This window comes from Ruegeria sp. CJ9 (genome assembly GCF_056536625.1).
Genome location: NZ_JBQFPY010000006.1, coordinates 220,889 through 320,358 on the forward strand (window position 1 = coordinate 220,889; position 99,470 = coordinate 320,358).

At 58.8% G+C, this 99,470-nt stretch carries 96 protein-coding genes, 1 tRNA gene and 1 riboswitch (1 of these 98 cut by a window edge); of the genes, 61 read left to right on the top strand and 36 right to left on the bottom strand.

Going from position 1 to position 99,470, the window contains the following annotated elements:
* From ACR0AJ_RS14375 to ACR0AJ_RS14410, 8 genes are all read right to left on the bottom strand, one after another.
* Positions 1 to 166, bottom strand: the 5' end (the start) of a protein-coding gene (locus ACR0AJ_RS14375) for a mandelate racemase/muconate lactonizing enzyme family protein (protein ID WP_480741161.1). It extends 1,067 nt beyond the left edge of the window; the window shows 166 of its 1,233 coding nt (coding positions 1-166); it begins with the start codon at positions 164 to 166; its stop codon lies beyond the left edge, outside the window.
* A gap of 24 nt (positions 167 to 190) precedes the next feature.
* Positions 191 to 1,285 (bottom strand): Zn-dependent alcohol dehydrogenase, encoded by a 1,095-nt coding sequence (locus ACR0AJ_RS14380; protein WP_480664274.1) that lies wholly within the window; start codon positions 1,283 to 1,285, stop codon positions 191 to 193.
* Positions 1,286 to 1,366: 81 nt separating this feature from the next.
* A complete protein-coding gene (locus tag ACR0AJ_RS14385; protein ID WP_480741163.1) occupies positions 1,367 to 2,566 on the bottom strand; it encodes a TCR/Tet family MFS transporter in 1,200 nt (399 codons plus the stop codon).
* A 71-nt stretch (positions 2,567 to 2,637) separates the two neighbouring features.
* Complete coding sequence (locus ACR0AJ_RS14390) at positions 2,638 to 3,360, bottom strand: alpha/beta fold hydrolase (RefSeq protein WP_170351786.1); 723 nt, start codon at positions 3,358 to 3,360, stop codon at positions 2,638 to 2,640.
* Between the two features lie 12 nt (positions 3,361 to 3,372).
* On the bottom strand, positions 3,373 to 4,161 hold the full coding sequence (pcaD, locus tag ACR0AJ_RS14395) for a 3-oxoadipate enol-lactonase (RefSeq protein WP_170351785.1): 789 nt from the start codon (positions 4,159 to 4,161) through the stop codon (positions 3,373 to 3,375).
* 59 nt (positions 4,162 to 4,220) lie between these two features.
* The gene (locus ACR0AJ_RS14400) at positions 4,221 to 5,195 is read right to left on the bottom strand and encodes a threonine ammonia-lyase (RefSeq protein WP_480741164.1); all 975 of its coding nucleotides are present in this window, start codon (positions 5,193 to 5,195) and stop codon (positions 4,221 to 4,223) included.
* Positions 5,192 to 6,019: an alpha/beta fold hydrolase gene (locus tag ACR0AJ_RS14405; protein WP_480741165.1), complete on the bottom strand. Its 828-nt coding sequence runs from the start codon at positions 6,017 to 6,019 to the stop codon at positions 5,192 to 5,194. Before ACR0AJ_RS14405 ends, ACR0AJ_RS14400 begins: the two co-directional genes overlap by 4 nt.
* Entirely contained in the window at positions 6,019 to 6,705 is a 687-nt protein-coding gene (locus tag ACR0AJ_RS14410) for a haloacid dehalogenase type II (protein ID WP_170351782.1), read from the bottom strand. Before ACR0AJ_RS14410 ends, ACR0AJ_RS14405 begins: the two co-directional genes overlap by 1 nt.
* A gap of 127 nt (positions 6,706 to 6,832) precedes the next feature.
* On the opposite strand from ACR0AJ_RS14410, the gene ACR0AJ_RS14415 reads away from it, so the two are divergent.
* Positions 6,833 to 7,261, top strand: a complete 429-nt coding sequence (locus ACR0AJ_RS14415; RefSeq protein WP_170351781.1) for an FKBP-type peptidyl-prolyl cis-trans isomerase — start codon at positions 6,833 to 6,835, stop codon at positions 7,259 to 7,261.
* 23 nt (positions 7,262 to 7,284) lie between these two features.
* Here ACR0AJ_RS14415 and ACR0AJ_RS14420 read toward each other — a convergent pair whose 3' ends face one another.
* From ACR0AJ_RS14420 to fabA, 4 genes are read right to left on the bottom strand one after another with little or no spacing between them, the layout of a single operon-like run.
* Positions 7,285 to 7,470 carry a hypothetical protein gene (locus ACR0AJ_RS14420; RefSeq protein WP_480648986.1) on the bottom strand — a complete coding sequence of 62 codons (186 nt, stop codon included), beginning with the start codon at positions 7,468 to 7,470 and terminating at the stop codon, positions 7,285 to 7,287.
* A gap of 59 nt (positions 7,471 to 7,529) precedes the next feature.
* Positions 7,530 to 8,321, bottom strand: a complete 792-nt coding sequence (locus ACR0AJ_RS14425; protein WP_170378949.1) for an enoyl-ACP reductase FabI — start codon at positions 8,319 to 8,321, stop codon at positions 7,530 to 7,532.
* A gap of 5 nt (positions 8,322 to 8,326) precedes the next feature.
* A complete protein-coding gene (fabB, locus tag ACR0AJ_RS14430; protein ID WP_480741167.1) occupies positions 8,327 to 9,556 on the bottom strand; it encodes a beta-ketoacyl-ACP synthase I in 1,230 nt (409 codons plus the stop codon).
* Positions 9,557 to 9,587: 31 nt separating this feature from the next.
* Positions 9,588 to 10,097 (bottom strand): bifunctional 3-hydroxydecanoyl-ACP dehydratase/trans-2-decenoyl-ACP isomerase, encoded by a 510-nt coding sequence (gene fabA, locus ACR0AJ_RS14435; RefSeq protein ID WP_480664266.1) that lies wholly within the window; start codon positions 10,095 to 10,097, stop codon positions 9,588 to 9,590.
* 188 nt (positions 10,098 to 10,285) lie between these two features.
* Here fabA and irrA point away from each other — a divergent pair, with 188 nt between their 5' ends.
* Complete coding sequence (irrA, locus tag ACR0AJ_RS14440; RefSeq protein ID WP_170517682.1) at positions 10,286 to 10,702, top strand: iron response transcriptional regulator IrrA; 417 nt, start codon at positions 10,286 to 10,288, stop codon at positions 10,700 to 10,702.
* 2 nt (positions 10,703 to 10,704) lie between these two features.
* On the opposite strand, the gene ACR0AJ_RS14445 is transcribed toward irrA, so the two are convergent.
* Positions 10,705 to 11,595 (bottom strand): LysR family transcriptional regulator, encoded by an 891-nt coding sequence (locus tag ACR0AJ_RS14445; protein ID WP_480741169.1) that lies wholly within the window; start codon positions 11,593 to 11,595, stop codon positions 10,705 to 10,707.
* Positions 11,596 to 11,682: 87 nt separating this feature from the next.
* Between ACR0AJ_RS14445 and ACR0AJ_RS14450 the strand changes: the two genes are divergently transcribed.
* On the top strand, positions 11,683 to 12,480 hold the full coding sequence (locus tag ACR0AJ_RS14450) for a phytanoyl-CoA dioxygenase family protein (protein ID WP_170351775.1): 798 nt from the start codon (positions 11,683 to 11,685) through the stop codon (positions 12,478 to 12,480).
* Positions 12,481 to 12,487: 7 nt separating this feature from the next.
* Here the strand turns inward: ACR0AJ_RS14450 and ACR0AJ_RS14455 are convergent, their stop codons facing one another.
* The gene (locus ACR0AJ_RS14455; RefSeq protein ID WP_480741170.1) at positions 12,488 to 13,351 is read right to left on the bottom strand and encodes a hypothetical protein; all 864 of its coding nucleotides are present in this window, start codon (positions 13,349 to 13,351) and stop codon (positions 12,488 to 12,490) included.
* A 120-nt stretch (positions 13,352 to 13,471) separates the two neighbouring features.
* On the opposite strand from ACR0AJ_RS14455, the gene miaB reads away from it, so the two are divergent.
* From miaB to ACR0AJ_RS14505, 10 genes are all read left to right on the top strand, one after another.
* A complete protein-coding gene (gene miaB / locus ACR0AJ_RS14460; protein ID WP_480741172.1) occupies positions 13,472 to 14,791 on the top strand; it encodes a tRNA (N6-isopentenyl adenosine(37)-C2)-methylthiotransferase MiaB in 1,320 nt (439 codons plus the stop codon).
* A 182-nt stretch (positions 14,792 to 14,973) separates the two neighbouring features.
* Positions 14,974 to 15,738: an outer membrane protein gene (locus ACR0AJ_RS14465; RefSeq protein WP_170351772.1), complete on the top strand. Its 765-nt coding sequence runs from the start codon at positions 14,974 to 14,976 to the stop codon at positions 15,736 to 15,738.
* Between the two features lie 144 nt (positions 15,739 to 15,882).
* Positions 15,883 to 16,905 (top strand): PhoH family protein, encoded by a 1,023-nt coding sequence (locus tag ACR0AJ_RS14470; RefSeq protein ID WP_170351771.1) that lies wholly within the window; start codon positions 15,883 to 15,885, stop codon positions 16,903 to 16,905.
* A gap of 33 nt (positions 16,906 to 16,938) precedes the next feature.
* Complete coding sequence (gene ybeY, locus ACR0AJ_RS14475) at positions 16,939 to 17,433, top strand: rRNA maturation RNase YbeY (protein WP_170351770.1); 495 nt, start codon at positions 16,939 to 16,941, stop codon at positions 17,431 to 17,433.
* Positions 17,434 to 17,468: 35 nt separating this feature from the next.
* A complete protein-coding gene (locus ACR0AJ_RS14480; RefSeq protein ID WP_480648977.1) occupies positions 17,469 to 18,359 on the top strand; it encodes a hemolysin family protein in 891 nt (296 codons plus the stop codon).
* Positions 18,356 to 19,852, top strand: a complete 1,497-nt coding sequence (gene lnt / locus ACR0AJ_RS14485) for an apolipoprotein N-acyltransferase (protein ID WP_480741174.1) — start codon at positions 18,356 to 18,358, stop codon at positions 19,850 to 19,852. Before ACR0AJ_RS14480 ends, lnt begins: the two co-directional genes overlap by 4 nt.
* Positions 19,853 to 19,894: 42 nt before the next feature.
* Positions 19,895 to 19,943, top strand: a riboswitch (SAM-SAH riboswitch).
* Positions 19,944 to 19,948: 5 nt separating this feature from the next.
* A complete protein-coding gene (gene metK / locus ACR0AJ_RS14490) occupies positions 19,949 to 21,130 on the top strand; it encodes a methionine adenosyltransferase (RefSeq protein WP_170351767.1) in 1,182 nt (393 codons plus the stop codon).
* 132 nt (positions 21,131 to 21,262) lie between these two features.
* Entirely contained in the window at positions 21,263 to 21,973 is a 711-nt protein-coding gene (gene trmB, locus ACR0AJ_RS14495; protein ID WP_170351766.1) for a tRNA (guanine(46)-N(7))-methyltransferase TrmB, read from the top strand.
* Positions 21,974 to 22,041: 68 nt separating this feature from the next.
* Positions 22,042 to 23,388 (top strand): 3-phosphoshikimate 1-carboxyvinyltransferase, encoded by a 1,347-nt coding sequence (aroA, locus tag ACR0AJ_RS14500; RefSeq protein WP_226688942.1) that lies wholly within the window; start codon positions 22,042 to 22,044, stop codon positions 23,386 to 23,388.
* Entirely contained in the window at positions 23,385 to 24,002 is a 618-nt protein-coding gene (locus ACR0AJ_RS14505) for a (d)CMP kinase (RefSeq protein ID WP_170362444.1), read from the top strand. Before aroA ends, ACR0AJ_RS14505 begins: the two co-directional genes overlap by 4 nt.
* A gap of 18 nt (positions 24,003 to 24,020) precedes the next feature.
* Here ACR0AJ_RS14505 and ACR0AJ_RS14510 read toward each other — a convergent pair whose 3' ends face one another.
* Positions 24,021 to 24,500 carry a YHS domain-containing (seleno)protein gene (locus tag ACR0AJ_RS14510; protein WP_170351763.1) on the bottom strand — a complete coding sequence of 160 codons (480 nt, stop codon included), beginning with the start codon at positions 24,498 to 24,500 and terminating at the stop codon, positions 24,021 to 24,023.
* Between the two features lie 218 nt (positions 24,501 to 24,718).
* Here ACR0AJ_RS14510 and ACR0AJ_RS14515 point away from each other — a divergent pair, with 218 nt between their 5' ends.
* Entirely contained in the window at positions 24,719 to 25,243 is a 525-nt protein-coding gene (locus ACR0AJ_RS14515; RefSeq protein ID WP_170378974.1) for a hypothetical protein, read from the top strand.
* A gap of 220 nt (positions 25,244 to 25,463) precedes the next feature.
* Positions 25,464 to 27,149, top strand: coding sequence for a tryptophan halogenase family protein (locus ACR0AJ_RS14520; RefSeq protein ID WP_170414147.1), 1,686 nt, complete (start codon positions 25,464 to 25,466; stop codon positions 27,147 to 27,149).
* Positions 27,150 to 27,335: 186 nt separating this feature from the next.
* Here the strand turns inward: ACR0AJ_RS14520 and ACR0AJ_RS14525 are convergent, their stop codons facing one another.
* Complete coding sequence (locus tag ACR0AJ_RS14525; protein ID WP_480741176.1) at positions 27,336 to 28,799, bottom strand: sulfatase family protein; 1,464 nt, start codon at positions 28,797 to 28,799, stop codon at positions 27,336 to 27,338.
* A 308-nt stretch (positions 28,800 to 29,107) separates the two neighbouring features.
* On the opposite strand from ACR0AJ_RS14525, the gene rpsA reads away from it, so the two are divergent.
* The 8 genes from rpsA (at position 29,108) to ACR0AJ_RS14565 (ending at position 36,031) form a co-directional block, all read left to right on the top strand.
* Entirely contained in the window at positions 29,108 to 30,784 is a 1,677-nt protein-coding gene (gene rpsA, locus ACR0AJ_RS14530; RefSeq protein WP_010438032.1) for a 30S ribosomal protein S1, read from the top strand.
* A gap of 271 nt (positions 30,785 to 31,055) precedes the next feature.
* The gene (gene ihfB, locus ACR0AJ_RS14535) at positions 31,056 to 31,340 is read left to right on the top strand and encodes an integration host factor subunit beta (protein ID WP_037310872.1); all 285 of its coding nucleotides are present in this window, start codon (positions 31,056 to 31,058) and stop codon (positions 31,338 to 31,340) included.
* A gap of 3 nt (positions 31,341 to 31,343) precedes the next feature.
* The gene (locus ACR0AJ_RS14540; protein ID WP_170351760.1) at positions 31,344 to 31,697 is read left to right on the top strand and encodes a lipopolysaccharide assembly protein LapA domain-containing protein; all 354 of its coding nucleotides are present in this window, start codon (positions 31,344 to 31,346) and stop codon (positions 31,695 to 31,697) included.
* 9 nt (positions 31,698 to 31,706) lie between these two features.
* On the top strand, positions 31,707 to 32,348 hold the full coding sequence (locus tag ACR0AJ_RS14545; protein WP_170351759.1) for a phosphoribosylanthranilate isomerase: 642 nt from the start codon (positions 31,707 to 31,709) through the stop codon (positions 32,346 to 32,348).
* Positions 32,349 to 32,395: 47 nt separating this feature from the next.
* The gene (locus ACR0AJ_RS14550; RefSeq protein WP_170351758.1) at positions 32,396 to 32,731 is read left to right on the top strand and encodes a hypothetical protein; all 336 of its coding nucleotides are present in this window, start codon (positions 32,396 to 32,398) and stop codon (positions 32,729 to 32,731) included.
* 67 nt (positions 32,732 to 32,798) lie between these two features.
* The gene (trpB, locus tag ACR0AJ_RS14555) at positions 32,799 to 34,046 is read left to right on the top strand and encodes a tryptophan synthase subunit beta (protein WP_480664244.1); all 1,248 of its coding nucleotides are present in this window, start codon (positions 32,799 to 32,801) and stop codon (positions 34,044 to 34,046) included.
* Between the two features lie 293 nt (positions 34,047 to 34,339).
* Positions 34,340 to 34,412, top strand: a tRNA-Gly gene (locus ACR0AJ_RS14560).
* A gap of 473 nt (positions 34,413 to 34,885) precedes the next feature.
* Positions 34,886 to 36,031 carry a slipin family protein gene (locus ACR0AJ_RS14565; RefSeq protein ID WP_480664242.1) on the top strand — a complete coding sequence of 382 codons (1,146 nt, stop codon included), beginning with the start codon at positions 34,886 to 34,888 and terminating at the stop codon, positions 36,029 to 36,031.
* Between the two features lie 42 nt (positions 36,032 to 36,073).
* Here ACR0AJ_RS14565 and ACR0AJ_RS14570 read toward each other — a convergent pair whose 3' ends face one another.
* The 7 genes from ACR0AJ_RS14570 to ACR0AJ_RS14600 form a co-directional block, all read right to left on the bottom strand.
* The gene (locus ACR0AJ_RS14570) at positions 36,074 to 36,448 is read right to left on the bottom strand and encodes a DUF2237 family protein (protein ID WP_480690926.1); all 375 of its coding nucleotides are present in this window, start codon (positions 36,446 to 36,448) and stop codon (positions 36,074 to 36,076) included.
* A 9-nt stretch (positions 36,449 to 36,457) separates the two neighbouring features.
* On the bottom strand, positions 36,458 to 37,621 hold the full coding sequence (locus ACR0AJ_RS14575) for a serine hydrolase domain-containing protein (RefSeq protein ID WP_480741178.1): 1,164 nt from the start codon (positions 37,619 to 37,621) through the stop codon (positions 36,458 to 36,460).
* A gap of 82 nt (positions 37,622 to 37,703) precedes the next feature.
* Positions 37,704 to 38,384, bottom strand: a complete 681-nt coding sequence (gene pth / locus ACR0AJ_RS14580; protein ID WP_480741179.1) for an aminoacyl-tRNA hydrolase — start codon at positions 38,382 to 38,384, stop codon at positions 37,704 to 37,706.
* Between the two features lie 138 nt (positions 38,385 to 38,522).
* Positions 38,523 to 39,179, bottom strand: coding sequence for a 50S ribosomal protein L25/general stress protein Ctc (locus ACR0AJ_RS14585; protein ID WP_480664237.1), 657 nt, complete (start codon positions 39,177 to 39,179; stop codon positions 38,523 to 38,525).
* A 229-nt stretch (positions 39,180 to 39,408) separates the two neighbouring features.
* The gene (locus tag ACR0AJ_RS14590; RefSeq protein ID WP_480648962.1) at positions 39,409 to 40,590 is read right to left on the bottom strand and encodes an alpha-hydroxy acid oxidase; all 1,182 of its coding nucleotides are present in this window, start codon (positions 40,588 to 40,590) and stop codon (positions 39,409 to 39,411) included.
* 138 nt (positions 40,591 to 40,728) lie between these two features.
* The gene (trpA, locus tag ACR0AJ_RS14595) at positions 40,729 to 41,520 is read right to left on the bottom strand and encodes a tryptophan synthase subunit alpha (RefSeq protein WP_170362434.1); all 792 of its coding nucleotides are present in this window, start codon (positions 41,518 to 41,520) and stop codon (positions 40,729 to 40,731) included.
* A 79-nt stretch (positions 41,521 to 41,599) separates the two neighbouring features.
* The gene (locus ACR0AJ_RS14600; RefSeq protein ID WP_480664232.1) at positions 41,600 to 42,085 is read right to left on the bottom strand and encodes an acyloxyacyl hydrolase; all 486 of its coding nucleotides are present in this window, start codon (positions 42,083 to 42,085) and stop codon (positions 41,600 to 41,602) included.
* A gap of 198 nt (positions 42,086 to 42,283) precedes the next feature.
* Here ACR0AJ_RS14600 and ychF point away from each other — a divergent pair, with 198 nt between their 5' ends.
* Positions 42,284 to 43,381 carry a redox-regulated ATPase YchF gene (gene ychF / locus ACR0AJ_RS14605; RefSeq protein WP_170399188.1) on the top strand — a complete coding sequence of 366 codons (1,098 nt, stop codon included), beginning with the start codon at positions 42,284 to 42,286 and terminating at the stop codon, positions 43,379 to 43,381.
* Positions 43,382 to 43,436: 55 nt separating this feature from the next.
* Here ychF and ACR0AJ_RS14610 read toward each other — a convergent pair whose 3' ends face one another.
* Complete coding sequence (locus ACR0AJ_RS14610) at positions 43,437 to 43,868, bottom strand: ester cyclase (RefSeq protein ID WP_480741181.1); 432 nt, start codon at positions 43,866 to 43,868, stop codon at positions 43,437 to 43,439.
* A 237-nt stretch (positions 43,869 to 44,105) separates the two neighbouring features.
* On the opposite strand from ACR0AJ_RS14610, the gene ACR0AJ_RS14615 reads away from it, so the two are divergent.
* The 5 genes from ACR0AJ_RS14615 (at position 44,106) to ACR0AJ_RS14635 (ending at position 50,978) form a co-directional block, all read left to right on the top strand.
* Entirely contained in the window at positions 44,106 to 44,987 is an 882-nt protein-coding gene (locus ACR0AJ_RS14615; RefSeq protein WP_170399292.1) for a LysR family transcriptional regulator, read from the top strand.
* 84 nt (positions 44,988 to 45,071) lie between these two features.
* Positions 45,072 to 46,775 carry an NAD(P)H-dependent oxidoreductase subunit E gene (locus ACR0AJ_RS14620; RefSeq protein ID WP_480741183.1) on the top strand — a complete coding sequence of 568 codons (1,704 nt, stop codon included), beginning with the start codon at positions 45,072 to 45,074 and terminating at the stop codon, positions 46,773 to 46,775.
* A gap of 13 nt (positions 46,776 to 46,788) precedes the next feature.
* The gene (gene fdhF / locus ACR0AJ_RS14625; RefSeq protein WP_480741185.1) at positions 46,789 to 49,572 is read left to right on the top strand and encodes a formate dehydrogenase subunit alpha; all 2,784 of its coding nucleotides are present in this window, start codon (positions 46,789 to 46,791) and stop codon (positions 49,570 to 49,572) included.
* Between the two features lie 112 nt (positions 49,573 to 49,684).
* Positions 49,685 to 50,473: a cyclase family protein gene (locus ACR0AJ_RS14630; protein ID WP_170351743.1), complete on the top strand. Its 789-nt coding sequence runs from the start codon at positions 49,685 to 49,687 to the stop codon at positions 50,471 to 50,473.
* The gene (locus tag ACR0AJ_RS14635) at positions 50,466 to 50,978 is read left to right on the top strand and encodes a thioesterase family protein (protein ID WP_480741186.1); all 513 of its coding nucleotides are present in this window, start codon (positions 50,466 to 50,468) and stop codon (positions 50,976 to 50,978) included. The genes ACR0AJ_RS14630 and ACR0AJ_RS14635 overlap by 8 nt, the downstream gene beginning before the upstream one ends.
* On the opposite strand, the gene ACR0AJ_RS14640 is transcribed toward ACR0AJ_RS14635, so the two are convergent.
* From ACR0AJ_RS14640 to ACR0AJ_RS14655, 4 genes are all read right to left on the bottom strand, one after another.
* On the bottom strand, positions 50,975 to 55,021 hold the full coding sequence (locus tag ACR0AJ_RS14640) for a translocation/assembly module TamB domain-containing protein (RefSeq protein WP_480741187.1): 4,047 nt from the start codon (positions 55,019 to 55,021) through the stop codon (positions 50,975 to 50,977). The genes ACR0AJ_RS14635 and ACR0AJ_RS14640 overlap by 4 nt on opposite strands.
* Before the next feature lie 32 nt (positions 55,022 to 55,053).
* The gene (locus ACR0AJ_RS14645; RefSeq protein ID WP_170351741.1) at positions 55,054 to 56,859 is read right to left on the bottom strand and encodes an autotransporter assembly complex protein TamA; all 1,806 of its coding nucleotides are present in this window, start codon (positions 56,857 to 56,859) and stop codon (positions 55,054 to 55,056) included.
* A gap of 294 nt (positions 56,860 to 57,153) precedes the next feature.
* Entirely contained in the window at positions 57,154 to 58,140 is a 987-nt protein-coding gene (locus ACR0AJ_RS14650) for a type I glyceraldehyde-3-phosphate dehydrogenase (protein WP_480741189.1), read from the bottom strand.
* Positions 58,141 to 58,194: 54 nt separating this feature from the next.
* On the bottom strand, positions 58,195 to 58,518 hold the full coding sequence (locus ACR0AJ_RS14655; RefSeq protein ID WP_170351739.1) for a hypothetical protein: 324 nt from the start codon (positions 58,516 to 58,518) through the stop codon (positions 58,195 to 58,197).
* Positions 58,519 to 58,881: 363 nt separating this feature from the next.
* Here ACR0AJ_RS14655 and ACR0AJ_RS14660 point away from each other — a divergent pair, with 363 nt between their 5' ends.
* A complete protein-coding gene (locus ACR0AJ_RS14660) occupies positions 58,882 to 59,238 on the top strand; it encodes a hypothetical protein (protein WP_480741190.1) in 357 nt (118 codons plus the stop codon).
* Positions 59,239 to 59,245: 7 nt separating this feature from the next.
* On the opposite strand, the gene ACR0AJ_RS14665 is transcribed toward ACR0AJ_RS14660, so the two are convergent.
* Positions 59,246 to 60,181 (bottom strand): 2-hydroxyacid dehydrogenase, encoded by a 936-nt coding sequence (locus tag ACR0AJ_RS14665; RefSeq protein WP_170351737.1) that lies wholly within the window; start codon positions 60,179 to 60,181, stop codon positions 59,246 to 59,248.
* Positions 60,182 to 60,333: 152 nt separating this feature from the next.
* Between ACR0AJ_RS14665 and ACR0AJ_RS14670 the strand changes: the two genes are divergently transcribed.
* The 3 genes from ACR0AJ_RS14670 (at position 60,334) to ACR0AJ_RS14680 (ending at position 62,781) form a co-directional block, all read left to right on the top strand.
* A complete protein-coding gene (locus ACR0AJ_RS14670) occupies positions 60,334 to 61,140 on the top strand; it encodes a thioesterase family protein (RefSeq protein WP_480741192.1) in 807 nt (268 codons plus the stop codon).
* A 73-nt stretch (positions 61,141 to 61,213) separates the two neighbouring features.
* Positions 61,214 to 61,861: a DUF1007 family protein gene (locus ACR0AJ_RS14675; protein WP_170379019.1), complete on the top strand. Its 648-nt coding sequence runs from the start codon at positions 61,214 to 61,216 to the stop codon at positions 61,859 to 61,861.
* Positions 61,846 to 62,781 carry a nickel/cobalt transporter gene (locus ACR0AJ_RS14680; protein ID WP_170553733.1) on the top strand — a complete coding sequence of 312 codons (936 nt, stop codon included), beginning with the start codon at positions 61,846 to 61,848 and terminating at the stop codon, positions 62,779 to 62,781. The genes ACR0AJ_RS14675 and ACR0AJ_RS14680 overlap by 16 nt, the downstream gene beginning before the upstream one ends.
* Here the strand turns inward: ACR0AJ_RS14680 and truA are convergent.
* A complete protein-coding gene (gene truA / locus ACR0AJ_RS14685) occupies positions 62,778 to 63,545 on the bottom strand; it encodes a tRNA pseudouridine(38-40) synthase TruA (protein ID WP_480741194.1) in 768 nt (255 codons plus the stop codon). The two genes, ACR0AJ_RS14680 and truA, sit on opposite strands and share 4 nt — an antisense overlap.
* A gap of 107 nt (positions 63,546 to 63,652) precedes the next feature.
* Here truA and ACR0AJ_RS14690 point away from each other — a divergent pair, with 107 nt between their 5' ends.
* The 10 genes from ACR0AJ_RS14690 (at position 63,653) to ACR0AJ_RS14735 (ending at position 76,077) form a co-directional block, all read left to right on the top strand.
* Entirely contained in the window at positions 63,653 to 65,065 is a 1,413-nt protein-coding gene (locus tag ACR0AJ_RS14690; protein ID WP_480741196.1) for a YcjX family GTP-binding protein, read from the top strand.
* Positions 65,062 to 65,517, top strand: a complete 456-nt coding sequence (locus ACR0AJ_RS14695; protein WP_480741198.1) for an N-acetyltransferase family protein — start codon at positions 65,062 to 65,064, stop codon at positions 65,515 to 65,517. Before ACR0AJ_RS14690 ends, ACR0AJ_RS14695 begins: the two co-directional genes overlap by 4 nt.
* Complete coding sequence (locus ACR0AJ_RS14700) at positions 65,510 to 66,499, top strand: YcjF family protein (RefSeq protein ID WP_480741199.1); 990 nt, start codon at positions 65,510 to 65,512, stop codon at positions 66,497 to 66,499. The genes ACR0AJ_RS14695 and ACR0AJ_RS14700 overlap by 8 nt, the downstream gene beginning before the upstream one ends.
* Before the next feature lie 54 nt (positions 66,500 to 66,553).
* Positions 66,554 to 67,264: a VIT1/CCC1 transporter family protein gene (locus ACR0AJ_RS14705; RefSeq protein ID WP_480637440.1), complete on the top strand. Its 711-nt coding sequence runs from the start codon at positions 66,554 to 66,556 to the stop codon at positions 67,262 to 67,264.
* 93 nt (positions 67,265 to 67,357) lie between these two features.
* Positions 67,358 to 68,665 (top strand): SDR family oxidoreductase, encoded by a 1,308-nt coding sequence (locus ACR0AJ_RS14710; protein WP_480637438.1) that lies wholly within the window; start codon positions 67,358 to 67,360, stop codon positions 68,663 to 68,665.
* The gene (locus tag ACR0AJ_RS14715) at positions 68,665 to 69,144 is read left to right on the top strand and encodes a DUF2269 family protein (RefSeq protein WP_480741201.1); all 480 of its coding nucleotides are present in this window, start codon (positions 68,665 to 68,667) and stop codon (positions 69,142 to 69,144) included. The genes ACR0AJ_RS14710 and ACR0AJ_RS14715 overlap by 1 nt, the downstream gene beginning before the upstream one ends.
* A gap of 93 nt (positions 69,145 to 69,237) precedes the next feature.
* A complete protein-coding gene (locus ACR0AJ_RS14720; protein WP_480741203.1) occupies positions 69,238 to 71,925 on the top strand; it encodes a DUF2339 domain-containing protein in 2,688 nt (895 codons plus the stop codon).
* A 165-nt stretch (positions 71,926 to 72,090) separates the two neighbouring features.
* Positions 72,091 to 75,003, top strand: a complete 2,913-nt coding sequence (ileS, locus tag ACR0AJ_RS14725; protein ID WP_480664202.1) for an isoleucine--tRNA ligase — start codon at positions 72,091 to 72,093, stop codon at positions 75,001 to 75,003.
* A gap of 75 nt (positions 75,004 to 75,078) precedes the next feature.
* Positions 75,079 to 75,534 (top strand): methylated-DNA--[protein]-cysteine S-methyltransferase, encoded by a 456-nt coding sequence (locus ACR0AJ_RS14730; RefSeq protein ID WP_170351725.1) that lies wholly within the window; start codon positions 75,079 to 75,081, stop codon positions 75,532 to 75,534.
* A 75-nt stretch (positions 75,535 to 75,609) separates the two neighbouring features.
* Positions 75,610 to 76,077 carry a hypothetical protein gene (locus tag ACR0AJ_RS14735; RefSeq protein ID WP_170351724.1) on the top strand — a complete coding sequence of 156 codons (468 nt, stop codon included), beginning with the start codon at positions 75,610 to 75,612 and terminating at the stop codon, positions 76,075 to 76,077.
* On the opposite strand, the gene ACR0AJ_RS14740 is transcribed toward ACR0AJ_RS14735, so the two are convergent.
* From ACR0AJ_RS14740 to fsa, 4 genes are all read right to left on the bottom strand, one after another.
* On the bottom strand, positions 76,062 to 76,775 hold the full coding sequence (locus ACR0AJ_RS14740; RefSeq protein WP_170351723.1) for a CDP-alcohol phosphatidyltransferase family protein: 714 nt from the start codon (positions 76,773 to 76,775) through the stop codon (positions 76,062 to 76,064). The genes ACR0AJ_RS14735 and ACR0AJ_RS14740 overlap by 16 nt on opposite strands.
* Before the next feature lie 83 nt (positions 76,776 to 76,858).
* A complete protein-coding gene (locus tag ACR0AJ_RS14745) occupies positions 76,859 to 77,779 on the bottom strand; it encodes a tyrosine recombinase XerC (RefSeq protein ID WP_170351722.1) in 921 nt (306 codons plus the stop codon).
* Entirely contained in the window at positions 77,776 to 78,483 is a 708-nt protein-coding gene (locus ACR0AJ_RS14750; protein WP_170351721.1) for a DUF484 family protein, read from the bottom strand. The genes ACR0AJ_RS14745 and ACR0AJ_RS14750 overlap by 4 nt, the downstream gene beginning before the upstream one ends.
* Before the next feature lie 198 nt (positions 78,484 to 78,681).
* Positions 78,682 to 79,335 carry a fructose-6-phosphate aldolase gene (fsa, locus tag ACR0AJ_RS14755; protein WP_170351720.1) on the bottom strand — a complete coding sequence of 218 codons (654 nt, stop codon included), beginning with the start codon at positions 79,333 to 79,335 and terminating at the stop codon, positions 78,682 to 78,684.
* 90 nt (positions 79,336 to 79,425) lie between these two features.
* On the opposite strand from fsa, the gene ACR0AJ_RS14760 reads away from it, so the two are divergent.
* The 4 genes from ACR0AJ_RS14760 to ACR0AJ_RS14775 all read left to right on the top strand — a co-directional run bounded on the left by ACR0AJ_RS14760 (position 79,426) and on the right by ACR0AJ_RS14775 (position 84,320).
* The gene (locus ACR0AJ_RS14760; protein ID WP_170351719.1) at positions 79,426 to 81,621 is read left to right on the top strand and encodes a primosomal protein N'; all 2,196 of its coding nucleotides are present in this window, start codon (positions 79,426 to 79,428) and stop codon (positions 81,619 to 81,621) included.
* A gap of 78 nt (positions 81,622 to 81,699) precedes the next feature.
* Positions 81,700 to 82,932 carry an MFS transporter gene (locus tag ACR0AJ_RS14765; RefSeq protein WP_170399256.1) on the top strand — a complete coding sequence of 411 codons (1,233 nt, stop codon included), beginning with the start codon at positions 81,700 to 81,702 and terminating at the stop codon, positions 82,930 to 82,932.
* A gap of 66 nt (positions 82,933 to 82,998) precedes the next feature.
* A complete protein-coding gene (locus ACR0AJ_RS14770; RefSeq protein WP_480648921.1) occupies positions 82,999 to 83,877 on the top strand; it encodes a 50S ribosomal protein L11 methyltransferase in 879 nt (292 codons plus the stop codon).
* A gap of 98 nt (positions 83,878 to 83,975) precedes the next feature.
* Positions 83,976 to 84,320 (top strand): hypothetical protein, encoded by a 345-nt coding sequence (locus ACR0AJ_RS14775; RefSeq protein ID WP_170351716.1) that lies wholly within the window; start codon positions 83,976 to 83,978, stop codon positions 84,318 to 84,320.
* 100 nt (positions 84,321 to 84,420) lie between these two features.
* Here ACR0AJ_RS14775 and ACR0AJ_RS14780 read toward each other — a convergent pair whose 3' ends face one another.
* Positions 84,421 to 84,633 (bottom strand): DUF1127 domain-containing protein, encoded by a 213-nt coding sequence (locus ACR0AJ_RS14780; protein ID WP_170351715.1) that lies wholly within the window; start codon positions 84,631 to 84,633, stop codon positions 84,421 to 84,423.
* A 329-nt stretch (positions 84,634 to 84,962) separates the two neighbouring features.
* Between ACR0AJ_RS14780 and ruvC the strand changes: the two genes are divergently transcribed.
* The 4 genes from ruvC (at position 84,963) to ACR0AJ_RS14800 (ending at position 87,844) form a co-directional block, all read left to right on the top strand.
* Positions 84,963 to 85,460 carry a crossover junction endodeoxyribonuclease RuvC gene (ruvC, locus tag ACR0AJ_RS14785; RefSeq protein ID WP_170351714.1) on the top strand — a complete coding sequence of 166 codons (498 nt, stop codon included), beginning with the start codon at positions 84,963 to 84,965 and terminating at the stop codon, positions 85,458 to 85,460.
* A complete protein-coding gene (ruvA, locus tag ACR0AJ_RS14790) occupies positions 85,457 to 86,134 on the top strand; it encodes a Holliday junction branch migration protein RuvA (protein ID WP_170351713.1) in 678 nt (225 codons plus the stop codon). Before ruvC ends, ruvA begins: the two co-directional genes overlap by 4 nt.
* A 4-nt stretch (positions 86,135 to 86,138) precedes the next feature.
* Positions 86,139 to 87,158, top strand: a complete 1,020-nt coding sequence (gene ruvB / locus ACR0AJ_RS14795) for a Holliday junction branch migration DNA helicase RuvB (protein ID WP_058283170.1) — start codon at positions 86,139 to 86,141, stop codon at positions 87,156 to 87,158.
* A gap of 62 nt (positions 87,159 to 87,220) precedes the next feature.
* A complete protein-coding gene (locus ACR0AJ_RS14800; RefSeq protein ID WP_368040042.1) occupies positions 87,221 to 87,844 on the top strand; it encodes a hypothetical protein in 624 nt (207 codons plus the stop codon).
* Between the two features lie 3 nt (positions 87,845 to 87,847).
* Here the strand turns inward: ACR0AJ_RS14800 and ACR0AJ_RS14805 are convergent, their stop codons facing one another.
* Complete coding sequence (locus ACR0AJ_RS14805; RefSeq protein ID WP_480741207.1) at positions 87,848 to 89,554, bottom strand: SulP family inorganic anion transporter; 1,707 nt, start codon at positions 89,552 to 89,554, stop codon at positions 87,848 to 87,850.
* A 180-nt stretch (positions 89,555 to 89,734) separates the two neighbouring features.
* On the opposite strand from ACR0AJ_RS14805, the gene ybgC reads away from it, so the two are divergent.
* From ybgC to ACR0AJ_RS14855, 10 genes are all read left to right on the top strand, one after another.
* A complete protein-coding gene (ybgC, locus tag ACR0AJ_RS14810) occupies positions 89,735 to 90,130 on the top strand; it encodes a tol-pal system-associated acyl-CoA thioesterase (protein ID WP_170351710.1) in 396 nt (131 codons plus the stop codon).
* Between the two features lie 109 nt (positions 90,131 to 90,239).
* Positions 90,240 to 90,935, top strand: coding sequence for a protein TolQ (gene tolQ, locus ACR0AJ_RS14815; RefSeq protein WP_170351709.1), 696 nt, complete (start codon positions 90,240 to 90,242; stop codon positions 90,933 to 90,935).
* A gap of 2 nt (positions 90,936 to 90,937) precedes the next feature.
* Positions 90,938 to 91,414 (top strand): protein TolR, encoded by a 477-nt coding sequence (gene tolR / locus ACR0AJ_RS14820; protein WP_170351708.1) that lies wholly within the window; start codon positions 90,938 to 90,940, stop codon positions 91,412 to 91,414.
* Between the two features lie 9 nt (positions 91,415 to 91,423).
* Positions 91,424 to 92,524, top strand: coding sequence for an energy transducer TonB (locus ACR0AJ_RS14825; protein ID WP_480741209.1), 1,101 nt, complete (start codon positions 91,424 to 91,426; stop codon positions 92,522 to 92,524).
* Positions 92,521 to 93,840, top strand: coding sequence for a Tol-Pal system beta propeller repeat protein TolB (gene tolB / locus ACR0AJ_RS14830; RefSeq protein WP_170351706.1), 1,320 nt, complete (start codon positions 92,521 to 92,523; stop codon positions 93,838 to 93,840). The genes ACR0AJ_RS14825 and tolB overlap by 4 nt, the downstream gene beginning before the upstream one ends.
* An 88-nt stretch (positions 93,841 to 93,928) precedes the next feature.
* Complete coding sequence (gene pal / locus ACR0AJ_RS14835) at positions 93,929 to 94,438, top strand: peptidoglycan-associated lipoprotein Pal (RefSeq protein ID WP_170351705.1); 510 nt, start codon at positions 93,929 to 93,931, stop codon at positions 94,436 to 94,438.
* A 4-nt stretch (positions 94,439 to 94,442) separates the two neighbouring features.
* Complete coding sequence (gene ybgF, locus ACR0AJ_RS14840; protein ID WP_170351825.1) at positions 94,443 to 95,273, top strand: tol-pal system protein YbgF; 831 nt, start codon at positions 94,443 to 94,445, stop codon at positions 95,271 to 95,273.
* Positions 95,270 to 96,523: a tRNA lysidine(34) synthetase TilS gene (gene tilS / locus ACR0AJ_RS14845; protein WP_480741211.1), complete on the top strand. Its 1,254-nt coding sequence runs from the start codon at positions 95,270 to 95,272 to the stop codon at positions 96,521 to 96,523. The genes ybgF and tilS overlap by 4 nt, the downstream gene beginning before the upstream one ends.
* A 76-nt stretch (positions 96,524 to 96,599) precedes the next feature.
* Complete coding sequence (gene ftsH, locus ACR0AJ_RS14850) at positions 96,600 to 98,516, top strand: ATP-dependent zinc metalloprotease FtsH (protein WP_170362401.1); 1,917 nt, start codon at positions 96,600 to 96,602, stop codon at positions 98,514 to 98,516.
* Between the two features lie 105 nt (positions 98,517 to 98,621).
* Positions 98,622 to 99,200, top strand: a complete 579-nt coding sequence (locus ACR0AJ_RS14855) for an MOSC domain-containing protein (protein ID WP_480648911.1) — start codon at positions 98,622 to 98,624, stop codon at positions 99,198 to 99,200.
* Positions 99,201 to 99,470 lie beyond the last annotated feature (270 nt).

The following is a 99,470-nucleotide window of genomic DNA, read 5'->3' on the forward strand; positions in this document are numbered from 1 at the left end:
CCCGGATCACGTGCTGCATCGCGTCGGGACCGACGGATGAAGCATAACATTCCCCCCAGCCGGTGATCCCGGTATCTGTCGTCACTTTGACTAAAATCCAGTACCGTCCACCCCAGCCCGGCGCAGGTGGGGCGGTAACGATGATGTCGAGGTCCTGCAGTTTCATCCGGTGTCCTCCCCTTGGATGGCGTCAGCCCCTGTCGAACAGGATCACGTTGCGCTTGGCGGATCCGGTTTTGGTGTCTTCGATTGCCTCGTTGATCTGATCCAGGGACCACCGGCCCGAGATCAGCTCGTCCAGTTTCAGCCTCCCCTGTTTATACAGGTCGATCATCCACGGGATATCGCGCTGAATGACCACGTCGCCCATTTTCGAACCCACCATGCCCTGACCCAGCGCGGCCAGAACCACTGGTTCATAGCTGGACATATCGCCCGAATGCGGCATGCCGATCATGATCGCCCGGCCGCCCCGACCCAAATAACGCGGGGCCTGATCATAGGCCGGAATTGCACCGACGGTGATCAGAACCGCATCCGCGCCGCGCCCACCCAGTGCCTTGAAGGCGGCTTTCCACGGTTGATCCTGACTGGCCAGCACGCCATGCGTCGCGCCAAATTCCATGGCGATGTCCAGCTTTTCCTCGGTCATGTCGACGGCCACAATCCGACGGGCCCCAGCGATACGGGCCCCCTGAATGGCGTTTAACCCGACACCACCCGCGCCGATGACCACCACATCCTGACCAGGGCGTAGCTTCGCGGCATTCACCGCCGCACCAACCCCGGTAATCACTCCGCAGGACAGGAGGCTGGCCACGTCTTTCGGCATCTCAGCAGGAAGTTTCACGATTTGCCGGTGGCTGACGACAACCTTTTCGGCAAAGGCACCGCAAGCCATCGCCTGATCTAAGGGACCACCGTCCACTGTCTGCAACGGTCCTTTGACGGTGTCGTAAGGCGTTTCGCAGATGGTTGGCTGGCCGCCTGCGCAAGACGGGCAGGACCCGCAGGCGCGGATTAGGGTAACAACTACTGGGTCGCCAACCTTGAAACCCCCGGCCTCGTTGCCAATCGCGGTGATCACTCCGGCGGCTTCGTGGCCATAGACGGCAGGCAAATGCCCACCCCATGCCCCGCTAGCAAAGGTGATATCGGAATGGCAGATCGCCACGGCCTCAAGTGTCACTTCGACCTCGCCCGCGCCCGGCGGTGCCAGCAAGACGTCTTCGATGACCAGAGGTTCGTCAAACGCCCGGCAGACGGCGGCTTTGATGGTTTGCATGTGGTCCTTCACTCCCTTTTGATCACGGTGGCGCGGGAAACTGCATGTCGCAAGACGGAAACCGTCATCCAGGCGTCGTTGTTACGCCACGACAGGGCGCGATCGCAAAAATAAGGCAAATCCGACGACCATCAAAACCAGGGCCAGCAGGAATGGCGCGCCGGGCAGGTAGATCGCCGCGTCAGGATTGGCAAAATGAGCGAACACGCTAGTCATCACCAGTGGCGAAATCACCATCGACAGCGCGTGCAGCGAGGTCAGCACACCCTGCAACTCACCTTGTTGCGAATCCGGGGTTGCGCGGGATGTCAGGGCCTGCAGGGCAGGGGTCACCACCGCACCGACTGCGGTAATCGGGATCAGCATCAGAGCGATGAAGCCATTGGTCAGGAAAGCCAACAGCAGAAAGCTGACAACTTCGAAAGCCATACCGTAGATGATCGTTACCCTCTCACCCAGGTACCGGGTCGCGGGGCGGATCAGGCCACCTTGTACAGCGGCCATGCCGATCCCGTACACGCCCAGTGACAGACCGATCATTTGGGGTGACCAGCCAAAGCGCTCGGTTGTGAAATAGGCCCAGATTGCGGGGTAAACGTAGATGGACACCGAGTAGAGGAAATAGACCCACAGCATCGGGCGGATGCCGGGTAAGGATGCGATGGCACGCAAAGAATTGACCGGATTGGCGCGGCGCAGGCTGAAGGCCCGGCGGGTTTTGTCGGTCACCGTTTCCGGCATGACCAGAAGGCCCGCCAGAAAAGTCAACGCGGACAAGGCGGCTGCCGCCCAAAAAGGCGCGCGGGTTCCGTATTCGCTCAGCAACCCACCGATAACTGGGCCCAGCACAAACCCCACCCCGAAGGCGGCACCCAGCAGGCCAAAATTCGCCGCCTTTTCGTGCGGTTTCGAGACATCCGCCATGAACGCCGCCGCCGTGGCATGGGTGGCCGCGGTGATGCCACCCACGATGCGCCCGACCAACAGCAACCAGATGCTGCCGGCAATCGCCATCACCACATAGTCCAGCGACATGACGAACAAGGACACCAACAGCACAGTGCGCCGGCCATAGGCGTCGGATAGGTTGCCCAGAATTGGCCCAAATACAAATTGCATCGCGGCAAAGGCGGTGCTGAGCACACCGCCCCAGATCGCTGCGTCGGCCAAAGTGCCGCCCTGAACCTCGATGATCAGCTCTGGCATGATGGGCAACACCAGACCGATGCCCATGGCGTCGATCATCACCGTGCCGAGTACGAAGAGAAAAGGTAGACGCATAGAAACCGCTCGCGAGATTCGCCCGGACCCTATCACGCTTCGTTCACCTGTGAAGCACCTGTAACGTCAGGTCATGCCGCCGGTAATTTTTGTTCCAGATCGTCCAGAATTTCGGACAGAAGGCGGGGATGAGAGAAGAACGGAGAATGCGAGCTGTTGATTGTTGTCCGCAAATCTTCGGGCGCGACGTGGCTCATCTGTTCTTCGTATTCCCTTGGGATCGTATGGTCGTCCGTCGCGGTGATGTAAGCCTTGGGGACGCGCGCGAAATTATCTGCAACGGACAGCGGGGTTTCCTGCGGTGCGATGGGCTGAGGGCACATGCGCGCAAGGGCATAGGGTACGGTTTCAGGTGCGCAATCGTGATAAAACAAATCTTGCACCATGTCTGGCCTGAACGTGTAGGACAGGCAATCGGTGGATTTTTCGACGGCATCAACGACCAGTTGGCGCGGGGCCCTTTTGCGCATCTCAATCATCGAAAGGCCGTCTTGCGGAACATATGCGCACAGATAGATCAGGGCCCGCATTGCGTTCGGGGCCGCCTCGGCGGCGGCGCTGATGGGATAGCCGCCCCAGGAATGGCCAACGAGGATCGTTTTTGGAGTCGAAGCCGAAAGAACTGCATCTCGGCAACTGTCCAGCGTGACATCGGCAATCGGTGTCGGGTCCGAGCCGTGGCTGGGCAGGTCAATTGCGCGCGCCGTGTGACCCAGTGCCGTCAGGGCGGGAATGACATCACGCCAGCACCATGCGCCATGACACGATCCATGGATCAACAGAAAATCTGCCAAAACAGTGCTCCTTCAAATATGTCCAATATCGGTCAGAAAATTACGCAGCAGGGCGGCGTATTCCGCCGGTTGTTCAACACAGGGCAGGTGACCGGCCCGGCGCATCAATTCGAATTTCGAGCCAGGGATAAGTTCAATGGTTTCGCGCACCAGATCCGGAGGGGTCGAGCCGTCCTCACTGCCGGCAATGCCCAGCGTCGGCAGGCGCAAACCGCTGGTGGGGGTGTAGAAATCCGTGCCCGAAATCGCCGCGCAGCAACCCAGATAACCGTCAACGGGCTGTCGCACCATCATGTTGCGCCACAGCAAGTGTTCCGGCTCTGAGCGGAAACTTTTGGAAAACCACCGTTCCATCGTCGCATCGGCCAGCGCTTCGATACCGCCTTGGCGCACCGCATCCAAACGGTCCTGCCAGATTGAAGGGATGCCGATCTTGGCGGCGGTGTTCGACAGGACCAGCGCGCGGATTTGATCCATACGCTTTACCGCCAATCCCTGCGCGATCAAACCGCCGATGGACAGGCCGACAAAGACGCAATCGCGAACGTCCAACAGATCCAGCAATGCCTCGGCATCGCGCACCAGCGCGCCCATGGAATACGGGGCAGGCGGTTGTGACGACAGGCCATGCCCGCGCTTGTCATAGCGAATGATCCGTAAACCGGCAGGCAGAAGCGGCAGCATCGCGTCCCAAAGGCGCAGGTCGGTTCCTAGCGAGTTGGCAAAAACAATGGGTGCGCCGTTTGGATCACCATCGACGCGATAGTGCAGCTGCACTTCTCCAATATCTGCGATCTGCATGACACAATCCCCTGTCGTCATACTTTAAGGAATCAGGTTGACCCAAACATTGATCAATGTCAGGTCAGGAATTCCAGCGCTTTTCCAAAGGCTTCCGGGTCCACATTTCCCCCCGAGGCCACGACGATCACCGCGTCGCCTTCGATTTTTTCCTTGTGGAAAAGGGCAGAAGCCAACGATACCGCGCCGCCCGGTTCTAGCACGATTTTCAAACGCAGAAAGGCCAGAGCCATCGCACGCATGGCTTCCTCTTCAGTGACCGACAGTCCCGGACCACACAAGCGGCTGAGAATTGGAAAGGTAATCTGTCCGGGCTGCGGCGTCAGGATCGCGTCACAGATATTGCCCGCAGTTTCAGCATTGGCCTGAATCTGACCGCTGGCCAATGAGCGTTTGACGTCGTCGAACCCTTCGGGCTCACAGGGGCGGGCGCGCAGACCGGGTGCGTGACCTTCCAACGCCAGAGCGATCCCTGAAGTCAGCCCGCCGCCACCGCAGCAGACCAAAACATCGCCTTGCTTAACGCCCATTTCGGCGGCCTGCCGAACAAGCTCCAGCCCGGTGGTGCCCTGACCGGCAATTACCTGCGGTTCATCATAAGGGCGGATCAGGGTCAGGCCGCGTTCGGTGGCCAGGGATTCGCCAATCTCTTCGCGGCTTTCGTTTGTGCGATCATACAGGACGACCTCACCCCCCAGCGCGCGGGTGTTGTCGATCTTCAACTGGGGCGCGTCCGAGGGCATGATGATCACTGACGAAATGCCGTGCCGCGCTGCCGCCAAAGCCACGCCTTGCGCGTGATTGCCCGAGGAATAGGCGATCACGCCGCGCTGTCGGTCCTGTGCGTTCAGCGCCGAGATCGCCGACCACGCGCCACGGAACTTGAAGCTGCCCGTATGTTGCAGGCATTCGGGCTTTACCAGCACCCGACGACCGGCCAGGTCATCCAGGAACGGCGAGGTGAGCAGCGGTGTTTCCCGAACGTGACCCCGCAGCCGATCGGCGGCGGCTTCGATCATCTCCAAAGTGCTCATACGGTATCCAATACTTTGCGCATAAGGGCTAAAGACTGCGGTTCGTCCAGAAACGGCACGTGGCCGCGATCCGGTATTTCTGCCGAGATAAGATCGGGGTGACGTTTGTGCATCTCGACCAGCGTATCCTTGCCGAGAACATCCGAATTTGCGCCCCGAATGACACCTGTCGGAATATCGCGCAAGGCTTCGAAGAACATCCATAAATCCGGAAATTTGCCGGCAGCGGTTTGTTCCAATAATGCAGTGCGCAAGGCCGGATCATAGCGCAACGTCAGGCCATCGTCGGTCAGTTCGTATTGGATTTCCGCCTGCTGCCGCCACCGGTCCAGCGAAACCCCGGGGAATTGCTGTTCCATCACCTGCTGTAAGATTTTCGCGGCCTCGTCATAGGTTTTTGAAGTCGGCTGTTTGCCTACATAATCCATGATCTTGGCAATACCTACAGGGTCGATCACAGGGCCGACATCATTCAGAATCACCCCGGACAGCCGTTCGGGATGACTGACGGCCAGCGCCATGGCAATCAACCCACCGCGCGAAGTGCCTAAGACAACCGCACGGTCCAATCTGAGATGATCCAGCAGTTCGATCACATCAAGGGATTCGCGAACGATGTTATAGTTCATGTAGTCCGGGTCATGATCCGATTGCCCGCGCCCCCGGTAATCCATCGTGATCATCCGCACATCGGTGATATGTGGCGCCAGGAACGCGAAATCCTGGCTGTTGCGGGTCAGCCCAGCAAGGCACAGCACCGGAGTACCGGTACCGATGTCATCGAAGAAAAGGCGCCTGTCATCAGACGTGGTGAAAAAAGCCATTAAACTCCGGCCAGTTGAGGGATCGTTGTCAGGTCGGACAGAACATGTGCGGGCGTCCATGGCAAGCGATCCATTGGCTCATCTGCACGATTAACCCAGGCGGTTACGAACCCGTACCCGCTGGCCCCGGCGGCGTCCCACCCGTTCGAGCTGACAAAAAGTACCTCGTTACGGGCACAGTCGAAACGCTGCTGCACCAGATCGTAAACACTGGAATGAGGTTTGAAGACGCCAACACTTTCGACTGACAGCACGTCGTCCAGTACGCCGCCGATTCCTGCCGATTGCACCGCACCATCCAGCATGGGCGGCGACCCGTTGGACAGAATCGCGGTGTTCAGACCGCCCTCTTTCAGGGCGGTCAGCATCTGGGGCACTTCCGGATAGGCCTGCAATTCCCAATACAGGTCCAGCAGACGTTGGCGCAGGGTGGGATCGCCCTCAAGCCCGGTGGCGTCCAACGCCCAGTCCAGCCCGTCTTGCGTGACATCCCAGAAATCGGCATGGGCATCGGTGATCGCGCGCAGCCAAGTGTATTGCAACTGTTTCAGCCGCCAATGATTTGCCAATTCGGGCCATTTCTGTTGCAACTTCTCGAACCCGGACTCGGATGCGGCTTGCCGCGCGGCGGCGGCAACGTCGAACAGCGTGCCGTAGGCATCGAATACGCAAGTGGTGATCGGCATCAATTCCCCTCCCTCATTCGCGCGCAGGTTGGCACAAGTGATGCAGGCACAAAAGGGGGGAGGGTTTACAATAGCGCGTTACCCCCTAGGGTTGGCCGCTCAATTTCTTAACGGCCGGAGGCCACCTATGACCGAGATCAAACAAGGCGACACGGTTCGCATCCATTACAAGGGTACTTTGCTGGACGGAAACGTGTTCGACAGTTCCGAAGGGCGCGACCCGCTGGAATTTGTGGTTGGGTCCGGTCAAATCATTCCCGGTCTGGATACGGCCATGCCCGGTCTGACAGCGGGCGAAAAAAAACGAGTCGAGATTGCCTGCGTGGATGCCTATGGCCCGATCAATCCGGCGATGCGGCAGCAGATCCCCCGCGAAGGGATACCAGATGACATCCCGCTTGAGCCCGGCACTCAGCTACAGATGCAGACACCGGATGGGCAAGCGCTGCCTGTGACGGTGGTGGAGGTGGATGACGCAACCGTCACGCTGGACGCCAATCACCCGTTGGCCGGTCAGGATCTGATTTTTGATATCGAGGTTGTTTCAATCAACTGACAACTGTGGGCCAGCGTGTTGGATCAGCCTGAAATCAGGCTGGTCCAGGATGTGAGAGTGCTGCGGACTTCTGCCTGTGTGAAGAACACAAACAGCATCAGCAGCGTGGTCAGGGCCAGCAATGCGATCCGGCCGCGTTGCCCCAGAAAACCCGATTTGCGCCGGGATGCCCGTGTGGTGGTGGCGATGATTTGTTCTGCTTTGCTCATGCCGCTATCACTGCCCGGAAAAGATGGTTAAATCTTGGCGCGGACAGGGAAAGATCAGGTCACATGTGATCGGGTTGTGGCATGCCCAGAACGTGGAAGCCACCGTCCACCCGAATGATCTCGCCCGAGGTGCAAGACCCCGCGTCCGAAGTCAGGTAAACTGCAGTGCCACCGACGGCTTCGAGCGTTGCGTTCGCGCGCATCGGTGCGTTCTGATCGCAGAACTTGTAGGTCTTGCGCGCGCCGCCGATGGCCGCACCTGCCAGCGTTTTCATTGGGCCGGGTGAGATGGCGTTCACTCGGATGCCTTCGGGGCCCAGATCATTGGCCAGATAGCGGGTCGCCGATTCCAGCGCCGCCTTGGCCACGCCCATGACGTTGTAGTTCGGCACGACCCGGTTCGAACCCTGATAGGTCAGCGTCAGCAGTGAACCGCCATTGTCCTTCATCAACGGGTAAGCGCGGCGCGCAACCTCGATAAACGAATAGGCAGACACATCCATGGAGTGTTTGAAATTCGCCCGCGTGGTGTTCAGAAACCGGCCGGTCAGTTCGGATTTATCCGAATAGGCGATCGCGTGAACTACGAAGTCGATGCTAGGCCAGCGCGCGCCCAGCTCATCGAAAGCACGGTCCAAAGATTCGTCGTCGGTGACATCCGCATCCACCATGAAATCGCTGCCCAGGCTTTGCGCCAATGGCTCCAGCCGCTTACCGAACGCTTCGCCCTGATAGGTGAACGCCAGTTCTGCGCCGGCTTCGTGCATGGCCTTGGCAATGCCCCATGCAATCGAGCGGTCATTTGCCACGCCCATGATCAGGCCGCGTTTGCCCTTGAGAGTATCCGACATCGTATTCACCCGTTATACTTTGACAGAACCATGGACCCGTTGGTGCCACCAAAGCCGAAGCTGTTGGTCATCACGCTGTCCAAGCCTGCGTTTTCAACTACTTGAGTTGCAATTTCACCGGGCAGGATGCCTTCGGCAAGTGTGTCGACGTTGATCGACGGAGTAATGAAATCATGGTGCAGCATCAGCAGGCAGAACACCGCCTCAAGCGCGCCTGCAGCACCCTGTGCGTGGCCCGTCATCGACTTGGTCGATGAAATCGGGGGCACGTTGCCTTCGCCAAAGATACGGCGCACGGCCTCAACCTCACCCACGTCGCCGACCGGGGTCGAGGTGCCGTGGGCGTTGATGTATCCGACCTTGCGGCCTTCGGGAAGTGTCGACAGGGCTAGACGCATCGCGCGTTCGCCACCCTCACCAGACGGGGCTACCATGTCGTGGCCGTCCGAGGTCGCGGCATAGCCGGTCACTTCGGCATAAATCTTGGCGCCGCGGGCCAGCGCGTGCTCCAGATCCTCAAGCACGACGATGCCGCCGCCGCCCGAAATCACGAACCCGTCGCGATTCTGGTCGAACGCGCGCGAGGCTTTGTCGGGCGAGTCGTTGTATTTCGAGGACATTGCGCCCATCGCGTCGAACAGGCAGGATAGGGTCCAGTCTAGTTCTTCACCGCCGCCGGCGAACATAACGTCCTGTTTGCCCAGCATGATCTGTTCGGCCGCGTTGCCGATGCAATGCAGCGAGGTCGAACAGGCCGAGGTGATCGAATAGTTGATGCCCTTGATCTTAAACGCGGTTGCCAAGTTCGCGGAAATCGTCGAGCACATGCATTTTGGAACCGCAAAGGGGCCGATGCGCTTGGTTGCGCCGGTTTTCAGCACCGTCTGATGCGCGGTCAGCATGGCGCTGGTCGACGGGCCGCCCGATCCGGCGACTAGCCCGGTGCGTGGGTTTTGAACCTGATCCTCGGTCAGGCCTGAATCTGCAATTGCCTGGGTCATGGCAATATGGGCATAGGCCGCGCCGGGCCCCATGAAGCGCAGGGTGCGCTTGTCTACATGCTCGGATACATCAATATCCAGCGATCCGGCGATTTGGCTGCGAAAGCCATGTTCGACCATCTGCTTATTGGCCACGATGCCGGATTTACCGGCCTTGAGTGAGGCCAGAACCTCTTCGGCATTGTTCCCGATGGAAGAGACAACCCCCAGACCGGTGACAACTACTCGACGCATGTGCGTGCTCCTTATTTCAAGCTAGTCCGGCTTAGGCTTCGGACAGAACGACTTTCATATCTTTGACGTCGTAAATCATTTCGCCGTCCGCTTCGACGATACCATCTGCCACGCCCATCGTCAGGCGGCGAGTCTGGATCGCTTTCTTGAAATCAATCTTGTAGGTCAGCATTTTACGGTCCGGGCGCACCATGCCGGTCAGTTTGACCTCGCCCACGCCTACGGCCATGCCGCGCCCCTGCCAGCCACGCCAGCCCAGGTTGAAGCCGGTAAGCTGCCACAGACCGTCCAGCCCAAGACAGCCAGGCATGATTGGGTTGCCGGGGAAGTGGCAGTCAAAGAACCACAGGTCCGGGGTAATATCGAATTCGGCCAGCACATGGCCTTTTCCGTGCGCACCGCTATCTTCCGAAATGTCGGTGATGCGGTCCATCATCAGCATCGGCGGAGCAGGTAGCTGCGCGTTACCGGGGCCGAATAACTCGCCACGGGCGCATTTCAGCAGATCGTCTTTGTCAAAGCTGCTCGGGAATTGGGCCATTCTGCCGCCTCTCCTGCCAGGGGTCCGTTTATCTAATCTGGCCTCACCTAGCACCCGTATGCAAGGTCCTGCAAGAGCGGTCGCCCACATCATGTTGTGTTCAGGGCATTCTTTGCGAATGAATTTCATTTGAAATTGCCTAGCCGGAACCCTTATATATAGTTCAGAAAAGAACAGGTATCGGATTCATGACACCTCAGAGCCGAAACATAGCGACTTCCTGGTTGGTTGACGCAGGATTACGCCCGACGCGTCAGCGCGTTGCCTTGGCCGAATTGCTGGTGGGCGACGGCAAACATCGTCATGTCACAGCCGAAAGCCTGTTTGATGCGGCCAAGAAGAACGGCGATGCTGTTTCGCTTGCGACCGTGTACAACACCCTGCGCGCGTTTTGCGACGCCGGGGTGCTGCAGGAAATCACGGTGGACGGGTCAAAAAGCTATTTCGACACCAACACCCATGATCACCCCCACTTTTTCTGGGAGGATGAAAGCCGCCTAAGCGATGCGCCCTCGGATCAATTGGTGATTCAGCGCTTACCCGAGGCACCCGAAGGGGTTGAAATCGCATCGGTCGACGTCGTGATCCGCCTGCGGAAAAAATAATCTTACGGTTTTAGATCAGATAGGGCCTGCTCGGCGGTCGCAATCTGCGTGTCCGAGGGGCCAGTGCCATGTCGTGCCAGCACCACGGGTTCTGCCGTAAATGGGTCCGAAACGGGCAGGCTTAGCAAGGGCATCCCATCATAACTGGTATGGGCGGGGGGATTGGCATAGCTGATCGCAACCCCTTCGCCATGTGCCGCAAGGCTGCGCTGAATTTCCAACGAGGCCGCGCGATGTGCGACCGTTGGGTTTTCCCCGATCTGGCGAAACAGCCCCAATACATGCTGTGCCGACAACCCTTCCTCTGACAGGATCAGATGGTAGGCCGCCAGGTCCTGAAGGGAAACGTCGCTGTGTGCGGCCAAGGGATGATCCGGCGCCAGCAGAGCATGCGGCATGCTTGTGAACAGCGTCTGCTGGGTAAAACCTGCATCCATGCTGAGCCCATAGGTCAGGGCAAGGTCAATCCGCCCGTCAATCAGGCCCGAGATCAGCCCTTCGAAACTGTCTACCCTGTAGGTGATTGCAACGTCCGGCATCTGCACACGCAACTGGCGCAAGGCGCGTGAAAGCAGGAAGGGCGCCAGATCAACAAAACACCCCAGCCGCAACCGGGTCTTACCCACGTCTCTATCAGTGGCATTTTCCAACCGGGCGGCACTGGCCAGCAGCGCCTCGGCCTCATCAATGAAACTGCGGCCCTGTGGTGTCAGCGCCATGGCTGCTCCGCGCCTGCGGGCGAACAGGGGATAACCCAGCTGTTCCTCGACCCGCGTCAATGCGTTGGACAGCGCAGGTTGCGAGACATTCAGGTGCAGTGCGGCGGCGGACAGGCTGCCATGCCGCCCGATGGCGCAGACATATTCATATTGGCGCAGGGAAATATATAACATGAAGTTAAGTCTACCTTTGAAAGATATTACTTGAACAGAGGACTTTGTCATGTGCAGATCACACAACCCTACGGCACGGAGACTGACATGACGCACCCTCTGGTCACGCGAGAGATGATCGACACTTTCCAGCAGGACGGCGTGGTCCTGATCAAGGGGCTTTATACCGGTCATGTCGAAGCGCTGCGCGAAGGCGTTGCCGCGAATATGGCAGAACCCGGCCCGTACGCGTCAGAAAACAAGAAACAGGGCGAGACCGGTCTGTTCTTTGACGATTACTGCAACTGGTCGCGGATTGATCAGTTCCGGGATGTAATCGAAAACTCTCCGGTGGCCGAGGTTGCAGCGGATCTGATGCAGTCCCAAACCGTGCAGATGTTTCACGATCACGTTCTGGTCAAAGAGCCCGGTACCTCAATGGCGACACCGTGGCATCAGGATGGTCCATATTACTTTGTCGAGGGGCAGCAGACCATCAGCTTCTGGTCGCCGCTCGACCCGGTTAAAAAAGCGACGCTGCGCTGCGTGGCGGGGTCACACCGTTGGGAGAAAGAGGTGTTGCCGACCCGCTGGGTATCGGAAGAAGGGTTCTTCCCCGACGAAGGCCAGTACATTCCCGTTCCGGACCCGGATGCCGAGGGCATGAAGGTTGTGGAATTCGAAATGGAGCCGGGTGATGCAGTGGCGTTCAATTATCGCACGCTGCACGGCGCGCGCGGTAACCAATCAGACAGCCGCCGTCGGGCGTTTTCGCTGCGTTTGGTCGGGGATGATGCACGGTATGTGGAGCGTCCAGGCCGGACTTCACCGCCGTACCCTGGCCATGACATGACGCCCGGTCAACGCCTGCGCGAGGACTGGTTCCCGGTGCTGCTACGACGCTAGAGCGAGCTCAAAACCACTGGCCCGATTCGATCAGTCCGAGTTCGAGCAATTGGCCGGATTTCCACTGAAATGGCACCGAGTTGTGCCAACAGAAACTTGGAATGTCGAAGGTGGACCCGGCGTTGGTCTTCAACGCTTTGGCGGCGCGGAACGAACACACGGCTGCCGTCATATTGTGATGCCAAGGGCAGGAATAGGTGTTGTATTCCGGCTCGTTAAAGGTGTGGTCGGGCCGCAATTCCAGCCCCTTGCGCGATTTGAACAGAGCAATCCGGTCGATGCGGCGGCGCTCATAGGGGATGTGATCTTCGAACCGCCAGCGCAGGCCGCCGGACATGTCGAGCTGCCTCTCGATCGGGTGGCCTTCGGCGTCATGGCGGGTGTGGGCGTAATACCCTGTGCTGTCCAGCATGGCGTGATCCGGGGCGACGCCGTTTGGAAACGTGTTCAGGTCATCAGCATAAAGGTCGACGACATGGCTGAGCATCGCGTCGCGGCGTTCCTCGGCGTGGAAGGCCAGCAATTCGCCCACCGTGCGGGTCTCGCAAAACGGAAAGAACAGGTACTCGGCGTTATAGCAATAATACATCCAGATACCCGGCGCGGCCTGAATGATCCTGTTGATTGTGTCGAATGCAACTGTGCTGGGTACGCAGGTCAGGGTGACCCTGTGGATGCGGTCAGACAATTCAGAACCCAGTGCGAAATCCTGCGGCATGAAGGCAATCACGGACTTAAAGCCCAGATGCAGATGGTGCCGGAGCGTGCTGTCGACCTCGACATTGTCTTCAACAAAGATCAGCGCGACAGGGCCCTTGGCCAGGGCGGATTTGCCTGAGGTGAGGAAATCGTCGAGAGAGTCGTATTGCATTGCCTGTCCGGTTCCACTTTGCTGGAATCTGCTGTCAAAATCGGGTATCCGCCCCGGCATTGCAAGCGGCGTTCGTAGGGTATAGATGACGCCGATCCCGTCAGCGCAAAGGCCATACCCATGTCGGAACCCAAAAAGCTGTATATCAAAACCTACGGTTGCCAGATGAACGTCTACGACAGCGAACGCATGTCCGAGACGCTGGGTGGGCAGGGCTATGTGGAAACGCAAAGCCCCGATGATGCCGACATGATCTTGCTGAACACCTGCCATATCAGGGAAAAGGCCGCCGAAAAGGTCTATTCCGAACTTGGCAGGTTTAAGGGCCTAAAAGCGGAAAAGCCTGACCTCAAGATCGGTGTGGCGGGGTGTGTGGCACAGGCCGAGGGCGATGAGATTATGCGCCGTCAGCCTCTGGTCGATCTGGTTGTGGGGCCGCAAAGCTATCACCGCCTGCCCGAGATGGAGGCGAAGACGCGCACCGGTGCCAAGGCGCTGGACACGGATTTCCCCGAAGAGGACAAGTTCGAAAAGCTCAAAAACCGTCCCAAGGCCAAGCGTGGCCCGACGGCGTTTCTGACCGTGCAGGAAGGCTGTGACAAGTTCTGTGCCTTCTGCGTGGTGCCATATACCCGCGGTGCCGAAGTCAGCCGACCCGCAGATCGTATTATCCGCGAGGCGCAAGACCTGGTTGAACGCGGCGTGCGTGAGATCACTCTGTTGGGTCAGAACGTCAACGCCTATCACGGGGCTGGTGCAAACGGAGACATGACACTGGCCGGGCTGATTTGGGAGTTGAACAAGGTTGATGGGTTGGAGCGCATCCGCTTTACCACCTCGCACCCCAATGACATGGCCGACGACCTGATCGAGGCGCACGGAACCTGCGAGAAGCTGATGCCGTATCTGCATCTGCCGGTGCAGTCAGGCTCTGACCGAATCCTCAAACGCATGAACCGCAGCCACACCGCCGAAAGCTATCTGCGCCTGATCGAACGTATCCGCGCTGCGCGGCCCGATATCGTGATGTCTGGGGACTTTATCGTTGGCTTCCCTGAAGAGACCGAAGAGGATTTCCAGGCCACCATGGATTTGGTGGAAGAGGTCAAATACGGCTATGCCTATTCCTTCAAATACTCGACACGTCCGGGAACGCCTGCAGCCGAGCGGCCTCAGGTTGATCCTGATGCGGCGGATGACCGTCTTCAGCGCCTGCAGGCCCTGATCACGCGGCATCAGCGGGAAATTCAGGACGCAATGGTAGGGCGCAAGGTCAAGGTTCTGTTTGAAAAATCTGGACGGCTGCCAGGCCAGATGGTCGGGAAATCCGAGTATTTACATTCGGTTCACGTGTCTGACGCCGATGTCGCGGTCGGAGAATTGCGTGTTGTTGAAATCACCGCCTCAGGGGCAAATTCGCTGGCCGGTGCGCTGATCTGATGCCCCCCCAAAGTGCTGTTTGAAAGCCATAGTGGGTAATTGTTCCAAAAATTAACCCTTGATTTATCGCCGGTAACTATGTTCGGACAAAAGCCGGACGTATTTGGGGAAAAGGGTTTCTGTTTCCTAAAATTCAGGTCGGTGCTGACCCTGTTTTCGGGCCAGGACGATGGAGGGTACGAGTGAAATTCCTAACACGTTTCTTTGGGCCAAACGGCCGGTTTGTTTTTCCGGCGGTGCTGGTGCTTTCACTTTTTTCCAGCGCAACGGTGGCGGGTAACCTTGAACAGGGGGTGACGGATCCCCCGGTTGTCAGTCCCAAGCGTTTGGGCAGCGACGTTAGCGCGTTCTATCTGGGCCTGAGCGGGGCCTATGCATCGGGTGGCACGGACCGATTCGGACTGCGTACCCAGACGGATCTTTTCGAAATCGGAGAGCTGGACCTGAGTGGCGGCTACGGTGGTATCCGTGGCGGTTGGCGTGGTGTTCTACCGGCAATCGGCGGCCGGGATTATGTTTATGGGTTCGAACTCGGCTATGACTTCGGAAAGATCGACGATGAGGTGTCGATGGATATTGGCACTGTAGCTGTTACTGGCGGATCTGAGGTTTCGGACATTATTTCCCTACGTTTTCGCAACGGTTTGACCAACAAGAGCGGCACCGTTCTGTATTTTGTCTCGGTCGGGTACGTGCAGGGTGACATCACAACGTCAAGCAGCCTGTCCACGGGCGGCACGGTTCAATCCTTTGAAGACAGTGACTCTCGAAATGGGTTTTCAGCCAGTATCGGTGCAGAACACAGTCTGAACGACAACTGGTCGATCACGGGTGAGTTTGAATACGTGCAATTCGACTCGCGCGAGGTTGAATTCGACAACGGGTTCTCAACAAAATCCACCCCTCGCTACCGTGGTTTGCGTTTTGGATTGAATTACACCTTCTGAAGCTGTCCGCGATTGGGGTGGTGCTCGGCTGCGTCTGATTTCGGCGGTTTTACCATCTGTTTGGGAAAAAATGAAACTGTGGCTTGCGCCCACCGAGAAATGTTGTCTACGCTCGGGGTATAAACGCCAAGACAGGAGAACGGATTGGCCATCGGTGCCCTTACCCCACCGCAAGATGACATGCCCCAAAGTGAGGCGTTTGTTGAATTCCCTGACAATCGGTTGTTGATTGATTTGTGCGGCGAGTATGACCGCAACCTGACCGAAATCGAAACGAAGCTGTCTGTCCAGATCGTGCGCCGTGGCAATCAGTTGGTTGTCATGGGTGACGAAGACGCTCAGAAGCAGGCGATAGAGGTGCTGCAGGCCCTTTACACCCGTCTGGAAGGTGGGCGCGATGTTGAGGCCGCCGATGTGGATCGCGAATTGCGGATGGGCGGATCGGAACAGGAAACCGGCAGCCGCGACGGTGATCAGCTTGAGATGTTCAAGGGCGGCACGGTTGAGATCAAGACCCGCAAAAAGCTGGTCGAGCCGCGCACAGACGCGCAAAAGGCCTATGTTCAGTCGCTGTTCCAAAATGAACTTGCGTTTGGGATCGGTCCCGCAGGCACGGGTAAGACCTACCTGGCTGTTGCCGCTGGCGTGTCGATGTTTATCGGTGGACATGTGGATCGGATTATCCTCAGCCGCCCCGCGGTCGAGGCCGGTGAAAAGCTGGGTTATCTGCCCGGTGACATGAAGGACAAGGTCGATCCGTACATGCAGCCGTTGTATGACGCGCTGAATGACTTTTTGCCCGGCAAACAACTGGCCAAGCTGATCGAGGAAAAACGAATCGAAATTGCTCCTCTGGCCTTTATGCGCGGGCGAACCCTGGCCAATGCATTTGTAGTGCTGGATGAGGCGCAAAACGCCACGACCATGCAGATGAAAATGTTTCTGACCCGTCTGGGTGAGGGCAGCCGCATGGTGATCACAGGTGACCGCTCGCAAGTCGACCTGCCGCGCGGGGTTCAGTCGGGGCTGAAAGATGCGGAACGTTTGCTGAAAACGATCCCGAATATCAGCTTTAACTACTTCACCTCGAAAGATGTGGTCCGCCACCCGCTTGTCGCCGCCATTATCGAAGCGTATGAGGCCGACTCGGGCCGTGAGACGGGGTAATCGTCCGCAGCCGAAGGCTTTGGACGTGGTGACATGAACCTTGAACTGACAATTGAAGACGCACGTTGGCAGGGGCTGGAACCCTTGGCCACGCGTGCCATTCAGGCGGTGTTGGACTATTGCGGTTTGGACTCTGACCTGTGTGAAGTCAGCCTTTTGGCCTGTGATGATGCGCGCATCGCCGAACTGAATGCGGAGTTTCGGGAAAAGCCCACACCGACCAATGTGCTCAGCTGGCCCGCCGAGGATTTGGCAGCCGAGGAACCGGGGCAGAGCCCGACGCCGCCTGAGCCGGACTTCACCGGTGAAATCCCGTTGGGGGACATTGCGATTGCCTACGACACCTGCGCGCGCGAGGCGGATGAGGCAGGGAAATCAATGAATGATCACGTCATGCACCTGATCATTCACGGGACTTTGCATCTGCTGGGCTACGATCACATTCGTGACACCGACGCCACTTTGATGGAAACGGTTGAGGTCGCTATACTTGGCAAAATGGGTATCGATGACCCATATAATATGTAGACGGGCCATCAAGGCCGATTATTTGGAATAGGATTATGGGCGAGACAGACGGCAGTTCTATGGCGGCGCAGGGCGCGCAAACCAGGAACAGCGGTGAAGATAGTAAAGAGAAAGCCGGTTTCTTTTCTCGAATAGTGGATGCGTTTTCGCCACAGGGCGAGGATGAGGAAAGCCAGGTGACCAACGGTCACGAGGTCGACAAGGCACAGCCGCGCGGCATGATCAACCTGCGGCGGATGCGGGTTGAGGACGTGGCCATCCCAACGGCCGAGATCATCTCGGTTCCTTCAACGATTACCAAGGATGAGCTGGCGAAGGTGTTCCGCGAAAGCGGTCTGTCGCGGATTCCGGTGTATGAGGGCACGCTGGACACGCCTTTGGGGTTCGTCCACCTAAAGGACTTTGCCCTAACCCACGGATTCAACGGTGGGTCCAGTGAATTCGATCTGGTCAAGATGCTGCGGACGTTGCTGTTCGTTCCGCCTTCGATGCCGATTGGGGTTCTGCTGACCAAGATGCAGACGGAACGTCGACATATGGCGTTGGTGATCGACGAATATGGTGGTGTCGACGGGCTGCTGACGATTGAGGATCTGATCGAACAGGTCGTGGGTGAAATCGCGGATGAACATGACGCGGATGAAGATCAGCTTTGGGTTCAGGACAAGCCGGGTTGTTACATCGTTCAGGCCCGCGTCCCGTTGGAAGAGTTCGAGGCTGAAATCGGGCGCTCGCTGACCAGTCACGAGGACGTGGATGAGGAAGAAATCGACACTCTGGGCGGTCTGGTCTTTATGCTATCAGGCCGGGTGCCCGCACGGGGTGAGGTTGTCTTGCATCCCGAAGGCCCTGAATTCGAGGTGATCGACGCCGATCCACGCCGGATCAAGCGTCTGCGCGTCATGTTGCCGGATCTCGTTGTATGAACCCTGCACAGGGTTGGTCCATTTGGCTGAAATGTGCATTGGCGGCGCTGCTGGGTGCGCTGGCGGCGTTTGGCCTTGCCCCGTTTGGTGTGTGGGCGGCAACGCTGGTTGCTATGGTGCTGCTGGCGCCGTTGTTTCTGTCAACCGAGACTAGGGGCAGGGCCGCTTGGCTGGGCTGGGCTTTTGCCACCGGGTATTTCGCACATGGTCTCAGCTGGATTGTCGAGCCGTTCTTGGTGGACGCGGAACGTCACGCCTGGATGGCACCCTTTGCCCTGATCTTCATGGCCGGAGGGTTGGCGTTGTTCTGGGCGCTGGCCTTTTGGATCGCGCGGCGGCCTGCGGGTGACGCAAACACACAAGCCGTTTTTCTGGTTGTGACCGTGTCGCTGGCGGAAATGGCCCGCGGCTATGTGCTGACAGGATTTCCATGGGCGGGGCTGGCGCAGGTCTGGGTCGGCTCTCCGGTGGCCCAGCTTTTGTCATTGGTCGGACCCTATGGTTTGGGCGCGTTGACCCTGTTGGCGACGTTGCCCTTGGGGGCGGCGCTGGCGCAACGCGGTGGATTTGCATTACCGCTTGGACTGACAGTAGGCGCGGCCTGTTTGGCGCTGGGCTATGGCACCGCGCGTCCGGCGGTTACGGAAACCGATCATGTCGTGCGCCTGATCCAACCGAATGCGCCGCAACAGCAAAAATGGGATCCCGAATACGCGCCTTTGTTCTTTGCACGCCAGATAGAGTTTACTGCGGCGCAGCCTCGGCCCGATCTGATTGTCTGGCCCGAAACCTCGGTACCTGCCTGGCTGAGCAGCGCGCAGCCCTATCTGGATGCCATTGCCGATGCGGCGCAGGGCACGCCGGTTTTTTTGGGCATTCAGCGTGGTGACGGACCGCGTATCTATAACTCGATGATCTATCTGGATGAGAAGGGCCAGCAGCAGGGTCTGTACGACAAGCACCACCTGGCCCCGTTTGGGGAATATGTACCGTTCGGCGAGGTGATGGCAAAATTTGGTATCTATGGCATGGCGGCGACCAACGGCAATGGGTTCACCGCTGGGCCCGGGGCAGCTTTGATGGATGCGGGCAAGCTGGGCAAGGCGCTGCCGTTGATCTGTTATGAGGCAGTGTTCACGCAGGATGTTTTGTCCGCGCCGGGGCGCGCGGATTTTCTGTTGCAGATCACCAACGATGCGTGGTTCGGCACACGGTCTGGACCCTATCAGCATCTGGCCCAGGCTCAGATGCGCGCGATTGAGCAAGGCCTGCCGATGATGCGGTCAGCCAATACCGGCGTGTCGGCGATGATTGACCCTTTGGGGCGCATCACGCAGGCGCTTCCATTGGGTCAGGCTGGATATTTCGATGCAAAAATGCCTGCTCCGTTTGTCTCAACGGTGTATTCTAGGAATGGGGATGTTCCGGTCTTTGTCCTACTGGCGGCTCTCTTCGCGCTGTTTTGGCGCAACGCCCGGCGCGCGCATGCATAATTACCGATTGACCCTGTGTTTGTGTGGGCGTATCCCCTCGCATGCTCGTCACAACGGCTTCCTGGCGTGATGGGGAAATCTTAATGGAGCACTTTCATGTCTCGACAGAACTACACTTTTACTTCGGAATCCGTATCCGAAGGGCATCCGGATAAGGTTTGTGACCGAATCTCGGACGCTGTACTTGACGCATTTCTGAACGAAGAACCCGAAGCCCGCGTGGCGTGCGAAACCTTTGCGACCACCGACCGTGTCGTCATTGGCGGCGAAGTAGGTCTGTCTGATCAGGAAAAATTGCACGACTATATGGGCCGCATCGACGAGATCGCGCGCGCCTGTATCAAGGATATCGGTTACGAGCAGGACAAATTTCACCATGAAACCGTCGAGGTGACGAACCTGCTGCATGAACAATCCGCCCATATCGCACAGGGTGTGGATGCCTCGGACAACAAGGACGAGGGCGCCGGTGACCAAGGCATCATGTTCGGCTATGCAACCACCGAGACCCCCGCGCTGATGCCCGCGCCGATCCAGTATTCCCATGCGATCCTGCGGCGCTTGGCGGAGGTGCGCAAGAACGGGTCTGAGCCCGCGCTGGGCCCGGATGCAAAATCGCAGCTGTCCGTGATCTATCGGGATGGCAAGCCGGTCGGCGTCAGCTCGATCGTGCTGTCGACCCAGCATCTGGATGAGTCGCTGAGCTCGGACGACATCCGCGCCATTGTCGAACCTTATATCGCTGAAACCCTGCCCAACGGCTGGCTGAACGCTGATACCGAATGGCACGTGAATCCCACCGGCAAGTTTGTGATTGGCGGTCCTGATGGCGACGCCGGTCTGACTGGGCGTAAGATCATCGTGGACACTTATGGTGGTGCCGCACCGCATGGCGGCGGCGCGTTTTCGGGCAAAGACCCGACCAAGGTGGATCGTTCGGCTGCTTATGCCGCGCGCTATCTGGCCAAGAACGTGGTTGCTGCGGGCATGGCAGAGCGCTGCACTATTCAGCTGAGCTATGCGATTGGTGTGTCCAAGCCGCTGTCGATCTACGCGGATACGCATGGGACGGGTCAGGTGGAGAATGCGGATATCGAGAAAGCCGTTGATAAGGTGATGGATCTGACACCGCGCGGTATTCGTGAGCATCTGCAACTGAACAAGCCGATCTACCAGCGTACGGCGGCCTATGGCCACTTTGGTCGTCAGCCTGATGCGGATGGCGGTTTCAGCTGGGAGCGTACGGATCTGACCGACGCTCTGAAGTCGGCAGTCTGACCGTTCCACAATGAAACGGTGCGCCCTTGCGGGCGCGCTCTATTGTAGGAAATGCAATTTGGGGCGGCGTGTCGGCAGAACTGACGCGACCGCCCCTTGCTTTGACCCCGCCTGCGCAGTATGGGCACCGCCATGAGCACCCAGACACCCCAACGCCCCCGCAGAAACTTCTATGGCCGCTTTAAGGGCAAGGCCCTGAAGCAGAGTCAAAAGACGTATCTGAACGAAGATCTCGATGCTTTGTCGCCTGGTGCGGTGGACTGGGACGCAAATCCTGAACGTCATCCGCTGGACCTAAAGGCACTGTTCGGCGGTAAAGATGTCTGGCTTGAGGTCGGCTTTGGCGGTGGTGAGCACCTGGTCCATCAGGCCGCCAGCAACCCCGATATCGGTATCATTGGGGCCGAGCCGTATATCAACGGCGTCGCCATGTTGCTGGGCAAGATCCGCAAGGCCGGGGTCGAAAACCTGGCCGTTCATCCCGGCGATGCGCGGGATTTGTTCGATGTGCTGCCCGAGGCCAGCATTTCACGGGCGTTTCTTTTGTATCCTGACCCATGGCCCAAGACGCGTCATCACCGTCGGCGTTTTGTGACGCAGGAACATCTGGAGCCACTGGCCCGCACGCTAAAGCCCGGTTCGTTTTTTCGCGTTGCCACCGACATTCCCGACTACGTCCGCCAGACGTTGGAGGAGGTTCCACGTGCCGGGTTTGAATGGCTGGCCGAACGCCCCGCTGATTGGCGCGAACCGTGGGATGACTGGATTTCCACCCGCTATGAACAAAAGGCTTTGCGTGAAGGCCGGACGCCACATTACCTGACCTTCCGGCGCAAAGACTGATTGCCGCTGGACCAACCGGCTCCAATTCGCTAATCCGCCTTGAACTGATAGCGAAAACAGGAGCCCCCATGTCCGGACACGGCACGCCCATCCCGATGACCTCGCATCCCTGCGGCCCGCTGACCGGCACAGCAGAAGTGCCCGGTGACAAGTCGATCTCGCACCGGTCGCTGATCCTGGGCGCAATGGCGGTGGGTGAGACCAGAATCTCGGGCCTGTTGGAAGGTGAGGATGTTCTGGACACCGCCAAGGCCATGCGTGCCTTCGGGGCTGAGGTCACGGATCACGGTGACGGTGAATGGAGTGTGCATGGCGTGGGCGTTGGTGGATTTGCCGAGCCCGATCAGGTGATTGACTGCGGCAACTCGGGTACCGGTGTGCGGCTGATCATGGGCGCGATGGCGACCTGCCCGATTTCCGCGACCTTCACGGGTGATGCAAGCCTGAACAAGCGACCGATGGCCCGCGTCACCGATCCACTGGCACTGTTCGGAACGCAATCGGTTGGGCGCTCGGGCGGGCGGCTGCCGATGACCATCGTGGGTGCGGCAGAGCCTGTACCGGTGCGGTATGAGGTGCCGGTGCCGTCGGCGCAGGTGAAATCCGCGGTGCTGCTGGCCGGTCTGAACGCGCCGGGCAAGACCGTTGTGATTGAGAAAGAGGCCACCCGTGACCACTCGGAACGGATGCTGGCCGGTTTCGGGGCCGAAATCAACGTCGAGGATACGGATGAAGGCCGGGTGATCACGCTGACCGGCCGCCCTGAGTTGAAACCGCAGGTCATCGCTGTGCCGCGCGACCCGTCCAGCGCGGCTTTTCCGGTATGTGCGGCACTAATCACGCCGGGCTCTGACGTGTTGGTGCCGGGCATCGGCCTGAACCCGACCCGCGCGGGGCTGTTCACCACATTGCGCGAAATGGGCGCGGATCTGACGTACGAAAATGAGCGGGAAGAGGGCGGCGAACCCGTCGCTGATCTGCGCGCGAAATACTCTCCGAATATGAAGGGGATCAATGTGCCGCCCGAACGCGCGGCCTCGATGATCGACGAATATCCTGTGTTGTCTGTGGTTGCGGCCAATGCCAACGGCACCACGATGATGGGCGGCGTGAAAGAGCTGCGCGTCAAGGAAAGCGACCGGATTGACGCCATGGCGCGCGGGTTGCGGGCCAATGGTGTGACCGTGGACGAGGGCGAAGAATGGTGGTCGGTCGAAGGGTTGGGCATCGGTAACGTCCCCGGTGGCGGCACCTGCGAAAGCTATCTTGATCACCGCATTGCCATGTCGTTCATGGTCATGGGGATGGGTGCGAAGTCTCCGGTTTCCGTGGATGACGGTGGGCCAATCGCGACCTCGTTCCCGATTTTCGAGCCGCTGATGGCCGCCCTGGGTGCCAAGGTCGAACGCACATGAGTTTCACCGTCGCCATCGACGGCCCTGCGGCGGCGGGCAAGGGGACGATCTCGAAAGGGGTGGCGGCGCTGTTCGGTTTTGCGCATCTGGATACGGGGCTGCTGTATCGCGCGGTCGGGCGCCGAATGCTGGACGGGACTGACCCCATCGAGGCGGCGCAGGCATTGACTGCGGAAGAACTGAAACAAGGCGATTTGCGTACGGCCGAGATTGCGCAGGCGGCCTCGAAAGCGGCAGTGATCCCCGAGGTGCGCGCGGCGTTGGTGGATTTCCAGCGCGCCTTTGCCCGTCGGGCAGGGGGGGCTGTGCTGGATGGGCGCGATATCGGAACGGTGATTTGCCCCGAGGCCGAAGTGAAACTGTTTGTTACCGCCAGTGCCGAAGTGCGGGCAGAGCGCCGCTTTTTGGAACTGCGCGCAAAGGGCGCTGATGTGACCCGAGAGTTTGTGCTTGCAGATGTGCGCGAACGCGACGTGCGGGATGCCGAACGCAGTGCTGCGCCGATGAAGCCTGCCGCAGATGCTGTGCTGTTGGATACGTCTGATCTGAGTATCGAAGCTGCTTTGGCCCAGGCCGTAGCTCTTGTCGAAAGCAAACGCCCCGCAACGTCCTAACGCCGCGGGGAGAGGTAATTACAGCTCGCCTACGGCGACGGATTTGATCTGCGCCCACTGATCATCAGCGGTTTTTGCTGTGGCAGGCACGTCTTTCAGAAACGCAGCCCGAGTTTCAGCGTTCAGGAACAGATACAGCTTGCCGTCTGTGACCAGATACTGGTCCGGGTCGCCATCAAATTTCTTGCCGACAGACACGCCGAAGGAACAGAACCCGCCGTGCTGTGGCAGATAGGCGGTGGGGTTGGCCTCGAACGCCTCGAGATTGGCGGCGCTGGTGAAGTAGTACGATGCTCCGTCGTAGGTCGAGGAATGGGTGGCAAACCCTTCGACCGGGTTACCTTCGTTGACCAGGGCCACCAGATCGACGCCATGTGCTGCCAAGGGCGCGCCCGCGGCCGAGATGCCGTTCGAGACATTGATCTCATCCGCTGCAAAGGCCGGTGCGGCGATCAGGGGCAAGGTGGCGATCAGGGTTGTCAGAACCAGAGATTTCATTGTGTTTTCCTTTCCTGTTCAGGTTCGGGTCGGCGGGGGAGCCAACCGCTGAAACAAAGTTAGGGGCAGTGTTTTGAACGGGCTATCGCAGTAAGATCGGCAAACCTTGCAGATCGTTCAAACTTGTGGCGGCGCACGACATACTCTCCACTAAGCTTTGTTTGGTCAGGGTCCAGGCAGGTACCTATTGTAAGGGAGTAGCCTGCAGGAGAGATGCCATGATCCGACTAGCCCTAGTGTTGATTTTTCTGGCCGGAGGTCTGGCGGCCCAAGATGCGCCTGAGACCGAGCCACCGATGGACTATGAACGTCTGGGCAAGATCCTCTTTGCGCTTGATCCCGAGGCACAGCCGCAGGGGCCGGGCTTTGCTTTGACGCTGTCGGATGTGCCTGTTCTGGTCGTCACGGATATCAGCACTGATCGCATGCGTGCGATGGTGGCGGTTCGTAGTGCTGATGAACTGTCAAAAGAGGAATTGCACAGAATGATGCAGGCCAATTTCGACACCGCTTTGGATGCGCGCTATGCGATTGCCAACGGAATCGTTTGGGCAACATTCATTCATCCGCTTTCGTCTTTGAAGAAGGACCAACTGATCTCTGGCTTGGCGCAGACAGTGAATATCGCTGCAACTTACGGCACGTCCTACACCGGAGGGGCGATTCAATTTGGTGGCGGTGACAGCAACGAATTGCAGCGACAATTGATCGAAGATCTTCTGAAGAAAGGTGAGGAGATTTGACGAGCGTTCAGGATTCGAGCCTGTGCTGATACCTGCCCACTCCACAGATCTCAATCCTGTACGATAGGCCTGAAATTCCCAGTGCTATAGGCCCTAGCTGGACGCAATAAAGCTGTTATAGTCTTCGATACGCCATAAGGGAAAGCTGCGATCTAAGTCCAAAACACAAAAAATGGGCACGTAGCTATAATATCCCTTGAGCCAACAGGGACAAAAAAACATGAATAATCGTTTGCGCAAGATCACCATCGTCGGTGGCGGCACAGCAGGGTGGATGACCGCGCTGATACTGGAAATGGTGCTTTCACGCACGTCAGCGGAAAAGGATCGCCCTCGCATATGTCTGATCGAGAGCCCCAATATCGCGACAGTGGGTGTGGGCGAGGCGACAGTGCCGCGCATGCCGGTCACGCTCCGTCAGGCGGGTATTTCCGAGCGGGACTTTTTTCGCGAAACCAACGCGTCGTTCAAGCTGGGTGTGAAGTTTTGCAACTGGAACAAGGACCGCAAAGGCAATCGCATCGATTATGTGAACCCCTTTGCGCATGGCCAATTGTTGGAAGGGTTGGAAACAGCCGAGTATTTCTTGCGCTTTGGCAATGGGGATCGGGATTTTACGCGGTCCATCTCACCACATGATGATCTGGCTCGTCTGTGCAAAGGCGCACGGCAGTTGGGGCAGCCTGAATACGAACAGCGGTTTGGCTATGCGTATCATCTGGATGCTGTGAAATTTGCCGGCATGCTCACCAAAGTCTGCACCAAGCGCGGTGTGGAGCATATTCAAGATGAGGTGAAATCGGTCGAACTGGATGAACAGGGCAATGTCAGCCATCTGATGTTGGAACGCCAGGGCCGCCATGACATCGAGATGGTCATAGACTGTACAGGGTTCCGCGGCTTGATCATCAACCAAGCGCTTGGCGAACCGTTTATGGATTACTCGGACTATTTGCCAAATGATCGTGCCATGGCGTTGCAGATCGAGCATCCCAACCCAAAGAAGATTGAAAGCGTCACGCGCTCGACCGCTCTTGGCGCAGGTTGGACCTGGCGGGTGCCTCTCTATAACCGTGTGGGAACGGGTTATGTGTTCTCATCCGCGCATCGCACGGATGATCAGGCGGCGGATGAATACCTCAAATGGCTGGGTGACAGCGGCAAGGGCGCGACGCCGCGCGTGATCCCCATGCGCATTGGGCGTGTGCGCAATGCCTGGGTTAAGAACTGTTTGGCGATCGGCCTGTCCGGCGGGTTTATTGAACCGCTAGAGAGTACGGCGATACATATGGTCGATCATGCGGTGCGGTGGTTTGCGGAACACTTGCCCACGCGAGACATCGAGCCATCCTTGCGGACGCGGTATAACCGGCAGATGAACAAGCTTTATGATGAGGTTCTGGAGTTCATCTGTCTTCACTATCGATTGGGTAACCGCACTGACGATCAGTATTGGATCGATGCGCGGACAGAGATGAAAATACCTGACCGGTTAGCCGAAAACCTGGAGCTATGGCAGCATCGTCTGCCAATGGAACATGACATCGAATTTGCGACGTTGTTCAACTTTCGCGTTTACCAAACGGTTCTATTGGGTAAACAGGTTTATGATACCGGTTACGGGACCGGCATCCGTGATCGTCTGCGGCCACTAAAGCGACAGATTTGGTTCCAGGGTATGAAGACTGCGAAAGCGCATCTTGCGCAGATCCTCACAAAAATGCCGGATCACAAAATGCTGTTGCATGATATCCGAGGGGAGTTGCAGCGACCAGCATTCGGCAAGACAATGGCGACGAAGCCGACAGTTGCGATGCCGGGCGCGGCGCCATCATCCGTACCGATCCAAAACATGCCGAACTTTGCCGAAATCCAAAGCGGCGCGAAGGATTTGCAACTGTTCTAGACCTTCTTTGCGTTCGCTACTGAGGGCGCTTGAGGTGAAACTGAGGGTGGAGTGTTATATCTCTACCCTCAGAATGGCTCTTTGACGCTCTAGGCGCGCGATTGCGGCGACACGGATCAGTTCGGGCGCAGTGACCTTCAATGTGAGCTGATACGAGCTTCTCAAAAAAATGTGAGGAATTCTGAACTAGAGCGCGGATCCTTCGCGCTGCTTTTCTTGCTCGGACGGGGTTGGAGTGTGGTTGAAGACGAATGCCGTTCGACAGGCTTCTTCTCCGCCCAGCTCGGCAATCTTCTTACGCTGATCCTCAAAGGCACGCGCGTTGACCTCTTCGGGATCACATATTTCGCGCAGACGGCGTTCGCCTTCGACCAACGCCGCTTGAACTTCGGGGTCGTTAACTCTGTCCGTGGCGCGATTGGTCTGTTCATTCGGGTCCGATGCAAGATCAAATAGTTGGGAGTCATGCCCAACGTAATAGACATATTTCCACTTGTCCCAGCGCACCATAAAGCTGCCGGTTTTTGACCCCCCGTCATGATATTCACTGAACCCGGTTCGGTTGGGATCATCCGGTGCCGTGGCCAGATCGATAAGCGAAACGCCCGGTTGATCGGCATTGCCTGCATCATCAGGAACACCGCAGACGTCCCGCGCGGTTGCTGCAATGTCTGTCAGGTTTGTACAGGTTGAGACTTGCTTGCCGTTGGGAATACCGGGCCCGGCGAGGATCATCGGAACCCCGGCGCTGGCCTCATACATCACCTGTTTGGTCCAGAACCCCTGATCGCCCATCATGTCGCCATGGTCTGAAACATAGACAATGACCGTATTTTCGGCCTGACCACTTTGGGCCAGAGCTGTCAGGATGCGCCCCACGCAATCGTCCATGAAGGATGTTAGCCCGTAGTATGCGGCCTTGGCTTCGCGCATCTTTTGTTCATCAAAATAGTCATCGTAGTTGAAGAACGACGCAATGTTTTGCAGCTCTGCGTGATCAGGGAGGCCGTGGCCATAGCCTACCGGCAGGTCCATATCCGCGGAATCATAGTGGTCGTACCATTCCTCGGGGCAAGTCAGCGGATAATGCGGGCTGACCAGGGACACAAAGGCGGCCCATGGTGCATCGTGACGTTTCGGATCGGTCAGCCATACCTCAGATGCGGCGGTAATATCCAGATCATAGTCGGTATAGGTGCTGGACCCGGTGCCGACATCACCCGCCAGTTCGGCGGCTGAATCATACGCGGGCGGGTTCTCGCGCAGCAGGCCGACGGCCCAACCAATTCCTCCGACGACATGCATGGGAAGTATCTCCTGCGAGAAACCGTTGTCATCCTCGGCCGAGCGAAAATGCAACTTGCCGATCGACACGACCTCGCGCCCCGTGTCTCGCAGTTGACGCATCCAACTGCGCGGGTGCCCGGCATAGGGTGTCGCGCTGTCCCAGTGACCAGTGGTATGCACCCACTCTCCGGTAGCCAACGCGGCGCGGGTGGGAACGCACATTGGCGACGGTGTATAAGCCGAGGTGAACATCGTACCCCGCGCTGCCAAGGCGTCCAGATTGGGGGTTTTGACGATCGGGTGGCCAGCGCATCCCATCGCGTCCTTACGGTGTTCGTCGGAAATAATGACCAGAAAATTCAAATCGTCTGCTCCTTGATCGCTGGATTGAGCCTAGCATCGTTTCGCCGACGGAGGACTTCAACTTGCGACAACTGGGTCGCTTTCCGGCTTTGACTTGCAGTGCTTCAGCAGACTCGCTATAGAGCACGCGTCTGAACAAGGGCGGTCAACGTCCGGATGACGTATCTGAGCAGGGCCGGGTTACCTCGGCCCTTTGTGTTTGTGTAGTCAGATGCGCCCCGGATCACGCCTGAAGGCATCATGAAACAAGACCGGCGGAAACAACCGCTCGGCCAGTAAAAACGTTATGTAAAGGAAAACAACGCCACATGGCTAACGCATCCATGGAGGAATTCGAAGCCCTCCTGAACGAAAGCTTCGAAATGGACACACCCGAAGAGGGTTCTGTTGTCAAAGGCAAGGTTCTGGCGATCGAAGCCGGCCAAGCCATCATCGACGTAGGCTACAAAATGGAAGGCCGCGTTGATCTGAAAGAATTCGCAAATCCCGGCGAAGCTCCTGAAATCGCTGTAGGCGACGAGGTCGAAGTTTACCTACGCGCCGCAGAAAACGCCCGTGGCGAAGCTGTCATCTCGCGCGAGATGGCCCGCCGTGAAGAGGCATGGGACCGTCTGGAAAAAGCATATGCCGACGACCAGCGCGTCGAAGGTGCAATCTTTGGTCGCGTCAAAGGTGGCTTCACCGTCGATCTGGGTGGCGCAGTTGCGTTCCTGCCCGGCTCGCAGGTTGACGTTCGCCCCGTGCGCGACGCTGGCCCGCTGATGGGTCTGAAACAGCCGTTCCAGATTCTGAAAATGGACCGCCGCCGTGGCAACATCGTTGTTTCGCGCCGCGCAATCCTGGAAGAATCGCGTGCCGAGCAGCGTGCCGAAGTCATCGGCAACCTGTCCGAAGGTCAGACCGTCGAGGGTGTCGTCAAGAACATCACCGAATACGGTGCATTTGTTGACCTGGGCGGCGTTGACGGCCTGCTGCACGTCACCGACATGGCATGGCGCCGTGTGAACCACCCGTCCGAGATCCTGACGATCGGCGAAACCATCAAGGTTCAGGTCATCAAGATCAACAAAGAGACCCACCGCATCAGCCTGGGTATGAAGCAGCTGCAGGAAGATCCGTGGGATCTGGTTGCCGCCAAGTACCCGCTGGGCTCGGTCCATCAGGGTCGCGTCACCAACATCACCGACTACGGCGCGTTCGTCGAGCTGGAAGCTGGTGTCGAAGGTCTGGTGCACGTGTCCGAGATGTCCTGGACCAAGAAAAACGTCCACCCCGGCAAGATCGTTTCGACCAGCCAGGAAGTCGACGTCATGGTTCTGGAAATCGACGGCGCCAAGCGTCGCGTGTCTCTGGGCCTGAAACAGACTCAGCGCAACCCATGGGAAGTGTTTGCAGAAACACACCCCGAGGGCACCGAGGTCGAAGGCGAAGTCAAGAACATCACCGAATTCGGTCTGTTCATTGGCCTCGAAGGCGACATCGACGGCATGGTTCACCTGTCGGACCTGTCCTGGGACGAGCGTGGCGAGGATGCGATCCAGAACTACCGCAAAGGCGACATGGTTTCAGCCGTTGTCTCGGAAGTTGACGTGGAAAAAGAGCGTATCTCGCTGTCGATCAAAGCCCTGGGCGGTGACAAGTTTGCCGAAGCCGTGGGCGGCGTGAAGCGTGGCTCGATCGTGACCGTCGAAGTGACCGCAATCGAAGATGGCGGCATCGAGGTGGAATACGAAGGCATGAAGTCCTTCATCCGCCGTTCGGACCTGAGCCGTGACCGTGCCGAACAGCGCCCCGAGCGTTTCTCGGTTGGTGACAAGGTCGACGTCCGCGTCACCAACGTCGACAGCAAGACCCGCCGTCTGGGCCTGTCGATCAAAGCACGCGAGATAGCCGAAGAGAAAGAGGCCGTGGAACAGTATGGTTCCTCCGACTCGGGCGCATCGCTGGGCGATATCCTGGGTGCAGCGCTGAAATCGGGCGACTAAGCCCGGGCCTCAGCCTTAGCCGAATTTACGGCCCCGCGTATCCGCGCGGGGCCGTTTTTGTTGCGAATCAATATGTTCCAAAATTTGGGCTTATTCCGGCTGTCGTTCACGCTTTTGCGGTGAATTTCACGCTCGCAAGCAAAAAAACGCGTGACTTGGCGCGAAAATGAAGGCTTTGCACACAGAGTTTACGTTCCCCCGATCACGGTTTTTTCCTATACTGTCCAAATAAATAGAGATGGCTAACCGGTCGCCTGGGAGGGTAACGCTTATGATCCGTTCAGAACTGATTCAGAAAATCGCCGACGAAAACCCGCATCTGTATCAACGCGACGTCGAGCGGATCGTGAATACCGTGTTCGAGGAAGTGACGGATGCCATGGCACGCGGTGACCGCGTAGAGCTACGTGGCTTTGGTGCCTTTTCGGTAAAACAGCGCGACGCGCGCGTTGGCCGCAATCCGCGCACCGGGGAAACTGTTCAGGTCGAAGAAAAATGTGTTCCATTTTTCAAAACTGGCAAGTTGCTAAGGGACCGATTGAACGGTAAAGCCTAGGGCATGATACGCTACCTTCGATATGCTTTTCTGGCGATCCTCGGGATCGTTCTCATCTCCGTCTCGCTGGCCAATCGCGAAACGGTTGAACTGACCCTGATGCCCGAAGCTTTTGCCGAGCTTTTGGGCTTTAACCTCAGCACGTCGCTGCCGCTGTTTGTCGTGGTGCTGGGCGGTGTGGTTGCGGGCCTGATCATCGGTTTCCTGTGGGAATGGCTGCGCGAGCATAAGCATCGCCGTGATGCGACTGCAAAGAAGAGCGAAGTGCGCAAGCTTGAGCGTGAGGTTAAGAAGCTCAAGAAAAAGCAGAACGAAGGTCAGGACGAAGTTCTGGCGCTGTTGGACGAGGCCAGCTGAGGCCCTTTTATGTCTGATGTCTCCGTCAAAATCTGCGGTCTGACCGCCCCTGATCACGTGCGCGCAGCGGTGGATGCTGGCGCACGCTATATCGGGTTTGTCTTCTTTCCCAAATCGCCCCGCCATCTTGAGGTCCCGGCCGCCGCAGAACTGGCCCATTTGGTGCCCGCCGGGGTTGCCAAGGTCGCCCTGACGGTGAATGCGACGGATGAGGAATTAGACCGGATCGTCGCCAATGTACCGCTGGACATGTTGCAACTGCACGGCAAGGAAAGCCCGGATCGGGTGGCCGAGGTTCGCGACCGATTTGGTTTGCCGGTGATGAAGGCTATCGGCGTGGCCGAGGCAGAAGACCTTGCTGCGATTGATCTCTATTCCGAAGTTGCCGACCAGCTGCTGATCGACGCCAAGCCGCCACGTAACGCGGAACTGCCGGGTGGCAATGGTCTGGCGTTTGACTGGCGTCTGTTAGCGGGACGCAAATACTGGCAACGTCCGTGGATGCTGGCCGGGGGGCTGACGCCCAAGAACGTCGCCGAGGCGATCCGCATGACCGGCGCGCGACAGGTGGATGTCTCGTCAGGAGTCGAAGGCGCACCCGGCGTCAAGGATTCGGCATTGGTCCGGGCCTTTATCGACGCGACCCGGTGATCTGATCGGCAAACACCTGCGTATCCCCGATAGGGGAGGACGTAATCATGCTGGCGGCGATCGGCGGAGTTTCATTGAAACGATGGTACTATGGGCCAGAGTTCTTCTGGCGCGCCCGTCAGGCATTGCTACAAGCGCGCGGTGACCCCTTGTGCATGCATGCTGGCGTGTTCCCACACCAGGGGCTGTATTTCTCGCTAAGCGTCTGGCACGACCTCGAAGCCATGTTAACCTTTGCTCAGTCGGGTCCCCACCGCCAGGTCGTTCTAGCGGCCAATCGACTGGCAGATGTGAATCAGTTCTATCACTTTCCCTGTATTGCCGTGCCCAGCAACCAGCAGGCGTTACAGGTTTGGGCACAGCATGTTCAAGCGGCGGAATGATACGTTTTGCCATGGCAAATCCTGTCGTCACCTCCTATGAACAACGGGTACGACGAGGGAGACACCCATGGCCAACGATCTTTTCAATTCCTTCATGTCCGGACCTGACGAAAAGGGCCGTTTCGGCATATTCGGCGGGCGGTTCGTCAGCGAAACGCTGATGCCTCTGATCCTGTCGCTGGAAGAGGAATATGAAAAGGCCAAGGACGATCCCACCTTCTGGGCTGAGATGGACGACCTGTGGGCGAATTATGTGGGCCGCCCGTCACCGCTGTATTTCGCGGAACGCCTGACCGAGCATCTGGGCGGCGCGAAAATCTACCTGAAACGCGATGAGCTGAACCACACCGGCGCGCACAAGATCAACAACGTTCTGGGCCAGATCATTCTGGCGCGACGCATGGGCAAGACCCGGATCATTGCGGAAACCGGTGCAGGGCAGCACGGCGTAGCCACCGCGACTGTCTGCGCCAAATTCGGTCTGAAATGTGTGGTCTACATGGGCGCGCATGACGTGCAGCGTCAGGCTCCGAATGTGTTCCGCATGCGCTTGCTGGGCGCCGAGGTGATCCCGGTGACCTCTGGCCGTGGCACGCTGAAAGACGCGATGAACGACGCGCTGCGCGACTGGGTAACCAATGTCCGCGACACGTTCTATTGCATAGGCACCGTCGCTGGTCCGCACCCGTACCCGGCGATGGTCCGGGATTTCCAGTCGATCATTGGCAAGGAAGCCAAGGAACAGATGATGAAGGCCGAAGGTCGTCTGCCCGACACGATCATTGCCGCCATTGGTGGTGGATCGAACGCAATGGGCCTGTTTTACCCGTTCCTCGACGACAAAGACGTCAACATCATTGGCGTTGAGGCCGGCGGCAAAGGCGTGAACGAGAAGATGGAGCACTGCGCCTCGCTGACCGGCGGGCGTCCGGGCGTTTTGCACGGCAACCGCACCTACTTGCTGCAGGATGACGACGGACAGATTCTGGAAGGCTATTCAATCTCGGCCGGTCTGGATTATCCGGGTATCGGTCCCGAGCACTCGTGGCTGAACGATATTGGCCGCGCCAACTATGTGGCTATCACCGACAAAGAAGCGCTGGAGGCGTTCCAGCTGTGCTGCGCGACCGAGGGTATCATTCCGGCGCTCGAGCCCAGCCATGCGCTGGCACATGTGATGAAAATCGCGCCCGAGCTGCCCAGAGATCACCTGATCTGCATGAATATGTGCGGGCGTGGCGACAAGGACGTACAGACCGTGGCCAAATATCTGAACTTCGACATGTCGGATACCGAAGGCCGCAGCGCCGACTGACCAAGCGGTAAAATTTGAAATTTTTGACAAGAGCGGCGCGCCTGAAACGGGTGTGCCGCTTTAAATTTCAGCCCTGAGCTTTTCGAATATTGCGCAACTGGGTAACTTTGTTGCGTGACCGCCACAGGTGCGATTTTGACCTTCAGAAATTTATTGAGCGAATCCAAACCTTTCGCCTAAACCCGCCGTTACCGGTCACATCGGGCCGGACCCTAGCGGGCAGAGGTGATCACTCTCTCGGTGCGGACGGCGCTGCCGAAACCGTATGCCAGGGCCGAAACCGGGGATTGGTACGCTTTGTAGCTCAGTTGGATAGAGCGGCAGGTTTCCCATCTGTAGGCGAAGGTTCAATTCCTTCCAAAGCTCCAAATGTAGCTCATTCTGGTGAGAGCAATCGACCGCAAATCGATGTGTAACGGGTTCGAATCCCGTCATTTGACAAAGCTGTTAAGTCAGCACCGGCCTTCCACGCCGGCCCGTGAAAACGGTCCAAAATCATAAGGGTCCGGGTGTTCCCCAGCAGGGGTGACACCGCGCAACGTCAGGCTTTGGCCGGGCGGGGCAGGGGTCTTCGCTGCTCTGGTCTTGGGCCGGAGGGCAGATGACGGTGCCGCCGGATCGGTGCCCCGCTTAGCCCTTTGGGCAAGGCGGCGCATCGGTCCCGCGCCCCTCTCTCTGACCTTCCCGCGCAGGGGCATGGCGCGGGGGATGCTCGGATCTTTCCTGCCTTCGTCCGAAGGCCTCACACCTGTCACCCGTTCGGGGTGCAACCCACTGAAAACATGAAAAGGAGTTCGCATTTGCGACGACGATAGAGCGAGACGAAAAGGAGAAATGATATGACACTGTTCCAAGATCTGATTGACCGGCTGACCGGCCATCGGCGGCTGACCCTGACCGAGACCCAGCGGATGCTGGTCCTGCGCAACGGGGTGTTCGATGCAATCCTGGGTGCCGGGAAACACCGGCTGCCGCGCAAGGATGTGCTGACCGAGTTGCACGATCTGGAGAAGCTCTTTTTCGTGTCGCCCTATGAACGGGCACTGATGCAGAACCGGCCCGAGTTGGCCGCCAAGCATCTGACCGAGTTCCGGGCTGGGCCTGACGAGGTTCTGGTTCTGCTGCGGGATGGGGTCCCTGTTCGGGTGCTGAACCCCGAAGCGCGGGCGCTGGTCTGGAAGGCCGCAGGGCCGTGGAAGGTCGAGCATCACGCGCTGACCGAGACCATGGTTGTTCCCAAAGTGGCGGCTCAGCGGTTGGTTCGGGCCGGGCTGCGGCTGAACCTGACGCAGGTCGAGGTTGCCGAAGGGCATACCGGGCTGCTGACGGTTGACGGGGTACTGGTGGATCAACTGGACCCTGGGGCGCATGCCTTCTGGAAAGTGGGGCGAAACGTCGAGGTTAAACAGATCGACCTGCGGCAACGGACCCATGAGGTGACAGGGCAAGAGATCCTGACCAAGGACCGGGTTACCATCCGGGTCAACCTGTCTGCCGATTACCGGGTCATTGATCCGGTCACGGCGGTAGGGTCGGTCAAGGACTTCGATCAGGCCTTGCACCGGGCGCTGCAACTGACGTTCCGGAAGACCTTGGGGGCGATGACGCTGGACCGGCTGCTTGCCGAGAAAGTGACCGTCGACACCGAAGCCGCGGATCGGGTGCGGACACAGATGGCCGGGATCGGTATCGAAGTGGGGGAGATCGCGTTGAAAGACGTCATCCTGCCCGGGGAGATGCGGGAGATCCTGACCGCCGTGGTCGCCGCCGAGAAACAGGCTGAGGCCAACGTCATCCGGCGGCGGGAAGAAACCAACGCCACGCGGTCCCTACTGAACACCGCGAAGGTGATGGCGGAAAACCCGGTGATGCTGCGGTTGAAAGAGCTGGAAGCTCTGGAAACCATCGCCGGGAAGGTCGAGCGGCTGACGGTCCATAACGGGACTGAAGGGCTGATGTCTGACCTTGTCAAACTGCGGGAGTGATCCCGAATAAGGGCCGGTCCGGGGTTTCCTGGGCCGGTCCGCTTACTCTGAAGTGGCGTTTTCTTTCAGAAGGCGTAGCGGAATGATCTCAAGCGCCCGCTGATGGGTCGCCTCAAGATGCACCTTGGGCGCGCAACCTTCGTCATGGGCCTGCAGGAAGCGCGCGGCGCACAGGCACCAACTGTCACCGGGGTTCAGACCCGGAAAGTTGAACTCCGGGCGCGGGGTGCTCAGGTCGTTTCCAACGTATTTCGAAAAGGCCAGAAACTCGGCCGTCATCACCGCGCAAACCGTGTGGCTGCCCTGATCTTCGGGGCAGGTATTGCAAGCCCCGTCCCGAAAGAAACCAGTCAGCGGATCACGGGAACAGGGGCTGAGAACGCCGCCCAATACATTGATACTGTCTTGTTTTTGCATAGGACCACCTTACAGGCTTTGGGCGATCTTGCGGAACATTTCTATGTTTGCTTCGTTGATGCCGGGATCGCGGAACTGGCGATCTGCGCCGGTTGTGACGATCAGCACGCCGCGCGGCTGGTCGAAATAGATGTACTGGCCGTACACACCACGGGCCAGAAATTCACCTTCATGCGCGCCAAGAGGAATCCACCACTGATAACCATAGCCGATCTCGCCGGGCGCAGTCGGTGCGCTGGGCATGACGGATTCGGTGATCCAGTCGACCGGGACCAGTTGCTGGCCTTCATGGACGCCATTTTGCAGGATCATCTGACCAAAGCGTGCGAAATCGCGCGTGGTGAAGTTCAATCCACCTAACACAAAAGCAACTCCGGCACCGTCAGTCACGTAATAGCCGTCGTGTTCCAGGCCCAAGGGGTGAATGATCTTTTCGACCAGCAAATCTGTCACACTGCGCCCCGTGGCCCCGCGGATGACCATTCCTATCACATGGGTGTCAATCGACACGTATTGCCAGGTCTCGCCGGGCGTGGCGAACGTATCCTGCAGTGAGGCCGCGAAATCGTCCAACTCTCCGCCCAAGGCGATGACACGACCCATTCGGTTGATGTCCGAATTGGGGTCGAAATAATCCTCATCGAAAGTAACTCCGCTGGCCATGTTCAACACATTGCGGATCGACGCGCCGTTATAAGCGGTGCCCTCCAACTGCGGCGCATATTTCACCACGGGATCGTCCAGCGAGTCGATTGCGCCCTCGGCCAACAGGATGCCGAAAAGTGCGGACAGATAGCTTTTGGCCACCGACCACGAAATCCGGCGATCCTCGGGCGTGGTGCCCAGATAGTATTCTTCGAACCGGATTTGCCCGTCCTGCATCACCAGAAGAGAGGTGACAGCGCGATCTTCGATCCACGCATCGGTATCCTCGGGCAGATCAAAGCCGGGTCCGTAAGGCAATTCCCAGGTCGGCCCGTTGCCACGGGGCAAGTCGACCGTCAGGAAAGCGTCGTTCATATGAGAGAAGTTGTGAACGATCTTTTCCTCGGAAAATAACGAGTTCACGGCCATAAGGCGTTGCAGTTCTTCGCGTTTCCAGAACCCGACAACGACCGCTGCCAGCACCAGCATCAACACGATGCGCAGCACCCATTTCAACATAGATCTCATATGTCGCCTCCCCGATCCATGCTGCATTGGAACGCGCCAAAAGCCGTTGTGCAATTGGGACGTTGCGGCAAGGTCACCCGTCTTATTTGAACTTGTCCAGTAGCTTCTGCATGGCCGAGCGCGTATCGACCTCTGGTTCTGCAGCAAGTTTGGCGGTTGCTTTGGGCGCCTCGGCCGGTGACTTTGACGACCGGGGCGGGGCTGTGCGTAGGGCGACGGCGTTCATGAACTTGCCGCCATCCCCGTCGGCCAGATAGCCTGCACCGTCCGACACGCCGCGCAACACGTCGTCAAGCCAGTCAGCGTCGGCCCTGGCAAAGTCGCCCAGGACGTAAGGAGAGACCATTTCCTTCCGGCCCGGATGCCCGATCCCCAGCCGTACTCGATCATAGGCGGGGCTGATATGTTCGTGGATTGAACGTAGCCCGTTGTGCCCGGCATGCCCGCCGCCCGCCTTGACGCGCACCTTGCCGGGGGCGAGGTCCAGCTCATCATGAAAGATCGTCACATCGGTCGAGTCGAGCTTGTAAAACCGCATCGCCTCACCCACGGACTGACCAGAACGGTTCATGAAGGTCTGCGGTTTGATCAGCAGTACCTTTTCGCGGCCTAACCGACCTTCGGAGATCTCGGCCTGAAACTTGGATTTCCACGGGCCAAAGCGGTGATCCTCGGCAATGCGATCAACAGCCATAAAGCCGATATTGTGCCGGTTGCGGGCATATTTCGACCCCGGGTTCCCCAATCCGACAAACAATTTCATAGTCTCGTCCTTGTGCATTGCGACATGAGCAGGTGGTTGATGGCACGGAATGCCACCGGTTTTCCAGCCCATGTGCGCCAAAAGAAAACGGGGCCCGATCAAGGCCCCGTTTCCAAATCCGAATTGTTGGGTCCGGACTTATTCTTCTGCTTCTTCCTGGCCGACGACTTCAACTTCGTCAACGGCCACTTCTTCGCCTTCTTCCTCATCGTCGTCGGTCGCCAGACCGGTCGGTGCCGAAACGTTCGCAATCACGAAGTCTCGATCGATGGTCGGCTTAGTGCCTGCGGGCAGGTCCACGGCCGAGATGGTGACAACGTCGTTGATCTCCATGCCGGTCACGTCGACAACGATCTTTTCAGGAATGTCACCTGCGGTACACATCAATTCGACTTCCGGACGGACAACGGTCAGAACGCCACCCTTTTTGATGCCGGGGGCCTCTTCCTCGTTGATGAACTCAACCGGGATGAACAGCGCGATCTTAGTGGTCCGACGCAGGCGCATCAGGTCCAGGTGAGTCGGCAGGTCTTTGACAACGTCACGCTGAACGTCGCGGCAGATGACACGAACGTCTTCGTGGCCTTCAACCTTCAGGTTCCACAGGGTCGACTTGAACCGGCCTGCTTTCAGGCGCTTGAACAGGACGTTGAACGGGATCTGAATTGGCAGCGGCTCTTTATCGCCACCAAAAACAATGCCCGGAACCATGCCGTCTCGGCGTGCTTGACGAGCGGCGCCCTTGCCTGTCCCCGTCCGTTCCAGAGCTACGAGATCAGGAATCTCTCCAGCCATGATAATTCTCCAATGTTAGGGCGGGCATCCTCCAAGGCTGTATGCCCGCGTGAAGCCGCGTCCTTATCTCGATTCATTGGGTTTGGAAAGGGGTTCACCCGAATAATTTTTAGCGAGGCTCTGCCTCGCGCTCCGAGGTATTTTGGGCCAGATGAACAGGGGGTTCCAAGTTCATCTGGCCTCAATGACACAGTGGAGGCGGCCGTAAAGTCCGCAGCCCAGCCGCGGGTCAGCTCGCAGTTGGTGTATTTTGCCAGCGGCCGCCGAAATCCTCGGGAACCAGCAGATTGTGACGTCCCAAATCCCCAACATTGCGCTCGCCACATAGCGCCATCGTTGTGTCCAGCTCTGCCTGAATGACGTCCAGCGCAGTGGTGACACCTTTCTGACCCATTGCGCCTAGCCCATAGACAAAAGCGCGACCGACATAGGTGCCCTTGGCCCCCAATGCCAACGCCTTCAGCACATCCTGACCCGAGCGGATACCGCTGTCCAGATGTACCTCGATGTCACCGCCGACGGCATCCATGATCTGCGGCAGCATGCGAATAGAACTCAGCGCACCGTCCAACTGCCGCCCGCCGTGGTTCGAGACAACAATGGCATCGGCCCCGAGTTTTGCAGCCATCTTGGCGTCTTCGGCATCGAGGATGCCTTTGAGAATGACCTTGCCGCCCCATTGCTCCATCAGCTTTTCGACCTTGGCCCAGTCGAGGCTGGGGTCGAACTGTTCAGCCGTCCACGCACCTAGGGACGACGCATCCGAGATACCCTCGACATGGCCGACGATATTGCCAAACTCGCGCCGTTTCGCCCCCAGCATTTCGATGCCCCAGGACCACTTGGTCATCAGGTTCGCAATCGTTTTCGCGGTCAGTTTTGGCGGTGCAGACAGGCCGTTTTTCAAATCCTTGTGCCGTTGGCCCAAAATCTGCAAATCCAGCGTGATGACCAGGGCCGAGCATTTCGCATCTTTGGCCCGTTGGATCAGGCGGCTGACATAGTCCTGATCCTTCATCGTATAGAGCTGAAACCAGAACGGTTTTGACGTGTGCTCGGCCACATCCTCGATTGAATTAATCGACATGGTAGACAGGGTAAAAGGCACGCCGAATTCCTCGGCGGCTTTGGCGGCCTTCATTTCGCCGTCCGCGTGCTGCATGCCCGTCAATCCAACCGGCGCCAGCGCGACCGGCATCGCCACGTCTTCACCGATCATCTGCGAAGCGGTCGATCGCCCCGCCATGTCCACGGCCACCCGTTGACGCAGGCGGATATCCGAGAAATCCGAACTGTTGTCGCGAAACGTTTGTTCGGTCCAACTACCGCTTTCGGCATAGTCGTAGAACATCCGAGGCACCCGTCGTTCATAGATACGTCGAAGATCTTCGATAGTGGTGATTATGGGCATGAGGCAGCGCCTTTGATTGGTCGGTCAGGTAGTTCTAATGGCGCAACATCAAGGGCGCAATTGGCTGAGGCGCGAAAAAAACCGCAGCAGGCCGGTGGCTTGCTGCGGTTTTGTTTATTGGATCTTGTGATTGGTCGATCAGGCCGAATGGGCGCCGTCAGATAGTGTTTTTACAAAGTCCAGAACCTCGGCCACGGGCTTTCCTGCTCCGATCTGGCTGACAATGGCCGAGCCGACAACCGCGCCATCTGCAACGCTGGCGATGGCCTTGGATTTCTCAGGTGTGTTGATGCCAAAGCCCACGATCACGGGCAGGTCGGTCGCGGATTTGATCCGGGCCACTTCGGGGCCGACATTCGTGGCTTGCGCTTCGGCTGCGCCGGTGATGCCGGTGATCGAGACGTAATAGACAAAGCCGGAAGTGTTCTGCAGAACGCGGGGCAGGCGTTTGTCATCGGTGGTCGGCGTCGCCAGGCGAATAAAATTCAGACCGGCGGCCTGGGCCGGCAGGCACAGTTCCTCATCTTCTTCCGGCGGCAGGTCGACGACAATCAGACCGTCGATACCGGCAGCTTGCGCATCGGCCAGAAAGGTGTCCACGCCGCGGCTGTAGATCGGATTGAAATAGCCCATCAGAACAATCGGAGTTGTGTCGTCGGTTTCACGGAAGGCGCGGGCCAGGTCCAGTGTCCGCTGCAAGGTCATGCCACTGTCCAATGCCCGTTGCCCTGCGGCCTGAATGGTCGGGCCATCCGCCATGGGATCGGTGAACGGCAAGCCCAGCTCAATCACATCCACGCCAGCGCCCGGCAGGCCCTTGACCACCTCAAGCGAAGTTTCATAGTCGGGGTCCCCCGCCATTATATAGGCGACAAAAGCCTTTTTCCCTTCGGCCTTCAGGGCGGCGAACTTGGCGTCGATACGGGTCATCGGATGTCCTTGCAGTCAGGTTTGGACCTGATGTGCAGAAACTTTTCGCGAAAATCAATCCCGGTCCCGCGGGATACCGTCAGAATGCGAAATGATATCGCACCAGCGCCGAATTAACACCCGGGTTGTCATCCTGTGTGCTGGCATTGGATTTGTGGGTGATTGCCAAGGACACTTTGTTACCACTTTCTAAGGTGTATCCGAGACCCAACAGGGTGCGAATCTGGAACTCTCCCCCAAGATCGTTGCGGCCTTCGCCCTCTGAGAAATACCCCGGCATGACACTGCCTTCGACGAACCAACGCTCGGCAAACCCGTAGGTTCCGATCAGGCCGATACCGATATGAATATCACCTGCGGTATCCACAGTCAGGGCACTACCCCATGAAGCGGCAAAACGGGAGGCCTCGTGAAAGGGGCGATGCTGATACTCGAGCGAGAACACAGCCTCGTCCTCGGATTGGCTATCCGAGAAATCTGAAAATCCTGCGCCAAAGACAAGGGATTGAGCTTGCGCTGCTGGTGCGGCCAAAAGCAGCGCGAAAATTGCAGAGGTAAACTTCATATTACACATTCACTATATGTTTGTTTGCAACACCTTACGTGGTGATCTTAGTGTGCCAATTTCAATCCGGGCAAGTTCACGAATGACGAACGATTTCGTGATGTTGTAAATTGGTCTTTTCCTCATTTCCGCAGTCTGGCTTGCGCATTGATCCGGACCTGCATAGAAGCACCCCTCGAATGGCATCAGGAGGCCGCTATGGGTTTTAAAATGGGAATCGTGGGTCTGCCGAATGTGGGCAAGTCGACCCTCTTTAACGCGCTGACCAAAACCGCAGCCGCTCAGGCGGCAAATTTCCCGTTCTGCACCATTGAGCCCAATGTGGGGGACGTGGCCGTGCCTGATGACCGGTTAGACAAGCTGGCGGCGATTGCCAGCTCTAAGCAGATCATCCCAACACGGATGACCTTTGTGGACATCGCTGGTCTGGTTAAAGGCGCGTCCAAGGGTGAAGGGCTGGGCAACCAGTTTCTGGCCAATATCCGCGAGACCGACGCCATCGCCCATGTGCTGCGCTGTTTCGAAGATGGTGACGTGACCCATGTGGACGGCCGCGTCGACCCCGTGGCCGATGCCGACACGATCGAGACGGAACTGATGCTGGCCGATCTGGAAAGCATCGAAAAGCGCCGCGCCAATCTGGTGCGCAAGCTGAAAGGCAACGACAAGGAAGCACAGCAGCAGGAACGCTTGCTGGCCGAGGCGCAGGCGATGCTGGAAAATGGCAAACCGGCGCGTCTGGTTGAGGTCTCGGACGAAGACGCCAAAGCGTGGAAGATGTTGCAACTGCTGACCACCAAGCCAGTGTTATACGTTTGCAACGTGTCCGAAGAAGAAGCAGCTGACGGCAATGAATACTCTGCGAAAGTCGCCGAGATGGCCGCGGCGCAGGGCAATGCCCATGTCATCATCAGCGCCAAGATCGAAGAAGAGATCAGCCTGTTGGAAGAAGACGAAGCGCAGATGTTCCTGGAAGAGATGGGTTTGGAGGAACCCGGCCTCGACCGTCTGATCAAAGCTGGTTACGACCTGTTGAAGCTTGAGACTTATTTCACCGTCGGCCCGAAAGAGGCCCGCGCCTGGACCATCCGCACAGGCACCGCCGCACCACAGGCTGCTGGTGTGATCCATGGCGATTTCGAAAAAGGCTTTATCCGCGCCGAAACCATCGCTTATGACGACTTTATCTCGGCAAATGGCGAACAGGGCGCGAAAGAGGCCGGCAAGATGCGGGCTGAGGGCAAGGGCTACATCGTTAAGGACGGCGACGTAATGCACTTCTTGTTCAACACCTAAGAGGTCTCTGTGTGCCCGGTCCATCTGGGACTGGGCGCGTTTTTAGACGCCGGGGTTAGTTTCCGGGTTCCAGTTCCTGCCGTTGGGTGAAATAGTCCCAGACAACCCAGCTTTCCGCGATCTTTCCATCGGCGATCCGGTCGATCTGAACGCCGGTCCAGTTTACTGGCCGGTTAGTCGCGGGCACACCAAGGTATGCGCCTTTCTGGGTTCCGAAAAAGCGCCAATGGGTGGATACCCGGTCGCCTTCGGCGATCTGCCCAAAAATCTCGACCTTTAAATCAGGAAAGGCTTTGTGGTTTGTCTCGACAATTTCGGTCCAGGTGACCAAATCGACGCTTCCGGTTCCACCGGTTGCTAATGGCGCCTGATGGTTTTGATACTCGTCAGCGAAAATTGATCGGTCAATAGTGGAATCCGCAGCCCACATTTCAACAGCCTGTCGTGACAGATTTTTTGCTGCGGAGTTATCATTCTGTTGAGCCATCGCGTTTCCTCCTGCCGCAATTGTCAGTAGTATTGTTAACGTCAAAATACGCCCTGCCAAGCCGGTGAGCTGTCTGGTCATTGGCTTCCTCCGTCAGTCATGTCGACACCAGTTTACGATAGCGCGTGCCGGGCCATCGCGGAAAGTGCCGTCTGCGGGTCGCTGGATCGCAACTTGTGCTTTCACCGGGCCGCAAACACGCTACTCTGCGCTTCTGATCTTAAGAAGAAGGACGGCATGATCGAAATCCGTGACCTGCAACTGCTTAGCGCTTTGGCGCGGCACCGTCATTTTGCCAAAGCGGCCGAGGAATGCGGGATATCGCAACCCGCCTTTTCAATGCGTATCCGCAACCTCGAAGATCGCTTGGGCGTGTCGATCGTCCGCCGCGCCAACCGGTTTCAGGGCCTGACCGAAGAGGGCGAGATGATCGTCCAGCGGGCACGGCGTATCCTTGATGACACCAAGGCGCTGGAACAGCAGGTGCTGGCCGCCAAGGGTGAGATCACCGGCACCCTGATACTGGGTGTGATCCCGACCGCGATTGCCTTTACCGGGCGGCTGACCAAACGGTTGCGGGATGCGCATCCCCGCATCATTACGCGCATCGAGACAATGTCTGCCACAGCGATCCAGCACCGTCTGGACGAGGGCAGTCTGGACGCGGGCATCACCTATGGGGATAGCATCGGGACCGATCTGCGGCAGGTGCAACCCTTGTACGAAGAGACCTATGTCTTGCTGGTGCCGTCGCATATGACGGATGAAACCGGCCCCATACCATGGGCACGTGTGGCCGAATTCCCACTCAGCCTGCTAGAGCCACAGATGCAGAACCGGCGCATCCTCGACCGGATTTTCGCTGAACAGGGCCTGCACCCGGATGTCGTCGCCGAAACCAGCGGATTTACCGCTTCGATGGTCATGGCGCGCGAGGGGTTGGCGGCCACCGTGGTCCCTCGGGTGCTGGTGCGAGCGTTGGGTGATCTTAAGGGAACAAAGGTGCTGCCACTGGTCGATCCCGTTGTCAGCAAGCCGATTTGTCTTGCGACCCTTACACGGGATCCCGAATTGCCAACAGTCGAAGCGCTGCGTGCCGTGGTGACGTCTTTGCGGTGATAAACTGTCGTTATCGTGCGATTGAAATATGCGATTTGACGATATGCTATTCTGATGAGACACGGAGCTCAATCGGAGGGCATCATGGCACCATTAGACACCAAGCCATCAGGCGCACCCAAGGGCGTCTGGAAGTCAGGTAAAGGCAAGGGGCGGCACACGCCCAAAGGCCGTCAATTCACGGATGAGGCACAGGCGGAAATTACACGTCTGCTGGGCGACCGCCCACGCCGTCGCGATCTGCTGATTGAATTCCTGCATTTGATTCAGGACGCACACGGCCATATCAGCGCCGACCACATTGCCGCTTTGGCGGTCGAAATGCGGTTGGGGCAGGCAGAGATCTATGAAACGGCAACCTTCTATGCCCACTTCGATGTAGTGAAAGAAGACGAGGCCCCTCCGCCCGCGTTGACGATCAGGGTCTGTGATTCTTTGTCCTGCGAAATGGCTGGTGCCCAGCAATTGCAAAAGGCGCTTGAGGATGGTTTGGACGCGTCCGAGGTTCGCGTAGTCCGTGCCCCCTGCATGGGTCGCTGCGATACGGCCCCGGTGCTTGAGATCGGCCACAACCATATCGACCATGCGACGCCGGAAAAGGTGCAGGCAGCGATTGCCGCCGGTGACACTCACGCCCATCTGCCCGACTACGAGACCTTTGCTGCCTATGAGGCAAACGGCGGTTACGCCAAGCTAAAAAAACTGCGCGACAATGGTGATTGGGAGAAGGTGCAGGAAGACGTCCTGTCCTCGGGCCTGCGTGGTTTGGGTGGCGCTGGCTTCCCGTCCGGCAAGAAATGGGGCTTCGTTCGCATGAACGAAGGTCCGCGCTATCTGGCTGTGAACGGCGATGAGGGTGAGCCCGGTACGTTCAAGGACCGTTACTATCTGGAACGCACGCCGCATGTTTTCCTTGAGGGCATGCTGATCGCCGCTTGGGCGGTCGAGGCTGAGACTTGCTTTATTTACATGCGCGACGAATATCCGGCAGTGCTGGAAATCCTGCGCCGTGAGATTGTAGCGCTGGAAGAGGCCGGGATCGTTGAGCCAGGCTATATCGACCTGCGCCGGGGGGCTGGCGCCTACATCTGCGGTGAAGAATCCGCGATGATCGAGTCGATCGAAGGCAAAAAGGGCCTGCCGCGTCACCGTCCTCCGTTTGTAGCGCAGGTTGGGGTCTTTAACCGCCCGACCTTGGTGCACAATGTTGAGACGCTGTATTGGGTCACCAAAGTGTGCCGTGAAGGGCCGGAATGCCTCAACAGCACTGAAAAGAACGGTCGCACGGGCCTGCGCAGCTATTCGGTCTCGGGCCGGGTGGCGAAGCCTGGCGTTTACCTGCTGCCCGCAGGCTCGACCATTCTGGATGTGATTGAGGCCGCTGGTGGCATGGCCGAGGGCCAGACCTTCAAGGCGTATCAGCCGGGTGGACCGTCTTCGGGCCTGTTGCCAGCGTCGATGGACGATATCCCGCTGGATTTTGACACGTTGCAACCACATGGCACCTTTATCGGCTCGGCCGCCGTGGTGGTTCTGTCTGATCAAGACACCGCGCGTGATGCGGCGCTGAATATGCTGCGGTTCTTCGAGGATGAAAGCTGTGGCCAGTGTACGCCTTGCCGGGCGGGCTGTGAAAAGGCGGTCAAGCTGATGCAGGCCGACAAGTGGGATCAGGACCTGTTGGAGGATCTGTGTCAAGTCATGGGCGACGCGTCCATCTGCGGTCTGGGGCAGGCGGCCCCGAACCCGATCCGCCTGGTCATGAAACATTTCGCTGACGAAATCTGAGGGAGACAGAGCCATGCTTGATGCAAGCCCAACCAAGACCGTCACCTTCAACCTTAACGGCGACGACGTCACCGTGCCCGAAGGCACCACGATCTGGGACGCGGCCAACGGCCGTGGACTGGTAATCCCGCATCTGTGCCACAAACCGGCACCGGGCTACAAACCCGACGGTAACTGCCGCGCCTGTATGGTCGAGGTGGAAGGCGAGCGCACTCTGGTCGCCTCGTGTATCCGTCCGGCGGTTGAGGGGATGGTCGTCAAAACCGACACCGACCGCGCCGAGAAATCACGTGCGATGGTCATGGAACTGCTGGTCGCCGACCAACCCGAACACCCGCATGATGAGTCCAGCCACTTCTGGGACATGGCCAAGCTGAACGATGTCAGCGACAGCCGCTTCCCGGCCAAAGAGGCCAAAAAGATCCCGCTGCTGGATGACAGCCACGTTGCGATGCGCGTCAATCTGGACGCCTGCATCAACTGTAACCTCTGTGTCCGCGCCTGCCGTGACGTGCAGGTCAATGACGTGATCGGAATGGCCGGTCGCGGACATACCTCGCAGGTGGTGTTCGATCAGAACGACCCGATGGGGACTTCGACCTGCGTAGCTTGTGGCGAATGTGTTCAGGCCTGCCCGACGGGTGCCTTGATGCCGGCCACCGTGCTGGACGATCAGCAACATGGGGACAGCAAGGATTACGACTCTGAAACCGAAAGCGTTTGCCCGTTCTGTGGTGTTGGCTGCAAAGTCTCGCTGAAGGTCAAGGATGGCAAGGTCAAGTATGTCGAAGGCATCAACGGCCCCGCAAACGAAGGCCGTCTGTGCGTCAAAGGCCGCTTTGGCTTCGACTATATCCACCACCCGCACCGCCTGACCAAACCGCTGATCCGGCGCGAGGATGCACCTGCCAAGGGCCTGAACGTCGATCCCGGCAACCTATCGACCCATTTCCGCGAAGCGACCTGGGAAGAGGCGATGGATCTGGCGGCCACCAAGCTGAAGGCGATGCGCGACGAGGACCCGCGCAGCGTTGCGGGCTTTGGCTCGGCCAAATGCACCAACGAAGAGGCCTATCTGTTCCAGAAGTTCATCCGTCAGGGCTTCCGCCACAACAACGTTGACCACTGCACCCGTCTGTGCCACGCGTCGTCAGTAGCGGCGCTGATCGAAAACGTGGGTTCGGGCGCGGTGACCGCGACCTTCAACGAGATCGAAAACGCGGATGTGGCGATCATCATCGGGGCCAACCCGATCGAAAACCACCCCGTTGCAGCGACTTATTTCAAGCAGTTCACCAAGCGCGGTGGCAAGCTGATCGTGATGGATCCGCGCGGCGTTGGAATGCGCAAGTTCGCGGATGAGATGCTGCAATTCCGCCCCGGTGCGGATGTCTCGATGCTCAACGCGATCATGAACGTGATCGTCGAAGAAGAGCTATACGACAGCCAATACATCCACCGCTGGACCGAGAACTGGGAGGCCGAGAAAGAGCATCTGCGCCAGTTCACCCCCGAGGCGATGGCTCCGATCTGCGGCATTGAACCGGACCAGCTGCGCCGCGTCGCCCGCACATTCGCGCAGGCCAAGGCCGGTCTGATCTTCTGGGGCATGGGCGTCAGCCAACACATCCACGGCACGGATAACTCGCGTTGCTTGATCTCGCTGGCACTGATGACCGGAAATGTTGGTAAGCCGGGCGCGGGTTTGCACCCGCTGCGCGGTCAGAACAACGTGCAAGGCGCCTCTGATGCGGGTCTGATCCCGATGTTCTTGCCGGATTATCAGTCGGTTACTGACGACAACATCCGCGCCAAGTTCAACAACGTATGGAACTCTGAGGATTTCTCGAACGAGAAGGGCCTGACGGTTACCGAGATCATTGATCAGGCTTACGCGGGCAACATCAAGGGGATGTACATTCAGGGTGAAAACCCGGCCATGTCCGACCCGGATGTGGGTCACGCGCGCGAGGCACTGGCCAAGCTGGATCTGATGATCGTACAGGATATCTTCCTGACCGAAACGGCAAACTATGCTGACATCATCCTGCCCGCCTCGGCGCTGTATGAGAAAAACGGCACCGTGTCGAACACCAACCGTCAGGTGCAGCGGGTGCGCCCCGCTGTGACGCCTCCGGGTGAGGCGCGCGAGGATTGGAAGATCACGGTGGAACTGGCGCAGCGCATCGGTCTGAACTGGGATTACACGGATGTGTCTCAGGTCTTTGCCGAGATGAAGCTGACCATGGCGTCGCTGGATAACATTACGTGGGAGCGTCTGGAAACAGAAACGATCACCTACCCGTCGCTCAGCGAAACCGATCCGGGTCAGGCGATTGTGTTTGGCGATGGTTTCCCGCGTGCCGATGGCCGTGCGCGGTTTACCCCTGCCAGCGTCATCCCACCGGACGAAGCGCCGGATGACGAATACCCGATGATCGCCACGACCGGCCGTCAGTTGGAACATTGGCACACCGGGTCCATGACCCGCCGTGCTAAGGTTCTGGATGCCGTAGAACCGGAAGCGAACTGTTCATTGAACCCTCGAACGCTCAAGCTGATGGGGATCGAACCGGGCGAAATGATCCGTCTGACCACACGGCGTGGTTCGATCGAGATCATGGCACGCGCGGACCGGGCCATTGCCGAGGACATGGTGTTCATCCCCTTCGCCTATGTCGAGGCGGCGGCGAACATCCTGACCAACTCGGCAATCGATCCGTTTGGCAAAATCCCCGAGTTCAAGTTCTCGGCTATCCGGGTTGAAAAAATCGAAGACGCGGTCGCGGCAGAATAACCTTGTTGCGTACGCAGCATGAAAGGCGGCCGATTGGGCCGCCTTTTTTCTTTCCTTGACAGTAAGTTACTTGCAGCCAACCCTGTCGGCGTCACTGGTGCAGGAGTTTTACATGACCCGCCGTTTCGTCGATCTGTCCGTTCCGTTGGAAACCGGGATCGTTTCGGACCCGCCAATCATGCTGCCCGAAATCGAATACATGACCCATGATCAGACCGCAGAACAGGTCATGTCCTTCTTTCCCGGCTTGCAAAAACAGGACCTACCGGGCGGCGAAGGCTGGGCCATTGAGCGGCTGCAAATTGCCACGCATAACGGCACCCATCTGGACGCGCCGTATCACCACCACTCGACCATGAATAATGGCGAGAGGGCGATCACCATCGATGAGGTGCCGCTGGAATGGTGCATGAACCCCGGCGTAAAACTGGATTTTCGCCATTTCGACGACGGCTATGTGGTGTCTGCCGCCGATGTTGAGGCCGAGGTGAAGCGGATCGGGCATACCTTGCAGCCGTTGGATATCGTGGTCGTGAACACCTCAGCCGGTACGCAATACGGACAGGCCGATTACCTGATGAAAGGCTGCGGTATGGGGCGCGAGGCGACGTTGTACCTGACCCAACGCGGGGTGCGGGTCACTGGCACAGACGCCTGGAGCTGGGACGCACCCTTTGCGCTGACGGCCCAGGAATATGCCGAAACGCGCGACCCGTCGATTATCTGGGAGGGCCATCGGGCGTCGATGGATATCGGTTATTGCCACATTGAGAAATTGACCAATCTGGAAGACCTACCACCAACGGGTTTCGAAATTTCGTGTTTTCCGTTCAAGATCAAGGGCGCCTCGGCGGGTTTTGTGCGCGCCGTCGCAATATTCGAGGAGGATCCAGATGACTAACCCCCTCAGCGGTCACGATGGGCCCTATGATGCCCCGATTGAAATACGAGGGTTTAGAGTTTTGCCCGAGTGGATCGACTATAACGGCCACATGAATGTGGGGTTCTATGGCGTGGCCTTCGACCGCGCGCTGGATCACTTGATGGATGATCATCTGGGTCTGGGCGAGGCGCAGGTCGACGCATTGGGGCAGGGGCCTTACATCCTGCAGTCGCATATGAATTTTCTGCGCGAGATTAGGCAGTACGAACCGTTCTGGTTTCGCTTTCGGATGTTGGATTCCGATCAGAAACGGGGGCATTACTTTGCACAGATGCTGTCCGATGATGGTGAACTCTGTGCGACGCAAGAGGCGCTGTTCATGAACGTCAGTCATACGACCGGGCGTTCCACTCCATATCCGGACTGGGCGGTAGCGCGGTTGGCCCGGATGGTTCAAGATCATGCACCATTGGACCCCGCACCGCAGGTTGGGCACACCATTGGCATCCGCCGCAGCGATTAATAATCCCGTTCGAAAAACACGCCAACCCCGGTTTCTCCGCGCCCGTCGACTGAACCGCGGACAGTAAAACTGTCCGACACGTCAAGGTTCAGGTTCACCTCGGTGTCACCTTCGGTATTGACGGTGAAATCGGTGTAGAGATTGTCGCTCAGATACGCGCCGGCCCCCAGTCGGCCAGCACCGCCTTCGGACGCGCCAATATCCACCGTGTCAACGCCGGTCGAATCGCGAAGCCCTTTGGTTGCATCTCCCCCGGCACCGCTGAGCTGCGCCAGAGACGCCGCCATCTGGGCGATGACAAAGGGTGAAATTTCGGAAAACCGGTTGCCGAACAAGAGCATGGCCAGCGCCTCTTCGGCTGGGCGTTCAGGGTCGGAATAAACGTCAACCTCCGGCGCATCCAACGGGCCCGCGATTTCGATTGTGGCGGTGCCATCGGACGTGCTGGTGGATGAGGCGAACTCGATATACGGCGTCAGGTCGCCTTGCAGTGTCACGATGCCTTTTGTCAGGGCCAGCCTGCGGCCCAGAATGTCGAAATTTCCCCGGATCAGTTCGATTTGGCCGGATGGGATAACTGCGGTGGTCGTGCCGCCGATATTCAGCCGCCCCCCCAGTTCGGCGTTCACACCCCGGCCGCGCACGAAAACCGCCTTGGGCGCCAGCAGGCTGACATCCAGCGCGATACGTGAATCGCTTTTTTCCGCGCCTTCCTCGACAACAAGGCCCGCGCGTTCCCGTGTTAGGTAACCAGCCGCGCTTTCATTGACATGCCTGATCTCGGGGATCGGTGCAGCGCCCACGGCACCAGCCGCGGCAGCGAGGTTGATATTGGTTTCCTCGAACGTGATCTGACCGGAAATGGCGCTGTTGCCCGCCAGCGCTCCGGTCATGGCGATCTCACCGTTCAGCGTGGTCTCATACAGAAGCTTGTCTGTTAGCACCAACTGATTGAGCCGCGTAACAATGTTCGCGTTCAGCGGCGGTGTCAGGTCCAATGGCCCCGAGATGGTAAAAGTGCCGCCCGCGCGCATGCCACCATTCAACGAGATATTGGCGCGACTCTGCGCCAATTCGACCGAGCCGCTGATGCCGGTTATTGTCTGTCCGATCTCAGGGATCGCAATTGACGTGCCCGAAGTGGTGATAGAACCGCTGAGCGAACTTAGCTCGGGCTTTCCCTTGAGCCGCAGATTGTGCCGGGCCGATCCTTCGATCTTGTTGGGTGAGATAAAGATGTTGGCGACGCCCAGGTTGATGCCACCCTGCGCCCGCAGATCGGCCTCGCCGCTGTTTTCATCGAAGGTTCCAGCGATAGTGCTGTTGATCTCGGCCGGGCCATTGGCTGACCCGTCAATGGTCCAGACGCCATTGTCGCGCTTGGCCGTGCCGGTTGCCGCAACGGTGCCAGGGAATTCGGGCGCGAACCGTTCGATCCTGTTCAACTTGGCGTCGAAATCCAAATCGGCCGAACCATCGGTGTCTACTGTTCCGGTCAGGGCTGCATAGGAACTGTCCGGGCCGCTCAGGCGCATGTCCCCTTCCAGTCCCGATCCCGTTGGGGCAACATTCCCGTCCAACGTCAGCGGGCCGGACATCGACGTCATGACACGGGACAGGTCGTCAAGCTGGGCCGAGAAGGTCAGGCCACCCGCCTCTCGGTCCAGTTTGCCCGATGCTGTAGCCGATAGGGCAGTGCCCCTCAGGCTAAACTTACGGACTTCCATGCCATCGTCGTCTTTGTCGGCATCAATGTTCAGGGTCGTGCGGCCCTGGATCAATTTATCGACCAAATCAATCCCGGTCCGAAGGTCGTCAGCGTCCACATTGCCCTGAACGTCAAAGACACGATTGGCGAGATTTCCGTTGCCCTGCACATTCGCGGTGACCGAGCCGCCCAGATCCCGCTTGGCCAACCCCGAGAACAGCGACAGATCCGGGGCGTTCACACGGGCGGTGCCGTCAACCGAAAGCTCTCCGGTAGGGTCATCCACCGTTGCGGCGACTTTTGCAGTTAAGGCGGTACCGTTGACCGTCGCTTCGCGAATTTCAATCCGATCTGTCGTGCGTGCCCCGTCCCAGGTGATCGTGGTCTTGCCGGTCAGCAGCGGATCGATGTCGGACATTCCGGTTTGTATATCCTGTCCGATCACGCTGGCCGTGCCGTCGAATTCCAAAGTCTGCACGGTGCCTTTGCCGTCCATTTCCGCCCGCAGGGCGCCACCCAGTTCACGCTTGGCCAGACCGGAAAAGACCGACAGGTCAGACGCATTCACGCGGGCCTTGCCGTCAATGGTCAGGTTGCCGTCAGGTGTCGTGACCTCGCCGCTGGCCTTTGCCTGCGCAGCTTCGCTGTTCAGGTCAAACTCGCGAATGGTGATGCCGTCGATGCCTCGGCTGGCATCCAGGGTGATGGTGGTTTCGCCTTTGATGACGGGATCGATATCGTCGCGCCCGGTGACCAGATTGCTGCCCTCAAGCACCAGTTTGCCGTCAAAGCTACGCTCCAATGGTGAGCCTGTGCCGTCAACGCGGGCCGAGGCACTACCGCCCAGATCAAGCTGCGCCAGGTCCGAAAAACGCGACAGGTCCGATGCCTCAAGCGTGGCCGAACCGTCAACCGTCAGTCCACTATTCAATCCGTCGATCAACGCATCCAGCCCAAGGGTATAGTCGGTTCCCACCAGTTCGAACCCCGACAGGTTCAGAGACTGATCGCTGCCGTAATCGAACTGCCCATCCAACGTGATGCTCTCTCCCAAGGCCGTGTTCAGGGCCTGATCATTCAGATCGATCCCGTCGACGATGGCCTGAAGGTCTCCCATTACACTGAATGAAGTGCCCTGTTCTAACGTGCCCTGCGCGGTGATGCGGGCCGTGTCCAGTTTCGCTTGCGGAGATTGAAACGCATTCGCCGTCAGGCTCAGATCCCACAAATTGCCGTTTTTCTGATCGAACAAAGCGGAAATCTGCGCCGCTTCAATCGAGGTTTCGCCGCCTTTGACCGGCAAAACCACCGTTGTTCCGTCGGGCGGGGTGATCCGGCCTTGCAAGGCCGCCAATTGTAACGTGCCGCCTTCGGCCAATTGCAACTCACCCTTTAGGTCCAGGGCTTGGGTGGTCAATTCCAGATCGGGGATGTCCAGCGCGCCTTGCGGTTTGGTTTGGCCGTCCACGAACAGGCGTGTTTTCGGGCCAAAGAACGGGTCCAGATCCTCGGCCATAAAGGGAGTCAGGTCGCCACCCAGATCGGCGGTAAAGGCGATCCCGTCTGCCGCACCGGTTTCAGCGGCGCGCAGCTGTATCTGCCCTGTGACCTGTTGCTGATTGTCGCTGCTCAGGGCGATATCAGCAGTGAAATCGGTCACTGGGCCCGAGCCTGTGACCGACAGGCCGATCGGTGGGCTGTCGGGAATATTCAGCGCAGTTGATATCACGCCGCCTGCGGCCTCTTTCACCTGCAGGTCCAGATTGATCTCGCGCGAGGTGTTCTGGAACCCGGCGGTCAGTGTCACCTCATCCCCTCCGCGGTCCAGGCGGGTGACATCCAGGTTGGTGTCCAATGTACCATCGGCCAGTGACAGGTTCCCCGTCACCGCCAGATCGGCGGCAACCCCGATCAGAGGTTCACCCAGTGACAGCTCATCAATCCTGATTTCACCGATCTCGATGGAAACGGGCAGTTCCGGTAGTTCGAACGGTTTGGTTTCGGCTGTCGGCGCAGGCGTGTCCTTGGTGGTTGTGCCCGGCGTGCGGGCGATGTCGATTTCCTGCGCGGTCAGGGCATTGACGGAAAATCGACCCCGGATCAGGGCCAGCCGGTTCCAGTCCAGCTGAGCGTCTTTGATGGTCAGCCAGACACCTTCGTCGTCCGATACGGTGATCTCTTCAATCGTCGCGCGGGCGCTCAACGCGCCTTGCAAGCCTTTAACGGTGACGTTCTGATCATCCCCCGACAGGGTGTCCTGCAGAAAACGTTCCAGCATGCTGCCGCCGCCGTCATCCTCTTGCGCGAGTACGGGCGGCGCTGTCAGGATCAGCACAGTTGTCACAACCGGATATGAAAACTGCCGTATCAAAACGCTTGTCCGATCCCGATATAGAATTGCAGACCATCGCCAGTGTCGCCCTGAACCGGCAGGGCTAAGTCAACGCGTAGAGGGCCGAACCCCCCAAGATCATACCGCACCCCAAGCCCGGCACCGGAATGGTATTCTGCACCGCTGCCGATGAAAGAAGAAGTGTCCACAGTACCGAAATCATAGAACCCGACAAGCGATATCGTGTCGGTGATCTTGCCACGGACTTCTCCCGACAGCCCGAGGAAGGACTTGCCGCCTGCTTCACCACCGTTGACTGGAATGCCGAGGCTTTCGAACGGCTGCCCACGCACTGTGCCGGCACCACCCGAGAAGAACAGGAAATCCGGTGTCACATTGCTTGGGGAAGGACCGATTATCGATCCTATCTGAGCCCGACCAGCCAAAACGAGCCGCCCGCCCGTGCCCAGGCTGGTATAGGCGCGTGTGTCGGCGAACAGCCTGATGCCCGTGTCTGTGCCGGAAAAACCTACAAAGGGCATGATTTGCGCATCCAGATAGAATCCGCGAGTCGCGCTGACCTTGCTGTCACGCTCGTCCCATTCAGACCGGGTTGGGATAATGAAATAGCGGAACTTGCGGCCGCTGCCATAGGCGTCATCTGCATCCGACCACTGAAATCCAGCCGAGGCTTCGGCATAAAGCCGGTCGGAAAAGGTGCGACGCGCACCATAGGCCAGCGAGGCCACGGATACGTTGTAATTCTCGGTATTCCGCCGCTCCAGCAGGGCGCTCCAAAAGGTGTTGTCGTCCGGGCCCAGCCGGTCGGGTTGATCAAGGCGCAAACCAATGCGGCCGTCCAAATCCTCGGTTCCGCCGATATTGCGCAGAGCGGCTTCGAACCGCAGCCGTTCCGCGCGGCGGAAGACGTTGCGATGGGTCCAGGTCGCGGTGACGTCCAGCCCGGCATTCGAGGCCAGCTCGACCCCGAAGGTCAGGCGGCGTTTGGGCATGTCCTCAAAAGTTGCATCGAAATCCAACGTGCCATCGGGATTGGGCGTTTCATGTTCTTCGATCGAAACGATGCTGAACGTGCCTGTCCGACGCAAGCGGGTGCCGACCTTCTGGATTTCCGCTGGCGAATAAACCTCGCCCGAGGGAAAGCCGGCGATCTTGTTGATCGAGTGGTGGCGTACATCTGTATCGCCTTTGATGAACATCTTGCCGAAGGTCAGGCGCGGACCGGGCTCAAGGTCGATTTCAGCATCCAGCTTTCTCTGCGCATGGCGAGCGATGACGGTTTGGTCTTCAAGTTGGGCTTTGGCGTGACCGGCGTCCCGCCAGCCCTGCACCCCGGCCGAGGCCGCCTGTTGGATGGCACCAGTCGTGGCCAGTTTTCCGGGAGCGAACTCCTCTGGCAGGATTGTCTCCGGCGTAACGGGGGCGACGATAGCCGTTCCAAAAGTGAAGGTCGGTCCGGTATTTACCGTGATAACCGCTCGGTTGATCGTGTTGGGTACGGTTAGCGAGCTGATGTCAGCCGCTTCCCGGCCATCCAGCTTGATGCTGACGACGGGGCTGAAATAGCCCTCGTCATACAGAATCTGAACGAGTGTGCGGTAATCTGACAGGGCGGCAGACAGAACCTCGAGCGGGGTATCCAAGCCACGTTCATCTGCCGTCAGGACAGATGAGGTTTCTTCGATACGTTCAACCACGCCCTGGGGCGCACCGGGCGCGGACAGGGATGTTTCCAGCGCGGCCAGAGATGAGGGCAGAGCGGCGGCAATAACGCCAAGCAGACAATATTTCACAAAGGCCTGTGGCCTGCTTCCCCGCATCGAATGGCTCCAACTGCCCCAAGTCGAAATCAATTTCACCGTCTTATGAAAAACAACGGCTGATACCGTTCATGTTAGAGCATCAGTTTCCACACAGGGAAAGAACTTATCGAATGAGATGCCAAATTACCGGTTTGTGTGCCCCGTCAGCCCCGTTTGCGGGGCGGTAATGTGGCGCCAACCCATGAATACATTGACGGGCTCCTCCCGCCTGATCCCATCGCATCAATGATGCTTGTGATCTGTTGGGCCGGGCAGCGCCCGGGCAAGCCCGCGCGCTGCGGTTCCACGAAATTAAGGCTGTGCCATCAGGCGGGCGACGTCGAGCATACGTGCGGAAAAGCCCCATTCATTGTCATACCAGCCGAAAATGCGAACCTGCCGGTCGCCAACCATCCGCGTCTCGGGGCCTGCAATGACCAAAGATTCCGGTCGTGTACGCAAATCTGACGACACCAGCGGGTGATCGGTCCATCCCAGAACGGGAGACTGCACGACCGTCTTGCGCAGCTCGGCTTCAAAGTCAGTGGCGGACATACCGCGTTCAAGCGTCGCGACCAGATCCACCGCAGACACGCTGGCTGTGGGGACACGCACCGCCGCGCCCGAGATGCGACCCGCGAGATGCGGCATGACCTCATCAATCAAGTGCGTGGCGCTGGTGGTGGTGGGCACCATGGACAACGCGCCGGCGCGTGACCGGGCCAGATCGCCGCGCGGGGCGTCAATCATGGGTTGGCTGTTGGTATAACAATGGATGGTCGTCATATGGGCCGAGGCGATGCCGCCGATTCCATCCAGCACCTTGATCAGTGGGGCCAGCCCATTGGTGGTGCAGGACGCGTTCGAAACGATCCGGGCGTTGCCCAACTGCGCTTCGTTGGCGCCCAGAACGATCGTGACTTCGGTTGCGGGCGAGGGACCCGAGATCAGCACTTTGCCCGCCCCGGCGGTCAGCCCCTGGCTGGCAACATCCGAGGTACGGGCGACGCCGGTGCAATCCATCAGGACATCCACGCCGCTCAGGTCGACGCGGGACAGGTCGGGGCTGTGGGTCACCGGGATTGTGTGGCCGTCGATGACAAGGGTTCCGTCGCCGGTATCGACAGGCCCAGAGTAGGGGCCGAACGTGCTGTCGTATTTGAACAGGTAGGCACAGGTTTCCAGCGGTGCGATATCGTTGATCAGCACCAGCTCAATATCCTTGCCCCACGGCAAAGCCAGCAGCTGCCGCAGGATCGTGCGGCCAATACGACCGAATCCATTGATTGCGAGTTTCATGCGCAAGCTATGGCAGTGGGCCGCGCTGACCTCAATGCCCGTTTCGCGGCAAGATCAATTGCAGCTGACCTGCGAAAAGAACTGGCCTGAGATGTTTTGATACATGCTGGCCCGGATAGGCTTGCATCCGGTGGCTGCCTGAATGGCGGCCATAGCTTGAATGGTGCGCAGGCGCGGTGGCGGACCGAACGGGTTCAGATTGTTGTTGTCACGCGTGGCGCGGTACACGACCGGAGCATCCGAGACCTGCGTAACGGCCCATGTGCGGCTCATGACGAAGACCGATTTGGTTTCCTCTTTGGCGACTACAGGCGTCGCCTCTAAGGCCGTCAGGCCAATTACAGCTGCCAGTGCCAGCAGGGATCCGCGCAGTACCATTGAACAATCTCCAGTGCTAAAAACGGTGCTATTTCACCAGATTCAAGCGCTTCTGTGAACCCCTGCGCGGGAAAAACTGAATCGGCGTAAGTGGTTAGCCAGTTACGGGGTGGTTGCTGGTTCGCGTCTTTGCACAGTTGATCGTGGTTGTTTCGGTCCGCCCACGCACCATAGGGGGCATTCGTGCGGGGTAACTCAGTTGTGCCGGGCGAACGCCACGAATGGAATGCCATGCCAGTAGCGGCCTTAGACTGTCAAAAGAATTGTTCTGGATAGTTTTAGCGTTTGCCCAACAGGGCTTGGCCCCCGTTCGCTGCCGGTATAGTCTTGAATGCAAATCTATTTCAGCAAGGCGAGGCGATCATGAAAGCCTGGATATCTACTACATTGGTGGCTGTTGTTGTTCTGGCGGCAATCCCGACCGTGCAGGCCAAGCCGCTTTCCCGAATCATCGCAGAAATGGGGCTGACACCTGCCGATTTCGAGGTTGTGAACACAGCCGCTGACGCGATGCTGTCAGGCGCGACACCCCGGGTGGGTGAGGAAAGTTCCTGGGTGAACGAAGCCACCGGTTCGAAAGGCACGATTCGCGTCCGCGACGTACGTGACAACTGCGTACACCTGCAGCATTTCATTCGACCCGAAGGATCGGATCAGACTCGCGAGGTCAGAACCCGCCGGTGTCGCGACGCAGGCGGAAACTGGATCCTGACACCCTGATCTGGGTCTAGTAACCGCGGGCCCTGTCGACTTCGTGCAGCAAAGGGCCTCCTGCGCTCAGGCGGCGGAAATTCTCGCCCACATCAGCCAGCGCTTCGCCCAGATGCCAGCCCGACACGTGCGGCGTGATGGTGACACTGGGATGTGTCCAGAGCGGGCTGTCGGACGGAAGTGGTTCGGTCGAAGTCACGTCCAGCACCGCATGACCGGGTGTACCATGGTCCAGCGCGACGATCAGGGCGGTTTCTTCAATCAGATCCCCGCGACCCGCGTTCAGTAACTGGCTACCTGGCTTCATTGCCGCCAGCATCCCTGCATCGAACAAACCGATTGTCTGCGGGGTCGAAGGCAGGATCGCGCAGACATGGTCGCACTGACCCAGCAGTTCTGGCAGAGCCGCGTCGCCATGCAGGCAGGTAACCCCATCGATCTGCTTGGCTGAGCGGCTCCAACCCATCACTTGAAACCCGACCGCACGCAGCATTTTGGCGCTGCGGGCACCGATATGGCCCAGACCCAGCACCCCTACCACGGTGTCTGGCGAATAGAGTGGTGCTCTGGGGGCCCATTCCGCGCGGTTTTGCGCCTTTTCATGAAAGGTCATGTGTCGTTGATGGCGCAGAACATAAGCGACGAACCATTCGGCAATACCCTGCGCGGGGGCGTCCGGTTTCAGCCGTGTTATACGCACATGCGCGGGCAGGTGCGGATTGCTGACGATGGTTTCGACCCCGGCGCCCAGTTTTTGCACCAGTTTCAGGTTGGGCAGCCGCTTGGGGTGATCGTTGCACAGCACGACGACGGCGACCATCGTGATGTCGGTCGGATCACCAAGGGTTTCAGGCGTGCGTACATCCATGTCCGGGTGCAGCCGCCGAATGTCTTGGGCGATGTCGTTGTCGCTTATCCAGTCGGACAACCCGGTTTCGATCAGCAAAGCCATGTCGCGCCCCCCTCTGCTTCAATTTGCCAGTGATGACGTGCCGTCACTGAACTGGACATCGTTGCCGCAGCTAAGTCATTCTTTGGCCCAAGGTAAAGCCCGGTCATCGGATCGGATGACCAGACACGCACAGAAAACTTTTGAGGCAGCGTATGAACGGGACACAAGACCTGAACCAACAGGCCTATTTTCATCTGCGCCCTGATGGCGCTTTTGTGGGCAATGACCCCGCCCGGGGGCCGTGGTCGGCCGATCACTGCCACGCCGGGCCTGTCAGCGGTCTGATCGTGCGTGCCGCGGAAACCGAGGTGGGACCGGAAAAGATGCTGACCCGCCTGACGGTCGATCTGCTGCGCCCACAACCCTTGGCAGGGCTGCGCGTGGCTGCCGAGACTACGCGCCACACCAAGACGCTGGCGACCACGCGGGTAACGGTTCACGATCTGGACGACACGCTCTGCGCCACCGCGACCACGATGCACTTGGCCCGCCGTAACCTGGGACCGGTTCCGAATGTCTCGGTTGCTCCACCCCGGCTGGAAGATGCGGTGACGGGGCCATTTCCGATCGGTGAGATACGCCACGGTCTGCCGGGCTTCGCCAACTACTCAGAAGTGCTGTACCCGAAAGACGGCAATCAGGGCGCCGGTCCCAAGACGGTCTGGATGCGCACCCCGGCTTTGCTTGAGGGCGAGGACCCTTCGCCGATTCAGGCACTGTGCCCGCTGGCCGATTGTGGCAACGGCATCTCGTGGAACGCACCGACGACCGAGATGGGGTTCATGAACACCGATCTGACCGTGCAAATCCATCGTGAGCCGGGGTCGGATTGGCTGGCCTCAGAATCGCTGTGCCATTGGCAGCCGTCGGGGATCGGAATGTCCCAGTCCGTATTGTATGACACGCAAGGTCCTGTCGGTACGGCCCTGCAAACGCTGGTTCTGTTCCCGCCAAAATGACCCTTTGGCCGGTTTCTGCGGGCGCTGATTGAATCGCATTGCCGCGCGCGGACGCAGGCCCTATCTTTCACGCATGCGTTGGATTGTAACCCTGTTGACCTGCTGCCTGCCGATCCCGGCCATGGCGCACCCGCATGTCTTTATCGACACCGGGCTGGAATTCATTGTGGATGACGCCGGCCAACTGACCCATGTGCGGGTGACCTGGGCTTATGATGAACTTTACTCGTTGTATCAACTTGAAGACATGAAATTGGATCAGGATTTCGACGGAGTTCTCACTGAAAATGAAGAGAAATTCCTGGCCGGTTTCGACGCACAGTGGATCGAAGGGTACAATGGCGATCTGGTTGTCTTTGCAGATGGCGTGCCCGTGTCGCTGTCCGGCCCATTGGAACCGACAGCAACCACCGAAGATGGTCGTATCGTGACAACCCATTTGCGCGCGGTTGATGGCGACGCGGTGTCTGCATCTTCGCTGACGGCGAAGGCTTTTGATGAGACGTTCTACATTGCCTATGAACTGACCCGCCCGGTGACGGTGAGTGGCCCTGCGTCCTGTCAGATGGATCGGATCGACCCCGATATCGATGGTCAGCTGGCGCAGATGCAGGCCTTTTTGTTGACACTGGACGCCGATTACGACCTTGAGGAAAACGATATCCCGCTGGTCGGGGAAAACTTTGCGACCGAGATTTTCGTTTCATGTCCAAATACCTGATTGTTCCGGTTGCCATCGCCATTGCGTTGCTTCTGTGGTTTTGGGGCAGCGGTGGGTTTGACAGTCTGGCCGCATGGGCTGCGGGTGAGCAGCGCGAGTTTCAGAACCAGATCGCCCGATCCTTACGCGCCGCACGGGCGGAACAGCCCGAGGCCGTCGCCACCCTGCTGACGGTTTGTTTCGCCTATGGGTTCTTTCATGCCATCGGTCCAGGTCATGGCAAGGTGCTGATCGGCGGGTACGGGCTGGGTCGTCGGGTCGCCTTTTGGCGGTTATCCGCAATCAGCGTGCTGTCCAGTCTGGGGCAGGCAGTGACAGCAGTCGTGCTGGTTTACGCAGGCGTTCTGGTGTTTCAGATGTCACGCGAAAGCCTTGTGGGAACGACCGAACAGGTCATGGCCCCGATCAGCTATGCTGCCATCGCCGCGATAGGTCTGTGGCTGGTGTTTCGCGCCATTCGCAGCTTTGCCCGCAGACACCGCAGTAACACAGCGCAAGCGCATCACGACCACGGTCATCACCATGGTCACGACCATCATCACGACCACGATGTCTGTTCAGATTGCGGCCATCGTCACGGCCCCTCAGCGGAAGAAGTAGCGCAGGTCGGTAGTCTGCGCGAGGCGTTGCTGCTGATTGCCGGTATCGCGGCCCGACCCTGTACCGGGGCGCTGTTTGTGTTGATCCTGACTTGGCAGATGGGAATCGCGATGGTTGGCATCGCCGGGGCGTTTGCCATGGCGCTGGGCACGGCGCTAGTCACGACTCTGGTCGGGTGGACGTCGTTCGGGTTGCGCGGGGGATTGCTGGCCTCTGCCTCGGCCACAAGGTTTGCATCTGTGCTGGCCCCGACCATTGAATTGGTGGCGGGGCTGACGATAGCGGTGATTGCCAGCGGTTTGCTTCTGCGCACGATTTAACCGAAGACCGGTTCCGGATACCCGACCCGCGCCAGGTACAAGCCCTGCGGCGGGCATACCGGCCCACAGGCGGCGCGATCAGCGGCCTGCAGCGCGTGGCACACATCTTCGGGCGTCCACGCGCCCGCACCGACACGCTCCAGCGTCCCGACGAAGCTGCGCACTTGATTGTGCAGGAACGACCTGGCGCGGACGTGGAAATGTATCTCAGGTCCCGAGAAACCATCGACCTGTTCAACCCGCAACTCATCCAGCGTTTTGACCGGGCTGGCGGCCTGACAGATGGATGAGCGGAAGGTGGTGAAATCATGCCGCCCGATCAACATATCCGCCCCGGCCTGCATGGCATCGGCATCCAACTGGTGATTGATCTGCCAGACCTGCCCGGCGTCATGGGTCGCAGGCGCACGACGCATCAGGATGCGGAACAGGTACTGCCTCTCTAACGCGGAAAACCGGGCGTGCCAGTTATCGTCAACCTGTGCGGCTTTGACGATGGCCACCGGCTGCGGCTTGAGGTGATAGTTCAGCGCCTCAGACAGGCGGAAAGGGTCCCAATCCTTGACCAGATCGCAATGGGCGACTTGACCCAGAGCATGAACGCCCGCATCGGTGCGGCCCGCTGCAGCAATGGTGTGATCACCGGGTTGAATTCGCGACAAGGCCTGTTCGATTGCTCCCTGCACAGACGGTAATTCCTTTTGCCGCTGCCATCCGGCAAACGGTTCCCCTTGGTATTCGACTTTCAGCGCGTATCTAGGCATGGGCCGCTGGTAACCCGCCCTGCGAAAGGGGGCAAGGGTGGGAAAGCTCTGGCATGTACGGCGCCCTCTACCTATCTTGAGCGAAACGATAAAAGCGGGGCGACAGTTTGGTCATCTCATCCCTGGCAGACAGTCTTGTGCGCGGTGTCGAATCCGTGGGCGACCGTGTGTCTGAAACTCTGTTTGAACCGGTCATCCGTCTGGGCGTTACCGGGTTGGCGCGGTCGGGAAAGACGGTGTTCATCACATCCCTGGTTGCGAATCTGCTGGACCGGGGGCGTATGCCAGGATTGGTCGCGCAGCAGGAGGGCCGCATCAATTCGGTCTACTTACAACCCCAGCCGGACGATACGGTGCCGCGCTTTGATTATGAAAACCACCTGGCGGCGCTGACCGGGCCGCAGCCTCATTGGCCAGATAGCACGCGCGCCGTGTCCGAGCTGCGCCTTTCCTTCAAGGCCCGTCCGGCAGGGTTGCTTGCGGGTCTGCAGGGGCCGCGCACGGTTCATCTGGATATTGTGGACTATCCGGGTGAGTGGCTGCTGGATCTGGCCCTGCTGGATAAATCATACGAGGCCTGGTCAGCCGAAACCTTAAACCGTATCGAAACGCGGACCGAAGCGGCCGCGTATTTGACGCAGGCCAGGGTGGCAAACCCTGCGGATGTTCATGACGAACCCACGGCTCAGGCGTTGGCCAAAGCCTTTGCTGCGTATTTGAACGCCGCACGGGATGCAGGCTTTTACGACTGTACGCCGGGGCGGTTTCTACTGCCCGGCGATCTGGCGGGTTCTCCGGTGCTGACCTTTGCGCCATTGCCGGTGGAGGGCCACGCGCCGCGCCGCAGCCTGCACCGCGAAATGGCGCGGCGGTATGAGGCGTATAAATCGCAAGTGGTGAAACCCTTCTTTCGCGATCATTTCTCGCGGATCGACCGTCAGGTGGTTCTGGTCGATGCGCTGGGCGCAATCCACAAGGGGCCGCAAGCGGTTGAGGATATGCGTCGCGCGATGGCCGATATCCTGTCGGCCTTTCGACCGGGGCGCAATGCGTGGCTCAGCCAGTTGCTGTTGGGCAAGCGGGTTGAACGTATCCTGTTCGCAGCCACCAAGGCCGATCACCTGCACCACACGCAGCATCCTCGCCTAACCCATATCATGGAGGCTCTGACCCGCGATGCCCGCGACCGGGCCAGCTTTGCCAGGGCCGAGACGGCGGCGCTGTCGCTGGCCGCCCTGCGTGCCACGACCGAGGAAATCCGGACGCATAACGGGGCGGATCTGCCCTGTGTGCGTGGGACGTTGCTGAACGGCAAACAGGCGGCCTTTTATCCCGGTGATCTGCCTGATGACCCAGCGCATTTACTGGGTCCGGCCCGAAACGGGGCTGAAAACTGGTTGGATAAGGATTTTGGGTTTATGGCCTTTGCCCCAGCGCATTTGACCTTGCGTCCGGGCGATGGCCCGCCACATATCCGGCTGGACCGCGCCACGCAGTTTCTGATCGGAGACCGCCTGTGACCGTGACTCTCCGCCCCGCTCGTACCACGGATGCCGGAAAGATCGGAGAGATCCTGCACGGCTTTTCGCGCGAAAACGATTGGATGCCCGAGCTACATACCTGCGCTGAAACCATCGCCTTTTGCGGTTGGATGATCGATCTAGGGTGGGTCACGGTGGCCGAAACCGATACTGGCGTTGTGGGGTTTCTTGCGCTCAATGAAACCGAAGTTCATTCCCTGTATTTGACACCGCCAGAATGTGGACAAGGCATTGGACAGCGCTTGTTGGACCACGCCAAGTCCGATCAGATCGAACTGTCCCTTTTTGCGTTTCAGGCCAACCACGGGGCGCGCCGGTTCTATGAGCGCAACGGTTTTGCAGAAGTTGCCCGCAGCGACGGGGCCGATAACGATGAAAATCTGCCAGACATCAAATATGTCTGGCGGCGGAAAGGGGTGGCGGATGGCTAAAGGTCCGGTACTGATTGATCTCGATACGGAAGAACCTGCCGCCGACGTAGCACAGGCTCCGCCGGTCCCCGATATTGAGCCACCTCAAGGTCAGGCGATGCAAGCGGCAGCCCGCTTGGCTGCGCGGAAACCCTCGGTTCTGTCACGATGGTTTTGGGGTCTGGCGCTGGCCGTGATTGGCGCGGTGGTTTCTGTTGCCGCATGGGATTTCGCCACCTCGCTGTTGTTGCGGTCACCGATATTGGGCTGGGTGGTAACTGGTCTGATCGGTGCGTTGGTTCTGGTCGCCCTGATCATCGCCCTACGGGAGCTGGCAGCCATCGGGCGCTTGTCCCGCGTGGATGGGATGCGCCGCGCCGCAGATGCCGCGTTGGCTGAGGCGGATTTGGCACAGGCCCGTGCGGTCACCAACCGCCTGATTGCGTTTTACAAAGGGCGCGAAGAAACCCGGTGGGGCTTTGACCGTCTGGCTGAACGGATGGAGGAGCAATTCGACGCCTCAACCCTGCTGACCTTGGCCGAGGACGAATTGCTGGCCCCTCTGGACGCTGCCGCCAGCCGTGAGGTCGAGGCCGCCGCCCGGCAGGTCGCAACGGTGACGGCGCTGGTGCCCTTGGCGTTGGCCGATGTGGTGACCGCGCTTGCGGCCTCATTACGGATGATCCGTCGGGTTGCTGAGATTTATGGCGGACGCGCTGGATTTCTGGGCAGCTGGCGCCTGACCCGTGCAGTGTTCGTGCATCTGGTGGCGACAGGGGCCGTGGCCGTGGGTGATGATCTGCTGGAACCTATTCTGGGCGGATCGGTCCTTAGTAAACTGTCGCGCCGGTTTGGCGAGGGGCTGGTGAACGGCGCGCTCAGCGCGCGGGTTGGTGTGGCTGCGATGGAGGTTTGCCGACCACTGCCGTTTTCCGACCGGCACAAGCCATCTACGCGCGGGATGATCAAACGCGCGCTCAGCGGGTTGTTTTTCAAAACTTGACCTGACGCAAAGTCCTGTGGCCCGCTGGTGTGCATAACAAAGCCGGAGCCAGCCATGACCGATCACGGACACAGCCAGCAGGAAATTGCCGCGCGGATCAATGCGCCTCCGGGGCGAGGGGTGCTGCGGGACGTGGTGTATGGCGGTATCGACGGATCGGTCACCACCTTTGCCATCGTGGCCGGGGTTGCCGGAGCGGGGCTTTCGCCGTTCATCATCGTGGCGCTGGGGCTTGCCAATGTTCTGGCCGACGGGTTTTCCATGGCTGCCGGGAATTACTCGGGCACCAAGGCCGAGTTAGACAACATCCGTCGCATCCGCGCCATCGAGGAACGCCACATCAGCCTTTACCCGGAGGGCGAGCGCCGCGAGGTGCGCGAGATACTAGCCCAAAAGGGCCTGTCGGGCGACGTTCTGGATGACGCCACCGATGCAATCACCGCCAACCACGACAATTGGATCAACCTGATGGTCGAAGGCGAATACGGGTTGGGCAGCGTCGATCCCCATCCGTTTAAAGCTGCCATGGCGACCTTCATCGCCTTTCTTGTCGCGGGCATGGTGCCATTGCTGCCATTCCTTTTATCGGTCGATCATGCCTTTGCCATCTCGGTCTGCATGACGATGGGTGTTTTCTTTGCCATTGGGGCCTTCAAAGCCCATTGGTCGCTGTCCCCGTGGTGGCGGTCCGGGCTCGAGACCTTTTTGATCGGCGGTGCAGCGGCCTTGATCGCTTTTCTTGTCGGCTCGCTGTTTCACCCCTGACGGCCAAGATTGTCGCAGTGGGTCCCATAGGGCTGGTCAATTGTTGGCCAACGGTTACGCTGCCGCAGACAGGTTCATCGGGTTGAGCAACCATTGCGGATTGAGAATAAAAACGTCCTGGTTTTAGGGGCTTATGGCTTTATCGGCGCTGCGGTGACGCGATCTCTGCAAGCCGAGGGTGCGCATGTGGCGGCCTTTGTGCGTAACTTGAAAACCGGGGTGCAGGTTCTGCCGGATGTCACGCAGGTGCAAGGCGATTTGCGGGCTTGTCTGCAGCCCAAGGACTGGGTCGCGCATCTGGAGCACGTTGACTGTGTCGTGAACTGTGCAGGAGCATTGCAGGATGGTCCCGCCGATGATCTCGAGGCTGTGCATCACACCGCCATTGCGGCCTTGGGGCAAGCCTGCGCGCAAAGGGGCATTGCGGTGGTTCAAATCTCGGCCATTGGTGCCGACCTCGATGCAGAAACGGATTTCATGCGCACCAAGGCGGCTGGGGACGCTGCGCTGCGGGCCTGTGATGTGCCGCTTTGGATTTTCAAACCCGGTCTGGTGATCGGGCAATCCGATTATGGCGGAACAGCGCTGCTGCGTATGCTGGCAGCGGTTCCTTTGGTACAACCCATCGCGTATCCGTATGTTTTGGTTCAATGCGTCGGCATGTCGGACCTGTGCCGTGCCGTGACCGCAGCCGTGGCCGATGAGGTCCCACAGGGCACTTACGATCTGGTCGAAGACACGCCCGCCCCACTATCTGAGGTCCTGGCCGAGACACGGCGCTGGATGGGTTTTCCCGCAGCGCGATTCACTGTGAGAATGCCGGCGGTTGTTACAGCCATAGTCGCACGCGGCGCTGATGCGTTGGGCCATTTGGGTTGGCGCTCGCCTTTGCGCAGCAATGCGATGACCGTGATGGGCGAAGGTGTGGTTGGTGATCCGGAACCGTATCGCGCCGCAACAGGCCGGTCACTGGCACCCTTGCCCCAGGTTTATGCAGGCCTGACTTGCGCCCGTGAACATCGGCTGGTTGCGCGAATGTCCTTGCTGATGCCACTGGTCGTCGCCGCGCTCAGCCTGTTCTGGCTGCTGTCCGGCTTTTTCGGGCTGATTGGTCTGCCTAAGGCTACATCGGTTCTGACCGGGGCCGGGTGGAGCACCGGAATGGCCGTTGCCAGCGTTTTGTTCTGGTCATTGGTCGACATTTTTTTGGGGCTTGCGATCCTGTGGCGACCGTGGGCTGCGCGCGCCTGTCTGGCGCAGGTCGCGGTGGCCTTGTTCTATTTGCTGGCGGCCAGTTTCACCGTACCCGGCCTGTGGCTGGACCCGCTTGGCCCGTTGATCAAAATCCTGCCGGCGATGACCTTGTCGCTTATTGCCTGGCCCCTGTTGCAGAGCCGCTGATGGACCCTGACCTGATCCTGCGTTTCTTACACGTTATCGGCGCCTGCGTCCTGTTGGGCACGGGGGCAGGCATCGCGTTTTTCATGCTGATCGCGCATCGTTCTGGTGACGCCAGGTTCATCGCGCAGACCGCAGGAACCGCGGTGCTGGCCGATCTGCTGTTCACGGCAACGGCGGTTGTACTGCAACCGGTGACAGGCGGATTGCTGGCGTGGCGGTTGGGCTGGCCTTTGACCGAAGGTTGGGTTTTGGCCTCGCTGGTGCTCTATGCGGTTGCGGGGGCGTTTTGGTTGCCGGTGGTGTGGATACAGGTTCGAATGCGCAGGTTGGCGCAGGCCTCTGCAGATGCGGACGCGCCGCTGCCTTGGGCTTATAACCGTCTGTTCCGCATCTGGTTCGCTTGCGGATTTCCTGCCTTTGCGTCGGTTTTGATTATCATCTGGCTGATGATCGCCCGTCCGTCGATTGGTTGGGTGTAGCCCTAAAGACCGACAAACAATTTATCGGGAATTCTGGCTGTTGCTGACTGTTCGCCTCAGGTAGCCTGACATCGAAACCGCCCGGAGAACCCATTGGAATCCCTTCTTGTCCTTGTCGGATTGATCGTGCTGGCCATTCCGGTCACCATCGTTGTGCTGTTAGTCAACCATACACGCCTACGTCGACGGGTTGAGCATCTGGAGCGCCAAATACTGTCCCTTGGCAGCGATGCGCCGGAACCGCAGCAGGTTGAGCCGCGCAAACCGACCGAAAAGCCGGACAGGGCATCAAAACCTGCCCCATGGTCTGCAGCCAAGGCGCAATCGGTCAAACCTGTGGCCGAGCAAACGCCACCCGCAGCCGTTGTCATTCGCGAGGATCGTCTGGCCGCGCTGACAATCTGGCTGCGCGAGAACTGGTTCTATGCGGTCTCGGCCCTGTCGCTGGCGCTGGCGGGGATATTCCTGGTTCAGTACGGCTTTGAAAGCGGGCTGTTGCCGCCATCCGCTCGTGTGATCGCGGCGTTGCTTTTCGGCGCAGTGCTGATTGTTGCTGGCGAGGTCATCCGGCGCAGATATGGTGATGACGAAAGCACAGCGACTGCCTATCTGCCGTCGGTCTTTTCCGGTGCTGGGCTGGTCACGCTGTTCGGAGGCGTTCTAGCCGCGCGGCAGCTTTATGACCTGATCGGCCCCGAGGTCGCTTTGACCGCAATGGTCGCGGTTGCGCTGGTGGGATTGGTTTTGGGCTGGTTTCACGGCCCTTTGCTGGCCGCTGTCGGATTAATTGGTGCGTTTTCTGCCCCCTTCGTGGTTGGTGGCACGTCAGAGAACCCAAGCTGGCTGTATACCTATTTCGTTGTCATCGCTGTTCTGGGTCTGGGAATCGACACGGTGCGGCGTTGGGCATGGATCTCGGTCCTAACCTTGTTTGGGGCCTACACAACCTGCCTGCTGCTGGTGTTGTCTTCGCCCCTGACCGAGGCCGCATACTTGTTTTGCGTGACGGCATTGGCTGTGATCGCCATCGCAATTCCGGTCCGGCGCGTTTGGCCCAATCATGGCGGGTCGATGATCTGCGAAATCGTTAGGCGGAAAAAGGGCGATGCATGGCCAGAATTCCCGACCCGACTGGGCTTTGGCGCGGTCGCTGTCAGCTCGGCGATTGTGTCGCTGCACTGGGCGGACAGTGTTGATGAGTTCTGGTTGGGCGTTGTTCTGCTATCCGGGATGACCCTTGGATTGATGTTGTGGGCACAGCGGGCCGAAGCGTTGCAGGATGCTACGGCACTGCCTGCGCTTGGTCTCGTCTGGTTTGTCCTGATGCATGGCTTGGACAACGGGATCGTTTTGCGCCAGTTTGCCGAGACCTTTGCAGAAACGCCCGAGGCTGACTTTCCTTGGGTGGTAACCATTCTCATCGCCCTTGGCGTGGTGATTTCGATCACTGCGGCATGGCGGTCGATGAATGCGCAAAGATACGCGGCAATCTGGGCCGGAGCAGCGGCGGTGTTTACCCCCGCGTTGGCCATCGCGCTTGAGGTCGGCTGGCATCCGGCCCACGTCATCGGGGCATACCCCTGGGCCTTGCACGCAATTGCGCTGGGCGTGCTGATGGTCGTTCTGGCGGAACGCTTTGCACGCGCGGATGGCGAGGGCCGGATGCGTCCGGCGCTGGCTACGATATCAGCCCTGTCCTGCCTGAGTTTTGCCTGCATCATTGTTCTTAGCTCGGCCGCGTTAACCATTGCGCTGGTTTTGATGGTCGTGATGGCAGCGGCGCTGGACCGCCAATTCAATCTGCCACCGATGACTTGGTTCATCTGGGCAGGCGTATTCACAGTTACCGTTCGGTTGGTTCTGACACCGGGCCTTGCCTGGGCCAGCTATGCACCGGTGCCTGAGATGGCGCTGGTGTATGGCGGGGCCACTTTGGGATTTGTGATCGGGTGGTTGCTACTGCGGCCGATGCATCGCCCGGTGGCGAGCCTGTTGTTGGAAAGCGCGGCTTGGGCAACCGGGGGCATTCTGCTGTCCTTGCTTTTGGAGCGCTGGCTGCAAAGCTTTGGCGAAGGCAACGCCACCAACAGCCACTGGGGGTTGGGCTTGCTGGCGATCATCTGGCTGCTTCTAGCCTTCGCGCAAGTCCAGCGGTTGGAACTGGGGGGTAAGCTGAACTACGTCCGCTATCTGCTGGCCGCGTTCTTTGCCAGCCACGGCTTGTTGCGTCTGGCGCAGGCGGTGGTCGAGGCGAACCCGCTGCTCGGCACAGCCGTGCCACCGGTTCTGGGACCGCCGGTTCTGAATACGCTGGCGGTAGCCTATCTGCTGCCTGCGCTGATTATCGGTTTCTCGGTCTGGCGCATTTACGCAACCCCGCTTTGGCTAAAGCGTGCCAGTTGGGGATTGACCAGTGTACTTGCCGCCCTTTGGCTGGGGTTGATGATCCGCCATGTTTGGCAGGGCGCCGCTGGGATGTATGAAGGCAACGGCGTGACACAGCCCGAACTTTACACCTACACCATGGCTCTGCTGGCGATTGGTGCGGTGCTGTTCTACCAATCGCTGGCGCGCCGATCCGACCTGATGCGTAAGGCGGGTCTGGTGGTGATCGGACTGGCCGTGGCCAAGGTGTTCCTGATCGATATCGCTGGCCTGGGTGGGCTGATCCGGGTGTTCTCGCTGCTGGCGCTGGGCCTGGCATTGGCAGGGCTGGCATGGCTGAACCGATGGGCCAAGCTGCGCCATTCGCCGCAGGACCCGGAACCTCTGGACCATTGAGGGCGGGCGTCCTATAAGCGCGGCCATGTATGACCGGATGGCCATCATTATTCGAATTATATCCCCGGCGCTCTGACCCATTGAGACGCCGGGCAAAGGTGTTTGAGACTTCGCACCGACCGCTTCGAGCCATAAGACGACCAGATCATCCAAAGGACGCCCCCAATGTGCGCCGACACGATCCAGACACCTGATTACAAAGACACGCTGAACCTGCCCAAAACCGACTTCCCCATGCGCGCCGGCCTGCCCAAACGCGAGCCCGCATGGCTGGAGCGGTGGGAGACCATCGGCGTCTATGACCGCTTGCGTGAAAAAGAAAACCGCACGCCCTTTACCCTGCATGACGGCCCCCCCTACGCCAACGGACACCTGCATATCGGCCACGCGCTGAACAAGACGATCAAGGACATGATCGTCCGATCCCATCAGATGATGGGTCATGATGCGCGCTATGTGCCCGGCTGGGATTGCCACGGCCTGCCAATCGAGTGGAAGATCGAGGAACAATACCGCAAGAAGGGCAAGAACAAGGATGAGGTGAACATCGTCGATTTCCGCCAGGAGTGCCGGAAGTTCGCCGAAGGCTGGATCGACATCCAGCGCGAAGAGTTCAAGCGTCTGGGCATCACCGGCAACTGGCCCGATCCCTACATCACCATGGATTATCATGCCGAAGCCGTGATCGCGGACGAATTCATGAAGTTCCTGATGAACGGCACGCTCTATCAGGGCTCGAAACCTGTGATGTGGTCGCCCATCGAAAAGACCGCGCTGGCCGAAGCTGAGGTCGAGTATCACGACAAGGAAAGCTTCACCATCTGGGTGAAGTTCAAAGTCGTGAATGCAGGCGACTTGGATGATGCTTTTGTCGTGATCTGGACGACGACTCCATGGACCATGCCGTCGAACAAGGCGGTCGTGTACGGTAAGGATATCTCCTACGGCCTGTACGAAGTCACCGGCGCACCTGAGGAATGCTGGGCCAGTGTCGGCGACAAGTTCTTGCTGGCAGACAACCTTGCCGCTGACGTGTTGGGCCGCGCCCGTCTGAACGACGATCAGTGGACCCGCGTCCGCGACGTGACGACGGATGAGTTGGCCAATGTTCAACTGACCCACCCGCTGGCCGGTGCCGAAGGTGGCGACGGCGAATGGGATGACATCCGCGACTTCCGCGCGGCTGAATTCGTGACCGATACCGAGGGTACAGGCTTCGTCCACTGCGCGCCGTCGCATGGGATGGAGGAATTCGAGCTTTACCGCGATCTGGGCATGCTTGAGCAGGTCATCACCTACAATGTAATGGATGACGGCTCGTTCCGCGCCGATCTACCGTTCTTTGGTGGAAAATACATCCTGTCCCGCAAGGGTGGCGAAGGTGACGCCAATAAGGCCGTGATCGACAAGCTGGTCGAAGTCGGTGGTCTGCTGGCACGCGGCAAGATCAAGCACAGCTATCCGCATTCGTGGCGCTCGAAAGCTCCGATCATCTATCGCAACACGCCGCAGTGGTTTGCCTCGGTCGACCGCAAGCTGGATGACGGCATGGGCGAGATGGGCGACACCATCCGCGAACGTGCCTTGCGGTCCATCGACGAACTGGTGAAATGGACGCCGCAGACCGGTCGCAACCGCCTGTATTCCATGATCGAAGCGCGCCCGGATTGGGTTTTGTCTCGCCAGCGTGCTTGGGGCGTACCGCTGACATGTTTCACCAAGAAGGGCGCGCTACCGACTGACGCGGACTATCTGCTGCGTAACGATGACCTGAACGCCCGCATCAAAGCAGCGTTCGAGAAAGACGGCGCGGATATCTGGTACACCGACGGGTTCAAAGAGAAAATCCTCGACGGTATCGCCAACCCCGACGACTACGATCAGGTGTTCGACGTGCTGGACGTGTGGTTTGACTCCGGCTCAACCCACGCTTTCGTTCTGCGAGACCGTGAAGATGGGACCGAGGACGGTATCGCCGATGTCTATATGGAAGGCACTGACCAGCACCGTGGGTGGTTCCATTCGTCAATGCTGCAGGCCTGCGGCACCAAGGGCCGTGCGCCCTATCGCAATGTGGTAACCCATGGCTTCACGCTGGACGCCAAAGGCAACAAGATGTCCAAGTCGCTAGGCAATACCATCGTGCCGGAAGAGGTCGTCAAACAATACGGTGCCGATATCCTGCGCCTGTGGGTGGCTCAGACCGACTATACCGCTGACCAGCGGATCGGGCCGGAAATCCTGAAAGGCACCGCCGACAGCTATCGCCGCCTGCGCAACACCATGCGGTTCATGCTGGGCTCGCTGGCTGACTTCACCGAAGCGGATCGGGTTGATCCGGCGGATATGCCACGTTTGGAACGCTGGGTTCTCAGCCGTCTGGCCGATCTGGATGAGCAGGTTCGCAAGGGCTATGCGTCCTTCGATTTCCAGGGCGTGTTCAGCGCGGTCTTCACTTTTGCCACCGTTGACCTGTCATCGTTCTATTTCGACGTCCGTAAGGATGCGCTGTACTGCGACGGCGACACGCTGCGCCGCCGCGCTGCGCGCACTGTGCTGGATATCCTGTTCCATCGCCTGACCACATGGCTTGCCCCGGTTCTGGTCTTCACCATGGAAGAGGTCTGGCTGGAGCGATTCCCCGGCGACGACAGTTCGGTTCATCTGGTGGATTTCCCGAATACTCCCACCGAGTGGCGCGATACGGAGCTGGAAACCAACATGGCCAAGGTTCGCCGTGTGCGCCGGGCTGTAACCGCCGCGCTGGAAATCCAACGTCAGGACAAGGTGATCGGTTCTAGCCTCGAAGCGGCCCCGATCGTGCACGTCGAGGATGGCGATACCCGCGACTTGTTGGCAACCTTCGACGTGGATGACATGTGCATCACATCCGGATTGACCGTCACTGGCGACCCGGCCCCGGCCGAGGCGTTCCGCGTGCCGGAAATCGAAGGCGTCGCGGTGCTGTTCGAAAAGGCCGAGGGCGACAAATGTCAGCGTTGCTGGAAAATCCTGCCCGATGTGGGCCGCCACGCCCATGAAGGCGTCTGCGGACGCTGCGACGAGGCGCTGAGCTAATATTTGACCCCCCGGCCCACACGCCGGGGGTTTTCTCTTCTTGCGCCCAGCCTGGCGATCTGAAACGCTGCCGTCATGCCGATGATTGCCGTTGAAACCCAGTTTGGTCGACTTGGCGTCGAAGAAACTGATGGCGCCGTCACACGTCTTGTGTGGAATGGGCGGGATGAGGGACTCGAGACCCCGCTGCTGCAAGAGGCCGCCGCACAGCTGAAGGCCTATGATCAGGGGAAACTGGACCAGTTTGACCTGCCATACCGCATAACTGGTTCCGATTTTCAAAAGCAGGTTTGCGATCTAATGTTTGCCATCCCGCTGGGCGAAACACGGACTTACGGAGATATCGCGAAGGAACTGGGCCAACCGCCTCAACCGGTGGGGCAGGCCTGCGGATCCAACCCGATTCCGGTGATTATCCCGTGCCACCGGGTACTGGCTGCCAACAGTCTGGGTGGCTTTTCGGGGGATGGCGGGATTGAGACCAAAGTCGCCCTGCTGCGCCATGAACGGGCAGCGGGCCTGCTGATCTGATCACGGAAATCTGTTGCAATCCGGCTGGTTGAGGCTCAACTTGTATCAGATAGAGAATTCAAGGGATCGCATTGCATGACTGCCTCAACAGACCCGGCCGTCCGAAAAAAGGCCATCATTGATAAACTGATGTCATTGGAAGCACAGGAATTGGCGACGGCACAGGCCCATTACGACGCTTTCCTGAAGGATTCTCAGCTGGATGACCGGGAAGGGCATGACAAGGACGATATCGCGGCCTCGCGCGAGAACGCGGATCTGGCGGCGGCTTTTGATGCCCCTGTGCATGCCCATCACGCCAAGATTGATGTGATTGAAAACACCGATTTCAATATCACCGATAGGGTGCAGCCAGGGGCCGTCGTCAAGTTCAACAATCGCCGCTTCGTGGTCTGCGTTTCGACCACGCGGTTCGATGTGGACGGCAAAACCTACATGGGCATCTCAACACAAAGCCCGATTTATCTGGCCATGGTCGGCCTGCAAGAGGGTGACGTGTTCACCCACAACGGCACCGAGTTCGAGGTTCAAGAGGTCTTGTAGCCTGCGCTTTTGCGCTGCGGGACGATCTGTTGCGCTATTCCTGCGAAGACCAGATACAAGCTAGTTATCACCAGACCCCAGTGCGCCCAGCTTTCGGGGTGGAAATCGACCCAGGCCGCCCAGCCTGCAAAGAATGTCCAGGCAAAAGCCATCGGCAGCGACACCGCACGCCACCGCTCGGTCCGCACCGGGTGGATGAATTTCAGCGGCAGGAACATCGCCAGGGACAACAGCGACACCAGCAGCAGGATGACCCAGAAATTGGGCTCTAACGCAAATATGACGATCACGAACATGTTCCAGCAACCGGGGAAGCCAGAAAATGAATTATCTTTTGTTTTCATGCGAGTGTCTGCAAAATACATCGCACTACCAAAAGTGATGACAATGATGGCAAACCAACCGGTCCAGCCATCCATCAGCCCGGATTTGAACAGCGCGAAGGCCGGAATGAATACATAGGTCAGATAGTCGATGATCAGATCCAACAGCACCCCGTCGAATTCGGGCGCATTCTTTTTGACATGGTAGTGCCGCGCCAACGGCCCGTCGATCCCGTCCACGATAAACGAGACCACCAGCCACAGATACATCAGGCTCCATTTTTCCTCGACGGCCGCCAACATGGCCAGCATTGCGAAAACAGCACCTGTGGCAGTGAACAGATGGACGGAAAGGGCTTTGAATCTAAGAGTCATGAAGGGTTCATGTACGATGCATTCGGCAGATGCAAACCAAAAGCAAGATTAGAGTGAGTACCCAACGTTACGATGTAGAGACATCACGCTTTGGGATGGGCGCGGTTGTAGACCTCCATCAACCGCGCTGTATCCACAGCAGTGTATGTCTGTGTGGTCGAAAGCGATGCGTGTCCAAGCAATTCCTGAATGGCGCGCAGGTCTCCTCCGGCGGACAGAAGATGTGTGGCAAAGCTGTGTCGCATCGCGTGCGGTGTGGCTGTTGCCGGCAGGCCGAGTTGCATTCGGGCCTTGGCCATTACCCCCTGTATCGCGCGTGGATTCAGTGGGCCGCCGCGCACGCCACGAAACAGTGCTTTGTCCTTGGCCTGCAGGTGCGGACAAAGTCGCAGGTAGTGGTCCACCGCTGCGCGGGCCACGGGCAGAACCGGGACGATTCTCTCTTTGTCGCCTTTGCCGATGATGCGCAGGGTCTCCGGCAGGGGGGCATCTGCGCCGGTCAGTGAGAGCGCCTCGGAAATGCGCAGGCCGCAGCCATAGAGCAGCGTGACCACCGCCACGTCACGGGCCGAGACCCAATCGCTTGTCGATTGCAGCTCGACCGTTTCGATCATGGCGCGGGCGGCGTCTTCGGCCAGTGGCCGGGGCAGTTTCTTGGTAAACTTTGGCGCGCGGGTCGACAGCACGGCCGTGGGTTCAAACCCCTCACGTTCGGACAGCCAGCGATAAAAGCTTTTGACGGCCGAAAGTTTGCGGGCAAGCGAGCGTGCGCCCACGCCAGATGCGCGTTGATCGGCCATCCAGGCGCGCATGTCGGATACCGTGATCCGCGCCAACGCCGCCAGACCCTGCCGCTCGCTGTGGTGCAGGGTCATGAAGGACAGGAAATCTGTAATATCGCCGCGATAAGCGGTCTGCGTATTCTCAGACCGTCCGGCCAACGCCCCCAGACTGTCCAGCCAATGCTGCAACGCATCGCGACAGGCCGGAGAGATCAGGCTCATGACAACCAGTGGCGCATTGATCGTTCGAACACACTGGCAAAAAACGACAGCAGATCGGTGCCCAGTTGCGGAGTGAAATGGTTGGCGTCTTTGGATCCCATGACAATCATGCCGGGCAAGCGCCCATCGCCCAAATTCAATTTCAAACAGGCCTCGGACCTGAACTGATTGGCCGTAGCCCCAAAAATCCGGGGATTTGGGTTTGGAACCTGACGTAGAACAACCTCGCGTGCGGGGCCGCCGCGGTCTTGGCTGAGATAGGCGTTGATTGCGCCCGGCTCGACCACGGTCAGCACGCCGCCCAGTTTTTCGATTGCCTGATCTTCCTGCATCACTGTTGTTTCCAGAACCAACGTGATGTGATCGACGCGCAGAATCTCGGCCACGTCGCTGCCTAGCGCGCGCAGAAAATCTTCGAACTCGACCGGTTCCAGCAGGCGTAGGATGGCGCGATGCACCTGATTTGTGCCCGCAAGGTTTTCGTATGCCGCTGCAATGACCGAACGGTGCGTGTCCTCAAGCCGATCCAGCCGCGCCTCAAGCCGTTGCATGGCGATGCCGCGCAGGTCGATGACATTGTCACCGCGCGCCTGTTCGTTGGCTGCGACCAGCGCCTGCATCAGATCCTTGTCGTCCAGCACAGCGTCCGGTTCAGCCAGAATCGCGGCGCGGAGATTATCCTTGAGTTTGGTGTTGCTGCTCATGTCCCGTCCGGTCTTTTTTTGTTGAGCGGCTTATAACACGGGTTGGTGCATTTGCCTTGGAAAAAATACAGGCAAAAGTAGAATTAAACTTGGGCTGTGTCGGAAAAGCTCCCGCCTGCAATACACTGACCAGATGATCAGATTCTGCAGTTGGGCCGGGCGCGACGCCTGAAGGCGCCGCGCGGGTGCGTTACAGGATCAGAGGATTTTCTGACCGGTCTTGGCCCAATCAGCCAGGAAGGTTTCAAGACCCTTGTCCGTCAGCGGGTGATCCGCCAACTTTTTGATCACGGCGGGTGGTGCGGTGATCACATCTGCACCGATGCGGGCGCTATCTGTCACGTGGTTCACGGTGCGGATCGAAGCCGCCAGAATCTCGGTCTCGTACCCATAATTGTCATAGACCTGACGGATGTCGGCAATCAGGTCCATGCCGTCGAGGTTGATGTCATCCAGACGGCCAATAAAGGGCGAGATGAATGTTGCACCCGCCTTGGCAGCCAGAATCGCCTGATTGGTTGAGAAGCACAGGGTCACGTTAACCATCTGGCCTTCGTCGGTCAGCGTTTTACAGGCCTTCAGGCCGGCCCATGTCAGCGGTACTTTGACAGCGATATTCGGCGCGATCTTGGCCAGCTTGCGCCCTTCGGCGATCATATCGTCGGCTTCGGTCGCAACCACTTCGGCGGACACGGGGCCGTCGACCAGATCGCAGATCTCTTTGGTCACTTCCAGAATGTCGCGTCCCGATTTCAGGATCAGCGAGGGGTTGGTGGTTACGCCGTCCACCATGCCCAGATCGTTCAGTTCGGCGATGGCGTCGATCTCGGCGGTGTCTACGAAGAATTTCATGAGGGCAGTCCTTTGATGGGTTGGCCTTGGTCGCGGATGCCTTTACCTCAAAGAGACCCATGCTGAAACCCCCTGGCCCAAGGATATGCATTGAGCACTCAGGAGTATTTCGACCAAGGTGAGCTGGTGGCCGTGCTGACCGCACAGCCGCTGGACCGGACGCTGGATTACAAGGCGCCCGAGGGCGGGTGTTTTCTGGGCGCGTTTGTCGAGGTGCCGCTGGGCCCGCGCAAGGTTCTAGGCGTGGTGTGGGGGCCAGGGCAGGGCGGCTTTGATCTAAGCAAGGCCCGATCGGTGATCCGCGTGCTTGAGGTTGCGCCGATGCGCGAAGAGATGCGCGTGTTTCTGGGGCGCGTGGCTGACTACACGCTGACGCCGATGCCATCAATGCTGCGGTTGGCGACGCGCGCGCCTGGACTGGGTGATCCACCGTCAATGCGCAAGATTTACCGCCTTGGACAAGGTGAGCCAGACCGGATGACCGACGCACGGACCCGCGTTCTGGAGGTTCTGCAGGACTATGGCGGGTTGGCATTTACGCTGAAGGAATTGGCGGAACAGGCTGGTGTGACATCGTCAGTTGTCAAAGGCTTGGTGAAACAGGGTGCCGTGCGCGAGGAGGACAGCCCGCGCGATTTGCCCTATCCACAGTTGGATCCGGATCTGCCGGGCAAGACCCTGACCGAGGATCAGGCGGCAGCGGTTGCTAAGTTGCAGACCGGTCAGCGTACCGGCGACTATGGAACGACATTGCTGAAGGGGGTGACCGGCTCAGGCAAGACCGAGGTCTATCTGGAAGCTGTGGCCGAGGCGTTGCGGATGGGTCGGCAGGCGCTGGTGTTGCTGCCCGAGATTGCCCTTACCGCCGAATTCCTGACGCGGGTTGAGGCGCGGTTTGGCGCGCGCCCGGCCGAGTGGCACTCGGGTGCGACAATGACCGAACGCCGCCGGGTTTGGCGGATGGTCGGGCAGGGTGACGCGCAACTGGTCGTGGGCGCGCGTTCGGCGTTGTTCCTGCCGTTTCGGGATTTGGGTTTGGTTGTGGTCGATGAAGAACACGACACCTCGTACAAACAGGAAGACGGAGTACATTACAGCGCCCGTGACATGGCGGTTCTGCGGTCAGCCATTTGCGGAGGACGGGTGATTCTGGCCAGCGCCACGCCGTCGCTGGAAAGCTGGGCCAATGCCGAGGCGGGGAAGTATGAGCGGCTCGACCTGACATCGCGGTTTGGGGCGGCAGTACTGCCTGAGATGAAGCCGATCGACATGCGGGCCGAGCAGATGCAGCCGGGAACGTGGATTTCTCCAAGCTTGCGGCAGGCGGTGGGGCAGCGGATCGAAAGGGGCGAGCAGTCGCTTTTGTTCATCAACCGCCGCGGTTATGCGCCGGTGACGTTGTGTCGGGCATGCGGCGAACAGATTGCCTGCGATCACTGTGATGCGCGGATGGTTGAACACCGGTTTCTCAAGCGTCTGATGTGCCATCAATGTGGTGAGACCAAACCGATGCCTGGCGCCTGCCCCTCGTGCGGTGTCGAAGGCAAGCTGGCCCCGGTCGGGCCCGGGATCGAACGGTTGGCAGAAGAGGCCGAGGCGACATTCCCCGAAGCTAAGATCGCGATGCTCAGCTCTGATCTGTTCGGATCGGCGCGGGCGTTGAAGGCCAAGATCGAGGAGATCGCCGAGGGGGATGCCGACCTCATTATCGGCACGCAGCTGGTGGCCAAGGGACATAACTTTCCCAAACTGACCTTGGTGGGAGTTATTGATGCTGATCTCAGCCTGCATGGCGCCGACCTGCGCGCCGCCGAACGCACGTTCCAGTTGATGCGACAAGTCGCAGGTCGGGCTGGGCGCGCGGACAAGCCGGGGCAGGCGTTGTTACAGACGTTTCAGCCAGAACATCCGGTGATCCGCGCCATTCTGTCGGGTGACGAGGAAGGTTTCTGGAAGGCCGAGGCCGCAGGGCGGCAGGCGGCTGGCGTGCCGCCTTACGGGCGCATGGCCGGGATCGTTTTGTCCGGGCCCGAGGTCGGCCCTGTCTTTGATATCGGCAATGCCATGGCCCGAAACGATGCACCGCTGCGCGAGATTGGGGCGCACGTGTTCGGCCCGGCCCCCGCGCCCATCGCGCGTATCCGGGGCAGACACCGTGTACGCCTGCTGGTCAAAGCCCCGAAAGGTGCGCCTATTCAAGACGCTATCGCCCGTTGGATCGCCCCATTGCGCCTGAAAGGCGACATCCGACTGACTGTGGACATCGACCCGCAGAGCTTTTACTGACTCTGCACTGGCGCAGAGCGATTGTGCATGTGCAGCTTTCCTCTCGCCAAGCAGCATAAATGGGCGTAGAGGGGTCTCATGCTGAAACCCATGCCCCTTGCTGAGGCACAGAGCCTTCCGTTCTGGCGCCGCCCGGTGACGCTCTTGTTCGTAATGGCGTTGACCATGCCCATTGCCTTCAACGCGTGGAGCGCGCTGTTGAACAACTTCGTGATCGAAGTTGCCAATTTCGACGGTGCAGATATCGGCCTGTTGCACACGGTTCGTGAGATTCCTGGCTTTCTTGCCATCGGCGTGATCGCGGTGATCATCTTTATCCGCGAACAAGTGCTGGCGATGATCTCGCTGATGATGCTGGGTGTGGCAACGGCGGTGACGGCGTGGTTCCCAAGTTTGGGCGGGCTGCTGTTCGTTACCCTGTTCAGCTCGATAGGCTTTCACTACTACGAAACCGTCAACCAATCGCTGCAACTGCAATGGTTGCCTAAGGACCGCGCACCGCAGGTACTGGGTTGGCTGGTTGCAATGGGCTCGGCAGCTACGGCGGTTGTGTATGGTTTGATCGTGCTGACCTGGGAACGGTTCGATCTGTCCTATAACTTCGTGTTTATGGCGGCAGGTGGAGCAACGGCCCTGCTGGCGCTGTTTTGCTTGTTCGCTTTCCCACAATTTGATGCGCCTACACCGCAGACCAAGAAACTGGTTCTGCGTCGCCGGTACTGGTTGTATTATGCCTTGCAGTTCATGGCTGGCGCTCGGCGGCAGATTTTCGTCGTCTTCGCAGGCTTTATGATGGTCGAGAAGTTCGGATTTGAAGTGCATGAACTGACCAGCCTCTATCTGATCAATCTGATGATCAACATGATGGCCGCCCCGTTGCTGGGCAAGGCGGTGGCACGGTTCGGTGAACGGCGTACGCTGATCTTTGAATATGCCGGTCTGGCCATCGTGTTCGCCGCATATGGCGGCATCTACTGGTTTGGCTGGGGCGTCATACTGGCCGCAACCCTCTATGTGATCGACCACGTTTTGTTTGCGCTGGCTTTGGCGCTGAAGACCTATTTCCAGAAGATCGCCGATCCGGCCGATATCGCGCCCACGGCGGCTGTGGCCTTTACCATCAACCACATCGCGGCAGTGTTCCTGCCTGCGTTGCTGGGCCTGCTTTGGGTGGCCTCGCCAGGAGCGGTCTTTGCACTGGCCGCCGCGATGGCGATGGTGTCGCTGGGCTTATCGCTGCTGATCCCGCGCCATCCTGAGGCTGGCAACGAAACCATCCTGTCGAAATACGCCCCGGCCCCCGCAGAATAGGCGCAACTGCTTGACCTTGGCGGGCCCACGCCCTAGGCGCTGTTTCAACTGAGACAGGAGGCCCCCATGCCCACATTCACTGCGCTTACCACTCTGACCGGCAAGAAAGCCGCCGAAGGTCTGGGCGAAGCGATGGAGCGGCTAGAACCGGAACCCACCGGTGTCGGCGTGTTCGAGGTCGAAGACGGCTCGGGCCTGTGGGAAGTTGGTGGTTATTTTACCGAAGCCCCCGATGACACCGCATTGGCCGTTCTGGCCGCGGCCTTCGAGGCCAAGCCGTTTGTGGTTTCGGAACTGCCCGAAACCGATTGGGTTGCCCATGTGCGCCGCGAACTCGCCCCGGTCGAGGCAGGGCGGTTCTTCGTCTATGGCAGCCACGATGCCGATAAGCTGCCCGAAGGGCGCATCCCGCTATTGATCGAGGCCGCGATGGCCTTTGGCACCGGTCACCATGGCACGACCTTGGGTTGCCTCAAGGCGCTGGATTTCCTGCTGGACGATGGATTCACGGCATCCAAAGTTGCCGATATCGGCTGCGGGACTGCCGTTTTGGCCATGGCCGCCGCGCGGGTTTGGGACGGTGATATCATAGCCAGCGACATAGATCAGGTTGCGGTAGATGTGGCCGAAGCCAATCTGAAAGCCAACAATATGGCCGGTAGGGTTCAATGCATCGAAGCCGCTGGATTCGATCACCCGGATCTGCAGTCGCACGCCCCTTACGACCTGATTTTTGCCAATATTCTCAAAGGTCCATTGGTTGCCTTGTCCCCCGAAATCGGAGCGAATCTGCGGGCCGGAGGATATGCAATTCTTTCGGGAATCCTCAATGAGCAGGCCGATGATGTGATCTCGGTTTATCTACAAAACGGGTTCAATTTAACTAAAAGAGATGAGATTGGTGAATGGACAACGCTAATCTTAAGCAAACAGGGCGTAATTTAGACCATTTTCAGGAGTTTCATGGATTCTTGCCTCTTTTTTGTCGCAATCTGTAACTACCGTCAGGACGTGGTTACGGGGGCGGTTTATTGGAGGCTGCCATGACGGGAAAACAACTGGAATTTGGTCAGCGCGTTCATCGCCTGAACAAGAAACACGCCAAGCTCAGCCGGGGCTATCGCGCCACGATGCGCAAAGATGGCCTGGTGGTGATGAAACCGCAGCGAGTCAAATCTGCGGTTCCGGCTAAGCTGCTTTTGATCTGTCTTGCTGGGCTGTTTGCATTCAAGACCTTTTTGCTAACCAGCCTTGGCGCTTCGGCCTATCAATATCGCGTTGATAGTCTGGCGCAGGGTACGTCGGTTGAACAGGCCGGCGCCTGGGTCATGCAGATTGACCCCGTGTCAGAGTTTTTGGCGACGAATATCAATAGCCTCATTCGCTGAATTCGGTCAGCTTTGAAAAGAAACGCCGCGCATCGTGAAATGCGCGGCGTTCTTTTGTGCCCCTGAGGGAGGAAAGGGGCGAATGAGTGATGGTTGCGTCTTACCGACGACCTTCCACCACGACGTCAATATCGCCGCGGCACAGGCCGATATCTTCCAGTTCGCGATCAGTCAGACCGCTCAGCGTGTTGCGGGTTACACGGGCGTCATTCCATTCTGCGACGGCGTTTACGACCGATGCGAAAGTTGCGCCGATACGGCCGACGAGGCCGAATGAGCCAGTGGTGGCGCGGGTGGTGTCCAATGCAGCCATATCCTGTTTCCTTCTGGTTGGTGTTACAGTTTTGATACTAAGCGGGCATCTAGTGACGTGGATTTGGCCGCGCAAGAGCAGAAATTGCATGTGTCCTATGCAATTTTTGCAAGGGTGGATTTTTCTAAAAAACCCTTAATTTATTAGCCATTTAACGGTCATGGAACGTGTCGAATTCAGGCATTTCACTGTCGCAAACAAGCCGCGCTGTCGCGGGTGGGTTAGGTGTGTCGTTTTCAGACTTCGTGTCAATTCGCTTGGAAAATGTTCACGCTTCGTGCTAATCGGAAACAAAGATCACAAAAAACCCGAGCAGGCCGAGGCACGACATGCGAATTCTGGGCATTGATCCGGGGCTAAGGACCCTGGGATGGGGCGTCATCGAATCACATGGCAGCCGCCTGACTCATGTTGCCAACGGTTTGTGCAAGTCGGACGGGGATGATCTGGGTGAGCGGTTGTTGTCACTGCACAATCAGATCGTCGAGGTCATCGCCGAGCATCAACCTGATCAGGCAGCTATCGAACAGACCTTCGTCAACAAAGATGGGGCCGGAACGCTAAAGCTTGGTCAGGCGCGCGGAGTGGCCTTGCTGACACTGGCGCAGGCCGGATTGCCGGTGGGGGAATATGCACCCAACCGGGTCAAGAAAACGGTTGTGGGTGTCGGTCATGCCGAAAAAGAGCAGGTACTTCACATGGTCAAACTACAGCTGCCTGGGTGTCAGCCCAAAGGGGCGGATGCGGCGGATGCGCTGGCGATTGCCATCTGTCATTCGTATTACGGCACAGCGCCACAGGCGCGCATGAAAGAGGTGCGGGCATGATTGGGAAACTGACGGGGCGGCTAGATTATCGCGCGGCGGATCACGTGCTGATCGACGTTCGCGGCGTGGGTTACCTCGTCTATTGCTCGGACCGGACGATGGCGGCGCTGCCGGGGGTGGGTGAGGCTGTCTCGATCTACACCGACATGGTGGTGCGAGAGGACCTGATGCAGCTTTATGGTTTTCTGTCATTGGTCGAAAAGGAATGGCACCGGCTGCTGTGCTCGGTGCAGGGGGTTGGGGCCAAGGTTTCTTTGGCTATCCTTTCGGCATTGGGCCCCGATGGGGTCAGCCGTGCAATTGCTCTGGGCGACTGGGGCGCGGTTAAGGCGGCCAAGGGTGTCGGACCAAAGACCGCGCAGCGCATTGTGCTGGACCTCAAGGACAAGGCGCCGGGTGTGATGGCCATGGGCGGAACCGTAACCGAGGCAATGGACGGCCCAGAGCTAGAGGTTGTCGAACTGGCGGAACCGGCACCTGCGCCGAAGCGAGCGGTGAAGCAGGCTTCGGGGGCTGCGGCGGCCTCGGCAGGGGCGTTGTCGGCGCTGTCAAATCTGGGGTATGGGCCGTCTGACGCGGCATCCGCCGTGGCCGAAGCGGCAGCCAACCTGCCTGACGCGGGTGAGGCTGATCTGATCCGAGCAGCGCTGAAACTGCTTGCTCCGAAGGGGTGATTGAATGGTAGATGCAGATCCCACCCTGCGGCCCGAGCCGATGCCCGAGGATAATGACCGCGCCCTGCGTCCGCAGGGTCTGGACGAATTCATCGGTCAGGCCGAGGCACGCGCCAATCTGCGTATCTTCATCCAATCCGCCCGTCAGCGGGGCGAGGCAATGGATCACACGTTGTTTCACGGCCCTCCGGGGCTGGGGAAAACCACTCTGGCGCAGATTATGGCGCGTGAGTTGGGGGTGAATTTCCGCATGACCTCGGGGCCGGTGCTGGCCAAGGCGGGGGATCTGGCGGCGATCCTGACCAATCTTGAATCGCGGGACGTGCTGTTTATCGACGAAATTCACCGTCTGAACCCAGCGGTCGAAGAAGTGCTGTATCCGGCGATGGAGGATTTCGAACTGGATCTGGTGATCGGCGAAGGCCCTGCCGCCCGGACCGTTCGGATTGAATTGCAGCCCTTTACGCTGGTCGGTGCGACCACGCGGATGGGTCTGCTGACCACGCCGCTGCGCGACCGCTTCGGGATACCGACCAGGCTGCAGTTTTATACGGTCGACGAGTTACATGAGATTGTCACCCGCAACGCCCGAAAACTGGGGGCACCTGCGGATGATGACGGTGCGCGTGAGATTGCGCGACGTTCGCGCGGAACACCGCGGATTGCTGGGCGGCTGCTGCGGCGGGTTGTCGATTTCGCCATTGTCGAAGGCGACGGCCGGATCACGCGCGAACTGGCGGACGGGGCCTTGACGCGGCTGGGCGTGGATCATCTGGGGTTGGATGGCGCAGACCGGCGCTATCTGAAGCTGATTGCCGAGAATTACGCAGGTGGTCCGGTGGGGATTGAGACCCTGTCGGCGGCGCTGTCGGAAAGCCGCGATTCGCTGGAAGAGGTGATCGAGCCCTTCTTGTTGCAACAGGGTCTAATCCAACGCACCCCGCGCGGCCGGATGTTGGCGCAAAAGGCATGGACGCATCTGGGCATGGCCGCACCGAAGGGACAGAGCGATCTGTTTGGTTGAAGTACGCACCATTAGATTTTATGCCACCGGCGGCCGTATTTGATTCGGAAAAGGGGCAGGGCGTGACACCCGATCAGATCGAGGCGCTGTTTACGCGCGAAAGTGGTGAGTTTCTGTTTGCCCGTTGGGGGCGCCCCATCGTGCCGATTGTCTTTGGTGTTGAGGATGAAACACTGGCAACCGTCAAAGGCGCGATCGAGGCCGTGGTGGCATTGGCCGGGCACAAGATGGCCGAAACGGATCCGGAACTAGGCGCCAATTGCATGGTGTTCTTTTTCCGCGACTGGCAAGAGTTGCTGGAGGTTCCCGATCTGGATCGGCTGATCCCCGATCTGGCACCCCTGGTGGATCGTCTGGTGGCTGCGGATGCCAACCAGTACCGGATTTTCCGCTTTGAAGAAGACGGAGCGATCCGCGCGGCTTTTGTTTTTCTGAGAATGGACAAGGAACTGTCCAAGGTTCCGGCGGAAACACTCGCGCTTAGCCAGGTGGTGCAGACCATCTTGCTGTGGTCGGACACCGCATTTCGGACCCAATCCCCATTGGCTGTTGCCGGGGAAACAACCGTTCTGCGGCCCGAAATCGCCGAGGTGATCCGCGCGGCCTATGACCCGATCCTGCCCGGGGCTGCGCAGGATGCGTCACACGCGCTGAGGCTGTTTGCGCGGCTACAAGCGCCGCAATAAAGCCTAGGCAAGTGGTTTGCTCTGGTGCTGAAACGCCTTAATTAGATCGCTGCCGGTGTCAAAGTATGCGTCAGGCCCGACCAGATCGGTGACACCGTAGCGGTCCAGTTCTTTGCGGACATCCGGTTCGACCAGCAGAAAAACCAGTCGAATGTTTTTGGACTGCAGCAAGCCGTGGATATTTCGCAATGAGTAACCTGCGGTGAAATCCACATCATCAATGGCAGAAGCTTCGATGCAGAACCACCGCAACTTGGGGTCGGCCCTATTGACGATTGAAGCGACCTCGTCCGACAGCCGTTGCGTGTTGGCGTAATAGAGGCTGTGGGAAAAGCGATAGATCACCAGGCCGGGTTTGAACTGGTTTGACGTGGCGACGGGACTTATCTGCCAGCCGCCATCAGGGCTTTGGGCGATGATCGCGTTCTTGGGGTGGTATCCCCGGCGCGTGTGGTCGATCAGCGACAGAACCATGGCAAAGATGATCCCTTGCTCGACCCCGATCAGAACCACAACACCTGCTGTGGCCACCGCGATCCAGAATTCTGACCGTGCCTGACGATAAATGGCAGCAAGGCCCTTCAAATCGATTAGCTTTACACCGATCAGGAAAACTATCGCGGACAGCGCGGCATTGGGCAGGAACGCAAGCGGCCCGGTCAGAAACAGGATCACCACCAGAACAATCGCCACCGTCGTCAGTTGCGCGATTTGATTGCGGCCTCCGGCGCTGGCCACCATCTCGGTTTTGGTGGGGCTGCCGTTGACGACGAAAGTGCCAGTAAAGGCCGCGCCGAGATTGGCCAAACCCAACCCGACAAGATCGGTGTTTTCGCTGAACTTGTCCTCGTACCGGGCCGCATAAGCGCGCGAGGTTGCGGCGCTCTGGGCAAGGATCACCACAAAGATCGACAGGGCGGTAGGGGTCAGTTGCTTGAACAGAGCCCAGTTCCAATCCACATCCGGGATTGAAAGGGCGGGCAGGCCACCGGAAACTGCGCCCAGCACGGTGACGCCCGCCGCGCTGAACTGGAAAGTCCAACTGCAAAGGATGATGCCCAAAATTGCGATCAGCGGGCCGGGTATTTTGGGCGATAAACTTTTGCACCCAATGACGACGACCAGAACGGACAAGGATACCGCGATCGTTGGCCAGCTTGTCTGGTCATAGTGCTGTATCAAGCCCTGAAGTTTGGCCAGCGTTCCGTGGCCCGACGCCTCGATCCCCAGCATTCCGGGCACCTCTCCCGTGGCCACCTGAATGCCTACGCCAGTCAGAAAGCCAACCAGTACTGTCCGAGATAAGAAATCGGCTAGAAAGCCAAGGCCGATCAGGCGCGCGGCAATCAACAGCACTGCTGCCATCAGCGCCAGCAGAGAGGCCAGCGCCAGATATTCCGAAGATCCTGACACCGCCATACCCGCCAGAGCAGACGCAGTTATGGCCGCCGTGGCGGAATCCGCCCCCACGACAAGATGCCGCGATGATCCGAACAGGGCGAACAGCGCCATCGGTATCAGGATCGTGTACAGTCCCGTCACCACAGGGGTGCCTGCGATTTTGGTGTAGCCCATCACCTCGGGGATCGCGAGACAGGCAAAGGTCAGTCCGGCAAGAACCTCAGTCGGCAGGGACGACCGCTTGATCGGCACGATACCCTGCAGGATGGGCAGTGGGAATTTGCCCTCTTCTCGGTGGGGGGTGGCCATGGGATCCCCTTTAAATTCAAACCTCTATTTGGTCAGCCTAACCAGCTAGGGGATAAATTTCGATACCAAGTGTTGGGTGACCAGATTTTTTGTAACCTTATAGGGATTGCGCGTTGGCCTGTATCTGTGTGAGGCATGTCCTGCCCCGTTCCAAAGATTTCAACAGGATGGAATGCCAGTATGACCGACCCGCAAAAGCACATCTATTCGGTTCGGGTCTATTATGAAGACACCGACATGGGCGGCGTGGTCTATCACGCGAATTACCTGAAATACATCGAGCGCGCCCGGTCGGACTATGTGCGCCGGTTGGGCAATGACCAAAATGCGATGCGCGATGATGGGATAGTTTGGGTCATCCGGCGGATTGAGGCGGATTACCTGGCCCCGGCCAAGTTCGACGATGAGTTGACCATCGAAACTCATTTCATTTCACGCTCGGGCGTTCGGCTTACGATGGGGCAGTTGGTAAAAAGAGGCGAAACCGAGATTTTTCGTGCCACTGTCACCGCCGTTTGCATGAATGCACAGGGCAAACCGGTGCGGCTTCCGGCAGAGATTCGCGCATTGCTGTAACAAATTGCGGCGTTGGGGTGGTTCTGTTGGCTTTTCAGGACCATCTGGGTTAGCGTTTGACAAAACAAGGCCAAACGAACGGCCAACAGGCAAAACAAAGAGCAGGTTCATGGAAGCTGAAACGCTGGCGCTGGCGCAGGAGATCGATTTCTCCATGTGGGGGCTGTATGCCCGCGCGACCTTTATCGTCAAACTGGTGATGCTGATGCTGATCGGCGCATCTATCTGGTCCTGGGGCATCATCATTCAAAAGCTGATCAACTACCGCGCGGCACGACGTGAGGCCCAGGTGTTTGATGAAAGCTTCTGGTCAGGGAACCCCCTTGATGAGCTGTTCGAACAGATTGGAACGCAGCCTGATGGCAGTTCGGAAAAGATTTTTGCCGCCGGTATGATCGAATGGCGGCGGTCTCATCGCACTGATGGCGGGCTGATCGCCGGGGCCACGGCGCGGATCGATCGATCCATGGACGTTGCCATCGCGAAAGAGGCTGAGACGCTGCAAAAGGGCCTTCCTATTCTGGCGACCGTCGGCTCGACCGCGCCGTTTATTGGTCTATTTGGAACCGTTTGGGGCATCATGAACGCCTTTATCGAGATTGCCGAGCAACAGAACACAAACCTCGCCGTTGTGGCGCCGGGTATTGCCGAGGCGTTGCTGGCCACGGGTCTGGGCCTGCTGGCGGCGATCCCGGCGGTCATTTTCTACAACAAGCTCAGTGCGGATAGTGACCGGATCGTTGGCGGGTACGAAGCCTTTGCTGACGAGTTCGCCACCATCCTGTCGCGACAGTTGGACAGCTAACGATGGGCGCGGCAGTTCAGCAAAACGGTGGTGGGAACGGGCGCAGACGCGGGCGGCGTCGCGGCCGGGCGCAGCCAATGGCCGAAATCAACGTGACGCCGTTTGTGGATGTCATGCTGGTGTTGCTGATTATTTTCATGGTTGCGGCCCCGCTTTTGACCGTTGGGGTGCCTGTAGACTTGCCGAAAACGGCGGCCAGTGCCTTGCCCGGCGATAACGAAGAACCACTGACCGTAACACTGACCGCGGATGGACGCGTGCAGATCCAGACGACGGACGTGGTGCGCGAAGAGTTGATTGGCAAACTGCGCGCCATTGCGGCAGAACGCAGCAGTGATCGCGTGTTCCTGCGGGCCGACGGGGCGATTCCTTACGCGCAGGTGATGCAGGTAATGGGTGCGTTAAATGCGGGTGGGTTTTCCAATGTGGGTCTTGTGACCGATAGCGGCGGGCCGGCCCTGGACGAAGGTGGAGAGTGAGGCCGCGCGGTGGATACCGGCACCAAGATCTCGGCTATTGCCCATGTCGTCTTGATTGGATGGGCTTTTTTCGGCGGCACGTTCCGGTCCGACCCCCTGCCTATGGCTGTGCAGGAGGTGTCGGTGGTCTCGGTTGATCAGTTCGATGCTTTAACCGCACAGCGCACCGCGCCTGAGGTGTCGACACCCGTTGCCCTGCAACCGCCCGAAGTGCCCACCGAAGATGTGACACCGCCCGCACCGGTTGAAGAAGAACAAACCCCACCCGAGGTTGTGACCCCAGCTGAACCCGAGCCCGATCCCGTACCCGAACCGGTCGAGGCTCCGCCAGAACCCGAAGTGGTCGACGAAGCGCCGACACTGGATCAGCCCGAGCCAGTGACCGAAGTGCTGCCCGTGGCTCCGGGCCCCGAGGCGCAGCCGCGCCCCGCTGACAAGGTTGCACCGGAACCCATTGCGCCACCACCGCCCGAGGCGGAACCGGACGAAGTGGAAACGCCCGCTGTGTCGCTGGATGAGGGTGCGGATACCCAGCAGGAACAGCAGGATCAAACCGCTCCGGAAGAGGCCACGGATCAGATCGTGACCGAAGCCGAGGAAACCAAAGAGAACGCTCCGCGTACGTCCCCGCGACCGCAGGAGCGGCCAAACCGACCCGCGCCACCGGCAGATCCGGTAGCGGCAGAACCTGAGGAGCAGGAGTCGACGCCACCAACACAAGTTGACGAAAGCGCCGTTGAAGATGCTTTGGCCGAGGCTTTGCAAGAGAGTAGTGAGCCTGCTGGTCCTCCACTGACAAGCGGTGAAAAAGATGCAATGCGTCTGGCTGTGTCACAGTGTTGGAACGTGGGGTCATTGTCCACGGATGCCTTGCAAACGGTTGTAGTCGTTGGATTTTCATTGACCCGTGAAGGGAAGGTGGAAGGCGGTAGCCTGCGTATGATCGATAGCTCGGGCGGAACAACGGCGTCTGCTAAACAAGCTTACGAAGCCGCCAGACGGGCAATATTGCGCTGTGGCGCCAAAGGATACGACCTGCCTGCTGACAAATATGCTCAGTGGCAAGATATTGAGATTACATTCAATCCCGAGAGGATGCGGATCAAATGATGAGATTTCTGACCAGCCTATTGCTTGGCCTGACGATTATGACAGCGCCGGTATACGCACAGAGCGGACCGCTGCGTCTGGAACTGGATCAGGGGATCATTGAACCCTTGCCTTTTGCGGTTCCGAATTTTGTGCCTGACGGGCCAGCCGCGGCGCAATATGCCAACGACATCTCTCGAGTCGTAGCCGCCGACCTGACCGGTACGGGGCTGTTCCGCGAAATCTCATCGGACGCATTCATCAGTCGGGTCAGTAGTTTTGATGCGCCGGTCCAGTTTGCCGACTGGAAAGCCATCAACGCAGATGCGCTGGTGACGGGTGCTGTGAACGTCTCCGGCAACCGGCTGACTGTGCGATTCCGGGTGTGGGATGTGTTTTCGGGTCAGGAACTGGGCAACGGTCTGCAATTTGCAGGCACTACCGAAGGGTGGCGACGCATGGCGCATAAAGTAGCCGATCAGGTTTACAGCCGCATCACGGGAGAGGGCGGATATTTCGACAGCCGCGTGGCCTTTGTTTCCGAAAGCGGGCCCAAGGATCAACGCCTGAAACGTTTGGCGATCATGGATTATGACGGAGCCAACGTGCAGTACCTGACTGACAGTGCCGCCATCGTCCTTGCCCCGCGCTTTTCGCCGTCGGGCGATCGGTTGCTCTATACCAGTTATGAAACCGGTCAGCCACGCATCTATGTTCTGGACGTCGACCGAGTGAAAAGAACCGAATTGCAGACGCAAGAAGGCACGATGAGCTTTTCCCCACGCTTTTCGCCCGATGGCCGCTCGATTGTTTATTCGCTGATTCAGGGCGGCAATACCGACCTGTGGAAGATGGACCTGGCCTCGGGCCAAAGCGTTCGTCTGACCAATACGACGGCCATTGAAACCGCGCCTAGCTATTCCCCGGACGGTTCGCAGATCGTGTTTGAAAGCGACCGCTCGGGCACACCGCAGCTGTATATCATGCCCGCCAATGGGGGTGAGGCAACACGGATCAGCTTTGGTCAAGGCCGCTACGGCACCCCGGTCTGGTCGCCGCGTGGCGATTTGATTGCGTTTACCAAGCAAAACAAGGGCCGTTTTCACATCGGTGTCATGCGTACGGATGGCAGTGAAGAACGACTGCTGACCTCATCCTTCCTTGATGAGGGGCCGACCTGGTCCCCCAATGGCCGCGTCATCATGTTTACCCGCGAAACGCAGGGGGCCAGCGGGCGGGCGACGCTGTATTCCGTGGATATTTCGGGGCGGAACTTGCATCCGGTGCGCACTCCGGATGGCGGCAGCGATCCGTCTTGGGGGCCATTGCAGAATTGATCGGGGCAGGCGGTTGGAAAAGTTCACAAAAATCCTGCACTGTGATACAGAGACGGCAATAAACCGATAAAACAACGAGGCACTTGAAATGAACGTATTGGGCAAAGTTCTGGCTATAGGCGCGCTGAGTGTAATCGCCGCCTGTACCAACAACGATCCATCGGCACTGGGTGGCGGTTTTGGAAATGGCGCAAATGGTGCGATTGCGCCGGGCTCGCCCAGCGATCCGCGCTCGCCCGCCTATTTCCAGCAAACTGTTGGCGACCGGGTATTGTTTGCAGTGGATCAGTCCACACTGACGCCACAGGCGCAAACGGTCTTGCAGGGGCAGGCAGACTGGCTTTTGGCCAACCCGGATTTCGTGGCTACTATCGAGGGTCATGCAGATGAACAAGGCACACGCGAGTATAACCTTGGTCTGGGCGCGAAACGGGCGAATGCGGCCCGCGACTATTTGATCTCGCGCGGGGTGGCAGGGAACCGCCTGACAACAGTCAGCTACGGCAAGGAACGCCCGATTGAGATTTGCAGCACCGAGGAATGCTATTCCAAGAACCGCCGCGCGGTTACGGTGCTGACCGGTTCAACCTTGGGGTAAAATGATGAGACTTGCAGGATGGGTTCTGGCCGCAGTTATTGCGACCGCCGGTGTGGCACAAGCACAGGATCAGCAGACGCTGGCGGATATCCGTCAGGAATTGACAGTGCTGCACGTGGAGATTCAACGTCTAAAGCGTGAGTTTTCGACGACCGGATCTCCGGCGCCGAACCTGTCTGGCAGTTCCATTCTGGAACGAGTCGACGCGATCGAGGCCGAGTTGCAACGCCTCACGAGCCAGACCGAGCAGCTTAATCAGCGGGTTCAGAACGTCGTGACCGATGGCACCAACCGGATCGGCGACCTGGAGTTCCGTCTGGTCGAACTGGAAGGCGGAGATCTGAGTACGCTTGGCGAAACCTCGACCCTGGGTGGTGATTCAGGAGCTACGGTCGGTTCTGCGGCACCCATTTCACCAACGCCCTCTTCGGTAAGTGAGCAGGGGGAACTGGCGATCGGTGAACAATCAGACTTCGAAGCTGCTGCGCTGGCCCTGTCCGAAGGGGATTTTCAGGCCGCAGCCGACCAGTTCGCGCAGTTCGATTCGTCGTATCCAGGCAGCCCGCTTGCGCCCGAAGCACATTTGAAGCGCGGGCAGGCGCTGGACGGATTGGGCGACACGCGTGAGGCCGCACGGGCGTTCCTGGCCAGCTTTACCGGCGATTCCGAAGGTGCGTTTGCCCCCGAGGCTCTGTTTGAACTGGGTGCCGCGTTGGGTCGTCTGGGACAAACCGAACAGGCCTGTATCACCCTGACAGAGGTTGGCGTGCGGTTCCCGGCCTCGGCCACAGTATCCGCCGCCACTCAGGAAATGGCGTCGCTGGGCTGTTCTTGACGGGCGAGGCCGAAACACTTCGATCTGAACTCCGCACGCGGCTGCCTGACCGACTGCCGCCACGTTTGGGTATCGCCGTGTCTGGTGGCGGGGATTCGGTGGCGCTGATGCATCTGTTGCATGAAATCGCTCAGGCCGAGCAGGTCGATCTGTTTGCTGCCACCGTGGATCATGGATTGCGCCCCGACTCGGCATCTGAGGCTATTTGCGTGGCCGAACAGGCCGCTGGATTGAATATCCCGCACGAAACGCTGCGGTGGCAGGGGTGGGATGGCACAGGCAATCTGCAGGATCAGGCCCGTCAGGCGCGGTATCGATTGTTGACCGACTGGGCGAACCGGAATGACATATCGGCGATTGCTTTGGGACATACAGCCGATGATCAGGCCGAGACTGTTCTGATGCGGTTGGGCCGGGCGGCCGGTGTGACAGGATTGTCAGGGATGCCTTGGGTGCGGGACCAAAACGGCGTGTCGCTACTGCGCCCGATGTTGGGAATCACTCGGCAAACCCTGCGCGGCTACCTGTCGCGGATCGGCGCAAGTTGGATCGAGGACCCGTCGAATCAGGACTTTAAATTCGACCGGATCAAAGCGCGTGAAGCCCTGACAGGGCTGGAACCGCTGGGGATTTCTGCACAATCGCTGTCGCGCGTGGCCGAAAATCTTGCACAAGCGCGTGAAGCACTGGCGCATTATACGCAGGAATCCGCACGACGAGTTACTGATGTGGATAACGGGGACATTTGCGTGGACCGCAACGGCTTTGAACTGCTTCCGGCAGAGATTCAACGGCGGCTGGTCATTGGAATCACCGTGTGGATCGCAGGACCGGGCTATCCGCCGCGCGGGGCTGCGGTGGATCAGGCCGTGGCAGCCGTTCGGGATGCAAAGACCCTGACTCTGGCGGGCTGTTTGTTGATCCCACACGGCGATAAAATGTGGTTTTGCAGAGAGCTAAACGCCGTGGCGACAGAAATCACCGCCCCGGAAAAGCTTTGGGATGACCGCTGGGTTCTGTCCGGCCCTCGGGCCGTGGGCGCCGAGGTGCGTGCGCTGGGTGAGACTGGTTTGCCGCAGGTGCCGGAATGGCGCGCATTGGGCAAACCACGTATGGCGCTTTTGGCCTCGCCTGCCGTGTGGAGCGGTGAAAACCTGCTTGCTGCACCCCTAGTTGATTATTCCAACGGTTGGACAGCCGAAATGGCCCCACAAAGGCCCGAGTTTTACTCTTCGCTTTTATCGCATTGAACATGCTTGAATCATCTCTATTTTATAGGGCAAACCGGCAGACCCGCACCTGCCGAAATCTTTTGGGAGATATTCCTTGGGCAACGCTCGTAACATCGCCTTCTGGGTCGTTCTTTTTCTGCTGATCCTTGCACTGTTCAATTTCTTCAGTGGCCAGGGCGGAACGCTTCAGAGCAATGAAAGAACCTATTCCGATTTTGTCAGCGCAGTTGAAAGCGGCGAAGTCAAAAATGTGACGCTGGACGGTGAACAGATTCGCTATTCCACGCAAAGCGGCGCGACCTATGTCACCATCAAACCCGCCGATGCCGAAGTCACCAAGCTGCTGATCGATGAAAACATTCCCGTTCAGGCCGTGAAACAGCAGCAATCCGGGTTTCAGTCCTTCCTGATCACGCTGCTGCCTTTCCTGCTGCTGATCGGGGTCTGGATTTACTTCATGAACCGGATGCAGGGCGGTGGCAAAGGCGGCGCGATGGGCTTTGGCAAGTCCAAGGCCAAGATGCTGACCGAAAAGCATGGCCGCGTGACCTTTGACGATGTCGCGGGCATTGATGAGGCCAAGGAGGAGCTGGAAGAGATCGTGGAATTCCTGCGCAACCCGCAGAAATTCAGCCGTCTGGGCGGTAAGATTCCGAAAGGCGCATTGTTGGTTGGCCCCCCGGGTACTGGTAAAACGCTGCTGGCCCGTGCCATTGCTGGTGAGGCGGGTGTGCCGTTCTTTACCATCTCGGGCTCTGACTTTGTCGAGATGTTTGTTGGTGTCGGTGCATCCCGTGTCCGCGACATGTTCGAACAGGCCAAGAAGAACGCGCCTTGTATTGTCTTCATCGACGAGATCGACGCCGTGGGTCGCCATCGTGGTGCCGGTTATGGCGGTGGTAATGACGAACGCGAACAGACCCTCAACCAGTTGCTGGTCGAGATGGACGGGTTCGAGGCCAACGAAGGCGTGATCATTCTGGCAGCCACCAACCGTAAGGACGTTCTGGACCCTGCGCTGCTGCGTCCGGGCCGGTTTGATCGTAACGTGACTGTCGGCAACCCCGACATCAAAGGCCGCGAAAAGATTCTGGGCGTTCACGCACGCAAGACGCCTCTGGGCCCCGATGTGGACCTGCGCATCATCGCGCGCGGTACACCAGGCTTCTCGGGTGCGGATTTGGCGAACCTCGTGAACGAGGCCGCGCTGATGGCCGCGCGCGTGGGCCGTCGCTTTGTCACCATGGAAGATTTTGAGAATGCCAAGGACAAGGTGATGATGGGGGCCGAGCGTCGCTCGATGGTGCTGACACAGGATCAGAAGGAAAAGACCGCCTATCACGAGGCCGGTCACGCCGTTGTCGGCCTGACTCTGCCGCTGTGTGATCCGGTCTACAAGGCGACGATCATCCCGCGCGGTGGTGCGCTGGGCATGGTTGTTTCGCTGCCGGAAATGGATCGCCTGAACTATCACCGTGACGAATGTGAGCAAAAGCTGGCCATGACCATGGCGGGCAAAGCCGCAGAGGTGATCAAGTACGGCGAAGACCATGTTTCGAACGGTCCTGCCGGTGACATCATGCAGGCCAGCCAACTGGCGCGCGCCATGGTGATGCGCTGGGGAATGTCGGACAAGGTCGGCAATATCGACTATGCCGAGGCGCATGATGGATACTCTGGCAATACCGCCGGGTTCTCGGTTTCGGCCCATACCAAAGAGCTGATCGAGGAAGAGGTGAAGCGTCTGATCCAGCAGGGTTACGAGCGCGCCCACCAGATTCTGACCGAACAGAACGAGGAATGGGAGCGTCTGGCACAGGGTCTTCTGGAATATGAGACGCTGACCGGGGACGAGATCAAGCGCGTCATGAACGGTGAATCGCCCAGCGAGGGTGATGATGATGGTGACAATCCCGACGAGGGCAGCGCGCCCAGCGTGACAGCGATTCCTAAGACAAAGGTCAAGAAGTCTCCGCCCGATGGTGGGATGGAGCCGGAACCTTCAGCTTAAGTACATCAGACCCGGGCATTGTCCCGGGTCTTTTTTGCTTCACTTCACAGTCGGGATACGTACGGTGCGAAGAGCCGTTGTCAGGAATTTGGAGCGAGGCCCCACATGCCGGTGATGCGAAAAACCGAGTATTCGGCGCAGGTTGTCTGGTTGGGGCATGTACCGTCAGGTGGCTCGCTGCGCGCCCGTCCGGTCGATCGGTTGGATCTTGATTTTGCCGGGGAAACAGGCGCCCGTCACGCAGGGGTCAATCGAGCCTCATGTATGCGTATGAAGAACCTGTACCCCGAAGATACTGAAATTCGAAATGTGCGTCAGTTGACGATTCTGTCGTCCGAAGAAATGGACGAGATCGCAAGTGAAATGGGGCTGGAAACGCTCGACCCCACCTATTTGGGGGCGTCAATCGTGCTAAAGGGAATACCGGATTTTACCCATATTCCGCCCTCATCGCGGCTGCAGGCCCTCGATGGGCTTACGATGACCGTTGATATGGAGAACCGCCCTTGCATCTATCCAGGGAAAGAAATCGAATCTGACATTCCAGGCTATGGCAAGACGTTCAAACCCGCCGCCAGGGGCCGTCGCGGCGTCACGGCCTGGATCGAACGTCCGGGAACGTTGAAGCTGAACGACTCCGTCTCGCTTTTTGTGCCGGATCAGCGCGCGTGGGAACCCTCATAAGCCTCGGAATGTTGCGCTAACAGCGCCAGAACTGGGTCAACGCCGTTTCACGCCATGATTATGTCGGAATTCATATCCATTGCGATTGTACACGACGGTATGGATTGATCAGCACCGACGTATTGCGTCGGCACGCACGGCATTCAATCAGGGACCCTGCCCAATGAGCTACAAATCCGACATCGAAATCGCCCGTGAGGCGAACAAGAAGCCGATTCAGGAAATCGGTGCGAAAATTGGCATCTCCAGTGACGATCTGCTGCCTTACGG

What these genes read in the sequence shown, in the direction of transcription:
- ACR0AJ_RS14380 (WP_480664274.1), bottom strand. Translation starts at nt 1,285, where the DNA reads ATGCAAACCATCAAAGCCGCCGTCTGCCGGGCGTTTGACGAACCTCTG.
- ACR0AJ_RS14385 (WP_480741163.1), bottom strand. Translation starts at nt 2,566, where the DNA reads ATGCGTCTACCTTTTCTCTTCGTACTCGGCACGGTGATGATCGACGCC.
- pcaD (WP_170351785.1), bottom strand. Translation starts at nt 4,161, where the DNA reads ATGCAGATCGCAGATATTGGAGAAGTGCAGCTGCACTATCGCGTCGAT.
- ACR0AJ_RS14400 (WP_480741164.1), bottom strand. Translation starts at nt 5,195, where the DNA reads ATGAGCACTTTGGAGATGATCGAAGCCGCCGCCGATCGGCTGCGGGGT.
- ACR0AJ_RS14405 (WP_480741165.1), bottom strand. Translation starts at nt 6,019, where the DNA reads ATGGCTTTTTTCACCACGTCTGATGACAGGCGCCTTTTCTTCGATGAC.
- ACR0AJ_RS14410 (WP_170351782.1), bottom strand. Translation starts at nt 6,705, where the DNA reads ATGCCGATCACCACTTGCGTATTCGATGCCTACGGCACGCTGTTCGAC.
- ACR0AJ_RS14415 (WP_170351781.1), top strand. Translation starts at nt 6,833, where the DNA reads ATGACCGAGATCAAACAAGGCGACACGGTTCGCATCCATTACAAGGGT.
- ACR0AJ_RS14420 (WP_480648986.1), bottom strand. Translation starts at nt 7,470, where the DNA reads ATGAGCAAAGCAGAACAAATCATCGCCACCACCACACGGGCATCCCGG.
- ACR0AJ_RS14425 (WP_170378949.1), bottom strand. Translation starts at nt 8,321, where the DNA reads ATGTCGGATACTCTCAAGGGCAAACGCGGCCTGATCATGGGCGTGGCA.
- fabB (WP_480741167.1), bottom strand. Translation starts at nt 9,556, where the DNA reads ATGCGTCGAGTAGTTGTCACCGGTCTGGGGGTTGTCTCTTCCATCGGG.
- fabA (WP_480664266.1), bottom strand. Translation starts at nt 10,097, where the DNA reads ATGGCCCAATTCCCGAGCAGCTTTGACAAAGACGATCTGCTGAAATGC.
- irrA (WP_170517682.1), top strand. Translation starts at nt 10,286, where the DNA reads ATGACACCTCAGAGCCGAAACATAGCGACTTCCTGGTTGGTTGACGCA.
- ACR0AJ_RS14445 (WP_480741169.1), bottom strand. Translation starts at nt 11,595, where the DNA reads ATGTTATATATTTCCCTGCGCCAATATGAATATGTCTGCGCCATCGGG.
- ACR0AJ_RS14450 (WP_170351775.1), top strand. Translation starts at nt 11,683, where the DNA reads ATGACGCACCCTCTGGTCACGCGAGAGATGATCGACACTTTCCAGCAG.
- ACR0AJ_RS14455 (WP_480741170.1), bottom strand. Translation starts at nt 13,351, where the DNA reads ATGCAATACGACTCTCTCGACGATTTCCTCACCTCAGGCAAATCCGCC.
- miaB (WP_480741172.1), top strand. Translation starts at nt 13,472, where the DNA reads ATGTCGGAACCCAAAAAGCTGTATATCAAAACCTACGGTTGCCAGATG.
- ybeY (WP_170351770.1), top strand. Translation starts at nt 16,939, where the DNA reads ATGAACCTTGAACTGACAATTGAAGACGCACGTTGGCAGGGGCTGGAA.
- ACR0AJ_RS14480 (WP_480648977.1), top strand. Translation starts at nt 17,469, where the DNA reads ATGGGCGAGACAGACGGCAGTTCTATGGCGGCGCAGGGCGCGCAAACC.
- lnt (WP_480741174.1), top strand. Translation starts at nt 18,356, where the DNA reads ATGAACCCTGCACAGGGTTGGTCCATTTGGCTGAAATGTGCATTGGCG.
- metK (WP_170351767.1), top strand. Translation starts at nt 19,949, where the DNA reads ATGTCTCGACAGAACTACACTTTTACTTCGGAATCCGTATCCGAAGGG.
- trmB (WP_170351766.1), top strand. Translation starts at nt 21,263, where the DNA reads ATGAGCACCCAGACACCCCAACGCCCCCGCAGAAACTTCTATGGCCGC.
- aroA (WP_226688942.1), top strand. Translation starts at nt 22,042, where the DNA reads ATGTCCGGACACGGCACGCCCATCCCGATGACCTCGCATCCCTGCGGC.
- ACR0AJ_RS14505 (WP_170362444.1), top strand. Translation starts at nt 23,385, where the DNA reads ATGAGTTTCACCGTCGCCATCGACGGCCCTGCGGCGGCGGGCAAGGGG.
- ACR0AJ_RS14510 (WP_170351763.1), bottom strand. Translation starts at nt 24,500, where the DNA reads ATGAAATCTCTGGTTCTGACAACCCTGATCGCCACCTTGCCCCTGATC.
- ACR0AJ_RS14515 (WP_170378974.1), top strand. Translation starts at nt 24,719, where the DNA reads ATGATCCGACTAGCCCTAGTGTTGATTTTTCTGGCCGGAGGTCTGGCG.
- ACR0AJ_RS14520 (WP_170414147.1), top strand. Translation starts at nt 25,464, where the DNA reads ATGAATAATCGTTTGCGCAAGATCACCATCGTCGGTGGCGGCACAGCA.
- rpsA (WP_010438032.1), top strand. Translation starts at nt 29,108, where the DNA reads ATGGCTAACGCATCCATGGAGGAATTCGAAGCCCTCCTGAACGAAAGC.
- ihfB (WP_037310872.1), top strand. Translation starts at nt 31,056, where the DNA reads ATGATCCGTTCAGAACTGATTCAGAAAATCGCCGACGAAAACCCGCAT.
- ACR0AJ_RS14540 (WP_170351760.1), top strand. Translation starts at nt 31,344, where the DNA reads ATGATACGCTACCTTCGATATGCTTTTCTGGCGATCCTCGGGATCGTT.
- ACR0AJ_RS14545 (WP_170351759.1), top strand. Translation starts at nt 31,707, where the DNA reads ATGTCTGATGTCTCCGTCAAAATCTGCGGTCTGACCGCCCCTGATCAC.
- ACR0AJ_RS14550 (WP_170351758.1), top strand. Translation starts at nt 32,396, where the DNA reads ATGCTGGCGGCGATCGGCGGAGTTTCATTGAAACGATGGTACTATGGG.
- trpB (WP_480664244.1), top strand. Translation starts at nt 32,799, where the DNA reads ATGGCCAACGATCTTTTCAATTCCTTCATGTCCGGACCTGACGAAAAG.
- ACR0AJ_RS14565 (WP_480664242.1), top strand. Translation starts at nt 34,886, where the DNA reads ATGACACTGTTCCAAGATCTGATTGACCGGCTGACCGGCCATCGGCGG.
- ACR0AJ_RS14570 (WP_480690926.1), bottom strand. Translation starts at nt 36,448, where the DNA reads ATGCAAAAACAAGACAGTATCAATGTATTGGGCGGCGTTCTCAGCCCC.
- ACR0AJ_RS14575 (WP_480741178.1), bottom strand. Translation starts at nt 37,621, where the DNA reads ATGAGATCTATGTTGAAATGGGTGCTGCGCATCGTGTTGATGCTGGTG.
- pth (WP_480741179.1), bottom strand. Translation starts at nt 38,384, where the DNA reads ATGAAATTGTTTGTCGGATTGGGGAACCCGGGGTCGAAATATGCCCGC.
- ACR0AJ_RS14585 (WP_480664237.1), bottom strand. Translation starts at nt 39,179, where the DNA reads ATGGCTGGAGAGATTCCTGATCTCGTAGCTCTGGAACGGACGGGGACA.
- ACR0AJ_RS14590 (WP_480648962.1), bottom strand. Translation starts at nt 40,590, where the DNA reads ATGCCCATAATCACCACTATCGAAGATCTTCGACGTATCTATGAACGA.
- trpA (WP_170362434.1), bottom strand. Translation starts at nt 41,520, where the DNA reads ATGACCCGTATCGACGCCAAGTTCGCCGCCCTGAAGGCCGAAGGGAAA.
- ACR0AJ_RS14600 (WP_480664232.1), bottom strand. Translation starts at nt 42,085, where the DNA reads ATGAAGTTTACCTCTGCAATTTTCGCGCTGCTTTTGGCCGCACCAGCA.
- ychF (WP_170399188.1), top strand. Translation starts at nt 42,284, where the DNA reads ATGGGTTTTAAAATGGGAATCGTGGGTCTGCCGAATGTGGGCAAGTCG.
- ACR0AJ_RS14610 (WP_480741181.1), bottom strand. Translation starts at nt 43,868, where the DNA reads ATGGCTCAACAGAATGATAACTCCGCAGCAAAAAATCTGTCACGACAG.
- ACR0AJ_RS14615 (WP_170399292.1), top strand. Translation starts at nt 44,106, where the DNA reads ATGATCGAAATCCGTGACCTGCAACTGCTTAGCGCTTTGGCGCGGCAC.
- ACR0AJ_RS14620 (WP_480741183.1), top strand. Translation starts at nt 45,072, where the DNA reads ATGGCACCATTAGACACCAAGCCATCAGGCGCACCCAAGGGCGTCTGG.
- fdhF (WP_480741185.1), top strand. Translation starts at nt 46,789, where the DNA reads ATGCTTGATGCAAGCCCAACCAAGACCGTCACCTTCAACCTTAACGGC.
- ACR0AJ_RS14630 (WP_170351743.1), top strand. Translation starts at nt 49,685, where the DNA reads ATGACCCGCCGTTTCGTCGATCTGTCCGTTCCGTTGGAAACCGGGATC.
- ACR0AJ_RS14635 (WP_480741186.1), top strand. Translation starts at nt 50,466, where the DNA reads ATGACTAACCCCCTCAGCGGTCACGATGGGCCCTATGATGCCCCGATT.
- ACR0AJ_RS14645 (WP_170351741.1), bottom strand. Translation starts at nt 56,859, where the DNA reads ATGCGGGGAAGCAGGCCACAGGCCTTTGTGAAATATTGTCTGCTTGGC.
- ACR0AJ_RS14650 (WP_480741189.1), bottom strand. Translation starts at nt 58,140, where the DNA reads ATGAAACTCGCAATCAATGGATTCGGTCGTATTGGCCGCACGATCCTG.
- ACR0AJ_RS14655 (WP_170351739.1), bottom strand. Translation starts at nt 58,518, where the DNA reads ATGGTACTGCGCGGATCCCTGCTGGCACTGGCAGCTGTAATTGGCCTG.
- ACR0AJ_RS14660 (WP_480741190.1), top strand. Translation starts at nt 58,882, where the DNA reads ATGAAAGCCTGGATATCTACTACATTGGTGGCTGTTGTTGTTCTGGCG.
- ACR0AJ_RS14665 (WP_170351737.1), bottom strand. Translation starts at nt 60,181, where the DNA reads ATGGCTTTGCTGATCGAAACCGGGTTGTCCGACTGGATAAGCGACAAC.
- ACR0AJ_RS14670 (WP_480741192.1), top strand. Translation starts at nt 60,334, where the DNA reads ATGAACGGGACACAAGACCTGAACCAACAGGCCTATTTTCATCTGCGC.
- ACR0AJ_RS14675 (WP_170379019.1), top strand. Translation starts at nt 61,214, where the DNA reads ATGCGTTGGATTGTAACCCTGTTGACCTGCTGCCTGCCGATCCCGGCC.
- ACR0AJ_RS14680 (WP_170553733.1), top strand. Translation starts at nt 61,846, where the DNA reads ATGTCCAAATACCTGATTGTTCCGGTTGCCATCGCCATTGCGTTGCTT.
- truA (WP_480741194.1), bottom strand. Translation starts at nt 63,545, where the DNA reads ATGCCTAGATACGCGCTGAAAGTCGAATACCAAGGGGAACCGTTTGCC.
- ACR0AJ_RS14700 (WP_480741199.1), top strand. Translation starts at nt 65,510, where the DNA reads ATGGCTAAAGGTCCGGTACTGATTGATCTCGATACGGAAGAACCTGCC.
- ACR0AJ_RS14705 (WP_480637440.1), top strand. Translation starts at nt 66,554, where the DNA reads ATGACCGATCACGGACACAGCCAGCAGGAAATTGCCGCGCGGATCAAT.
- ACR0AJ_RS14715 (WP_480741201.1), top strand. Translation starts at nt 68,665, where the DNA reads ATGGACCCTGACCTGATCCTGCGTTTCTTACACGTTATCGGCGCCTGC.
- ileS (WP_480664202.1), top strand. Translation starts at nt 72,091, where the DNA reads ATGTGCGCCGACACGATCCAGACACCTGATTACAAAGACACGCTGAAC.
- ACR0AJ_RS14730 (WP_170351725.1), top strand. Translation starts at nt 75,079, where the DNA reads ATGCCGATGATTGCCGTTGAAACCCAGTTTGGTCGACTTGGCGTCGAA.
- ACR0AJ_RS14735 (WP_170351724.1), top strand. Translation starts at nt 75,610, where the DNA reads ATGACTGCCTCAACAGACCCGGCCGTCCGAAAAAAGGCCATCATTGAT.
- ACR0AJ_RS14740 (WP_170351723.1), bottom strand. Translation starts at nt 76,775, where the DNA reads ATGACTCTTAGATTCAAAGCCCTTTCCGTCCATCTGTTCACTGCCACA.
- ACR0AJ_RS14745 (WP_170351722.1), bottom strand. Translation starts at nt 77,779, where the DNA reads ATGAGCCTGATCTCTCCGGCCTGTCGCGATGCGTTGCAGCATTGGCTG.
- ACR0AJ_RS14750 (WP_170351721.1), bottom strand. Translation starts at nt 78,483, where the DNA reads ATGAGCAGCAACACCAAACTCAAGGATAATCTCCGCGCCGCGATTCTG.
- fsa (WP_170351720.1), bottom strand. Translation starts at nt 79,335, where the DNA reads ATGAAATTCTTCGTAGACACCGCCGAGATCGACGCCATCGCCGAACTG.
- ACR0AJ_RS14765 (WP_170399256.1), top strand. Translation starts at nt 81,700, where the DNA reads ATGCTGAAACCCATGCCCCTTGCTGAGGCACAGAGCCTTCCGTTCTGG.
- ACR0AJ_RS14770 (WP_480648921.1), top strand. Translation starts at nt 82,999, where the DNA reads ATGCCCACATTCACTGCGCTTACCACTCTGACCGGCAAGAAAGCCGCC.
- ACR0AJ_RS14775 (WP_170351716.1), top strand. Translation starts at nt 83,976, where the DNA reads ATGACGGGAAAACAACTGGAATTTGGTCAGCGCGTTCATCGCCTGAAC.
- ACR0AJ_RS14780 (WP_170351715.1), bottom strand. Translation starts at nt 84,633, where the DNA reads ATGGCTGCATTGGACACCACCCGCGCCACCACTGGCTCATTCGGCCTC.
- ruvC (WP_170351714.1), top strand. Translation starts at nt 84,963, where the DNA reads ATGCGAATTCTGGGCATTGATCCGGGGCTAAGGACCCTGGGATGGGGC.
- ruvA (WP_170351713.1), top strand. Translation starts at nt 85,457, where the DNA reads ATGATTGGGAAACTGACGGGGCGGCTAGATTATCGCGCGGCGGATCAC.
- ruvB (WP_058283170.1), top strand. Translation starts at nt 86,139, where the DNA reads ATGGTAGATGCAGATCCCACCCTGCGGCCCGAGCCGATGCCCGAGGAT.
- ACR0AJ_RS14805 (WP_480741207.1), bottom strand. Translation starts at nt 89,554, where the DNA reads ATGGCCACCCCCCACCGAGAAGAGGGCAAATTCCCACTGCCCATCCTG.
- ybgC (WP_170351710.1), top strand. Translation starts at nt 89,735, where the DNA reads ATGACCGACCCGCAAAAGCACATCTATTCGGTTCGGGTCTATTATGAA.
- tolQ (WP_170351709.1), top strand. Translation starts at nt 90,240, where the DNA reads ATGGAAGCTGAAACGCTGGCGCTGGCGCAGGAGATCGATTTCTCCATG.
- tolR (WP_170351708.1), top strand. Translation starts at nt 90,938, where the DNA reads ATGGGCGCGGCAGTTCAGCAAAACGGTGGTGGGAACGGGCGCAGACGC.
- tolB (WP_170351706.1), top strand. Translation starts at nt 92,521, where the DNA reads ATGATGAGATTTCTGACCAGCCTATTGCTTGGCCTGACGATTATGACA.
- pal (WP_170351705.1), top strand. Translation starts at nt 93,929, where the DNA reads ATGAACGTATTGGGCAAAGTTCTGGCTATAGGCGCGCTGAGTGTAATC.
- ybgF (WP_170351825.1), top strand. Translation starts at nt 94,443, where the DNA reads ATGAGACTTGCAGGATGGGTTCTGGCCGCAGTTATTGCGACCGCCGGT.
- ACR0AJ_RS14855 (WP_480648911.1), top strand. Translation starts at nt 98,622, where the DNA reads ATGCCGGTGATGCGAAAAACCGAGTATTCGGCGCAGGTTGTCTGGTTG.